The sequence below is a fragment of the Stutzerimonas chloritidismutans genome, assembly GCF_038562055.1.
GTDB classification, from domain to species: domain Bacteria; phylum Pseudomonadota; class Gammaproteobacteria; order Pseudomonadales; family Pseudomonadaceae; genus Stutzerimonas; species Stutzerimonas chloritidismutans_A.
This window is the reverse complement of record NZ_JBCFXD010000001.1, coordinates 512549-627891: the sequence shown is the minus strand read 5'-3', so window position 1 is coordinate 627891 and position 115343 is coordinate 512549. Positions and strand designations below refer to the sequence as shown.

The following is a 115343-nucleotide window of genomic DNA, read 5'->3' as shown; positions in this document are numbered from 1 at the left end:
GCCCCACCGGTGGCGTGATCAGGCCGATTTCCATGTTCACCACCATGATGATGCCCAGGTGAATCGGGTCGATGCCCAGTTCGATGGCGATCGGGAACAGGATCGGTGCCAGGATCAGGATGATGGCTGACGGCTCCATGAAGGCACCGGCGATCAGCAGGACGATGTTCACTACAAGCAAGAACATCCAGGGCTGCAGGCCGGCCTCGAGCACCATGGCAGTGATCTGCTGCGGGATCTGTTCAGTCGTCAGTACGTGCGCAAACAGCATGGCGTTGGCGATGATGAACATCAGCATGATCGACAGCTTGCCCGACTCCAGCAGCACCTTCGGGCAGTCGCGCAGCGTCAGGTCCTTGTAGACGAACAGCGCTACGAACGCCGAGTACACCGCCGCCACCGCAGCCGCTTCGGTCGGGGTGAACATGCCCGAGTAGATGCCGCCGAGGATGATCACCATCAGCAGCAGGCCCCAGACCGCCTTGCGTGCGGCTGAAAGCCACTCGCGGAAGGTGGCTCGCGGCAGCGCAGGCAGGTTCTTTTTCACGGCAATGATGTAGATCGCCACCATCAACCCAAGGCCCAGCAGCAGGCCCGGCACCACACCGGCCATGAACAGCTTGCCCACGGAGGTTTCAGTCGCGGCGGCGTAGACCACCATGACGATCGACGGCGGGATCAGGATGCCCAGCGTACCGGCGTTACAGACGATGCCGGCGCCGAAGGCCTGCGGGTAGCCGGAACGCACCATGCCAGCGATGGCGATCGAGCCGACCGCCGCGACCGTCGCCGGCGAAGAACCGGACAGCGCAGCGAACAGCATGCAGGCCAGAACCGCCGCGATAGCCAGGCCACCGCGGATGTGGCCGACGCTGGCGTTGGCAAAATCGATGAGTCGTTTGGCGACGCCACCGGTGGTCATGAACGCGCCGGCCAGCAGGAAGAACGGGATCGCCAGCAGGGTGTAGTGCTCGGACGTTTCGAACAGCTTGATCGCCAGCGAGGTGACCGAATCCGGGCTGAACAGCAGGATGGTCAGCGAACCGGCCAGGCCGAGGGAAACGGCCACCGGCACGCCGATGAACATCAGCGCGAAGAGCGCGACAAAGAGGAACAGGATAGTCATTTACTTCGGCTCCTCTGCACCCAGTTTCGCAGCTTCGGCGGCTTCGTCAGCCAGGCCGAGGCCGGTTTGCTCGTTGCGCAAGATGCGCACGAAGATTTCGGCGAAACGGATGAACACCATGGCGAATCCGATCGGCACGATCATGCCAATGTGCCATTGCTTGACCCCGAAATGACCGAGGTCTTCGGCGCCGATGTCTGCGGTGAACAGCGCCGAGATCCAATTGAAGCTGGCAAAGGCCAGCAGGCCTGCATAGCCGAGGCAGAACAGGCAGGCAACAAAGCCGATGTAACGCTGGATGTGACGCGGCGCCAGCTTGACCAGCGCATCGATGCCGATGTGGCCAGCGGTACGCACACCGTATGCCAGGCCTGAGAAGATCAGCCAGGCAAACAGCGCTTTGGTCAGTGCCGTGCTCCAGGTCATTTCTTGCGCCAGACCGATGGTGAAATCACCCATGGCGAAGAACAGATCGCTGGCACCCTCGTAACGATCGCCGAGGCTGTAGAACACGGTGTAGAGGTTGTTCAAGACCACATAAACGAAGGTCACCAAGGTCATGGCGGCCAGAAGGAAGGCGATAAACGCTTCTTCGAAGTGGTCCCAGACGCGCCAGAGGGCGTTCATGGATGACATCTCCTGATGGATTGCATTATTTCGGTGGGCGTACAGAACGTGCGCCATGGGCCGGTCGGGTGACCGGGTGACAGAACAATGAAAAACTCTTGTTTTACAGGCCTCTGGTTCGGGATCACCGCGCCGTTGATATTGCCTGACTGGGTTGTCTTTTCACTGGTCTGTCGATATCGCTGGTATTGCTCTATTCGGGACGCGGAGGGCAGCTTGTGGCTGCCCTCCGGCAAGGCTTACTGAGCCTTGTTGGCTTCTTCGGCGGCCTTGATCAGGTCGGCACCGATGTCGTTCTCGAACTTGCTCCAAACGGGCTTCATGGCTTCGCGCCACTTGGCACGCTCTTCCGGCGTCAGAACGAGAATCTCAGTGGTGCCGGCAGCCAGGATGTCCTGCTTGGCTTTCTGGTTCAGGGCATCGGCCTGCTTGTTCACCTCAACGGTGACCTCGTCGATGATCTCGTCCAGCTCGGAGCGCACGTCTTCAGGCAGACCTTCCCAGAACTTTGTGTTGGTGATCAGCATGTAGTCGAGCAGACCGTGGTCGGACTCGGTGATGTGCTTCTGAACTTCATGCATCTTCTGCGAGTAGATGTTCGAGTAGGGGTTCTCGGCACCGTTGACCACACCCGTCTGCAGGCCCTGGTAGACCTCGGCAAAGCTCATCTTGCGCGGGTTGGCACGCAGGGCCTTGAACTGCTCGTCCAGTACTGCGGAAGCCTGTACGCGGAACTTCAGGCCGCGGGCGTCTTTCGGCTCACGCAGTTCCTTGTTGGCCGACAGCTGCTTCATGCCGTTGTGCCAGTAGGCCAGGCCGGTAATGTTCTTGTCTTCCATCGAGCTCAGCAGCTTCTGACCGGCATCGCTCTGCTGGAAGCGGTCAACCGCCTGGATGTCGTCGAACAGGAACGGCAGGTCGAACACCTGAACGCCCTTGGAATAGTGCTCGAACTTCGCCAGCGACGGCGCGATCAGCTGTACGTCGCCCAGCAGCAGTGCTTCCATTTCCTTGCCATCGCCGAACAGGGACGAGTTAGGGTAAACCTGAACTTCAACCTTGCCGGGAAGACGCTCTTCAACGAGCTTCTTGAACATGATGGCACCCTGACCTTTCGGCGTGTTCTCGGCAACCACGTGGGAGAACTTGATCAGGATCGGGTCGGCGGCCTGGGCCAGGCTTGCCATACCGAGGGACAGAGCACAGGCGAGCGCTGTAGCAGTCAGCTTGAACATTGTTGTGTTTCCTCTTGTTGTGAATGAGCACCCGCATCGGGAAAGGGCGCTCGGCTGAAACCAGCAAGACAAGTCTAGGCGTAATTGATGACATCGTTGCGCCGCACGACGGCCCGGCTTGCCGATCCATGGATTAGCGGGAGCAAGTGCTGTGCCAGAAAGGGCAGCAGCCTCCCGTGTCGCGGGAGTTTACTCGTATGATGGCAAAATACTGACGAGTATTTCTCAGCTAGGCCGCTCTAGCCTGCAGGTTCTATACGGACGCGTGAGTCATGAGCGAGGGGCCTTGCTGCAGCCAAAAGCAGGGCCCGGCGACATGTCTGCCGGCAATGATGGACGGGTTACCCTGATCCCAGCCTTCAGTTGGCGGGAAACCGCCAGCTATTCGCCTTCATCGGGCGGGGTTCCGCCAGCATCGTTGAACACCAGGCCATGCTTACGCAGTTTGTCGTGCAGGGTTTTACGCGGCAGCCCCAGAGCCTCGGCGACACTGCGCAAGGAACCATGAGGCCGTGCCAGTTCGGCCGCGATCAGGGCGCGCTCGAACGCGTCCACCTGCTCACCAAGCCCGTTGGCTGCGCCGACGCCGGTGCCGTTGTCGTCAGCAGCGCTAGCGTGATCATCAAGGCCCAAATCAAGCCCGAGCGCGAAGCGTTCGGCGGTGTTCTGCAGTTCACGGACATTGCCCGGCCAGGGATGCCGGAGCAGTTGAGCACGCTGTTCAGGACGCAGCTCACGGATCGGCAGGGCGTGGCGGTTGGCGGCGGTTTCAGCAAAATGCTGGAACAGGAACAGCAGGTCTTCACTGCGTTCGCGCAGCGGTGGGATACGCAGAGGGGCGACGTTCAGGCGGTAATAAAGATCGGCGCGAAAGCGACCCTGGTCGGCGGCTTGGCGCAGATCCTCCTTGGTCGCAGCAATCACCCGGATGTCTAGGGGGATCGACTGATTGCCGCCCAGGCGCTCGACGATGCGTTCCTGCAGCATGCGTAGCAGCTTGACCTGGACGTCCAGGCTCATGCTTTCAATCTCGTCGAGAAACAGGGTGCCGCCATTGGCGAACTCGAACTTGCCGATACGACGCTTCTGTGCGCCGGTGAAAGCGCCGGCTTCGTGCCCGAACAGCTCGCTTTCGACCACCGACTCGGCAAGCGCCCCCGCATTGATTGCCACGAACGGACCGTTGCGACGGCTGGAAAGGTCGTGTAGCGCGCGGGCTACGACCTCTTTGCCCGCGCCGGTTTCGCCGAGGATCAGCACGTCCGCTTGGGTCCCTGCGAGCGCGCCTATCTGCTCGCGAAGGCGTTGCATGGCCGATGAATGGCCGAGCAGCCGGGTCGACAGTTGCTGACGGTCGGCCAGCGCCAGCCGCAGGCTGCGGTTGTCGAGAACCAGTTGGCGCAGGGCGAGTGCGCGGCGCACGCTGTCGAGCAGCGCCTCGCTGGGGAAGGGCTTCTCGAGAAAGTCATAGGCACCGGCGCGCATGGCTTGGACCGCCAGCTGGATATCGCCATGGCCGGTAATCAACAGAACCGGTAGCTCGCGGTCGATCGCGTGCAGTTGTTGTTGCAGCTCCAAGCCGTCGATTCCGGGCATACGGATGTCGCTGACCACCACGCCGCCCCAGTCCACAGGCAGCATCCCCGGCAGACCGCGCGCATCACTCAGGCTGAGCACCTTGAGCCCGGCGAGGTCGAGAGTCTGGCTCAACGCCTTGCGCAGATGGGGGTCGTCATCGACCAGGATGACCTGAGTTTGCGGGTCGATCGGGTGGGTCATGCTAGTCCTCGCTCGGAAAGGCAACGCCGGGGTCGGCGCAATGCAGATAGAGACTGATCTGCGCACCGCCCTCGGGATGGTTGGCCAGGATCAGTTCACCGTCCAGGGCGCGGGCCAGGGTATCGCAGATGGCCAGTCCCAATCCCAGCCCCTGAGCGCTGGTCTTGGTGGTGAAGAAGGGCTCGCGAGCCCGTTGCATCGCCTCGTCGGTAAAGCCCGGTCCGTTATCGCGCAATGTCAGCAGCACACCCTCGCCCTGGCGCTCGGCGCGCAGCCAGATGCGCCTCACCGGGGGACGCTCAACCAGGGCGTCCAGTGCGTTGCTCAAGAGGTTGGAGATGATCTGCCGCAGGCGCGTCTCGCCGGCCTGTACCCAGAGCGTGGCGTCGGGCAGGTCGCGAATCAGCTCGACGCCCATGGCCTGGCGCCGTTTTGCCAGCAGCGCCAGCGCGTCGTCCAAGGCGGGCTGCAGCGCGACCCGCTCCGGTGCATGCCGGTCGCGTCGAGCAAATGCGCGCAGATGAGCAATGATCGAGGCCATGCGCGCGGTCAGCTCGCTGATCAGGCGCAGATTATCGCGAGCCTCGTCGTTTCGCTGCTGGTCGAGCAGGACGCCTGCGTTGTCGGCATAGCTGCGAATTGCCCCAAGCGGCTGGTTGAGTTCGTGGCTGATGCTGGCGGACATGGTGCCGAGCGCCGAGAGTTTGCCGGCTTGAAGCAGCTCGTCCTGGGCACGGACCAGCTCTTGCTGGGCCTGCTCGCGCTCCAGCACCTCTTCCTTGAGGCGGCTGTTCAGGGCTTCCAGGTCGTAGGTCCGTTCCTGTACACGTCGCTCGAGCTGCTGGCGCGCCTTGGCATCCAGGGCGATGCGCTCGAGATAATGACGCCGCCGCTGCATCAGCAGGCCAAGCAACAGCAAGAGCGCCGCGAGGGTGGCTGCGCCGATGGCGACAACCGTCTGCACGGGCCGCTCGACCAGGCTTATCGGTGCCAGGATGCGCACCGTCCAGCCGGTTTCCTTGAGTTCGCGGCTCTGGATCAGCCAGGTATCGATATCAAGCGTCAGATCACGAGGTTCGAGCGTGGGGTAGGGACGTTCAGAGGCGATCTGCTCGCGCTCTTCAATATCCAGCGCGCGGCTGGCGCGAAACCGCCATTCCGGTTTCGAGGTGAGGATCACCACGCCGAAACTGTCGGTCACCATCAGTTGCTCGGGCGTACTGCCCCAGAGTGTTTCGGTATGGTCCAGATCCACCTTGACCACCAGTACGCCGAGGATCTCGTCGCCATCGCGGACCGCAGCCCCGAAATAGTAACCGCGCTTGCCTGACGTGGTGCCCAGGCCGAAGAAGCGGCCCAGCTCACCGGCCATGGCCTCTCTGAAATAGGGTCTGAAGGCGAAATTCCGACTGATGAAGCTGTCTTCCTCGTTCCAGTTCGATGCGGCCAGCGTGTTGCCGTCGGGGGCCATCAGATAAATAACGTCGGCGCCGGTTTCCTTGCGCAGCTGATTCAGCAGGCGGTTGGCCTGGTCCTTGGCCGCTGGGTTGTCAGGCTGGCGCAGCGCCGTGCGCAAGGTCGGCAGATCACCGAGGATGCGCGGCAGCACTTCATAACGGCGCAACGAGCCGAGCAGGTTGGCGACATAGAGATCGAGCGTCTGGCGGTTCTGCTCGATCAGCTCGTTGCTGTAATAACTTTTGGCCAGCTGTTGCAGCGGCCAGAGTAGCGGCGCCAGCAACAGCGCAACCACGGCCAGGTTGCGCCAACGAGGGCGGCGGGGGGAGTCGGGTGAGGTCATGCAGATGCGCCTGTGGTTCGGGCGCCATTATGCACGTCCAGCCAGCTTTGGCGCTTGCGGCTGGGTGAGCGGTGCAGTCAACTCTGTCGGCGTGCGCCAGCCTCTCGGTGCTATCAGACGCTTTGCGCAGCAGGAACGGCGTGCTCCGTCTGGGCATAAGGCACATCGCCAAGGCACTGCTGCAGGGCGGTTTCCCAGTTCGGCAAGGTAACCTGCCAATCGTGCTGCAGGCGCGCGCAGCTGAGGCGTGAGTTGAGCGGGCGCTGAGCGGCCGTGGGGTAATCGGCAGACCGGACCGGCTCGATCCTGGCGCGCAGCCGGCCCTGGTTCTGCAGGTGCTGAGCTATATGACAGGCGAAGCCGTACCAGGACGTCTCGCCGCTGGCGGTCAGGTGATAGAGCCCGCCGGGTCCACCGCTACCAGAACGTCGCTTTCGTACGATCTCTGCGGTGACTTGCGCGATAGTGCCCGCCCAGGTTGGCGCACCGATCTCATCATCGACCACCGACAGCGCGTCGCGCTCCTGCAGCAGCCGCTGCATGGTCAGCAGGAAGTTGCGGCCATGCAGCGAGTAGACCCAGCTGGTGCGCAGGATCAGGTGATCACCACCTACAGCCTGAATGGCCTGCTCACCGGCCAGCTTGCTCGCCCCGTATACGCTCAACGGAGCCGGCAAATCCTCTTCCCTGTAGGGCTCGGTCTTGCTGCCGTCGAAAACATAGTCGGTGGAATAGTGGATCAGCGGAACACCCAGGGCTGCCGCTTCCTCGGCGAGTACACCCGGGCCGGTCGCGTTTACCGCGAAGGCGCGCTCTCGGTCGCCTTGCGCCGAGTCGACGGCCGTATAGGCGGCTGCGTTGACGATCAGATCGGGGCGTAGCAGACGAACCTGTCGACGGATCTGTGTCGGTTCGGCCAGGTCCAGCAGCTTATGACCCAGCGCGAGGACTTTCCCTTCACCGGCCAACGCCAGTTGCAGCTCCCGAGACAGTTGCCCCGCGCTACCGGTGATCAGGATTTTCATGCAAACAGCTCCGCTTCGCTGAGTACCTTGCCGTCGATATCTTTCTGGGAAAGCTGGGGCGGTTCGGTGAACGGCCAATCGATGCCGATCTGCGGGTCATTCCAGAGCAAGGAGCGCTCGTGGGCTGGCGCGTAGTAGTCGGTGGTCTTGTAGAGGAACTCGGCGCTCTCGCTGAGCACCACGAAACCGTGGGCAAAGCCTTCGGGGATCCACAACTGGCGCTGGTTCTGCGCGCTCAGATGGACACCAACCCAGCGGCCGAAGCTCGGCGAGCTTCGGCGCAGGTCCACCGCGACGTCGAATACCTCACCGGCAACGACCCGCACCAGCTTTCCCTGCGGTTGCTGAATCTGGTAGTGCAGCCCGCGCAGCACGCCGCGCTGGGACTTCGAATGATTGTCCTGCACGAACTGGCGCTTGAGTCCGGTGGCCGCTTCGAAAGCCGCCGCGTTGAAGCTCTCGTAGAAGAAGCCGCGCTCGTCACCGAACACCTTGGGTTCGATGATAAGGACGTCCGGAATGCAGGTTTCGATGACCTTCATGCGTCTTCACCGGCCAGCTTGAACAAGTACTGACCGTAACCGGTCTTGCCCAGGGCATCGGCGCGCTGCAGCAGCTGCTCGCGGTCGATCCATTTGTGCTGATAAGCAATCTCCTCCAGACACGCAACCTTCAGACCTTGGCGGTGTTCGATGGTCTGCACGTACTGCGACGCTTCCAGCAGGCTGTCGTGGGTGCCGGTGTCGAGCCAGGCGAAACCGCGGCCGAAGCGCTCGACACTCAGGTCGCCGCGCTTGAGGTAAGCATTGTTGACGTCGGTGATCTCCAGCTCGCCGCGTGGCGAGGGCTTGATCGACTTGGCGATCTCGACCACGTCGTTGTCGTAGAAGTACAGCCCGGTCACCGCATAGCTGGACTTCGGCTTCGTTGGCTTTTCTTCGATCGATAGGGCTTTGCCGTTTTCGTCGAAATCGATCACGCCGAACCGCTCCGGATCCTTGACCCAATAGCCGAATACCGTGGCGCCTTTCTTCTGTGCCGAAGCACGCTGCAGCTTCTCAGTGAAGTGCTGGCCGTGGAAGATGTTGTCGCCGAGGATCAGGCACACCGAGTCGTTGCCAATGAACTCTTCGCCGATCAAGAAGGCCTGGGCCAGGCCGTCCGGCGACGGCTGCTCGGCGTAGCTGATGTTCACGCCGAACTGGCTGCCATCACCCAACAGATTCTTGTACTGCGGCAGGTCCTGCGGCGTTGAAATCAGCAGGATGTCGCGGATCCCGGCGAGCATCAGTACCGAAATCGGATAATAGGCCATCGGCTTGTCGTAGATCGGCAGCAGCTGCTTGGATACGCCCAGGGTGATGGGGTGCAGACGGGTACCGGAGCCCCCGGCGAGGATGATTCCTTTCATGCGTTCTCCAGGGCGCCGAGGCGCTCACGTTGATAGCTGCCGTCCTGGACGCGACGGCACCATTCGAGGTTGTTCAAATACCACTGCACGGTCTTGCGCAGGCCGGACTCGAAAGTCTCTTGCGGGACCCAACCGAGCTCGCGCTCGATCTTGCTGGCATCGATGGCGTAGCGCAGATCGTGGCCGGGGCGGTCCTTGACGAAGGTGATCAGGTCTTCGAAACGCTCCAGCCCTTCAGGCTTCTGCGGCGCTAACTCTTCGAGCAGGGCGCAGATGCCGCGCACCACGTCGATGTTCTTCTGCTCGTTGTGGCCACCGATGTTGTAGGTCTCTCCGACCTGACCTTCGCTGACCACTTTGAACAGGGCACGGGCATGGTCTTCGACGAACAGCCAGTCGCGCACCTGGGTCCCGTTGCCGTAGACCGGCAGAGGCTTGCCATCGAGTGCGTTTAGGATCACCAGTGGGATCAGCTTCTCTGGGAAGTGATAAGGGCCGTAATTGTTAGAGCAATTGGTGATCAATACCGGCAGCCCATAGGTACGCTGCCACGCCCGGACCAGGTGATCCGAAGAGGCCTTGCTCGCTGAATAAGGCGAGCTGGGCGCGTAGGGGGTTGTTTCGGTAAACAGGTCATCGACGCCGTGGAGGTCGCCGTACACCTCGTCGGTGGAGATGTGGTGGAAGCGAAAGGCTTCGCGGCGCTCGGCTGGCAGGGACTGCCAATACGCACGCGTCGCCTCTAGCAGCTGATAGGTCCCGACGATGTTGGTCTGAATGAATTCGGCCGGGCCGTCGATCGAGCGGTCGACATGGGATTCGGCGGCCAGGTGCATGATGGCATCGGGCTGGAATTCCAGCAGCGCTTCGCTGACGCGTTCGCGATCGGCGATATCGGCTTGAATGAATTGATAGCGGTCACTGCTGTGGACTTCGGCCAGCGACTCGAGATTGCCGGCGTAGGTCAGCTTGTCCAGGTTAAGGACGCTGTGCCCGGTGTCTTGGATCAGATGGCGGATCAGAGCAGAGCCGATGAATCCGGCTCCGCCGGTTACGAGAATGCGCATGATTGAGTGGCTTCCTTGGCGCGCTACAGAGCTACAGGCTCTTGGCATGTCGGCAGGATAGACCCGCCGAAAATACAAAAATTCCCACTCCCGGCTGTGAGGCACGAGCGGAGGTGAATGTGCCGGCCCGCGTTGTTCCGGCAAACCACTGGCCAGAGCCCTGCCCGCCATGGCGGGCCGGGTAGCCTATTTTTCTCACCGAGTTGCCGTGCGTAACGCGAGATTGTCCGGGGTCTGTCCAGACACTGCAGCGATTCGACCAGAACGAGGATGCTGGCAAGCGGCAAAAATGCAGTAAGATCATGGCGATATCAATCATTGGTGGCAATGGAATGCACACTTGTAACAAGCAATTGGCTGAGCTTCTGAGCCTGACCGCTCGCAGTTTGTCGCAACTGAGCGACGCACTGGCCACCCATTCGTTCGAGATGATGGCCAGCGAAGACCCTGCTGTGCGCATCGCCAGCCGCCGTATGGTGTCGCGGGTGGCGCAGATTCAGTCGAGCTTTGATCATCAGCTGCGCTTGGTCAGCGCGCTAACCGGGTTCGAGCACGCTGAGAGCGGTTCGCTTCTCAAGGTCGAACTGCAGCCTTCGCCCGAGTGCGACCCGCCCGCCAGCAACGACTGCTAACGCAACGACTGCCGCAGCCGCGACAACGCCCCGAGAAAGAACACCGAGCCGATCGCCAGCAGCGCCATCAGTTGTGGCCAGATGACCGAGACGCCCGCACCGCGGAAGAGAATGGCCTGTGCCAGCTCGACGAAGTGGGTGGTCGGCGCCGCCAGCATGATGTTCTGGATCAGCGTGGGCATACTCTCTCGTGGGGTTACGCCACCGGAGAGGATCTGCAACGGGATCAGCGTGAGGATCACCAGCAGCCCCAGTTGCGGCATCGAGCGCGCCACCGTGCCGAAAAAGATGCCCATGGACGTTGCGGCAAACAGGTGCAGTGCGGCACCACCGACGAACAGCAGCAGCGAGCCCTGAATTGGAATATCGAGCCAGCCCTCGACTACGAAGCGCAGGGCGAACGCTGCGGCGACCAGCACCACCAGCCCCATCGCCCAGACCTTGCCCAGCATGATCTCGACGGGCGTCACGGGCATTACCAGGAGGTGCTCGATGGTGCCGTGCTCACGCTCTCGGATCAGCGCAGCGCCGGTGAGGATGATCGCCAGCATGGTGATCTGGTTGATCACCTCGTTCACGGCGCCAAACCAGGCCCGATTCAGATTGGGGTTGAACGCCGTGCGCACCACGGCCTTGACCGGCAGGGCATCGCCGCTGCGGTAGTGGCGGACGAACTCGGCGGTCTCGCTGGCGATGATCTGCTGGATCTGACCGGCCCCGGTGAACGCCTGGCTGACCTGGGTGGCGTCTACATTGAGCTGGATTGTCGGCTGGCGACCGGCCAGTAAATCTGCCTGGAAGCCTGGTGGGATGTTCAGGGTAAAGGTGTAGAGGCCGGCATCCATGCCGCTGTCCATCTGCTGCAGGGTGATGTCCTTGGGCTCGATGAAGTAGGGCAGCTGGAAGGCGTTGACGATACGCAGCGAGGCCTGGGAGCGATCCTCGTCGACCACGGCAATGCTGGCGCGGTGTGGCGCTTCGGGCACGGCGGTGGCGCCTTCATAAATGGCCAGGGTGAATGAATAGATGATCAGCACCAGCATCGCTGGATCGCGGTAGAGGCTGCGCAGCTCCTTGAGACCGAGCTGGATGATGTTGCTGAGCTTGCGTCGAATGCTGGCCATGCTAGTGCTCCTGCTTGCGCAGGCCGGCGACGCTGAGCAGGGTCAGCAGCGGAATCGCCAGGAGCATCGGAATGAAATAGGGGTACAGGTCGGCCAGGCCCAGTGCCTTGGAAAACACCCCGCGGCTGATGATCAGAAAATGGGTGGTGGGATAGAGTTTTCCGATAAAGGCGCCGGCGCCCTCCATGGCTGAGGTCGGATGGATCAGCCCGGAAAACTGGATGGCTGGCAGGAGGGTAACGATGGTGGTGCCGAAAATGGCCGCGATCTGGCTGTTGAGGATCGAGGACATCAACAGGCCCAGCCCGGTGGCGCAGGCCACGTAGAGCAGGGCGCCAAGGCAGAGGGTCAGGATGCTGCCCTTGATCGGAATGCCAAAGACAAAAACGGCCAGCAACGCCAGGGTGGCGAAGTTGAACATGCCCAGGGCGATGTAGGGCAACTGCTTGCCGAGCAGAAATTCCAGGCGGGTGGTCGGGGTGACGTAGAAGTTGGTGATCGAGCCCAACTCTTTCTCGCGCACCACGCCGAGCGCGGTGAGCATCGCCGGAATCATCATCAAGAGCAGCGGAATCATCGCAGGCGCCATGGCCGGAAGGCTCTGCACGTCGGGATTGTAGCGGTAGCGGATGGCGACGTCGGTTGGCGCCAGTTGCCCGTCTACGCCGGCTTCGCGGGCCAGTTGCTGCAGGTAGGTCAGATGGATGCCCTGCACGTAGCCTTTGATGGTGTCGGCCCGCATGGGCATGGCGCCATCTATCCAGAATGCAACTTCAGGCACGGCACCGCGTTTGAGGTCGCGGCCGAAATTGGGTGGTATTTCCACCGCCAGACTGATATCGCCGCTGCGCAGGCGTGCGTCCAATTCTGCATGGCTGGCCAGCGCCGGCTTTTCCAAGAAGTAGCGCGAGCCGGCGATGTTCTGCAGGTAGTGCTGGCTGGTGGTGGTCTGATCACCGTCGAGCACGGCATAGGTCAGGTTTTCCACGTCGAAACTGACCCCGTAACCCATGATGAACATCAGCAGGACGCTGCCGAGCATCGCCAGCGTTGCGCGGATCGGATCGCGGCGCAGTTCCATGGCCTCGCGGCGGGTGTAGCTGAGCAGCCGACGCAGGCTGAAGCGGGCCTGGCGGCCGCTGGCGCGGGTCGCGTCGAGCGGAACCTTCGCAGCGGCTGGCGTCGCTGCTGGCTGCCCGGCGGTTTGCACGGCAGCGGCTTCTTGCAGGTAGGCGATGAACGTCTCTTCGAGGGTCGGCAGGCCGCGCTTGGCCATCAGCGCCTGTGGTGTGTCGCTGTCGAGCACCCGGCCGGCGTGCATCAACGAAATGCGGTCGCAGCGCAGTGCTTCGTTCATGAAGTGGGTGGAGATGAAGATGGTCACGCCGTCTTCGCGTGACAGCTGCACCAGCAACTCCCAGAAGCCGTCGCGGGCCACCGGATCGACGCCGGAAGTCGGCTCGTCGAGGATCAGGATTTCCGGGTTGTGGATCACGGCCACCGCCAGCGACAGGCGTTGACGCACGCCCAGCGGCAAGCGGCTGGGCAGGCTCTCAGCGTCGCCGCTGAGGTCGAAGCGCGTGAGCATCTCCCGCACGCGCGGACCACGCCGTTCGGCGGGCAGGTGGAACAGCCGTGCGTGCAGGTCGAGGTTCTGCCGCACGGTCAGTTCGCTGTACAGCGAGAACGCCTGGGACATGTAGCCGACCCGCTGGCGGGTCTGCATGTCATGCGGGTCCACCGGCTTGCCGAACAGCATTGCCTCGCCCTCGCTGGCTGGCAGCAGCCCGGTGAGCATTTTCATGGTGGTGGTCTTGCCGCAGCCGTTGGAGCCGAGGAAACCGAAGATCTCGCCGCGGGCGATGCGGAAATTGACCCGGTCTACCGCCACGAAATCGCCGAAGCGCATGGTCAGCCCGTGGGCCTCGATGGCGACGCTGTCGCTCGGCGGCTGCGGCGGGATGACCAGTTCGCGGTGCTGACTGCGCTTGGCGTCCGGCAGCAGACGGATGAAGGCCTGCTCCAGGGTGTCGCTGCCGGTGCGCGCCAGGAGTTCAGCCGGCGTGCCGGTGGCCAGCACCTGGCCGGCGTCCATCGCCACCAGCTGGTCGAAGCGCTGCGCCTCGTCCATGTAGGCAGTGGCCACCAGCACGCTCATCTGCGGGCGCTCGCGGCGGATGCGTTCGATCAATTCCCAGAACTGCGCGCGTGACAGCGGATCGACGCCGGTGGTGGGCTCGTCGAGGATCAACAGGTCGGGGTCGTGGATCAGTGCGCAGCAGAGGCCCAGCTTCTGCTTCATGCCGCCGGAGAGCTTGCCCGCCGGGCGCTCGAGGAAAGGCGCAAGACCCGTGCTGCGCGTCAGTTCGGCAATGCGCCAGCGGCGCTCCTCGGCTGCTTGGCCGAACAGGCGACCAAAGAATTCGAGGTTTTCGCGCACAGTCAGTGTCGGATAAAGGTTCTTGCCCAGCCCCTGAGGCATGTAGGCGATGCGCGGGCAAACCCTGCGCCGGTGGCTGGCGTCAGCGATGTCACCGCCGAGCACCTGTAACGTGCCCTGCTGGAGCTTGCGCGCGCCGGAAATCAGGGCCAGCAGGCTGGACTTGCCCACGCCATCGGGACCGATCAAGCCGACCATGCATCGGGCGGGCAAACTCAGCGTCAGCTCATCCAGCGCTCGCGCCTTGCCGTATTGCAGGCTGACCCCCGCCACCTGCACCACTGAATCGAGCGGCTCGCTCATGGCGTGACATTGATCTGCAGGTCGGCGGGCCACTCGCTGTCAGCGTCGAGCTTCAGATAGGCCATGCCCGGCAGGCCGGTCTTGACCTGCTCCATGTGACGCTTGAGGAGTTCGTGATCGATGCGCGCCTTGACCCGGAACATCAGTTTTTCGCGCTCGCTTTCGGTTTCCACGGTCTTCGGCGTGAATTGCGCCACGCTGGCCACATAGCTGACTTTGGCCGGGATCACGTACTGCGGAGCGGCGTCGATCACCAGGCGTACCTCGGCGCCGATTGCCACACGGCCGGCCTGACGTTCGGGAAGAAAGAAGGTCATGTAGACGTCGGTCAGATCGACCAGGTTTAGCAACTTGCCCCCCGCGCCGAGCACTTCGCCGGGTTGCGCCACCCGGTATTGCACGCGAGCCACCCGGTCGCTTTTCAATTCGCTGTCACGAATGTCCGCGTGCAGGCGCTCGACCCCGGCCTGCGCCGCTTCGACAGCTGAGCGCGCCTCGACCACCTGTGACCTCGCGGCGGCAATGCCGGCGTCGGCCGAGATCACCTGCGAACGTGCGGCGGCCAGCGCCGCCTGGGCGCTTTGCATCGCGGCCAGGTCATCGTCGAGTTGCTGGCGCGCCATGGCGTTGCGTGCGACCAGGGTTTCGGTACGCTGGTGGCGCTTCTGGGCCGCGGTCAGTTCGGCTCGGCGCTGGGTCACCACGGCTTCGGCGGTGGCGCGTTCGCTTTCCCGCTGGGCGACCATGGCCTCGGCGGTAAGGATGGCGTTCTCGCCCTGGCGGACCTGCGCGCGCGCCTGGTTCAGTTGCGCCTGGAGTACATCGGTATCCATACGGGCCAATACCTGGCCCGGTTGGACGAAATCGCCCTCGTCCACGAGGATTTCCAGTACCCGGCCGGGACTCTTGGTGGCGACATCGATTTCGGTCGCTTCGATACGACCGTTACCGCTGGCGAAACCTTCGCCGAGACCGCTGGGGCGCAGTTCGCTCCACAGCAGCGCCCCGATGACGGCAATCACGGCGACGGCCGCAAGCACCTTGAGGATGGCTCGGGTGCGTGGCTGACTCATGACTCTGCTCCGGCTGTTGAATGTGCGGAGTCATCTTAGGCGCTCTAATACGCAGTTTGTGTGTATCTGGATCAATTCCGGCGCGATTAGCGCCTACCGTACGGCATTTACTCAGGGCTGTTGTCCGGCATGGCGCAGCGTCCACTCGAGAATTTCGGCGCTGAGCCTGTCGCTGGCTTGGCCGAAGGCCTCGACCACGCTTTCCACGCTGGGGTCGGCACTCGGCTGGCGTACTTCGAAGCGGCGATTGGCCAGGGTGCGCTGGTCGTTGCGATTGACCAGTCGCGCATCGAGCGTGATCACCACCACGGGCTTGCCATCGATGTAAACGGCTTGGAAAGCCCGCAAATCGCTGTGCAGGCTTAGGTCAGCATAGAGGTTGACGTCTTCGTTGCTGACCGAGGGCATGCGCCCGTCACGTTGGAAGGCTTCGATCAACCGGTCACGCAGCAACGCCGGCGCCGCATCGCTCCAGCGTGCGCTGCCGTAGGCGCTGATCTCGTTGCCTTGTGGCACCACGGCGATGCGTTGACTGGCGAGAATCCGGCTGGCCTGCGGGGTGTTGATACGCAGCGCCTGCTGGATGGTCGGTTGGGTGGCCTGTTGCGGTGTCGGAGAGGTCGGCAGCAAGAATATGCGCAGGGTCTCGGATTCCGGCAGAACCGAACAGGCGGTGAGCGCCGTGATCAGTCCGAGCAGGGCGAGGCGTAACATGGAACGGTGGCGAAGGCTCATGGGTTGAACTCCTGCACTTTGTCGCGGCCGAGGAGGAATCCGCTGGGGTTGTCTTCCAGGCGCTGGGTGACACGGCGCAGCGCCCCGAGGGTGCTGCGCAGCTCGTTGATCGCCGGGCCGAGTTCGTTGAAGCCCTGCATGCCGTTGTTCAGCGCGCCCTGGTTTTCTTCGAGCAGGGTGTCCAGGCGGGAGGTGGTGCGGTCCAGCGCGCTCATCGATTGCGCCGCGCTGGTCAGCACGCTGCGGCCCTGATCGTCGAGCAGGCCGTTGGCGTTGCGGGCCAGGCTCGACAGCTCACCCATCACGGTATTGGCCTGTTGGCTCAGTTGGTTGAATTGCTGAAGGGTCTGGGCAAGATCGCCGCGTTGCTCCGAGAGCACGCTGGTGGCCTGTTCCAGGTGCTCCAGCGTGCGGCTCAGGCGAGTGGTGTTTTCCTCGGAGAAGATCTGGTTGGCGCTGAGCAGCAGGTTGTTGATGTTGCTCATCAGGTCTTCGCCGTTTTCCAGCAGTGCGCTGAGCGAAGACGGATCGGCGATGATCAGCGGTGGATCGTCCCTGTCTCCTTCGAGCCGTGGGGCCTCCGGGGTGCCGCCGTGCAGCTGGATGACCATGCTACCGGTGATATTGGCCAGCGCCAGGCGCGCCTGGGTATCAGTCTTGATCGGGGTGCCGGCGTAGACACGAATGCGCGCGCGAACCTTGCGCGGGTCGTCCGGCTGCAACCACAGCTCGGTGACATCGCCGACCTTGATGCCGCTGTATTCCACCGAGCTGCCACTGGACAGCCCGCTGACGGCCTGGCTGAAGCCGATGTCGTAATAGCTGTATTCGCGGTCCATGCTGGATTTACCCAGCCACAGAGCGAAGAGCAGGGCGCAGCCAACCGCGACCACGGTGAACAGTCCGATCAGTACATGATGGGCACGGGTTTCCATTAGGGGTTCTCCAACCGTTGCGCGGCTTCGTGCGCGGCGCGGCCACGCGGGCCGTGAAAATATTCGCGAATCCATTCGTCGTCAGTGGCGGCGACCTTTTCCAGCGTGTCGACCACCAGGACGCGTTTCTGCGCCAGCACAGCAATGCGATCGCAGATGGTGTACAGGGTGTCGAGATCATGAGTGACCAGAAACACACTGAAACCCAGCGCATCGCGCAGGGTCAGGATCAACTGGTCGAAGGCCGCTGCGCCGATCGGGTCGAGACCGGCGGTGGGTTCGTCGAGGAACAGCACTTCCGGGTCCAGTGCCAGCGCGCGGGCCAGCGCGGCGCGCTTGACCATGCCACCGGACAGCTCGTCGGGATATTTGCAGGCGGCCTCCGGCGGCAGGCCGGCCAGCGCCAGCTTCTGCCGCGCCAGGTGTTCGGCATCGGCGCGCTTGAGGCCGATGTGCTCGATCAGCGGCAGGGCAACGTTTTCCTGCAGATTGAGCGAGGTGAACAGGGCCCCGCGCTGGAACAGCACGCCGAAGCGTCGCTCGACTTCCGAGCGGCGCTGGGCTGAAAGCTTCAGCAGGTTCTCGCCAAACACCTTGACGCTGCCTGCATTTGGCTGGCGCAGGCCAACGATGCTGCGCAGCAGCACCGATTTACCAGTGCCAGAGCCGCCAACCACGCCAAGAATCTCGCCGCGGCGGATGTTCAGGTCGAGATTGACGTGCACCGCCTGATTGCCGAAGCGGTTGACCAGCCCCTGGACCTGAATCACGGGATCGTCATTCACCAGCCCATCTCCATGAAGAACAGCGCGGCAACGGCGTCCAGCAGGATCACCATGAAGATCGACTGCACCACGCTCGAGGTGGTGTGTTCGCCTACCGACTGGGCGCTGCCGCTGGCCTTGAAGCCTTCCAGGCAGCCGATTACCGCGATCAGGAAGGCGAACACCGGCGCCTTGCCCATGCCCACCAGGAAGTGATTGAGCGGAATATCCCGCTGCAGGATGGTGAAGAACATCGCCGGCGAGATATCCAGCGCCAGTGAGCAGACCACCAGCCCGCCGACGATGCCGCTGAGAATGCCGATAAAGGTCAGGATCGGCAGCGTGATCAGCATCGCCAACACCCGCGGCAGCACCAGCAGCTCGATGGGGCTCAAGCCAAGGGTACGAATGGCGTCGATTTCCTCATTGGCTTTCATCGCACCGATCTGCGCGGCAAAAGCGCTGGCCGTGCGCCCGGCCAGCAGGATAGACGCCAGCAGCACGCCAAATTCACGCAGGAAGGAAAAGGCCACCAGGTTGACCGTATAAATGGTGGCGCCGAAATCGGCCAGCACCGTGGCGCCGAGAAAGGCCACGACCGCACCGACCAGAAACGTCAGCAGAGCGACGATGGGGATCGCGTCCAAGCCGGTCTGCTCGATGTGCACCACCAGTGCGGTGATCCGCCAGCGGCGCGGGTTGGGGAGCGCCGTGAACAAGGTCTGCAGGGTCAGACCAATGAAACCGAGCAGGGTGCGTTGCTGGTTCCAGACGCCCGACACGCTGCGCCCTACATCAGCCAGCACATCGGCCAGGCCGTTGGTTGCCGGCGCCTGTTCGGCTTCTGGTTGGTCCAGCGCGGCGGCCACGGTTTTTAGCAAGGCCTGGCGCGCGGCGGGCAGCTGTGACGCCCCTTCGCTCAGGCGGGCAATCCGCTCGGGGCCGAGGAGTTCGATCAGCAGTCCGGCACCGGCGGTATCCAACTCGCCAAGCGAGTCGAGTTCGAGCTGGTCGGAGTCGGTGATCTGGCGCCGCGTGCGCTCGACTTCGCGCCGCAGCGTCGCGTAGTGCTGCAGGGTCCAGTCGCCGCCAATGGTGAGTATGGCGTATGCGTTCTGTGTGGGCTGGCGCTGCAGACTGCCTGGCAGCGAAGTGGGGTGCGTCAAAGTGGTATCCCGTTGTGCTGGTAGCGGAGCGCGGAGCATGCCGTTCCCCGTAGCATTGCCCAGATCCTACCAGCTCGGACCTCGAACACGAGGTTACGTTTGGGTCTCCAGGGTTGTGAATGCGAGCCGTCGGTCATGGCAGCGCAATTTGTTACAGGCCCGCACGAACTATCGATGGCTTTGGTCCTCCATAGCGTGCACGCCGACGACCATGCTCGGTACGCATCGCGTCAAGGGGCTGCTATGTTACGCCGCCTTTGTTGTCGTCTTCATCACGCCCGCGATTCGGGCCCTGCCAAATTTCAACTTTTCCATCTCAGCGAGAGCTTCCGATTGCCTATGAATTACGTGCGCATCCTGCCGTTCCTCGCGGTGTTAGCAATCATCCTTTTCAGCGGGCTGCGGCCCGAACCGGTCCCCCAAGTCTTCGATCAGCAGGACAAGCTTCATCACATGCTTGGCTTTGCCGCATTGATGTTCTCCCTGCGCCTGGCTTTTCCGCAGTGGCACGTATTCTGGGCCGTGGCGGTGAGCCTGGTCGCGGCCACGCTGATTGAGGTCGGTCAGAGCCTGCTGCCCAATCGGCAGGCGTCGCTGGGCGACATGCTCGCCAATACTCTAGGCGTTCTGCTCGGGTGGGGTTGCTCATACCTGGCTTACCAGTGGTACCTGCGCCGGATCGGCGTAACCACAGATCCTGAGACCTCCGAGTCGCCCGAGCGGCTCGGCGACCCCGCCCGACCCTGAAGCCGGTGGTCCTCTTCACGCCTGCGATTCTCTATGTGGGCGCCGCATGCGGGCCACTATGCCGGTGACGATCATGGCGATGAGCGCGCCGCCGGCCGCCAGCGCCATGTCTTTTTGCGGGTCCCAGCGATCGTTCTGGGTGGCAAGAAAGGTGCGCCCCAGGCCGCCGTCTAACACTTCCGCGCCTGCCCATTCGATCAGCTCGTAGATCGCCGAGGTCGACAGCACGATGTCTATCGGCAGGATCAGGCTCCAGACCCCTGGGCGCAGGCCCAGTCGGATCAGCACCTCACGCATCGGATAGGCCAGCAGCAGCCCATAGCTGAAGTGCGCCAAGCGGTCGAACTGATTGCGCTCCCAGCCCAGCTGTTCGTTCAGTCCTTCGCCTGTCAGTGCCTGCCACAACTCGTTGTACGGCACGTTGGCGTAGGTGTAATGAGCGCCGAGCTGATGAATGCAGAGATAAAGGAATATCAGCGTCGCGGCACTGCGGGAGGGCAGGTAGTGCTTGTGGCCCAGCAGCAAAGCCGTGGCCAGCCCCACAACCAACAGGTTCTCCAATAGCCAGTCGTGGCGGTTGAAGGGGTTGATCGCCAACGCGCCCCAGATCAACAGGAACATGCCGACCAAGGTCAAAAGGTAGCGTCGGTGGCGTCTGTCTGTAGCCATGGAATCTCCTGAGTCGTTCTCCTTGCTCTTTAGGACAAGCGCAACGACTCAAGGGTCCACCGCTTGCGAATTCGACCGTTTATCCAACTTTTCTGGCCTGCGGAGTGTCACAAAACGTGACCCAGAGCGAGGCGGACCATGCGGCTGATTCTGACAAGCGACCTCACCGGAGCATGCTTTCCAGCGCGTGGCGTCTCGCTGTTGCTGCTGGGCGCCGTGTTAGCGGGTTGCGACGGTCAGCAGTCAGCGCTGAATCCGGCCGGGGTCGGTGCGCAGAGCATCGTCACCCTGTTCTGGTGGATGGCTGGCGGTGCATTGGTGATCTGGCTGGTGGTGATGGGGATCGCTCTGTATGCCACCCAGGCCCACCCGGAAGCCCACGGCATTCGCGGTGCGCGGTGGTTGATCATTGGTGGCGGAGTCATTTTCCCCGTCGTGTTCCTGACCGGCCTGCTGATCTACGGGCTGATGCTGATGCCGCAACTGCGTTCCTCGGAAAATGTCACCCTGCGTGTCGATGTGTCGGGCGAGCAGTGGTGGTGGCGGGTGCGCTACCGGAGCGAGGCGGGTGAGGCGGTCGAACTGGCGAACGAGATACGGCTGCCAGTGGGGGAGCGAGTGGCTTTTAGCCTGACCAGCCCGGATGTGATCCACTCGTTCTGGATTCCGTCGCTGGGCGGCAAGGTCGACATGATCCCCGGGCGCACCAATGAGCTGGTGCTGGAGCCGACAGAGACCGGCACTTTTCGCGGCGCCTGCGCCGAATATTGCGGGACTTCCCATGCGCTGATGAATTTTGCCGTGGTGGTGATGACGCGCGAAGCTTTCAATCTGTGGCTAGCTAAACAGGCCGAGCCCGCCCTGCCACCCACCACCGAATTGCAGCAGACCGGCCAGCAGGCGTTTCTCGCCAACGGTTGCGGCGCCTGTCACCAGGTGCGCGGCACCGAAGCAGACGGCACGGTCGGCCCCGACCTGACCCACGTCGGCAGTCGTCTGACCCTGGCAGCCGGCACGCTGCCGACCGATGTCGATACGTTCAAGCGCTGGATCGGCCACAGCGGCGCGATCAAACCAGACGTGAAAATGCCTGCCTTCGGCATGCTGCCCGAGGCGCAGCTGAACGCCATGGCGCACTACCTGAAGGGCCTCGAATGAGCGAGCCGATCGAGTACCGCGACCCGCAGGAAGAAGCCCGCGCCAAGGCGCAGGCCGAACGCCTGGCAGCGGCCTGGAAGACGCCCACCGGCTGGCGTTACTGGTCCGCGGTAAACAACACCGAGGTGGGGCTCTGGTACACCGGCGTGTCTTTCCTGTTCTTCCTGTTTGCCGGCGTGCTGGCGATGCTGATCCGCGCCCAGCTGGCGGTACCGAACAACGATCTGCTGTCTGCCGAAACCTACAACCAGGTCTTCACCCTGCACGGCTCGGTGATGATGTTCCTGTTCGGCGTGCCGATTTTCGAAGCCTTTTCCATCCTCATCCTGCCGCAGATGCTGGGTGCGCGGGATCTGCCCTTTCCCCGGCTGTCCGCCTACGGCTTCTGGTGTTTCATCATTGGTGGCGTGTTCGTCTGCGGCTCGATCTTTTTCGGCGTGGCGCCCCAGGGCGGCTGGTTCATGTATCCGCCGCTCACCACCACCTATCAGGACGGCCTCGGTGCGGATATCTGGCTGCTCGGGCTGTCGTTTATCGAGGTGTCATCGATTGCGGCGGCGGTGGAGCTGATTGTCGGCGTGCTGAAGACCCGGCCTCCAGGCATGCGCATCAACCTGATCCCTCTGTATTCCTGGTACATCCTGGTGGTCGCGGGAATGATCCTGTTCGCCTTCCCGCCGCTGATCGCGGGCGACCTCCTGTTCGAGCTGGAGCGCGCCTTCGACTGGCCGTTCTTCGATGCCAGCCGTGGCGGCGATCCGCTCTTGTGGCAGCACCTGTTCTGGATCTTTGGCCACCCTGAGGTGTACATCATCTTTTTGCCCGCCGTGGCGCTGGTGGCGACCATCGTGCCCACCGCAGCCGGGCGGCCCATCGTCGGCTACAGCTTTATCGTGCTGGCTGCGGTGGGCACCGGATTCATCAGCTTTGGTTTGTGGGTTCATCACATGTTTACCACCGGGATGCCCGGCATCTCGCTGGCCTTTTTCTCGGCTGCCTCCGAGGCGGTGGCAATCCCTACCGGCGTGCAGATCTTCTGCTTCCTCGCGACGGCGCTGGCCGGGCGCTTCGTCAAATCGGTGCCGATGCTGTTCGTCGCCGGTGCGCTGGCGATCTTCGTGCTGGGCGGGCTGACTGGGGTGATGGTGGCGCTGGCGCCGTTCGACTTCCAAGCGCACGACACCTATTTCATCGTCGCGCACCTGCACTACGTGCTGATCGGCGGCATGCTGTTCCCGGTCATCGCCGGCCTCTACTACTTCTTCCCGCTGGCGCGCAGCAAAACGCTGTCGGACCGGCTCGGGCGGATCGCCTTCTGGCTGATGTTCATCGGCTTCAACATCGCCTTTCTGCCCATGCACTTCACCGGCCTGCTGGGCATGCCGCGGCGTGTCTACACCTATGCACCGGACATGGGCTTCGACGTGCTCAACCTGGTGTCCACGGTGGGCGCCTTCATCCTCGCCGCTGGCGTGGCGGTGCTGGTCTGGGACGTCTTGCGGCCCAAGGGCAAACAGCCCTACAGCACGCGCAACCCGTGGAACGCCGGAACGCTCGAATGGCTCGCGGAAATGCCCGGCAGGGCCTGGGGTGCGCGCTCGATTCCGATCATCAAGAGCCGCTACCCGCTGTGGGATCAGCCAGACCTGATGCGTGACGTCGACGCCGGGCGCTTCTACTTGCCGGACGCCGAGGAGGGCAAGCGCGAGACCCTGATCAGCAGCATCATCGACGCCGAGCCGATCCAGTGCCTGCGCGTGCCGGGCCCTACCTTCCTGAGCATGTGGGCGGCGATCTTCACCGGCGGCCTGTTTATCTTCGCCACCTACAGCTGGTACGTCGCCGCACTGGTCAGCGGTGGCCTTGCGCTGATCACCATTTTGATCTGGCTATGGACCGGCACGGCGGTGATCCCGGAGAAACCGAAAAAGGACATCGGTCTGGACGTGACGGTGCCGCTTTATGCGTCGGGCGCCAAGTCGGTGGGCTGGTGGGCCATGTTCATCACCATGATCGGCGACATGAGCGCCTTCGGCAGCCTGGTGTTCGGCTACTTCTTCTTCTGGACCGTGCACGAGGATTTTCCACCCGCCGATGCGGCCGGCCCCGGCGTGTTCTGGCCGGTATTGGGGCTGGGGTTGATTGCCGCGTCCTGGGCGCTGACGCTGCTGGCGCGGCGCTGCAACTTCCGTGATCAGGCGGCGGGCTTCTATGGCTCGCTGGGGCTGGCCGCGGTCTGCACCCTGGCAGGTGCCTATTCGATGTGGGCCGGGCCGCATTTCAGTGGGCTGGACCCGACCACTCATGTCTATCCGGCCACCGTCTGGGTGCTGGTGCTCTGGTGCCTGATACACCTGTCCATCGGCCTGATCATGCAGCTCTACTGTCTGGCGCGCCGTGCTGCCGGCCGGATGACGGCGGTGCATGACATCGATATCCGCAATGTCGCGCTGTTCTGGCATTTCATGCTCATTACCGTCGGTGTCACCGTGGCGGTCATCGCCGGCTTTCCGGAGGTGATATGAGTGAGAAGCTGAGCGAACAGCAGCCACCCGAGGCTCCGCCGCAGGAACGCGACACGCTGTGGCTGATCACTTTCAGCCCGACCATCTGGGCGGCGCATTTTCTGCTGTCCTACCTGGCTGTGTCTGTGTGGTGCGCGAAGGTGGCGGGCCGCAGCGGCGAGCTTGGCGACATTCGCCTCGCCATCGGCGTGCTGACGCTGATCGCGTTGGTCGGCATTGGGCTGACCGGTTGGAAAGGCTGGCGCCATCACTCCTTTGGCCATGCAACGGCGCCGCATGATTTCGACACGCCGGGCGATCGTCATCGCTTCCTGGGTTTCGCCACATTGCTGCTGAGCGGCCTGAGCTTCGTGGCGACGATTTTCGTCGCCTTGAGCGTGGTGTTCATCAGGAGTTGCGCATGATCTGGCGCCCGCTCTCGCTGCTGCTCGGCCTTGCCACGCTGGGCGCGGTCTGGCTCGGCCCGCTGCCCGACATGGCGGACCGGCTGTTCGTCGGCCATATGCTGATGCACGTGATGGTGGTAGCGGTGGCGGCGCCGCTGCTGGCCATCGGGTTGGCCGGCGGCCGGTTTGATTTTTCCAACCGCATCCCGTTGCTGTTCTCGCCGATCCTGGCCTCGGTGATCGAGCTGTTCGTGGTCTGGGCCTGGCACATGCCGGCGCTGCACCATGCGGCGCGCACCTCGCCGTCGGCGGAACTGCTGGAGCAGGGCAGCTACCTGTTCGTTGGCCTGCTGGTGTGGCTTGCGGCGTTCGGCGGCGTGCGGCATCAACGCGCCTTGGCCGGCATCGCGGGTCTGCTGTTGACCTCGATGCACATGACGCTGCTCGGCGTGTTGCTGGCGATGTCGAGCCGACCGCTGTTCGAGCACACCGGCTCGGTGCTGTCGGGCATGAGCCCGCTGGAAGATCAGCAGATGGGCGGTGTGATCATGCTGGCCTTTGGCGGCAGCGCCTATCTCATCGGCGGGCTGTACCTGCTGTTCGGCCTATTACAGGACAAGCGCAATGCCGTTTCAGTCAGCTAAACGCATGGTTCAGCGATGCTCGGCGCCCTTGCGGAGCTGGCTGAGCTGGCTGACCGGTGGCTCCTGGAAGCGCGTCGTAGCCGCTGTCGCGTTGCTGGCAGCGCTCGCGGGCACGGGCGCGTTCGTGCTGGTTTCGCTGGGCTTGGTCTCGATCGGTGCCAGCTCGGGTCATTGGAAGGCGACCGGCTGGATGCTGCACTACGCCATGCGCCGCGCGGTAAGCACTCAGTCGATGGGCATAGAGGTGCCGCCGCTGGACGATCCGGCGCTGCTGCTCAAGGGCGCCGGGCATTATCACACCGGCTGTCTGGCCTGCCATGGCGGCCCAGGTGAGAAGCGCTCGCTGATCGTCCAGCAGATGACACCCGAGCCGCCCTACCTGCCGCCGCGGATCGAGCACTGGGCGCCGCAGGAGTTGTTCTGGATCGTCAAGAATGGCGTCAAGTTCACCGCCATGCCGGCCTGGCCCGCGCAGAAAAGGGACGATGAGGTCTGGGCCGTGGTGGCCTTCCTGCAGGCGATGCCAGGCATGTCGCCCGAGCGCTACAAAGAGCTCGCGCTGGGCGGGCGCAGCGACGAAACCATCAAACCCATCACGCCGGATCATCTGCGGCCACTGCAGGACCCGCTCGGCCCGGTCCTTGCCAACTGCAGCCGCTGTCATGCCGAAGACGGCGGCGGTCGGGGCGAAGGCGCCTTCCCTCGATTGGCCGGGCAGAGCGAAGCCTATCTGCTCGGTGCGCTGCAGGCCTATGCCCGCGGCGAGCGGTATAGCGGCGTCATGCAGCCGATTGCTGCGGGCCTCAAACCAGCGGTGCTTGAGGCCCTGGCACAGCACTACGCCGAGCTGCCACCGGTCAGCCGAACGGAGGCCCCTGAGCCGGCCCCGGACATTCTGGCCGAAGGCCTAACGCTGGCCGAGCGCGGTGTACGAGCGCGCGGCATCCCTTCATGCGTGCACTGCCATGGGCCGAAGGGCGGACCACGCAATCCCATGTACCCGAACATTGCCGGTCAGTACGCGCCCTATCTGAAGTCGCAGCTGGAGCTGTTCACGGCCGGTAAGCGTGGCGGCACGGAGTACGCGCATATCATGCACAGCGCTGCGCAGCGGCTCACGCCGGAGCAGATGCAGGCGCTGGCCGATTACTACGCATCGTTGCCGGCTGCGGCAGCGCCGCCCGTCACCGAGGCCACGTCAACCCATGTCGGTACCCCGGCGCAGAATTCTTCACCCCCACAGCAGAGGTAACCGATGTTCGACAAGATCGTGGAAATCGTCTCGGCGTTCGGCTACATCGGCGTGTTCTTGCTGATGTTGCTGGAGAATATCTTCCCGCCCATCCCGTCCGAGCTGATCATGCCGCTAGCCGGTTTCGTGGCGGCGCGGGGAGACCTCAACTTCATTGCGGTGATCCTGGTCGGCACGGCAGGTTCGGTCGTCGGCGCCTTGCCTTGGTACTACGCCGGGGCCAAGCTCGGCCAGGCGCGCATGAAGCGCTTTGCCGAACGTTGGGGGCATTGGCTCACGTTATCGCCAGAGGATGTCGACAAGGCCAGCGAGTGGTTCGACCGGCACGGCAAGGGCGCGGTGTTCTTCGGCCGCCTGATTCCGGCGGTGCGTACCCTGATCTCGGTCCCGGCCGGTATTGCCGGGATGTCGATGACCAAGTTCCTGATCTACTCCACGCTGGGGTCGCTGATCTGGACCGCATTGCTGGCACTGGCCGGCTATCTGCTCGAATCGCAGTACGAGAAGGTCTCCGAGTACATGAACCCCATCTCCACCGGCGTGGTCGTGTTGATGGTGCTCTACTACCTGTACCGGCTGATCCGTCAGCGCTTCGGCAGGAAAGAGCACTAGGCCGTGACGCCAGCCTGCGACGCCACGGCGATTCAGGTCAGGCCGCGCCTACTCTGTGGTGTTGCGCCTGGTGAGCACGCTCGCACTGATCGATCACAGCGAAAACCTGCTGCCACATCTGCTCGGACTGTTGCTTGAGCTGATCGGTACGGGTCTGGATCAGCGCCTGAATCCGCGCGGCATCGTCCGTCACCAGATCGATCTTGCGCTTGATTTCCGCTTCATCGGTGGTGACCTGAACCAGCCCTTCGGGAAAGCCGTAGTCTTCGAACAGCATCTGGTACTTGTGGCTCCAACCGGTCGCCAGCGCCGGTACGCCCTGGGACAGCGCGCTGACCAAGCCGTGGAAGCGGCTGCCCAAGGTGCCACTGCAGGCGCCGAGGATGCCCTTGATCTCCAGCGCGCCGCTTTCTTTGACGATCGGAATGCCGCCGACCGCTGCGGACAACTCGTCAGCCAGGCGCTGATCGTCCTTGCCTTCGTGCACCAGCACGAACGGCTTGGCGCCTTTCTCCAGCAGGTAGCGTGTGCAGCTGATGAGAAACGGGAGATAAGCCTCGCGCGTCTTCTGGTCGGTTTTATCGAGCATCCGGCAATTGGGCACGATGCAGAAGCGGTTCTGCTGGGCATCGAAACTCGGCGGCAGCACACCAGTAATGAGGTTGGTGAAGTCCGGCGATTGCTTGATCTTCGCCTGCTCGCCAACCACTCCGGTCAGATGCTCGTAGGACACTCGCTCACGAGGGAAGATCAGGTCGACGTTTTCTACCACTGTCTTCATCGCCGCCTGGTTTTTCTCTGACTTGAACGGTCCCAGCGCTTGCGGCAGCAAGATCACACGGGTGCCGTTCTTCTTCCAGCGTTTGGTCGACTGCGCCAGCTCGGTACAGGGATCTTCGCCCCATTGATCGCTGTAGGCGAATCCAGCCGCGTCGACGACCACATCGACTTCTTTGTCCAGAATGACGCCGTACATCTCGCGCAGCGGACGCGGGGCGAAGTTGGCCAGCGTGCCCCACTGGATGCCATAGCGCCACAGCCAGGCCTTGGGGTAGAAGCCTAGTTGCACAAGCTTGCGGAACGGCTGCTCGGCCTTCTTAGGGGTTGGCGCCATGACGAAGGTAGCGTCTGGATACCGGGCCTTCAGCTTCTGCAGTGCCGCGTGCAACATCAGCTCAGCGCCTTTATTGACGAAGCCTGCCTTTCTGATCTCGATAATCATCGCTTACCTCAGTTGTATACGATTAGGTCTGTCTCGGTCTTCTTGCCTGCATTAAGTGGCATGAACACCCTTGATGCGATTCTTGACTGGGTCAGGCAAAGCTCTGGCGAGAGACATCAAGCTCATCGGGCGGCTCCTACGGCATGGATTGCATAACGGACGGGGCTGAACATCGACTTGGTCATCATGTAGAAGACCGGACGGGTCTTCTTGTGCACCAGCAATGCGGCGTACGAAGCAATTGCATAGGAAATTAGTGTGGCCATGGCAGCACCTTCGCCCCCGTATTGGGGAATCAGCAGCAGGTTGATGCCGACATTGGCCAGCGCACCGAGCCCCTGAGTGATCAGCGAAAACATCAGCGCACCTTCGATCAGGATCCAGCGACTGAACGCCGCACGCATGAAGATGAACACGCCCGCCCAGATATGGATGGTGAGGATCGACGCCGAGTTCTGGTACTCGGCGCCGAACAACAACGAAATTATCGGTCCGGCGACGAGTGACACGAAGACCGCCACGCCAATGGCAAGGATGAACAAGACGTCGAAGAGCTGCTGGAGACGTTGATTGAAGCGCGCCAGGTCTGCTTCATGCAGTTTGATCAGCTTCGGAAACAAGGACGCGACGATGGCTGTTGGCAGGAAATACCAAGCTTCGGAAAGCTGCGCTGCTACGGCATACACGCCGACTTCTTCGGCACCCACCATCCACTTGAGCATGACTTGATCGATCTTCATATAAATGACAGCGAAGATCGCGCCCACGTAGATGATCCAGCCTTGGCTAAGCAGCTCCTTGGCCTTGGCGAAAGTGGCTTTCCAGCTCATCAGGGATACCGTTGTGGTGCCCTTGTAGAGCATCGCCAGAATCGCCGCTGCCATTACGAACTGAGCGGTATGGGCAAACGCGAAGGCCATAACGCCCGCACCGCTGAGCACTAGAACCAGCTTGAGCACGGCGGATAGCAAGATCGCACTGGATTTGGCGATTGCTGGATATTTGGCCTGCACCTGGGACTGGAACCAGTATTCGACCACGTCGAAGGTCTGGAAGAAGATCGCCGAGGCCACGATCAGCAGCATCCAGAATTCCGTGCCGCCGACCTCTTCGAACACCCACGCGTAAACGAGCACCAGGACGAAACCAATCGTCATGCCGGCCAGCTTAAGCATGAAAGTGGTGCCCAGGGTTTCCGGCACCTTGTCCGGCTGCTTGACTACCTCGCGCACCACCAGCCCTGCCAGGCCCATGTGACCGGCCGAGGCGAAGATCGCGGTCATGGAAATGGCGTAGGCGAGAATCCCGAACTGTTCCGGTCCCAGGTAGCGGGCCAGCACGATCGCCATGAGAAAGCCCACGCCGATGTTCAGCAACCGCTCCGCCATCATCCATGAAGCATTGAACAGGTACAGCTTGAGTTTGTGGAAGAGGGTGGTGATTGCGCTCATCGAGTGGCTCGGCTCCTCAAGGCTGGCTCCGTGGTGGCAAGCATTGCCTTCAGTTGCGCTGGAGTGGCGACGCACAGCAGACCGTGTTTTGCCTGACATGTTCCGGACGTAAACAATTGGAAATGTATCGCGGTCAGGCCGCCAGGGAGCTGGCGAAAGGCCTTAGAGCAGGCCATTAGCAGGAAACTGGTGGCCTGAGAGCAGGCGAAACGGTCGGCTGAAGGCCCATCTAGGCGTGCCTGCCCCGTGGCATGGCCGACTGACGGTTACGCTGGTCTTTTCTTGGTTGTACTTAAGCTGATGGCCTTTTCATCTCAAAAGTGGAACTTTTGCCATCACACCTGTTCTTAACCCTGCTGCCGCTGCTGGCCGTTCCCTGACCCATCTCGATGTGCCATGGAGCGCCTAGCACGGCGACCAGCCCTCCGCCTTGGGGCTGGTGCAAGGCTGCCGCGAAGGATCTCGCGAAACGTCAGGACTGACGCAAGGAATCGCTGCTGGAAGCGGCCAAAGGGACAGGACTCAGCCAGACAGAAAAGCCCCGCATCGTTTGATGCGGGGCTTTTTTGCGTCCGGCTATTCGACTAGGTTCGCTGACTCAAACCGTTTCAGTGTGGTGCTGCTGGACGCTCTCGTTGCTTGCGAAGTTAAAGCTTGCGCGCCCCTTGCCTGCTCCCTTGGCCTGATATAGCGCTTCGTCGGCCAGCATCAGCGCTTCAGAAAATCCACCTCCGGACCAGAGTGCGCCGCCGACGCTGCCGCCGATGGTGATCGCTTCGCCCGCCAGCGATATCGGCTCAGCCAGCCTGGCAATGATGCGCTCGGCTGCGCGTTGCACATTGCGCACGGACTCGCCCGGTCGGAGGCGCAAAAGCAGGACGAACTCATCGCCTCCGTGGCGCACCGCGATATCACCGTCGCGGATCGAGGCGGAGAGTCGCAATCCAACCTCATGGAGCAACGCATCGCCGGCGGCATGGCCAAAGCGGTCATTGATCGGCTTGAAGCCGTCGAGGTCCAGGCATAACACGCCAAAGCTGGGCTGCTGCTCGTCTGCTGTACGCACGGTTTCGACGTACTTCTGCAGCGCTGCTCGATTTGGCAGTCCGGTCACGGTATCGCGATAGGCAATGCCTTCGACGACCGCCAGCTGAGTTCTCTTGCGGGTCAGGCTGTCCACCAGATGCCGTATCGCTACGCTCAGGGCTTCGACTTCCCGCGTGCTAGTCAGCAACGGGATCCGGACATCTGCGCCCTCGGAAATACGAGCGGCTGCGTCAACGATCTCCTTTAGCGGTCGTGTGATCATGCCCGCAGCAAACCAGCCAATCGCTGCGAAGGCCAAGGACAATAGGGCGCCCCAGGCGAAGATTTCGTTGCGCAATTGGCGTGCTTCGGCGAACGCGAGCTTGACCGGCTGGCGAGCAATGACGGTCCACCCCAGCCCCGGGTAGTCTTCGAAACCGAGGCTTTCGGCAAAGCCGGTCAAGTACTTCGTGCCGTCTGGCCAGTGCACAACAGACCAATTCTGCATGGGATGATCTTCGAGCTTGATGCCAATGGGCTTGCCAATCATCTCCCTGGGGCCGAGCAGCACCGTCCGGTCTTTGCTGACGACGAGAAATTCCAGCCCGGGCAAACGCTTCTGCAACGGTTCAAACAGTGACCGGCCCACCTCGTCAGCCCACTCCCAGGACAGATGTGTCGCCAGCACGCCTACCAGCGTCCCGGCGGCGTCGCGCACCGGCATGCTGATGTCGACAAACTTCATCGCCTCTCCCGACGGGTTCGGGAGCAGCTGGGCCAGTAGCACCGCTTCGTGGACATCACCGATAAAGGTGGTCTCCAACCCGTTGGTGAATACGGGTCTGGCCGAAATATCCACGCCCTCCAGCAGGCCGTCGGTCGACGCTACGACCTTGCCACTGGCATTGGTGAGGCCAATCCAGGAGTAGCTCGGAAAGTGATCGCTCAGATCATTGAGAAGCGCGCGGGCTTCGCCAACATTCTCCGGATTGCGAAGTGCCTGTAGCTCACTGAGCACAGCCAGCTCCTGAGAGCGCCCGCTCATGTCGCGGTCAAGGCGGTCGACCATGGAAAATGCGGCTTCTCCAAGCTGCAAGCCTGTCCATTCCTCCAGACGCGAAATGGAAGATTCACCAATGGCGGCGCCGAAGATGCAGCTGAGTACGAGGACAACCGAGGCGACAAGGATTGCGAAACGAGCCCGTAAGCTGCGTAGAGGAGTGATAAGCATCAAGCGCAGCCGTGAGAAGTTGAGTCAAAACGCCATTATCTGCCCGGCGTAGCATGCCGCTATGTCGGCCTCGGGTCTGGATTCTTCAATAAAATCAGTTGCAGCGACCGCTTGACGCGGCTCTCGCGCAAACCCACGGCGCGCCGCCGATGGGATCATTTCGTGAGGAGCGCTGTATGAAACAAAAAAGGCCCACCACGAGGTGAGCCTTTTCTGTTGTTTCGTATGGTGCCGGCACCAAGAGTCGAACTCGGGACCTACTGATTACAAGTCAGTTGCTCTACCAGCTGAGCTATACCGGCTAAAAGATGGGCGCCATTATAGCCATTGCTCGCGGCGAGTAAACTGTTTGTTGCCAGTTGTTTGCATGAGTTTTCTCACGTGCTTGCACTTGGGTGCTCAAACTCGGCGATCAGCATCAGATTGCGAGGGGTCAGCTCGGCTGGGCAGAAGGTGCCCAAGCGTATCGTATAGCCGTTTTCGGCCAGCAGCAGCGCGCGGTCGAGCAGTAGCCAGATCTCTAGCGGACGACGAAACAGGCCGCGCAGCAATTCCAGATTGCGCACTTCAGCGAGTCGTTGCCAGCCGCGTTTTTCGAGCGCCTCCCAGTCCTGCTGCGGTGGCTCGGGTAGTTCCTTGAGGGCCGCCAGGTCACGGCAGTAGTGGGCGAAGCTTTTTTTCAGCCAGCTGTTGGGGAGCGAGGGCGTGGGCAGGTAACGGTCGCTGCCGCGCAATTCACGTTGCAGCAGGTCGAAACCCAGGCGCCAGGCCATCGATTGGTCGCGCTGGCGGCGCTCTCGCGCACCGGCGGTCACGGTTTCGCTGAGGGGTAAGCCGAGGTCGTCGCGCGTTAGCTCTAGGGCAGACTGTCGGGCGAGCGATGACAAGGGCAGGTAGCGATCGCTCTGGATTCGGTTGTAGCAACAGGGCGCTAGTGCCAGCTGGCGACAATGCTGCGCAATGCTCAGGTCGATCAGTCGAACGTGCAGATCGCCGCAGGCATGTAGCGCCACCGGCGTCATCGTCGGATCGAGCTGCGATGACACGCTGTCAGTCATCACATCCTGCTGGCAATGGGTTGCAACGACGCCCAGCTTCTGACTTAGCTGGGTTCCGGCGGTAACCAAGGCCTTATCCCACTCGAGACAGGTCAGCCCGCCGCCGCGACTGGCCAGCTGACGGCCCAGGTGGCCCTTGCCCGCACACCAGTCGAGCCAGTGCTGGGGCGTTTCGCTGAACCTCAGCGCCGCACCGAATGCCTGAATCTGCTGCCATTTTCGCCCCGGGACGTCGACTGATTGCCGGGCGTCGGGGGCGAGGGGCGACGAGGTAGGTAACTCATCCATGCAGCTCAGGGCGGTGGCCTGCGCCGCCAGCTGAGGAAACGGAGCGGGCGCCTGCAGTTGTGCGGGCTGGTTGTGAGCGGCTTCAGCGTCTTCCAGCGAGCGGCCCCGCAACCAGCTGGCAAGCTCGGGGAGTTCGGCTTCCCAGGGAAGATGCAGATGCGTGAAGGGGCGCGGACGCCACAACGCCTGGTGCTGCAGCAGGAACTCGTCGAGTTGTCGAAAGCGTTCTGCCAGTTGTGCGTAGCTGAAGGAGGTGGGCATGAGGGTTTGGCGATGGCGGGTTCATGGCTATGGTCGCGCTGAAAGCCGCCGCCGAAAAGCCAGACGCCCGTCGAAACGGGCGTCTGCTTGGGGCTATTGACCGTAGATCTGTTCGGGTAGCCAGGTAACCAGCCCTGGGAACTGGTAGGCAATCACCAGCAGCAGTAGCTGAATCAGGATGAACGGCAGTACACCTTTGTAGATCGTGCTGGTGGGCACAGATTTTGGCGTGACGCCGCGCAGATAGAACAGCGCGAAGCCGAAGGGTGGCGTGAGGAACGAGGTCTGCAGGTTCAGTGCGATCATTACGCCGAGCCACACTGGATCGAGCCCCATGGCCAGCAGTACAGGGCCGACGATCGGGACGACCACAAAGGTGATCTCGATGAAGTCGAGAATGAAGCCCAGCAGGAAGATCACGACCATGACCAGGAAGAAGGCACCGAGCACGCCACCTGGCAATTGGGCAAAGACGTCTTCGATCAGCACTTCTCCGCCGAAGCCGCGGAACACCAGCGAGAACAGCGAGGCGCCAATCAGGATCAGAAACACCATGGCGCTGATTTCAGTGGTGCCATAGGCCACTTCGCGCAGTTGGCCGAAGTTCAGCTTGCCCTTATAGAGCGCCAGGATCATCGCGCCGAGCGCACCGAGCGCCGCGGCCTCTGTCGGCGTGGCGTAGCCGGCAAGGATGGAGCCAAGCACGGCGCTGATCAGCAGCAGTGGCGGCACCAGCGCATTGACCAACTTGCCCCACTCGATCGGGCCGAGCTCTTCCTGCGGCAGCGCCGGCAGTTTCTTCGGCTGAAAGATGGCGACGCCGATGATGTACAGGATGTACATGCCGACCAGCAGCAAACCGGGCAGTAGCGCACCGACGAACAGGTCGCCGACCGAGACGGTCTTCGGTGAGAAGATGCCCATCTTCAGCTGCGCCTGCTGGTAGGCGCTGGACATGACATCGCCCAGCAGGACCAGCACGATCGACGGCGGAATGATTTGGCCCAGTGTGCCGGTGGCGGCTAGGGTGCCGGTCGAGATGGCTGGATCATAGCCGCGGCGCAACATGGTCGGCAGCGCCAGCAGACCCATGGTTACAACCGTGGCGCCAACGATGCCGGTGCTGGCCGCGAGCAATGCGCCCACCACGCAAACGGAAATCGCCAGGCCGCCGCGCAGGGTGCCGAACAGCCGCGACATGGATTCGAGCAAGTCTTCGGCGACTCGACTCTTTTCCAGCATCACGCCCATGAATACGAACAGCGGGACCGCCAGCATCGTCTGGTTGTTCATGATGCCGAACAGGCGGTTCGGCAGAGCGCTCAGGTAGCCGCCATCAAAGGTGCCGGTGATGATGCCGAGGCCGGCGAACAGCAGTGAAACGCCGCCAAGTGTAAACGCCACCGGGTAGCCGGCCATCAAGGCCGCGCAGATGCTGATGAACAGCAGTATCGCCATCAACTCAGCCATGCTTCACCTCCTGCTCAGGCAGGCGTCCAGCCATGGCGTAGCCAGCTTTAATGATTTCGGAAACGCCTTGCAGAATGAGGCAGATCACCAGCACGAGAATGATGCTTTTCTGCAGATAAACGAACTTCAGCCCGCCGGATTCGCTGGAGCCTTCCAGCGTCGCCCAGGAGTTGGCGACATAGTCCCAGCTTGCCCAGCCGAGAAACAGACAGACAGGCAAGAGAAACAGCAAGGTGCCGAGCACTTCGACCAAGGCCTGGTAGCGCGGGGTAAAGCGCTGGTAGAAGATGTCGACGCGGACATGCCCGTTGCGTTGCAGCACCCAGGCAGCGGCGCCCATGAACACCAGTGCATGTGCGTAAAGGACGGCTTCCTGCAGCGCAGTCGCGCCGATACCGAATCCGTAGCGCAGTACGACGACCACGGCGGTGCCAAGGACTAGGAAAAGGGTCAGCCAGGCGCAGGCCTGTCCGAAGCGGGCGTTCACGGCGTCGATGACTCTGGCGAGACCGAGCAGTGGAGGGGCATGTTTCGACATGGCAGATCCTTTATTGTTATGGCCAGGCGGCCGGCGATTCTAGGCGGCTGTGCGAACGTGTCGCAACCGGCAGTACTACGTACGTAGTGCCTGTACGTAGTCACGGTGCTTGAGTGAGAGATAGCCATATGATAGCTAGAACTACCTGATTTCGGGGTTCCGACATTCAGCATTACAACAACAAGGAGTGACTCATGAAACGTCGTCAAATTCTGGCCGCCGCTGGCGTTGGTCTGGCCGCAACCGCACTGGCCGGTTGCAATAAGGAAACCGAAACCGCCGCCAAGCCCGAAGGCACAGCAAGCACCGAGAAATTCAACTGGAAGATGGTCACGTCCTGGCCGAAGAACTTCCCCGGCGTGGGCGTTGGCGCTGAGAATTTCGCCAAGCGGGTCAACGAAATGAGCGATGGCCGCCTCACGGTCAAGGTCTACGCTGCAGGTGAGCTGGTACCGGCACTCGAGGTATTCGATGCAGTTTCGCGCGGTACTGCCGAGATGGGGCATGGTGCGCCCTACTACTGGAAAGGCAAGGTTCCGGCTGCTCAGTTCTTCTGCGCGCTGCCATTCGGTCCCAACGCCCAGGAAATGAACGCCTGGCTGCATCGCGGCGGTGGCATGGAGTTGTGGGAAGAGGTCTACAAGCCGTTTGGCGTGCTGCCCATGGCCTGTGGTGCGACCGGTGTACAGACCGCCGGCTGGTTCAACAAGGAAATCAAATCGGTAGACGATTTCAACGGCCTGAAGATGCGTACCCCCGGCCTGGGCGGTGAAGTACTGACCAAGATGGGCGGCACCGTAGTCAACATGCCGGCCGGCGAGATCTTCACGGCGCTGCAGACCGGGGCCATCGACGCCACTGAGTGGATTGGGCCATACAACGATCTGGCGCTTGGTCTGCACAAAGCGGCCAAGTACTACTACACGCCGGGCTGGCAGGAGCCGAACGTAACCTTCGAACTGGACGTCAACTTAAAGGCTTGGGAAACCCTGCCGGACGATCTGAAGGCCATCGTTCGTTCCGCGGCCCGTGCCGTCAACGGAGACATGCTCGACGACTACAACGCGAAGAACATGGAGGCCATGGAGCAGCTGCGTGAGCAAGGCGTTGAAGTTCGCCGCCTTCCCGACGAAGTACTGGCCCGCCTGAGGGAAGTGGCAGCCGAGGTGGTCGACGCCTCTGCCGCGGCTGATCCGGTCGCCAGCAAAGTATGGGAACAGCAGAGCGCCTACCTCAATCGCTTGTATGAATACGCCGAGCTGAACGAGAAGGACATCTACAACATCCGCGGCTGACCCAGTAAACCGCACATACAAAAACGCCGCCCCATGGGCGGCGTTTTTGTATGTGCGCAATTAGCTCTCCAGCGTCGCGCTCAGGCTGATCTGTGCATTGAGCACGCGCGATACCGGGCAGCCTTCCTTCGCCTGGTTGGCGATCTGTTGAAACTGTTGCTCGTCGGCCCCAGGCACCTTGGCTTTCAGCGTCAGGGCGATGGCCGTGATGGAAAAGCCTTTGTCGTCCTTGTCCAGCGTGACTTCGGCTGTGGTGTTGATGCGTTCGGCGGTCAATCCTGCCTCACCAAGCATCATCGACAGAGCCATCGAGAAACAGCCTGCGTGTGCGGCGCCAATCAGCTCTTCGGGGTTGGTGCCAGGCGCACCTTCGAAGCGGGTGTTGAAACCGTAAGGATTGTCTTTTAGCGCGCCACTTTCTGTACTGATGGTGCCTTTGCCGCTTTTGAGATCACCTTGCCAGACGGCGGATGCGGTTTTCTTCATGGAATTCTCCGGATGCTGCGAGTGGACGGAATGGCGATGCGATTTGCCGCTTGAATGCATGCGGAGCGACATGCCGGCCGGTTGGCCGGCGTTGCTTCACCTAGTGTTGTTCGGCTGCAAGGATGGCGCTGGCCAGCTGCATGTCGCTGGCTTCCAGGTGAGGTTGCTCGTGGCGTAAATTGACGAGCATCGCTTCGAGATAGGGACCGCGGATGGCGCCATCGCTGGCCACGAAACTGCTGGCGTCTTCGCGTGCCGCAGCGACCAGCTTGTCGTCGCGGAACGTCATGTAAGTGGAAGCGGTGGTGGCGCCTGACGACAGAATCTGGCGGACGAAACCGTCGTCCGCCATCGCCGCGCTAAAAGGGATACAGCTCAGGGTAACGGCTGCCAGAATTGTTTTGCGCATGATGGATGCCTCTGCTTGATCCTCCATTAAAGAGTGCGCAGCGATCAGCAGAGTTCCTTGGACGCTATCCGCTGCGCTCGATCAGTTGGCGAACCTTAGCCCCGAGCATGTCGATGCTGAAGGGCTTGGCCAGCATGTCCATCCCCGGGCCGAGGAACTCGCCACGGACCTGAGCATTGGGTGCATAGCCGGTGATGAACAGCACGTGTAGGTCCGGTCGGTGCTGGCGAGCCATTTCGGCCAGCTGGCGCCCGTTGATGCCAGGCAGACCGATATCGCTGACCAGCAAGTCGATACGTTGAGTGCTGGTCAGATACGGCAGTGCACTGTTGCCGTCCACCGCTTCCAGAACCTGATAGCCGAGCTCTTGCAGCACCTCGACCACCAACATGCGCACCGCAGCTTCATCCTCGACCACCAGCACGGTTTCGTCGGCCTCGGCACCACCAACGGCTGCCGGATTGCTGGATGACTCATCGCTAAGTGCAGTTTGCGTCCGGTTGCGCGGCAGGAACAGCGTGATCAGGGTGCCTTGCCCCGGGGTACTGTCGATGCGCACATGGCCGCCAGTCTGCTTGACGAAGCCATAGACCATCGAAAGCCCGAGGCCGGTGCCCTGACCGATAGGTTTGGTGGTGAAGAACGGGTCGAATGCCTTGGCTACTACTTCAGGCGGCATGCCCGAGCCGTTGTCGGCCACGCTGAGGGTGACGTATTCGCCGGGTTCGGGGCCGTCTGGCTGCGAAGTATTGATCTGTACCGAGCCGGTTTGAATGATCAGCTTGCCGCCCTCGCTCATGGCATCGCGCGCGTTGATCACTAGGTTGAGCAGGGCATTTTCGAGCTGGTGCGCATCGGTGTAAGCCAGCCAGGGGCTTTCCTGCAGGTGGGTTTCGAACTCGATGTGCTCGGCCATGGTGCGGCGCAGCATATCTTCCATCGACTCGACCAACAGGTTGACGTTTACCGGTTGCGGGTCCAGCGATTGGCGCCGCGCGAAGGCCAGCAGGCGGTGGGTCAGTGCCGCAGCGCGGGTGGCCGAACTGGCCGCCGCATCCACGTAGCGACCGAGATCGTTTACCTGGCCATTGGCGACTCGCCGCTGGATCAGGTCGAGGGCGCCGAGCACGCCGGTCAGCATGTTATTGAAGTCGTGGGCCAGGCCGCCCGTAAGCTGGCCAATAGCCTCCATCTTCTGAGCATGGCGCAAGGTGTCCTCGGCGCGTTCCCGTTCACCCATTTCCAGATGCAGCAGATGGTTGATCTCAGCCAGTTCACGCGTACGTTCGGCGACACGCCGTTCCAGATTGTCATTCAACTCGCGCAGTGCTTCTTCGGCGGTGACCTGGGCGGTGATATCGGTGTTTGTGCCGAACCAGCGGGTCACCTGGCCGAAATCGTCGCGAATGGGCACTGCGCGCGCAAGGAACCAACGATACTGGCCGCTCTTGCCGCGCAGCGGGAAGGTTTCCTCCCAGATCGAGCCGATCGCTACGGCGCGCTTCATCGAGGCGCTGACGCGCTCGTGATGGTCGGGGTGATGCACCGAGCGCCAACCCAGGGCGCGCATGGCTTCCAGTGTGGTGCCGGTGTAGTCGTACCAGCGCTTGTTGTACCAGTAGATGCGGCCCGCCGGGTCGGCCATCCAGGCAAACTGACTCATGTTGTCGGCGAGGGTCCGGAACTGCTCCTCGCTGGCGCGCAATGCACTTTCGGCGCGCATCCGCTCGTCGGCCGTCCAGGCACGGTCAGCCACTTCGCGGATAAAGGAAATGTCTTCTTCTGCCCATTGCCGCGGTCGGTCCTGCAAGAGAATCAGGGCAGCGCTCAGGACGCCCTGCTCCTGCAGCGGCACGCAGACCAGGCTTTGAATGCGCCGCAGCCGCAGGCTCGCTGCCTGCGCGGCAGTGCGTGGGTCATGCAGCACGTCATCAACCACCACCAGCTCGTCGTGCTGCAGGTCGTAGATGAAGTCACCGTAGTCGGCGAAGCACATGCGCTCGCTATAGTCACCCAGGGCGCCGTCACTCCAATAGCGCTCGACGGTGGCGTACTGTCCGCCCGGGTCGATGGACAGAAAGGCCGCTCGGGTTACCTGCAACGTCGTGCCCAGCGCGCGCACGGCAGCCGTGACGATGGTGATGCTATCGGGTTGCCCGCGCAGCAGATCGCCCAGCTCCATCAACACCGATTGGCGCTGCTCGGTGATCTGCCGTTCCTGTATCTGCTCTTCGAGCAGCGCGTTCATGCGCAGCAGCTTCAAGGCCGCATTGCGTTCGGCGGTGATGTCTCGGGCGGTGCCGAGCAGGCAAACCCTGCCGTCGCCGTCGATCAGTCGGCGGCCACGGTTGGCCAACCAGCGGAACTGCTCGCTGCGCTCGTCGTACACCCGGTAGTCCAGGTTCAATTCGCCGCCGCCTACGCCGTCGAGCGCATTACGGAAGGCCATTATCAGGTTGTGCCGGTCATCCGGGTGAACCCGCGCAAGGAAGTGGTCGACCGACAGCGCCGGCTCATTCGGCCCCAGGTTGGCGAGCATCTTGAGCTGCGCATCCCAGTGCAGGTTGTTGTGTTCAAAATCGTATTCCCAGACGCCGATTGCAGCAATTTCGTTGGCGAGGCTGACGCGCTGTTCGGCCTCCAGCAGGGCCGAGCGAGCGCGTGCCCGGTCGGCTGCGGCACGGATGCGTTCGACCACTTCTCGTACAAACGAAATATCGGTCTGGCTCCAGGCCCGCGGCTGCCGGCTCCCGAACAAGAGAAATGCACAGTTGGGCGTTTGCTGCAGCAGTGGTGCCAGTAGCAGACTGCGATAGCCGAAATGCTCATGCAGAACACCGAAACGGCCATGGCAACCGGCCTCATCAAGGAGGTCGTCGAACGGCACGATCAGGCCCTGCGACAAGCGTAGGCGCAAAGGTTCGGCACAGGCACCCAGCGTGTGAACGGTGCGCGACTTGCTGACATCCAGCGGCCAGTGCTCATCAGCGATCAGGTTATCGCGCTCGTCGAGATGTCCCTGATAGATACACTCCGCCCCCATCAGCTGGGCAAGCCGCTCGGCCATCATGTCGGCCAGCTCGATGCGGCTACTGCTGTCCTGGAGCTGGTCGCTGAGCTCCAGCAGATAGGATTGCTGGGCTTCGCCGCGGGTTCTTTCGCTGATGTCGGTAAAGGTGCAGATCGCACCTTGCAATACATTGTCCTGGTACAGCGGAGCGACCCGGTACTCGACGGGCAGGCTGCTACCGTCTAGGCGAAAGAACAGCTCGTATTCGACGTGTACCGACTCACCGGTTCGTGCCGCGCGCTGAATCGGACAGTCTTCGATCGGGTAAGGCGAGCCGTCTATGTGACTGTGGTGGATCAAAGGATGTAGCTGCCGGCCAAGCACCTCGTCCTTGTTGGCGAAGCCGAGTAGCTTGACGAACGCCTCGTTGCAAAGCGTGACCAATCCTCGGGTGTCGATGGAGTAGAAGCCTTCGCTGGCCGCGTCGAGCAGACTGCGGGTGAACGCCTCGCTTTCCAGGCGCTTGATCTCGGCCAGGCGGCGCTCGTGAATGTCCTGCGCGACCAGTACCCAGTGCAGCAGTCGGCCATCGCAGTCATAAACGGGCGCGCCGCTGCCTTGAAACCAGCGTGAGCTGCCGTCGGCGGCCAGCAGCGGGACTTCGAAACTGCCGGCCTGGCCGGATTTCAGAGCGCCTTGCCATTGCTTCAGTATGGCGTCGCGGTGATCCGGCGCTACCGCCGACAGCCAGCCCATGCCGGCCGAGGCTTCGGTGCTCATCCCGGTGAAATCGCACCAGTAGCGATTACAGAAGATCAGCTGCCCGCCGGCATCGCACTGCCAGATCACTTGAGGGCTAAGGTCGACCAGGGCGCGGTAGCGCTCTTCGGCTTGGCGAATCGCTGCCTGTTCATGAAGGCGCTCGGTCAGGTCGCGCAGGATATGCACGAAACCCAAGTGCTGTCCGTGATCATCCTTGAGTGGCATCTGGACGCCGCTGGCCCAGAAGCGGCTGCCATCCTTGCGCACATGCCAGCGTTCGTTCATCGCCGAGCCGTCACGCGCCGCGGTTGCCATCTCCTTGTCAGGCACGCCGCAGGCCACGTCTTCCGCTACGTAGAATCGCGCTGAGTGGCTGCCGATGGCCTCTTGAGGTTGCCAGCCGAGGATGCGTTCGGCGCCCTGGTTCCAGCTGGTGATGAGGCCCTCGGCGTCAGTGGTGAGAATCGCGTAATCCACCGCGCTGTCGATGATCTGTCGGTTGCGCTCGTTGGCTTCGCGGCTGCGACGCAGCTCCAGCAGCGCCATGACCTGGCGGCCCAGGGCCTCCAGATGGGCTGATTGGCGCTTCGAAAGCTGCCGCGGCTTGCTGTCCAGAACGCATAGCGTGCCGAGCGGCAGGCCGTCGGCGGTGCGCAGTACCGCTGCGGCATAGAAGCCCGTCATGCCGTTGGCCAGCGGCTCGTGGGTCAGGTCTTCGATCACCAGCGGTTCGGTGCATTCAATGGCCCGGGAGCAGAGTGCTTTGTCCCGAGGGCGGTCGGCGCCTTCGAAGTTGACCGAGGCCTTTACCCATTGGCGATCCTCGTCGACAAACACGATGGCGGCGCTGGGGCAGGCACATAGCTCGGCGGCAAGCGCTACCAGATCGTCGAATGCCGCCTCGGCGGGGGTGTCGAGAATGCGGTAACGCGCAAGGGCTGCGAGTCGGTCAGCTTCGTTCCAGGTACTGCTTTTATTTGTTTTCTTCAAAACGTCTGCTCGGCTATCCGTGGCGGCAACGATCTTGGTGTTCCAGGCTGCGTTGACCGAGCGCCTGCAGCGGCGAGGCAATGGCGTAAGTGCAGGCGGTTGTTGCCATGCAAGATACCTGGGTTCGATCCCAAGGCAAGTAGACCTCGGTCGACGATCAATCTGCCAGAGCCGCCGGTCTGGTCCTGAGCGGTAGCTCCCAGCTCATTGTGATGAGCTTACATTAGTGCTCATCAATGGACGGGATGACGCGCAGCATGGCGTTGCGATCAGCGGCTTGCAACGCTGCGAGCAGCTTTGGGTCACGGTGATAGACGTCGGGGCGATAGCGTGGCAGGCCGGTGCGGTCGGCTTCCGCTGTCCAGTAGGCCAGGAGTATGGGGGTGGTTTCTGCCGGGCGGTATTCGTACGTCAGGCCGGTCTCAAGCAATTGGCTAACGCGCTCGCGCTCGCCCTCCTTCAGTAAAAGATCGACTAATTGCATCACCGATTCGACCCTGACACAGCCCGAGCTGAACGCCCGCTGCGAGCGTGCAAACAGGCCTTGGCTGGGCGTGTCGTGAAGGTAGATGGAGTAGGGGTTGGCGAAACGGATCACCACCCGGCCCAGCGGGTTGTCGGGTCCCGCGGCCTGGCGCAGCAGGATCCGCCCCGGATTGCTCCAGTCGACAGTGGCAGGGTCGAGTACCTGACCCTGATAGTCCAACACCTGCATGTTGTGTTGCGCGAGGTAGGCGAGGTTATCGCGGATCTGCGGCAGCTTGTCCTCGCGCAGGATGGTCGGTGGTACCGTCCAGGTCGGGTTGAGGGTGAGGCGCGTGACGGTCGACTTGATGGACGGGGTCTGCCGCGTATCGCGGCCCACCTGTATGCGCGCCTCCCATTGAGGGCTACTGTCGCGAAAGTAGATCACCCGTCCGCCGGCGATATCGACCAGCAGCGAGCGCGGCTCAATGTCAGCGGATAGCCAGCGGAACCGCTCCAAATTGACCCGCAACTGGTTCAGTCGGTCGGCTGGGGTGGCATTCAGTTCGGTAAGGGTGTCGGCACCGAGGATGCCGTCGTCCTGCAGGGCGTGACGGCGCTGAAAAGCCTTGAGCGCTTCCACCAGTTGATCGCTGTAGCGATCATCGCGGGTGGCCGGCGTGACTGCGGTAGCGGGTAGGTAGCCGTCGGCGCTCAAACGAAGCCGCAGTTGGGTGACGCGCGGGTCCGACATGCCTGGGCGCAAGCTCTGACCAGTGGGGATTGGTTGCCACTCGGGCTGGGGTTGATTGCGCAGCTGCGAATAGGCCTTGCGCAGGTTGTTGTATTGCTCCAACGACGGACGCGCTTTATTGAAGGCGTGCTCGAGATGCTCCAACCCTTCACTGGCGATCGCCATCAGCTGCGCCTCGGCCTGCGGTGTCTCAGGTGCATCAGGGCTGTGCCAGACGGGCTCGATGCGCTCTTGCGGCAGGCGCCCATGCGCCAGGTGACCCAAGGCCGACAGATAGGCGTGGCTGGCCAGTATATCGCCGCATTCGCGGTGCAGCGGATCACGGGTGGCGGTGTGCATGATCCGACGAATGGTTTCGGGGTGGTAGGAAACAGGTTGGAGCCCATCGTCTGCCAGCGACTCGAGCTGGACTAACAGGGCGTCAATCTGGGTATAAGAGGTCCATAGCACGGCAAAGTGGTTGCGTCGGTAGAGCTCGGAGAGCCGCGCCAGAGCCGTTTCGTCCACGTTGGCCAGGGGCTGGCCGCACGCAGTCGGGAGGTTTTCCAGGACAGCTTGAACTGGGCCGGCGGGCTCGACTGCGGGTTCCGCCATCGCCAGCCATGGCGCCAACAGCCACGTGAACAGCAGTCTAGATGTATGTTTTTTGAACAATGCTTCACTCCTGGCGGTCCCGCGGACTGCTAGACTCCGCCGCTGAACGAGCTGCGGTGCCTGAAAAACACGGCCCGTACAGGCTACTAGAACACGATGTATCAGACGACGTGGGAGCGCTTCAGGTCCCGTCTGATTTAATTTCGCTACTTTTTGATTGTTGGGGCCTGGTAGCGAGCAGGGGGCGTCGGTCGGCAGGGATGATCGGCATTGGCGCCCGCCGAGGTTTATCTACGAATGATGGTTTCGCTTCGCCGCCTCTGTTTGGCCGCCGGCTTGCTCTTGTCCATGCCGCTGTTGGCCGCTCCGCCTGCTTATCAGCCGCTGGTGGACGATCTTTCCCGCGTGGCACCCACGCTCGATCCGGTCGTGTTGACCCACGCTGTCGCGGCTATGCATTGCGCTGTGAATCATGGCGCGACGCCGGCTCAACGTCTGGCCGTCATCGACTTTTCTCTGCCTTCCTCGGAGCGCCGACTGTGGATTTTCGACCTGCAGCGTGGGCGTTTGTTGCTCAAGGATTTCGTCGCTCATGGCAACGGTTCGGGTGAGAACCAGGCCACGCGTTTCTCCAACGTGGAGGGCAGTCATCAGTCGAGCCTCGGCCTGTTCCGCACTGCCGAGAGCTACAGCGGCAAGCACGGCTACTCGCTGCGCATGGACGGGCTCGAGCCTGGGGTCAACGACTTGGCGCGCGAGCGGGCCATCGTCATCCATCCGGCCGACTACGTGAATCCGGCCTGGATCGAGACCCAAGGGCGTATCGGTCGCAGCCAAGGCTGCCCAGCGGTTCGCCCGGAAGTGGCGCGCATGGTGGTCGACAGTCTCAAGGGCGGGCAATTCATGTTTTCCTGGTATCCAGATCAGCAATGGCTGCAGTCGTCGGCTTACCTCAACTGCGAGTCGGGCCAGGTGGCGACGCTGGTGGCGTCGAGAAGCGGCAACTAAACAGTTCTGCTGTCTTAGAGCGAGGCGGGAGTTCGAGTGTGGCTTCAGCCTCACCATAAGCCGTCCCGCTATTTCTGCTCGCTTTGCGGCGTGACCCTGAGAACCTCTTCCAGGGTTGTAAGCCCCGCGGCGATCTTCTGAGCGCCGGACAGCCGCAAGCTGTGCATGCCGTCCTTGAAGGCCTGGCGGCGCAGGGCGATGAGGTCGGTGTCGGCGGTGATCAGCGGCTTGATCGCATCGTTGAGCAGCATGATCTCGTAGACCCCGGCGCGGCCGCGGTAGCCCGTGTCGCGGCATTCGATACAACCCACCGCCTGTTGCGCATGGCTAGGCAACGGCGCATTCCAGGGTTTGGTCAGGGCCTGCCAGTCATCCGCATCCAACTGCACCGGTGCCTTGCAGTGCGGACATAGCGTACGCACCAGGCGCTGCGCCATGACGCCAAGGAGCGTCGCCCGCAGCAGGTAATGCGGCACGCCCAGTTCCAGCAGCCGTGTGATTGCCGATGGCGCATCGTTGGTGTGCAGCGTGGACAGCACCAGATGCCCGGTCAGCGCCGCCTGGATTGCCATTTCCGCCGTTTCCAGATCGCGAATCTCGCCGACCATGATGATGTCCGGGTCCTGGCGCATCAGGGCGCGCACGCCGCTGGCAAAGGTCAGCTCGATGTTGTGTTGCACCTGCATCTGGTTGAAGGCGCCTTCGATCATCTCGATAGGATCTTCGATGGTGCAGACGTTCACCTCCGGCGTCGCCAGCTGCTTGAGGGTGGTGTAGAGCGTGGTGGTCTTGCCCGAGCCGGTTGGTCCGGTAACCAGGATGATGCCGTTTGGCTGACCGGTCATGCTCTGCCAGCGGCGCAAGTCTTCGGCGGAAAAGCCCAACTGATCGAAGCCCTTGAGCAACACTTCCGGGTCGAAGATTCGCATCACCATCTTTTCACCGAAGGCTGTCGGCAGGGTCGACAGGCGCAGCTCCACCTCTCCGCCATCCGGCGTCTTGGTCTTCACCCGTCCGTCCTGCGGCTTGCGCTTTTCGGCGACGTTCATCCGCCCCAGCGTCTTCAGGCGACTCACCACTGCCATCGCCACCTGCGGCGGGAACTGATAGACGTTGTGCAGCACACCGTCGATGCGAAAGCGCACCGTGCCCTGTTCGCGTCGAGGCTCGATGTGGATATCGCTGGCGCGCTGGTCAAAGGCGTACTGGAACAGCCAGTCGACGATGTTGATGATGTGCGAGTCGTTGGCATCCGGCTCCTGATCGCTGGCGCCGAGGTTGAGCAGTTGCTCGAAATTACCTGTGCCGCTGACCTTCTGATCGGTTGCCGTGGCGCCGCTGACCGATTTGGCCAAGCGGTAGAACTCGACGGTGAAGCGCTGCAGGTCGACAGGATTGGCCACAACCCGCTTGATCGGTCGCTGGAGCACATGGGTGAGGTTGGCTTCCCAGCTCTTCACGAAGGGCTGGCTGCTGGCGATGGTAACCGCCGAGCTGTCGACCGCCACCGCGAGGATCTTGTGCCGCTGGGCGAATGCGTAGGACATCAGCGGGGTGACCGCCGCGACGTTGATCTTCAGCGGGTCGATGCGCAGATAGGGTTGCCCGGCCTGTTCGGCGAGCCAGGCGGTGAGGGTTTCCAGATCGAGTTTCTTGCCGGGACGCGTCAGGTCGTCCAGCTGCTGCGCACCCAGGAACTCCAGCGGATGCTGCTGACTGTTGGCCGAACTGCGTCGCAAGGTCATGCATTGCTCGGCCGTTTCCTGCGACAGTCGCCTCTGCGCGACCAGATCGCGCAGCAGATCATTGAGGTCGAGGAAACGGTCCTGGGTAGGCGAGTTCAACACGGACATGGGGTCCTTCGGTCGTGGCGGAAACGAAGGCCAAGCTTGCCGATAAATCGACGCGCTGTCTGCCGGTCGGTCCAGCTTTATGTGATGTCGGGCTGGCCCGAATTGGGCGGCGGGCGGGTGGCTCGAACCGCAGCTGTGCGGTGGCTTAGTCCAGCCTACGGTGCCGGTAATAGGTCGGGTGTCGAATGGAGGTTGCGGGTCACCGGTGGGCTGAAGCGGAACGCTGCCCGGTCCACCCCACGGGTGCGGCTTTTACCCGGGCGGGGCCCGCTACTTCACCAGTCCTTCACCTAGGGTGGGCTTTAGTCCACCTGGGGCAACAGGCAGGCCGAATGCCGGCAGGCCGCACGGCGCGCTACTTCGTCAGCAACTTCCAGGATTTGAGCGTCCAGACCACGCGAGCCTGCTCAACACGAGCCTCAAGCAGCTCGTCATCCAGTGGCTGTCCTGCCAGTTCGTACAGCTTGGCCAGTTCGCCGAACAGACGGTCCGCTTCCGGCAGCTCCAGCGTGGTGCGGGCCAAGTGCAGCCAGACCAGCAGTCGCTCCATGCGCGGCCGCTGTTCGGCGAGGTCTTCGGGCTGTTGCTGGTAGCGCAGCAATTGCAATGCCTCGGCTTCCTCGCCCAGCAGGCGCGGCAGCCAATTGCCCAGCTCGGCTGCGCCCTGGCGGTTGCCGCGGTTGTTACGCTCGGCGGTCCAGGCGCGCTGCAGTAGCCAGAGTGAGGCGTTCAGCGAGAACAGGCCCCAGCGTGGCGCGGACAATTCAGCGGCAAATCCTTCAGGCGCTGCCTGGCGCACGCTTTCGTCATCGCGTCCGGCTTCGACCTGGGGACGCCAATCCTGAATCAGTGCATCGAGTTGTTCGCGCAGCTCGCGGCTGGTGGCGCGGGGGGCCGCCTGACCGAGGCTGCCCAGCAGGGCGCGCAGTTCGACCAGTTGCTGCAGCCATTCGGCCAGCAGTCTCCAATGGCCATTGAAGCGGTACTGTTCGGCCAACCGCTGGCTATTACCCAGCAGCTGCCAGGCCAGCGCGGCAAAGGCGTCGTCCAGCGGCATGGTCGCCGCGAGCGTCGGTGCGGGCAGGCTTAGCGAGTAGCTGTCGGCGTCATACAGGCGGTAGCCGCGCTCGGCTTTGCTGATGTCGCAGGGCATCAAGGGGAGATCGGTGGCCAGCTCGGCGGCCAGCTCCAGCAGAGCCTCGGGCTCGCCTTGGCGCAGCTCCAACTCCAGCTCGCAGATTTCCTCGCTCTGCTTGCCGACCACGACCTTGCCCAGATCCAGCGCCGCTTCGATAACCACCTTGGCCTTGCCGCGACCCCAGGCGATTTCGGCTTTTTCGCGGACGAAGTCCGTGGTGAAGATCGGCTTCAGGGTTTTCTTGTCCAGATCGGCCAGACTCGCGGGCCAGCACTCGTCCGCGAGTTTTTTCAGGTCCAGCTTGGCCTTGTCCAGGTACCAATCCCACTCGTTGCGTTCGGACAGCCCAGCCACGCTCTGGCCGCGGCTTTTCAGCGTCTGAATGAACTGCTCGCCGTCGCGGCGCAGACGCAGTGCGACCTTGGCCTGAGCCAGGTCGCGCTCGGAGGTGTCGTAGTACTGGTTGAAGAGTTCGTGCCGCTGCCAGCCGCTCTTGTTGCGTTTCTTCAGCAGCGGATGCTCGCGCAGCGCCGCCAGGGTTTCGCGACTGACGCGCAGTTTGATTTCGGTTTCTTTCTGCATGGTGCCGAGATGATGCCTATGTTTGAGTGTGACCTACGTCACTTGGTAGCGGCCCTTTGAGGTCATCCGTATACTTGCCGCCTTCTGAAGCCGGGGTGCTCCCTATGCCAATCAATCCTTTCGTCAGCCTGTTCGGACGCTCGCCTATTGGGCCGATGCAGCAGCACATGGCTAAATCCCACGAATGTGCCGCCAACCTGGTGCCGCTGTTCCAGGCGATTACAGCCGAAGATTGGGAACGGGTCGAACAGATCCAGAAAGAGATGGCCCGACTGGAAAACGAGGCCGACAAGCTCAAGAAGAGCGTCCGTCAACATCTGCCCAAGAGCCTGTTTCTGCCGGTTCCGCGCTCGGATCTGCTGGAGCTGCTGAGTGTACAGGACAAAATTGCCAACCGTGCCAAGGACATTGCCGGTCTGATGCTGGGCCGTTGCATGACCATTCCGCCGGCGCTGCAGCCGGAGATGATGGCCTTCGTGCAGCGTAGCGTGGACGCCAGCTGCCAGGCGCTGAAAGCGCTGAAGGAGCTGGACTCGTTGCTGGAAACCGGCTTTGCCGGCCGAGAGGCCACGCTGGTCGAGAAAATGGTCGAGGAGCTCGAGGAAATCGAGCGCGAAACCGACCGCATGCAGATCACGGTGCGCCGTGCCCTGTTCAAGCTGGAAAAGGAATTGCCTCCAGTCGACGTCATGTTCCTCTACAAAATCATCGAATGGATCGGTGACGTAGCTGACCGTGCCGAGCGAGTCGGCAACCGTCTGGAACAATTGCTGGCGCGCTGAGGCGCCAGCGTCTTTTCTGGTTCAACAGGTAATTCCTTATGTCCTTTATCGCGGAATACGGCTTCGTACTTCTCGTGCTCGCCTGCGCTTTCGGTTTCTTCATGGCCTGGGGCGTAGGCGCCAATGACGTGGCCAACGCCATGGGTACCTCGGTGGGTTCCCGGGCGCTGACGATCAAGCAGGCCATCATCGTCGCGATGATCTTCGAGTTCTGCGGTGCCTACCTGGCGGGCGGCGAGGTCACCGAGACCATCAAGAACGGCATCGTCGATGCGGAAGTCATATCGCCCGATCTGATGGTGCTGGGCATGATGTCGGCGCTGCTGGCAGCCGGCACCTGGCTGATGATCGCCACCATGAAAGGTTGGCCGGTTTCCACCACGCACTCGATCATCGGTGCGGTGATCGGCTTTGCTGCGGTCGGGGTGTCCACCGATGCGGTGCATTGGGATGCCATCGGCCCCATCGTGGCCAGTTGGGTGGTGACGCCCATGCTATCCGGCATCGTCGCTTTTGGTCTGTTCATGAGCGTGCAGAAGCTGATCATCAACACCGACGATCCGTTTCTCAACGCCAAGCGCTTCGTGCCGCTGTACATGTTCCTCACGGGGTTCATGGTCGCGCTGATGACAGTCACCAAGGGCCTCAAGCATGTTGGCCTGACCCTGAGTGGCGGCCAGGGCATCCTTCTGGCGTTCGCCATCGGCGTGCTGGTGATGCTGGCGGGGATCGCGCTGCTGTCGCGGATCAAGCTCGACGTCGAGGCCGACCGTACCTTTCACTACGCCAGCGTTGAAAAAGTGTTTGCCGTGCTGATGATCTTTACCGCCTGTTCCATGGCCTTCGCACACGGCGCAAACGACGTGGCCAACGCGGTAGGCCCGCTGGCGGCCGTGGTCGGTGTCATCCAGTCGGGTGGCGCTGCGGAAATTGCTGCCAAGTCTCCGGTCCCGGGTTGGGTTCTGCTGCTGGGCGCGGTGGGTATCGTTATCGGCCTGGCCACTTACGGCTACAAAGTGATCGCCACTATCGGTAAGGAAATCACCGAGCTGACCCCTAGCCGTGGCTTCGCCGCAGAACTGGCAACCGCAACCACGGTTGTTGGTGCGTCCGCCATCGGGCTGCCGGTCTCGACCACCCATACGTTGGTTGGCGCCGTACTTGGCATCGGCATTGCGCGTGGTATCGGTGCGCTGAACCTCGGCGTGGTTGGTTCGATCTTCATGTCCTGGTTGATCACGCTGCCGGCCGGGGCTTTCCTGTCGATCGTGTTCTTTACCATCCTCAAGGCGATCTTCGTCTGATCAACGCGCCGCCGCAGTTTTTACCCCGACGGTAAAGCTGCGGCGGCGCGTTTCATGTTTCACTGGTGCCTTCGTCTTTTCCGTCTTTCAGGAGGCTGTCGGTGCCCATTCCCTCGCTTAAAGACCAGTTCGCCGCGCTGATCGCTGCGCCATCTGTAAGTTGCACCCAGGCGCATTGGGATCAGACCAATCGCCCGGTCATCGACCTCCTTGCGGACTGGCTGAGCGATCTCGGCTTTGCCTGCGACGTGCAGGAGATCACCCCCGGCAAGTTCAACCTGCTGGCTAGCCTTGGCAGTGGCCCCGGCGGCTTGGTGCTCGCCGGCCATAGCGACACAGTGCCCTTCGATGCCGAGCTGTGGACGGCCGAGCCGCTGCAGCTGCGCGAAGCAGACGACCGCTGGTACGGCTTGGGCAGCTGCGACATGAAAGGCTTCTTCGCGTTGATCATCGAGGCGGTTCTGCCGCTGCTTGATAAGCCGTTCCGCCAGCCGCTGCTGATCCTCGCCACCTGCGATGAAGAAAGCTCCATGTCCGGCGCCCGTGCCCTGGCCAATGCCGGGCGGCCGCTGGGGCGCGCCGCGGTGATCGGCGAGCCGACCGGGCTGCGGCCGGTGCGCCTGCACAAGGGCATCATGATGGAAGGCATCGAGATTCACGGGCAAAGTGGGCACTCGTCCAATCCCGCTTATGGGCACAGCGCCCTGGAAGCCATGCACGACGTCATGAGCGAGCTGATGACGCTGCGCCGCGAATGGCAGGGTCAGTACAACAACCCGTTGTTCGACGTACCGCAGCCGACACTCAACCTCGGCTGCATCCATGGCGGCGACAATCCCAACCGTATCTGCGGCCAGTGTTCACTGGAGTACGATTTGCGGCCGCTGCCGGGGATGGAGCCCGATCAGCTACGCGATGCTATCGCCGGGCGCTTACGCCCGGTGGCTGACCGGCATCAGGTGAAGATCGACCTGGCCCCGCTGTTCCCTAGCGTGCCTGCCTTCGATCAGCCTGCCGAGGCCGAGCTGGTCAAACTGGCCGAACGCCTCACCGGCCATGTCGCCGAGGCGGTAGCCTTCGCCACCGAAGCGCCTTATCTTCAGCAGCTTGGCTGCGAGACGCTGGTACTTGGCCCGGGTGATATCGCCTGCGCGCACCAGCCAGACGAATACCTGGACCTGGACCGAATCGAACCCACCGTAAGGGTGTTGCGCGGGATGATCGAACACTATTGCCTGCAACCAGGCCGAGGATAGGAGCAGGTCTGGCGACATGATCGCAGTGTGAACCTGCTCCCTCCATCTCCATACTCGACCCGGCTCCCGGACTGAACAAAGCTGTTATCTAAGGCTTTCGCAATGCATAACTACGTCACCTGGCTTCGCGACTCATCGCCCTATATCAATTCGCATCGTGACCGCACCTTCGTGGTGATGCTGCCCGGCGATGGCCTGGAGCACCCCAATTTCGCCAATATCGTTCACGATCTGGTGCTGCTGCACAGCCTCGGCGTGCGTCTGGTGCTGGCGTTCGGTTCACGTCCGCAGATCGAGGCGCGGCTGGCCGCACGCGGTATCGAGCCGCGCTTTCACCGTGACCTGCGCATCACTGATACCGCCACGCTGGAATGCGTGATCGATGCCGTCGGGCATATGCGCATCGCCCTTGAAGCCCGCCTGTCGATGGACATGGCTGCCTCGCCGATGCAGGGGGCGCGGTTGCGCGTGGCCAGCGGCAACTTCATCACCGCGCGGCCCATCGGCGTTCACGATGGCGTCGACTACCAGCACACCGGCGAAGTGCGGCGGGTCGACCGCAAGGGCATCGGTCGTTTGCTGGACGAGCGCACCATCGTGTTGCTGTCGCCGCTGGGGTATTCCCCGACCGGTGAGATTTTCAATATCGCCTGCGAAGACATCGCCACCCGCGCCGCCATTGACCTTCAAGCCGACAAGCTGGTGCTCTATGGGTCCGAACGCGGCCTGCGCGATGAAAGCGGCAAGTTGGTGCGCGAGCTGCGTCCACCGCAGGTTCCGGCCTACCTCGAACGCCTCGTCGGCACCTACCAGGCCGAGCTGCTGGATGCCGCCGCGCAGGCCTGCAAAGGCGGCGTGCGTCGCAGCCATGTGATCAGCTACGCCGAGGACGGTTCGCTGCTCAACGAGCTGTTCACCCGTGACGGCGGCGACGGCACCCTGGTGACCCAGGAGCAGTTCGAGCAACTGCGCGAGGCGACCATTGAGGACGTCGGCGGGCTGATTGACCTGATCACGCCACTGGAAGAGCAGGGCATTCTGGTGCGCCGCTCACGCGAAGTACTGGAGCGCGAGGTCGAGCAGTTCAGCATCGTCGAGCGCGACGGCTTGATCATCGCCTGCGCGGCGCTTTACCCCATCGCCGATTCCGACTCCGGTGAGCTAGCCTGCCTGGCGGTAAACCCGGAATACCGTCACGGCGGACGTGGCGACGAGTTGCTCGAGCGTATCGAGGCGCGTGCCAGGGCGTTGGGTCTGAAAACCCTGTTCGTGCTCACCACCCGCACGGCGCACTGGTTTCGCGAGCGTGGCTTCGAGCCCAGCGGTGTCGAGCGCCTGCCAGCCGCACGGGCCTCGCTCTACAACTTCCAGCGCAATTCGAAAATCTTCGAAAAGGCGCTGTGATCGAGCGGCGGCCCTGCGCCGCCTCGATTCAGTCCGGCGTTGCGTAGAGGCTCGCTGAGCGCACCTCCATCGCATCGCCGATCAGGTGGAGCGCGGGGTCTGGGATAAGTCCATCGATCTGCAGAATCAGCCCGATCAACAAGGCAATGGTGATTGCCGTGGTCAGGCTGCCCTTGCGGGCGGACACCAACAGGTCCAGTAGCGACATGAATGCACCTCTCTTCTTCTTGTTCTTTTGAGGCTTCGGCGCGCTGCATCGGCGCGCCGAAGACACACATTGGAACCCTGAGAAGGAGGGAAAAGTTCACATCTTGCCGCAGCATATCCGGCGCCCCGCCCAAGCCACCGGACTAGAGCGATCCCGCGGGACTGCTGGTGAAGACTAGGCTCCGCCGAGGCTGGTCAGGCTGCGCTGGTAGTCTTCGACAAAACTGTCGAAGTCCTGAGTATCGGCGGCTTCCACCTGCGCCTGCTGTGTCAGCGAGTTACGCGAAGCCTCATCGAACCAGGCCATGTCGGCATCGGACAACGCACGGCCACGGAAGTCCTCGGCGTGCTGGCGGGTCTGACGCAGGGCGAACTGGCTGAAGCTTTCACCGTTGCGCTGCAACTCTTCAAGTACGCGGGCAGATGGCGTCAGGCTGCTGTCGTCAACCTTGGCCTGTTGTTCGGCAACCGCGCGAGCATGCTCGTCACCGCCGTGGCTGCGGTCGAGCAGCGCGGCGACCTGGCCGATTTGGCCAATCAGTTCGCTCGCCCATTGCTGCAGGCTGACGTCTTCGTTGCAGCGCTGCAGCTCGAGCCCGGGCTTGCGACCTTCCTTGACGACCTTGAGGAAGTTGTCGCTGCTGGCACGGCATTCGCCCTCTATCAGGCAAGGGCTCTGCTGCAAGGTGCAGAACAGGAGGAAGGCATCGAGAAAGCGCGCTTCGCTGATGTCTATGCCCAATGGCAGGAAGGGGTTGATGTCCAGACAGCGCACTTCGATGTATTGGATGCCCCGCGCGCGCAGCGCATGCAGCGGGCGTTCCCCGGTGCCGGTGACGCGCTTGGGACGGATGTTCGAGTAGTACTCGTTCTCGATCTGCAAGACGTTGGTGTTGAGCTGCTGCCAGTTGCCATCAGCATCCTTGGTGCCCAGCGCTGCGTAATCGGGGTAGGGCGTCGACACCGCCTTGTGCAGGCTGCTGGTGTAGCTTGGTAGATCGTCGTAGCAGGGCGTAAGGCCGGCCTGGGCGTTGCTCTGGTAACCCAGATCACTCATGCGCAGGCTGGTGGCGTAAGGCAGATAAAGGGTGTCTTCGTCGAGCTGCTGGAGCTGATGCGGGCGACCACGCATGAAACTGGCATCCAATGCGGGCGAGGCGCCGAACAGATACATCAGTAGCCAGCTGTAGCGGCGGAAGTTGCGGATCAGTGCGATATAGCGCCAGGACTGATAGTCCTGCGCAGAGCGCTGGTCGCTCTCATCGGCCTGCAACGCAGCCCACAGCGCCTCGGGCAGCGAGAAGTTGTAATGGATGCCGGCGATGCACTGCATGGTTTTTCCGTAACGCAGCGCCAGGCCTTGGCGATACACGTACTTCAGTCGACCGATGTTCGAGCTGCCGTACTCGGCGATCGGAATCTGCTCCTCCTCCGGCAGGTGTCCCGGCATCGACGGGCTCCAGAGGTATTCGGCATCCAGCTGACTGTAGGTATAGCGATGGATGGCGTCGAGCTCGGCCAGGGTCTTGGTCGGGTCGGTTTCGGTGCCGGTGATGAATTCCAGCAGCGCTTCGGAATAATCCGTGGTGATCTTCGGGTGGGTCAGCGCCGAGCCCAATGCGAGCGGATGCGGCGTCAGCGCGAGCTGACCATCGGCGTCGACCCGCAGGCATTCACGCTCGATCCCATGCAGGCATTGCGAGAGCAGCGACAGGTTGTGGTGCTCGGCCAGCAGCGCCAGGCGGTGGGAGAGAAGATCGCTCAATTGGGAATTCCTTCACGCGTCAGTCGGCACAATATGGGGATGGATCGCACGCTCTACAAGAGGCCGTCAGCGTTGGACCACGCACTGCTGCGGGGCGTTTCCTGCGAACCCCCGCTGCGGTCCGATGACTCAGATGACCGAAAAGGTCGCCTGAGCCTTGGCTACTAATTTTTCGCCCTGCTGGACCTCGGCTTCGAGCACCTGGGTCCGGCGGCCGCCATGCACCACCCAGGCACGGCAGGTCAGTTCGCCCTCAGTAACGGGGCGGATGTAGTTGACCTTGCACTCGAGCGTCACGCTGTTCGGCTCGCCGCCGTTGAGGCTGTGGCTGGCCTGGCCCATGGCGGTGTCGATGAGTGAGAACAGGGCGCCGCCGTGCAGCTTGCCGTGGAGATTGCGCAGGCCATCGTGCATGGTCAGGCGTAGCAACGCTTTTCCATTTGCGACCTCGACAATCTCCAGCCCCAGCAGCCGCCCGAAGGCACTGCTGCTGCCCACTGCTTCGACTTCACGCACGCTTATTTCCTCAGGCTCTTGGCGTTGGCGAACAGCGCAGCCATGGCGTTGTTGGCCGGAGCCGGCTTGGTCTCCGCCTTAGCCGTCTTGCGCTCGCCGCGTGCCTGGCCGCCACGGTTGTTGCTACCCCCGCGCATGTTGTCCGCCTTCTCGCCGGGGGTATCGCTCATGCGCATGGACAGGCCGACACGCTGGCGTGGGATGTCCACTTCCATGACCTTGACCTTGACGATGTCGCCGGCTTTGACCACCTCGTACGGATCCTTGACGAACTTCTCCGACAACGCGGAGATGTGCACCAGCCCGTCCTGATGCACGCCAATATCGACGAAGGCGCCGAAGTTGGTCACGTTGGTCACCACGCCTTCGAGCACCATGCCGGGCGTGAGGTCGCTGAGTTTTTCCACGCCGTCCTGGAACTCGGCTGTCTTGAACTCGGGTCGCGGATCGCGTCCGGGCTTTTCCAGCTCCTGAAGAATGTCGCTGACAGTCACCAGACCGAAGCTTTCGTCAGTGAATTGCTTCGGATCCAGGCGCTTTAGGAATGCCGAGTCACCAATCAGCGAGCGGATGTCGCGGCCGGTGTCGGTGGCGATGCGTTTGACCAGGGGATAGGTTTCCGGGTGAACGGCCGAGGCGTCCAGCGGGTTGCTGCCATTCATCACCCGGAGAAAACCGGCGGCCTGTTCGAAGGTCTTGTCGCCCAGGCGTGGCACTTTTTTCAGCTCGCTGCGTGCGGTGAACGCCCCGTTGGCATCGCGGTAGGCGACGATGTTTTGCGCCAGGGTGGTGTTAAGGCCGGAAATGCGAGCCAGCAGCGCCACCGAAGCGGTGTTGACGTCGACGCCGACGGCGTTCACGCAGTCCTCGACCACCGCATCCAGCGACCGCGCCAGCTTGAGCTGGGAAACGTCGTGCTGGTACTGGCCGACGCCGATGGCCTTGGGCTCGATCTTCACCAATTCGGCCAGCGGATCCTGCAGGCGACGGGCGATAGAGACGGCGCCGCGGATGGAGACGTCCAGGTCCGGGAATTCCTTGGCGGCCAGTTCCGAAGCTGAATACACAGAAGCGCCGGCTTCGGAGACCATCACCTTGGTCAGCTTGAGGCCGGGAACCTGCTTGATCAGATCGGCGGCGAGCCGGTCGCTTTCGCGGCTGGCGGTGCCGTTGCCGATGGCAATCAGGTCGACGGCGTGCTTGGCGCAGAGCTTCGCCAGCACCGCCAAGGTGCCGTCCCAGTCATTGCGCGGGGCATGCGGATAGACGGTGGCGGTATCCAGCAGCTTGCCGGTAGCGTCGACCACCGCCACCTTGCAGCCGGTACGCAGACCGGGGTCGAGGCCCAGGGTAGCGCGCGGGCCGGCCGGCGCGGCCAGCAACAGGTCATGCATGTTGCGCGCGAACACGCCGATGGCGTCGTCTTCGGCCTTGTCGCGTAGCTCGCCGAGCAGGTCGGTTTCCAGATGGGTATAGAGCTTGACCTTCCAGGTCCAGCGCACCACTTCGCTCAGCCACTTATCCGCCGCGCGGCCACGGTTGGCGATGCCGAAGCGCTCGCCGATCATCACTTCACCGGGGTGCATGGTACCGGGCGCTTCGTCGCCGACCTTCAGGCTGACGCTCAGCACGCCTTCGTTGCGCCCGCGGAAAATCGCCAGGGCGCGGTGAGACGGCGCGCCCTTCAGTGGTTCGTCATGCTCGAAATAGTCGCTGAACTTGGCGCCTTCGTTTTCTTTACCGGGCACCACGCGCGCGCTGAGGGTCGCGTTGTGAGTCAGGAAGTCGCGCAGCTTGGCCAGCAGGTTGGCGTCTTCGGCGAAGCGCTCCATGAGGATGTACTTGGCGCCTTCCAGCACAGCCTTGATATCAGCGAAGCCCTTTTCGGCATCGACGAAGCGCGCGGCTTCGCTCTCAGGGTTCAGCTCGGGGTCGGCAAAAATTGCATCGGCCAGTTCGCCCAGACCGGCTTCCAGCGCGATCTGGCCTTTGGTGCGGCGCTTCTGCTTATACGGCAGATAAAGGTCTTCGAGGCGGGTCTTGGTGTCGGCGAGGTCGATCTCGCGCTTGAGTTCGGGCGTGAGCTTGCCCTGTTCTTCGATGCTGGCAAGAATCGAGGCGCGGCGGTCATCCAGCTCGCGCAGGTAGCGCAGGCGCTCTTCGAGCAGGCGCAGCTGGGTGTCATCCAGGCTGCCGGTGACTTCCTTGCGGTAACGGGCGATGAAGGGCACGGTCGAGCCCTCGTCGAGCAGCGCCACGGTGGCGGCAACCTGTTGCGGGCGCACGCCCAGTTCAGCGGCGAGGCGAGAATTGATGCTGTCCATGAACCTACCTGGGTCAGTCAAACCATGCAGGCCGGGCCTGCGCGAAAGGGCGCGATTATAAAGGCAGCGGATGGCTTGAGGCGGGCAGTCGGACGAAAAAGCCAGCGAGAGTCATGCCGACTCATTCCATTGGCTCTCGGCTTCGCCCTGCAAAATCTGCTAACAATGGCTTCAGTCGCGCTGTTATCACTGTGCGCATAATGCGTTGACGATTTCTCCAGGAGTTTCCATGAGCAGCACTGCGCCCGCCAGCGAAGGCGAAAAGATCCTTATTGTCGATGACGATGCCCGGTTGCGGCGCTTGCTCGAGCGGTTTCTCGATGAGCAGGGCTATCGCGTGCGAACCGTGGAGAGTGCCGAGCAGATGGATCGTCTGCTCAGCCGCGAGCTGTTCCATCTGGTCGTGCTGGACCTGATGATGCCGGGCGAGGACGGGCTTTCCGCCTGTTCACGTCTGCGCGAAGGCGGCAATCAGATCCCGATCATTATGCTGACCGCCAAGGGCGACGAGGCCAGCCGCATCCATGGGCTGGAGCAGGGCGCTGACGACTACCTCGCCAAGCCGTTCAACCCGCGCGAGTTGCTGGCGCGGATTCGGGCGGTGCTGCGCCGCCAGGCGCCGCAGGTACCCGGCGCGCCAGGCAGCGAGGACGAGACCGTCACCTTCGGCGATTACGAGCTGTTCCTCGGCACCCGCGAGCTGAAGAAAGGCGATGAGGTGCACATGCTGACTACCGGTGAGTTCGCCGTGCTCAAAGCGTTGGTGCAGCATGCCCGCGAGCCCTTGACCCGCGACAAGCTGATGAACCTGGCCCGCGGTCGCGAATGGGATGCGCTCGAGCGTTCCATCGACGTGCAGATCTCCCGCCTGCGCCGACTGATTGAGCCGGACCCCTCCAAGCCGCGCTATATCCAGACCGTTTGGGGCGTCGGCTATGTGTTCGTGCCGGACGGCAACAAGTAAGTCGGCACAGTCACCTTCAGGCGGCGGATGCTTAGGGCTTCCGCCGTTATCGCTAATCTGCCTGTCCGCTCGGGCTGCTCGATAACCGGCGTTTGCGCCGTGGCTTGTCTATGAAAACCCCGCTCTGGTTCCCGCAAAGCTTCTTCGCCCGCACGCTGTGGATGGTGCTGATCGTGGTGCTGTTCTCCAAGGTACTGATGCTGGTGTACCTGATGATGAACGAGGACGTCATGGTCGATCGCCAGTACAGCCACGGCGCCGCGTTGACTCTGCGCGCCTACTGGGCCGCCGACGAGGAGAACCGTGAACGTATTGCTGAGGCGGCCGGGCTGCAGCGAGTCAGCGCCGAGGAGGTGCCGCCCAGCGAGTACCACTGGCCCTACACCGAAATCTTCCAGCGGCAAATGCAGACCGAGCTGGGTGATGACACCGAGGTGCGCGTGCGCATCCAGCCGCAGACGGCGATCTGGGTGCGGGCCCCTGAGCTTGGGGCTGACTGGCTGCAGGTGCCTCTGTATGCCTATCCGCTGCGCGGGCAACGGATCTGGAGCGTGCTCGGCTGGTTTCTCGGTATCGGCCTGTTGTCCACGGCGGCGGCATGGATTTTCGTCAGCCAGCTCAATCTGCCGCTCAAGCGCCTCGTCTATGCCGCTCGGCAGATCGGCAAGGGTCGCAGCGTGCGCTTGCCCATCAGTGACACGCCGAGCGAGATGACCGAAGTTTATCGCGCGTTCAACCAGATGGCGGAAGACGTCGAGCAGGCCGGCCGCGAGCGCGAGCTGATGCTTGCGGGCGTGTCTCACGACTTGCGCACGCCTCTGACGCGCTTGCGTCTGTCGCTCGAACTGATGTCGAGCGATGCCGAGCTCACCGACGACATGGTTCGCGATATCGAGGACATGAATGCGATTCTCGACCAGTTCCTCGCCTTCGTCCGCGACGGCAGTGACGAGCCGGTGGAAAGCGTTGATCTGGGCGAACTGGTGCGTGAGGTCGTGGCGCCCTACAACCAGTACGGCGAAAGTGTTCGCCTGTGTGTCGAGCCAATGCCGCAGCTGGCGTTGCGGCGGGTTTCGATCAAGCGACTGCTGGTTAATCTGATCGAAAACGCGCTGCGTTATGGCGGCCATGGGGTCGAGGTTGCGGCCCATGTTTCGGGAGACAGCAATGCGCCCTATGTCGTGCTCAGCGTACTCGACCGGGGCACGGGCATTGATCCGCGGGAGCTGGGCGAGATATTCAACCCGTTCATTCGCGGCGACAAGGCGCGTGGCGGCCAGGGCGCCGGGCTGGGGCTGGCGATCGTCAAGCGGATCGCCTCGCAACATGGTGGTGTGATCGAGTTACGCAACCGCGAAGGTGGCGGACTCGAGGCGCGGGTGAGTCTGCCGTTGGGGTTGCTGCTGCCGAGGGATGCGGTAAGGCCGTAGGGCCGCTGCCAGCCATAAGCTGAAGCCGCCTCTTGCCAATTGCTTAGCCCCTAAAGCCGCGAGTTCGGCGCAAAGCGGCTGCTGCTGGCTGCCAGGGCCTGCTTAGCCCTTCCCCTTCGTCCGGGTCAGATGCGGGCCAGCATTCTTTTCCAGGTACTGAATGATCAGCCCGGCGACATCCTTGCCGGTAGTCTCTTCAATGCCTGCCAGGCCTGGGGAAGAGTTCACTTCCATCACCAGCGGGCCGTGGTTGGAACGCAGGATATCGACGCCGGCCACGCTGAGGCCCATCACCTTGGCCGCGCGGATGGCGGTCATCCGTTCTTCCGGGGTGATCTTGATCAGGCTGGCGGTGCCGCCTCTGTGCAGGTTGGAGCGGAACTCACCGGGTTTGGCCTGACGCTTCATGGCGGCGATGACTTTGTCGCCAACCACGAAGCAGCGGATATCCGCACCACCAGCCTCCTTGATGTATTCCTGCACCATGATGTCCTGCTTGAGGCCCATGAAGGCCTCGATCACCGACTCGGCGGCGGTGGCGGTTTCACACATCACCACGCCGATGCCCTGGGTGCCTTCGAGCACCTTGATCACCAGCGGCGCGCCGTTGACCATCTGGATCAGGTCGGCGATGTCGTCAGGCGAGTGGGCAAAGCCGGTCACCGGCAGGCCGATACCACGGCGCGATAACAGTTGCAGCGAGCGCAGCTTGTCGCGCGAGCGGGCAATGGCCACTGATTCATTCAGCGGAAAAACGCCCTGCATTTCGAATTGGCGCAGCACCGCGCAGCCATAGAAGGTGACGGAGGCGCCGATCCGCGGGATCACCGCGTCGAAGCCTTCCAGCGGACGGCCGCGGTAATGGATTTGCGGCTTGTGACTGGCGATGTTCATGTACGCGCGCAGGGTGTCGATGACGACCACCTCATGGCCACGTTGCTGGCCGGCCTCCACCAGACGGCGGGTCGAATACAAGCGTGGGTTGCGCGACAGCACGGCGATTTTCATTGGGCACCGGAAAGAGTGAGAGTCTGGGGTTTTTCCTGCACGTAGGTGCGAGCAGGGTCGACCAGCCATTTGCCGTCCATCAGGGCTTTTGACCCCAGTAGTAAGCGATAGCGCATGGTCTTGCGACAGGTAAGGGTGAATTCGACCGGCCACAGGTGGTCGCCCAGCGCCAACAGCGTACGCACCACATAACGCGTTTGTACGTGCCCGTTCGAGCTTTTGATGATCTTGCGCGCCACCAGCCGCGCTTCGCAGCGGTGGCGGCTCTGCACCAGCGTACCCAGGTGCGCCGTGAAACGGACCCAGCGTTCGCCATTGCGCTTGAATTCGCTGATGTCGGTCGCATGTAGGGCCGAGGTGCTGGCGCCGGTATCGATCTTTGCGCGCAGGCCGACCACGCCGAGTTCGGGCAGGGCGATCCATTCGCGCAAACCGATGATGGTCTGGAGGTCGGGACTGTTCAAAAGCGTATCCAGTAAATTTCCGCGCATTCTAGACAGGCTGCATGACAACCGCATCTCCCTGTTCCAACCTATGACAACGAGACGCTAGACAGAGTTGAATCATGAGTGAGAAAGACGACGGCAAAGTCCGTCTGGACAAATGGCTATGGGCAGCGCGTTTCTTCAAAACGCGGGCGCTGGCAAAGGCGGCCATCGAGGGTGGCAAGGTGCATTGCCGCGGTGAACGGTGCAAGCCGAGCAAGGAACCCAAGCTTGGCGAAGAACTGGTGATACGTGCAGGCTTTGATGAGCGTACGGTGGTGATTCGTGCGCTGTCGGCGGTGCGCAAGGGCGCACCTGAGGCGCAATTGCTCTATGAAGAGACAGCCGAAAGCCTGTCCCGACGCGAAACCGCCGCCGCCCTGCGTAAAGCAGGCAGCCTGGGCGTGGAAACCGATGGCAAGCCGAGCAAGAAACAACGCCGTGCCTTGCAGCGCTTTCGTTCTGACGCCGGTTGACTGCGTCTGGTTGGACGGCCGTCACTTTCACCCTAGAATGCGGTCCTTTCTCTACTAGGCGCCGCCAGATTGCCGAGACGTAAACGTTTCGCTGTTTGCAAACGGTCCCGAACGCCCACCTGCTCTGGTCATGCCCATGCTCGATACCGATTACACCCAACGCTTTCTCTTCGATGACACCGACGTGCGCGGCGAATGGGTTGGGCTTGAGCGCAGCTATGCCGAAGTCCTGGCCAAGCACACCTATCCCGAACAAGTTGCCCAGTTGCTTGGCGAACTACTGGCGGCGGCGGCGCTGCTGGTTGGCACGCTGAAGTTCGACGGCCTGATGGTGTTGCAGGCTCGCTCTTCGGGCGCCGTACCCTTGTTGATGGTCGAATGTTCGAGCAACCGCGAGATGCGCGGCATTGCTCGCTACGACGAAACGCAGCTGACACCTGGCGCGACCTTGTCAGAGTTAATGCCCGATGGCGTGATGGCGATGACCATCGACCCGGCCCAGGGGCAGCGTTATCAGGGCATTGTTGCGCTGGACGGCGTGACACTTGCGGACAGCCTGTCGAACTACTTTGCCTCGTCTGAACAGTTGCCGACGCGCTTCTGGCTGGCGGCGGATGGTCGCCGTGCTTGTGGCATGCTGTTGCAACAGCTGCCAGCCGACCGCATCCGTGACGGCGAAGAGCGTGAAGCCAGCTGGCAGCACCTGCGTACCCTGGCCGATACCCTGTCGACCGAAGAGTTGCTGGGTCTCGATACCGAGACCATCCTGCATCGTCTCTATCATGAAGAGCAGGTTCGGTTGTTCGAACCGCGTCCGATCGTGTTCCGTTGCAGCTGCTCTCGCGAGCGCTCAGCCAATGCGGTCATCAGTCTCGGCCAGCAAGACGCTGAGCAATTGCTGACGGAGCAGGGCGGCGCCATCACCATTGACTGCCAGTTCTGCAACCACAGCTACCGCTTCGACGCGGCGGATATCGCCCAACTGTTCGCGGGTGCGGGAATAGAGGGCCCGTCCGACACGCGACATTAAAGGCTTTGCGGGACTAGGAACCTTTTCGCCATCACGCCCTCATACCCAGCGCAGCGTCATTTCTGTCATAATCGCGCGCACTTTTTTTCGGTGTAGTCCACTACTCTGTGGGCTACAAAGCATGGAGGAATCGGCCCAGGGCCGACGGGAAACTCATGACGCAAGCCACTAACGCCGTATACATCGACATCAGCACCGCTCAACTGGTCGAAGAAGCCATCAAGCGCGGTGAAGGTGAATTGGCCGCCACTGGCGCGCTCGTCGTGAAAACCGGCCACCGGACCGGTCGTTCGCCAGCTGACCGCTATATCGTCGAGGAGCCCAGCACTCAGGCCTCCATTGCCTGGGGGGCGATCAACCGTCCGTTCCCGGCCGACAAGTTCGATGCGCTGTGGGATCGCGTCGAGGCGTTCAACCGCGACCAGGACTTCTTCGTTTCCCACGTGCATGTTGGCTCCGCCGAAGATCACTACCTGCCGGTCAAGATGACCACCGCCACCGCTTGGCAGAACCTGTTTGGTCGCCAGCTGTTTATCAACCCGGAAACCTACAACCCGGCCGGCAAGGAAGAGTGGAAGGTACTCAACGTGGCGAACTTCGAGTGCGTGCCCGAGCGTGACGGCACCAACTCCGATGGTTGCGTGATCATCAACTTCGCCGCCAAGAAAGTGTTGATCGCAGGCATGCGCTACGCCGGTGAGATGAAGAAGGCCATGTTCTCGGTACAGAACTTCCTGCTGCCGGAGAAAGACGTACTGCCGATGCACTGCGCCGCCAACATTGGCGACGATGGCGACGTGACGCTGTTCTTCGGTCTTTCTGGCACTGGCAAGACCACCTTGTCGGCAGACGAATCGCGTCATCTGATAGGCGACGACGAGCACGGCTGGGGCACCGGTGTGGTGTTTAACATCGAAGGCGGCTGCTACGCCAAGTGCATCGATCTGTCCGAGAAGAACGAGCCTGTCATCTGGAAAGCCATCCAGTTCGGCACCGTGCTGGAAAACGTGGTACTGAACGGCGAGCGCGCCGCCGACTACACCGATGACAGCCTGACTCAGAACAGTCGCGCTGCCTACCCGCTGGAATACGTCGAGAAGCGTTCCGAGAAGAACCTGGGCGGCGAGCCGAACGCGGTGATCTTCCTGACCTGCGACCTGACTGGTGTTCTGCCTCCAGTGTCGATCCTTAACGAAGAGCAGGCGGCTTACCACTTCCTCTCCGGCTACACCGCCCTTGTGGGTTCTACCGAAATGGGTTCGGGCAGCGGCATCAAGTCGACCTTCTCCACCTGCTTCGGCGCGCCGTTCTTCCCACGCCCCGCTGGCGTCTATGCTGAGCTGCTGATCAAGCGCATCCAGGCGTTCGGCTCCAAGGTCTACCTCGTCAACACAGGCTGGACCGGCGGTGGCTACGGCGTCGGCAAGCGTTTCAATATCCCGACCACGCGTGCCGTGATCGCAGCGATCCAGAGCGGTTCGCTGGTTGGTGCCGAAACCGAGCATCTGCCAATTATCAACCTCGACGTGCCCAAGGCCGTCACCGGTGTCGACACCCAGTTGCTCAACCCGCGCAACACCTGGGCTGATGCCAATGCCTACGACGAAGCGGCCAAAGAGCTGGCGAACAAGTTCATCGAGAACTTCAAGAAGTTCGACGTTTCCGACGCTATCAAGGCCGCTGGCCCGCAGCTCTAAGCCGTAGCTCCAGGCGTTCGAACAAGCCGCCTTCGGGCGGCTTTTTCATGGGTGTCGCTCCGCCGGTGCGGTGTGGCCGAAGGGCTTTGATCACTCTTGCCAGGGTTACCTGTGAATGCAGCAGACCCATAGGGAGGCCTTTGCTCGAGCCTTTCCATCGGTTCGGTTGATAACTTCCATCAATCAAGACGGATGGATTCGATAGGAGGCTGCGCATAGCATAGCGGCCACGTTTAGACTTTATTGGAGCCACGCCATGCAGATTGAAGAAGCCATCCAGACCCGCCGCGCCGTCAAGGCGTATGACCCCAGCTTTCAGCTCAGCAAAGAAGAGAAAGACGAACTCTTGCAATTGGCGTTGCTGGCACCGTCGGCGTTCAACCTGCAGCACGTACGCTTCGTCGAAGTGAGCAACCCGCAATTGCGCGCGCAGATCCGCGAGGTGGGCTGGAATCAGGCGCAGATGACCGATGCCTCGATGCTGGTGGTGGTCTGTGCCCAGGTCGACAGCTGGGAGAAGAATGTTCGCCGCGTTTGGGAAGGCGCACCGCCCGAGGTGCAGGACTACATGGCCGGTGCCATCGATAACTACTACCGTGGTAAACCGCAGGTCCAGCGTGACGAGGCCATGCGCAGCTGCGGCCTGATGGCCCAGACGCTGATGCTCGCGGCGCGCGGCAAGGGTCTGGATTCCTGCCCGATGGATGGCTTCGATTTCGATGCGGTTGCCAAGCTGATCAACCTGCCGGACAACCACGTCATCGCGATGATGGTCGCGGTCGGCAAGCGCACCGTCGACCCCAAGCCGCGTGTGGGCAAGCTGCCGTTCGACGAAGTGATCATCCGCGACCGCTTCTAAGTTTTTCGAGCGAGCGCGAAGCGTTCTCTGCCTCTGTGCCGCCGCAGTTCGTTCTGCGGCGGTGCGGCTTCGCGTGTTGTTGAAGACGCCAGCCCGCTGCGTTTGCAGTGCGCAAAAATCGAGCAACGCCGCTTCCCCGAACGCGATGCCTGTTTCCCTTAGCGAGTCTGTCGCCGCGTGCCGGTCACTTTGCAGTACCGTCTCCCTTCTTTTGTTACCCTCCGGCCTCCCGTCCAAGGCGTGACTCCGCATGATCGAGCAGACCCTCAAGCAGACATTCGGCTATGACGGCTTCCGTCCCGGCCAGGAGCAGGCCATTCGCGCCGTGGTAGCTGGGCGCTCGGCGGCTGCGATCTTTCCCACCGGCTCGGGTAAATCCCTGTGTTACCAGTTGCCGGCGCTGCTGTCGCCACACCTGACGTTGGTCGTCTCGCCGCTGCTGGCCTTGATGCAGGATCAACTGGCCTTTCTGCAACGCCATGGCATCGCCGCCGGCAGCATCGATTCCGCGCAGAGCCGTGAGCAGGCCAGCGACACCATGGCCCGCGCCAGGTCCGGAGAACTGAAGATCCTGATGATCTCGGTGGAGCGGCTGAAGAACGAGCGATTTCGCAACTTCATCAGTCAGGTGCCAATCTCGCTGCTGGTGGTCGACGAGGCGCACTGCATCTCCGAGTGGGGGCACAATTTTCGCCCGGACTACCTCAAGCTTCCCGACTATCAGCGCCAGTTCAACATTCCACAGACATTGCTGCTGACCGCCACGGCGGCGCCGCCGGTGATCGCCGATATGCAGGCTAAGTTCGCCATCGAGCCGGATGATGTGGTCACCACCGGTTTCTACCGGCCCAACCTCAACCTACTGGTGGAGCCGGTCAGCGGCGTCAACAAGCAGCGCCGGCTGGTGGAGTGGCTGGGCGACAGGAGCGGTCAGCCCACCATCGTCTACGTCACCCAGCAGAAGACTGCCGAGCAGGTGGCCGAGCACCTGGCGCAGTGCGGCTTCCCGGCCAGCGCCTATCATGCGGGCATGGCGCACGAGCGGCGTGAGTCGATCCAGCGCCGCTTCATGGCCGGCGAGTTGAACTGCATCGTCGCCACCATCGCCTTCGGCATGGGCATCGACAAGGCGGATATTCGCAATGTGGTGCACTACGACTTGCCCAAGTCGGTGGAGAATTACAGCCAGGAGATCGGCCGGGCCGGGCGCGACGGTAAGCCCTCCGACTGCCTGGTACTGGCCAATCGCGACAGCCTCAGCGTGCTGCAGAACTTCGTCTATGGCGATACGCCGGAACGCGAGGGCATCCGCAGCGTGCTCGACGAGCTGCAGCAGGCCGGCGCAGGCGGGCAGTGGGAGCTGATGCTTAATCAGCTGTCGGACCAGAGCAACATTCGCCAGCTGCCGCTGAAAACCCTGCTGGTGCAGCTGGAGTTGCGGGGGAACATCGCACCGCGTTTCGCCTATTTCGCCGAGTACCGCTTCAAATACCTGCTCGAATCTGACGTGCTGGTGGCGAAGTTCGAAGGCGAGCGGCGCCAATTCGTCGAGGCCATCGTGCACAGTTCGGCGCGGGCACGGACCTGGTGCACCCTGGATTTCGACGCGCTTTATCAGCAGCACGGCGCTGACCGCGCGCGGGTGGTCAAGGCGCTGGAATATTTCCAGGAAAAGGGCTGGATTGAGCTGGAGAGCAAGCAGATGACTGAGGTCTATGCGCTGCTCGACACACACTTCGATGCCGAGTTGCTGAGCGGCGAACTGCATGCCTATTTCAAAGGGCACGAAGCCAGCGAAATCACCCGCATCGACAACATGCTGGCGCTGTTCGAGTCCGCCGAATGCCTGAGTCAACGGCTGGCCGCCTATTTCGGTGATCGCCAGGCACCGAAGCGCTGCGGACATTGCTCGGTCTGCAACGGGCAGGTCGCCCGACTGCCGGAACCGCCGGCACTGGCGCCGCTTGAGCAGATCGACCTGTCCGCGCGCTGCGCAGAATTCAGTCAGCACTACATGCAGCTCAAGGGCGGCGCGCCCAGCGCCGAGTGCCTGACGCGCTTTCTCTGCGGCATCAGCGTGCCGGTGTTCACCAAGCTCAAGGCGCGCCAGCTCTCCGGCTTCGCCTCGCTGGAGGCCTATCCCTACGCCGAGGTTCGCGCGCGCCTAGCTGGTTAGCGCGCGGTCAGGCCGATCAGCCGGTCGGCAACGCCCTTGGTCTGGCGTGAGGTCCCGGCGGTGAGGTTGCTCGAGTTTTCCAGCGCATCGAGCAGCCCGGTCAGCGAGCCGACACCGGCCGACTGGGTTTCGATATGCTGCGCCACCGCGCGAATCTCGCTGGCCAGACGGTCGATGTCGGTGCCGATTTCCTCGGCGTTCTTGCCGGTTATCTCGGCCAGCTTGCGCACCTCGTCGGCCACCACTGCGAAACCGCGACCTTGCTCCCCTGCACGTGCCGCCTCGATTGCCGCGTTCAGCGCCAGCAGATTGGTCTGTCCGGCGATCTGCTGAATGGTCTGCACCACCGACTGAATGCGCTGACTGGACTGCGCCAGGTCGCGGGCGCTGCTGACCACCTCGTCGGCCTGGTGGACCATCTGCTTGACCGAGCTGCCGGCCTGTTCGATGACGGTGCCCTGTTGGTTGATGTTCAGCGTCAGATCGTCCATCGAGCCGTGAAGCTCGTTGGCGCACTGGCTCAGCTGCTCGGACATGGACTGCCGTTCATGGTCGGCCTGGGACAGCACCTGGCCAAGGTCGGCCAGGCCGCGGAACACCGGGCGGATGTGCTCGTCAAGGCCATTGATGTCCACCGCGCTGCTGTAGTCCTGGCGCTTGAACTGTTCGATCTGCTTGACCACCACCTGGCTCAGGCCGGTCAGCTTCTTGATCTGCCGGCGCAGGAAAAACGCCTTGAACTCGCCATGGTAGGCGATGAAGTTGTCAGTGTACTCGTCGTGAAACTCGTCCTTGCCGTTGGTGCGGAAGAAGAACACCGCCGTCAGCGTCTGGTTGAGGTTAAGGCCAAGGATCTCGCCGAAGGTCGAGTAACCGGTCACCGGCACGTCATCGAACACCGGGTCCATGCCGTCCAGTGCCTGCTCGTTGTTCAGCCGGCGCAGGATGCAATCGTTGAGGATGCCCACCAGCGGCTTGCCGGGCTTGTTCTGCATGAAGTTCTGATAGTCGCGGCGGGTCGTCTCGGCCAGCGGGGTGCGCTTGACCATGATCAGCTCCTCACCGGGCGCGACGTCGCAGAACAGGTGCACACGCTCGTTGGTGAAATCGATCTGCGAGATCGAGCGGACGAACACTTCCTCGCCCACGCGAATGGCGAACGAGTAGTCCGAGAGCCGCTGCTCCAGCTCTTGCGGCGCGCATTTGAGCGCCTCGCACAGCGCTTGGACCATCGTGCGGATGTTGCCGCGAGCGTCGACCACCTGGCTGATGTAGCGCTCTTCCAGGGAGGCACTGAGTACGCTCAGGCTGAGCGGCGTGGGCTCGAAGTTCTGGCTCTTGAAGACGCCGAAGCGTACGTCTCGCGCGCACTTGAGGAAGACGATCAGTGCATGGTTCTGGTAGCTGCGCTTGCCGTCATGCAGCTGTGTCTTCTGGAAATCCAGCTTGCCGCCGGCCGAGCCGCCGACGAACAGGCAGGGGAAACGACCGGACTCGTACAGGGCCTCCATGAAGAAGGATTCCGAAGCGGAGAGGCCGTCGAAGAAGATGTTGGCGAGGGTGTCGCGGTAGTCGATCTTCATCGACACCTGCACCCGCTTAATGGACGCCGTGAGGCGCGCGATGCGCTCGCCCATCGACAGCCGCTGACCCCCGCCGCGGATGTCCTCGCACTCCAGCGGCACGCGGACGATCTCGGCGGCGGCGATGACGCTGGCGTCGAACAGCTGCAACACCACCCGATCCCACTGCGTGCCGGTCGCACAGTACAGCCGCTGGCCCTCGCTGGAGAGCTCGCCCGCCGTGGTGCACAGGCTGATCGTCGCCTGCGGAAAGCGCTGCGATATCTGCCTGGCGACTTCGTCAAGATCCACATGCGGCGAGACGAAGCCGGCGATGTAGGTCGGGTTGAAGCGCAGGGCGGCGAGCTGCTGTGAGAGCTGCTGAGCCGAGCAGAGCAGGCTCGCCGTGCCGGTGGATTGCGTATGGCCTGGCTTGAATCGGGAGAGCGAAATCATGGGCGTTACTCGCGCTTGAGGATAGGAAGCGGGAAACTCGGCCGCTCCCGCACTGATCAGCCGTCGATCAGAGGCTACTTTTTTGTTATCGGCGCTCAGACCGCGAGCTGTATGCCCGTTCGGCGCCGTCACCGTCAGCCACGTTATCGACCGCCGGGTCGAAGATCGCCATGCAACCTTGGTCTTCATCCGGAAGTACTGAGCGTGGCGGCGACTCCAGATGACGTGGCTCAACGGAAATCGATTGCGGCTGTGCAATTGTCGACGAGCGACCTGTTGCCGCAGTTTTTGTGGCCGATAGCAAGGAAAGCCCCATAAGGAGCGACGCCATGTCTCGCTTGTTCACCGATCTCGGATTCCGCTGGAAAATTACCCTGCCCATTGCGGCGCTGGCCCTGCTACTGGTGCTGATGGGGTTCGTCGGCATGCGTGGCGTCAACCATGTGGCCGATTCGAGCCAGCAGCTGGCGACACGGCACCTACCCGCCATCGGGCTACTGCTCAATGCCGACCGTGACCTGTATCAGGCCTTTGTCGCCGAGCGCAGCCTGCTCGACAGCGATGCGGGCGACCACGTCCAGCCGCTCAAGGCCAGCCATGCAGAAAACCTCAAGCAGGCCTACGACCGCGTGCAGCAGTACGCGGCCATGCAGCCAAGTTCGGAAGCGCTGGCGTTGGTCGAGCAGTTCAACCGTGGCTTTCAGCAATGGTCTGAGGTTTCGCAGCGGGTGATTGAGCAGATCGACCTCGACCCACTGGCCGCCAGTGCACTGAGCTTTGGTGACAGCGAGTCGAGCTTCGATGCCATGCGTGACGCCATCGACAAACTGGGCGATCTTGAAGCGGCGGCGGCGAACAGCGAAGGCGAGGTCGCCATCGCTGAAGGCGCGGCGACAGCAAAGCAGCAGATCATCATGTTGGCTGTTGGCTTGGTCGGCTGCGTGTTGCTGGTGGTGGGTCTACCTCTGGTGGTGCTGCGGCCTATGCAGCGCTTGCTCGAACGTGTGCAACAGATTGCCGAGGGCGACGGCGACCTGCGCGTCCGGCTGGATGTGCGGTCGGCTGACGAACTGGGTCAACTCGGCAATGCGTTCAACCGTTTTCTCGACAAGCTGCAACCGCTGATCGCTGAAGTCGGTCGGGTTACCGGAGAAGTCGATGCGGCGGCGCGTGATATGGCCAGGATGGCGGCGACGAACGATCAACTGATCAGCAGCGAACATGCCGCGGTGGACCAGGTCAGCACGGCGGCGACGGAAATGAGCGCTGCGGTGCACGAGGTCGCGCTGAATGCACAGAACGCTTCCGATGCGGCACGCAATGCGCAGCAGCAGTCAAGCCAGGGCGCAGCGGTGGTCACCAGCACCGTCCAGTCAATCCGTCAGCTGGCTCAGGAAGTGGAAAGCACCTCGCAGACCATTGAGGCACTGGCTGAAGAGACCGCGAGCATTGGTGCGGTGCTCGAAGTGATTCGCGGTATTGCTGAACAGACCAACCTGCTTGCGCTCAACGCTGCCATCGAGGCTGCCCGGGCCGGCGAGCAGGGACGTGGTTTCGCCGTGGTGGCGGATGAGGTACGGGCGTTGGCGGGCCGTACTCAGGATTCGACGAAGGACATCCAGCTACGCATTGAGCGGTTGCAGGGTGGGGTCGCCAAGGCCGTGCAGGCCATGCACGCCGGCAGTGGCAAGGCGCGAGACAGTGTGGAGCGTGCTGCCGGCGTCGATCAGGTGTTGGCCGACACGGCGGAGTCGGTACAGCGCATCAATGACATGGCGGCGCAGATTGCCACAGCGTGCGAGGAGCAGAGCAGCGTGACCGAGGAGATTGCGCGCAACATCAGCGATATACGCGACCTGTCCGATGATGCGGCTGCCAATTCTACGAAGAGCATGCAGGCCAGTCAGCAATTGTCCGGGCTGTCGCAGACTCTGGCGAGCCTGGTGGGTCGCTTCCAGGTCTGATTGGGCGCGCGGCGCCCGGCTAGCCGGGGTCGCGTGCCCCCCACAGCAGTTTGCCAAGCCCGGTGTCGTTCGGTAACAACAACAGGCTGAGCATAAATATCAGCAGCAGCCCGAGCGCATAGGCCAGGCTGATCAGGCGCTGCCGCCGGCGGCGGCGTCTCACTGGTGTTGTGCTGGTCGGTTGTGCGCTGGAACGTGAAGGGGTTGGGTGCATCGTCATCTCGATGGATGGCAAGCCGCGGCTCATTTGGTAGCGGGAGCCGACGTGTACCGTTCTGGAGGCGAAGTAAACCCGAAATGAAAGCATAATGCCACTATCGTGAAGGCAGCCCCGATGGCTGTCATTCTCGGTAAGTGCCATCCCCCTGCGTCTGCCATTGCCGCGCTGTCACAATCGGAAAAGTTCTAGAGTGGATATCAGCCAGCGCTGCGGGCGATGTCGACCATACTCAAAGGTCGCCGTCGCCCCACCTGGAGATCCGCTCATGCAGACTCGCCGCCAGCTGCTCAGTCGTTCCGCCCTGTTAGCCACTGTTGCCGCCCTCGGGCCACTGCTGCCGTTGCTGGCAAGAGGGGCCGAGCCGTTGCGCCAGCGCGCGATTCCTGCGACCGGCGAGATGCTTCCGGTGATCGGGCTGGGTACCTCGCGGACACATGACGTTCAACTCGACGATGACGAGATGCGAACCCTGCTCGAGGTGCTGCGGGTGCTCGTCGAGGGTGGCGCAAGGGTGATCGATACCGCGCCGAGCTACGGCAATGCTGACCGGGTGGTCGGTGAGCTGGTCCAGCGCGGCGATGCGCGTAAGCAAGTGTTTCTTGCCAGCAAGGTGTCCGCCACCGGCCGCGCGCGTGGACTGGCGCAGATCGAAGAGAGCTTCGAGGCGCTGCAGACTGAAGTGATCGACCTGATCCAGGTGCACAACCTGCAGGACACGCGCACCCAGCTCCAGCTGTTGCGCACTCTCAAGGAGCAAGGTCGTATCCGCTACATAGGCGTGACGCACTATGTCGAATCCGCCCACGATCGGCTGCTAGAAGTGCTCAAGCAGGAGCCTGTCGATTTCGTCCAGTTCAACTATTCAGTCAGCGAGCGCAATGCTGAAAGGCGGTTGCTGCCGTATTGCGCCGAGCACGGCATTGCCACGCTGATCAACCGGCCCTTTACCCGCGGTAACCTGCTCTCGCGAGTCAAGGGAAAACCGTTGCCGAGCTGGGCGGCGGACATCGATGCCAGCTCCTGGGCGCAGCTGCTGCTCAAGTTCATCCTTGCCGAGCCGGCAGTGACCACGGTGATACCGGCCACATCCAATCCGCGCTACATGGCTGACAACATCATGGCCGGCCAGGGCCGATTGCCGGACGCGCGCCAGCGGGAACTGATTGTCGAAGCCTTTCGATGAATGCGGTCGAGGGGCTCCGAGCTGGGGCTGGATGATCATGCCGTTTGCGGCGCATGTCGCTGCGCTGATCAATGCCCGCCCAGGCGAGCTGCGTGCGGCGTTGGCAGGATTCGGCCTGTTTTTCTGCCTGTTCACCGGCTATTTCATGCTGCGGCCGATTCGCGAGTCGATGGGTATTCAGGGCGGCGTTGAAAACCTGCAGTGGCTGTTCACCGCGACCTTCGTCGCCATGCTGGTGGCGGTGCCGCTGTTCGCCTGGCTCAACTCGCGGGTAGCGCGCATTCATTACATCGACTGGGTGTACGGCTTCTTCTGCGTCAACCTGCTGCTGTTTGCCGGGCTGTTCTTTGTTCTGCGCGACAGCATCTGGCTGGCTCGGGTGTTCTACGTGTGGATCTCGGTCTACAACCTGTTCGTGGTTTCGGTAGCCTGGAGCCTGATGGCCGATGTGTTCGACGCCCCCCAGGCGCGTCGGCTGTTCGCCTTCATTGCCGCCGGTGCCAGCGTTGGTGGGCTGATGGGGCCTGCCCTGAGCGCGCTGCTCGTAGGTGTGCTCGGGCAGTTCGGACTGATGCTGCTGGCGGCGCTGCTACTGTCGGTAGCGGTGGCGATCAAGCACTACCTGATGGCTTGGCGCGAAGTGCTTGGTGCCGGCCGCCCCGGTGCCGAACGCGCCGAAAGCCCGCGGCGACCGGTGACAGGTAATCCCTTCAGCGGGCTGACCCGCGTGCTCGGTTCGGGCTATCTGCTAGGCATCGCGGTTTTTGTATTGCTACTGACTACCGCCAGTACCTTCCTCTATTTCGAACAGGCGCGGCTGGTGGCCGAGCTCTTTCCCGATCGCGCCGAGCAGGTACGAGTCTTCGGTGCGATTGACTTCGTGGTGCAGGCCGGCGCTTTGCTGTCGCAGCTGTTCATCACCGGGCGCATCGCCCAGCGGCTCGGGGTGCGGGTGCTGCTTACCGCAGTACCGGCGCTGGTCTGCCTGGGGTTCGTTGGCCTGGCGCTGGCTCCGAGCTTTGCTGTGCTGGCGACGGTGATGATTGTGCGTCGCGTTGGCGAATATGCCTTTGTCCGCCCGGGCCGCGAGATGCTGTTCGCACCGCTGGATGCCGAGAGCAAATACAAGGCGAAGAACTTCATCGATACCGTGGTTTATCGCGGTGGTGATGCCCTCAGCGGCTGGGGCAAGGCTCTGCTCGACAGCCTTGGCCAAGGTGTCTGGCTGGTCGCTCTGGTGGGCGCGGCAAGCGCGGCGGTCTGGGGTGGGGTGGGCTGGCGGCTCGGCGTGCGAGCCGACCAGGTCAGCAGGCAACGCGGGCGAGACTAGGGTAAAGCACGCGGACCTCATCGAATGCCGGCAATTTTCTTCAGGCAGGATGTGAATATCAGCGCCGCTATCGTCCGCTCATGGAAGAGTAGCAAGCCTAGGAGGCTCTGGGCTTCGAGGCGCCGGCTTTCTGAGCTCAAGCGCTTCACTGACCTGGGTCAGCTAAGGTCAGACCGCCGCTGGCGACAATTCAACCAGACGAAACCGCTGAACCTCGGCGGTACAGACGCCTCGAACCCTAGTAGGTACGTCATCAATCAGGAGTAGTCGTATGCATGTTCAAGTCAACAGCCATCACATCCCCGGCAGTGTCGAACTACATGAATGGGTCGGTTCGACCGTAGAGGAGCGGCTGGAGCGTTTCGACGATTTCCTCACTCGCATCGAAGTGCACGTCAGCGACGAGAACGCACAGAAGGCCGGCGCTGATGACAAGCGCTGCCAGATCGAAGCCCGCCCGAAAGGCCATCAGGCCGTATCGGTGACACACAAGGCCGAATCTCTTCAGTTGGCGGTTGAAGGTGCCGCTGAGAAGATGCGCCACGCTCTGGATCACCTGATCGGCAAGTTGGACACCAAGGTGCTCTCTGGCGGCGAACTCAATGATCCGTTGCGTGACGAGCAACCGCAGGCGGTAAAGGATGCGATGCTCGAAGAGGAATTCCTGGAAAAACAGGAAGAGCTCGACAAGTAAGGCATCCGGCCCTGGCTTCCACCAGGGCCTTCCCTGCGAAATCCGCTTCACTTTTCATTATCGTTGTCTAGTCCGGAACCCGCCGTTGCCGTTGCGTTTCGAATGAGCAATGTCCTCCTCTGGTAGTCCCTTCATGCAGATCATCCTGGTGCGTCACGGGCGGCCTGACCACAACGCCGACCCATGGAGTACGCCAGCCGACATGAAGCGCTGGGTCGAGCATTACAATGCTGCCAGTGTGGTGGGTCGCGAGCGGCCCGAAGCCTTGCGACGCCTTGCTGAGTCGGTTGGCATTGTGGTCTGCAGCTCGCTGATGCGCTGCGTGGAGTCGCGCGACCATCTGGACTGCCAATGCCTGTACCAGCCCGATCCATTGTTCGCCGAGGCGCATCTGCCTTATCCGGATTGGGCTTATCCGTTGATGCCTTCGCGGGTCTGGCGTATTACCTTCCGCACGGCTTGGTTTCTTGGTTTCGCACGTCATACCGAGCCGGTGAGCGAATCCAGGCGACGCGCCAGTGTCGCGGCCGACAGGCTTATCGAGCTGGCGGAAACCCATGGCAGCGTGTTGCTGATGGGGCACAAGATCATGAACGCACTGATCGCCACGCAGCTGCGCCGACGGGGCTGGCAGGGGCCGGCACTGCCGCTGCTGTCGGGCTACTGGCATCCGAGCCGCTACCGCAAGCCATCCTGAATCCATATCTCCCCAAGGTGGGCCGCAGTGACAGCGCAGAGCTGGGCGAAGGGCAGCCTCGTAAACATCGGATGTCCAAAAATCTCGGCCATAAATGAGCTGAACACAGGCGTAATACTCAGGAAAAGTAGGGTTTTTGAGAGAGCTGCTCATTTCTCATGCCCTGTCTTCAATTTGACCGATACCAGCTAAATCATGGAGTTTTGAATGAAATGGCGTAATAACGATGCAAAGTTTGTATGAGACGTGGTGATTTACAGCAGTATCAAGGTCGAGCGCCGGTGGCATGAATAGCCAAAGGCTTACAAGAATCTGCGCGATCACCACTACAGCTCCAGCGTTCAACTAATTAATCTATGCCCACTCTGAAGCGCAGGAAGCGCTCAGGATCAGGATGATCGACCATTGCCAGGAAGGCACTCGAATGGACTCGGATAGGTCAGAAAAAACCCGCTTCGGCGGGTTTTTGCTTTTCCGCACCCTGCAATGTGCTGCAGAGTGCGTGCAGCTTGCACAGACGCTTCGTGTTAGGCATTACGCAGCCTAGGTTGACGGCACTCGAAAACTCCTTCTGGTAAAGGCAAGGAATACCGCTCCAGCGAAGCTTGGATTCTGCCATCCTGATGCATTATGCAGCCACCGTCTGACTTATCTCTGGAGTTATCAATGGCTCAAGTATGTCCACGACTGGACAGTATTTTTTAGCTGATTTAAATACTCCAGACGAAAAAAAGCCCCGCCGAAGCGGGGCTTTTTATTTCAGGCGTCTTAAGAGACTTGAACCTGATCAGCCTGCATCCCTTTCTGGCCCTTAGTGGCCATGAAAGAAACGGCTTGGCCTTCACTCAGGCTTTTGAAGCCTGCGCTTTCGATCGAACGATAATGAACGAACAGGTCTTCGCTGCCGTCGGTCGGCGTAATAAAGCCGAAACCTTTTTCATCGTTGAACCATTTAACTGTGCCATTTTGACGAGTAGACATGAGTATCTCCCAGGTGTTTTAAGGCTGCAGCGCTGAATTGTTCGGCGCCGAGACTGAGAAGCGAGAAGCAAAACGAACCGAGGAGATGAAACAGAGAAACTTCATGCCGGGTGTCGAAGTGTTAATTGCGAAGCAGTGACCCCGAATATACGCATATAAAAAGATATGTACAGCGTTGTTTGTCTTGAGGCGGATTTAAAGTGGCTGCTGAATATTTTAAAAAGACAAAATCAGCCATTTATTTCCATAGTTTACAGTCGCTTATCTCGTCGTTTTTATAGAATTGAAATTCTGATATTTCGACGAAAACTTATGAGTCTTATATTGCGCAGCTGGCGGCGTGTTCGTGCCTGCGTTGAAAGATTACTGCCCGAGATTGGCCAATCTCCAGGTCCTTGTGGTGATAGCGCAGAAGCGACAGCGCTACCTTAACGCATCAAGCGCATCGCTTTTTAGGGTTTTTTTCGAGTCAGCGCTGAGAGAGGCGTTCCGACGATGCGTTTGTTCCCTCCTATGGCGAAAGGCTTACAAGGATCCCAGTCATTTGCTCTTCAGCTGGCTCAGTCGGATGATTAATCTATGCCCAGCTCTGAAGCGCAGGACGCGCTCAGGATCAAGGAAGATCGACCATCGCCAGGACGGCACCCGGAAGGATTCGGATGGTCAGGAAAAACCCGCTGCGGCGGGTTTTTTGTTGCCCGTGGAAAACCGCCGGGAATGGCGTAACGTTCCGGCAATCGCCGCACGAGGCGCCAAGGGCAGCCTGTCGCCTCACCGCGGCAGACTGCCGTGTTCATTGACTGCGACGATTTGTTCGATCAGCCATTGCAGGGCAGCGTCCCGTTCACGCTGCGCCACGCTGACGATATCCAGCCGGAAGCTGCCGAGATCGAAGGGCAGGTCAAACAGCTTCAGCGGTAGCAGCTCCGCGAAATAGCGCGCCAGCTGCGTTGGCAGCACTGCGGCCAGATCGCTACGCGCAACGATATGTGCCGCCTGCAGATAGTTCGGGGTGGTGTAGACCACGTCGCGGCTGAGCCCTTGTTCCTCCAGCCATTGATCGACCATGCCGCGTGTCTGCCCGCCGTGGACCCAGAGGTGGCGCAGGCGCAAAAACCCGTTGAGGTCCAGTGTCTCTCCAATCAACGGATGACCTTTGCGCACCGCAATTTGCAAGGTCTCGCTCGCCCAGCGTCGGGTATGAAAACGGGTCGGCACTTCGACGAAGCGGCCGAGAACCAGATCCAGCTTGCCGTCATCCAGCGCTTCGACCGGCAGGCTTGGGGTCAGATGCTCAATGGCCAGCTGAATCCCCGGTGCCACGCTCGCCAGGCGAGCCATTAGCGCAGGCATGCAGATCAGCTCGACGTAATCGGTGACGGCGATGACGAAGCGCTGGCGGCTGGTGGTCGGGTCGAAGAAATCCCCAGCATTCAAGGTGTGCTCGATCTGCTGCAGCGCATCGCGGATCGGGGCCTCCAGGCTCAGCGCGCGGGGCGTCGGCTGCATGGCACGGCCGACGCGCACCAGCAGTGGGTCATCGAGCAGTTCGCGCAGACGATTGAGCGCGTTGCTGACGGCCGGTTGGCTGAGCGAAAGCCGCTCGGCCGCGCGGGAAACATTGCGTTCACGCAGCAGCGCGTCTAGCACGCGGAGAAGGTTGAGGTCGAAATTGTAGATATTCATCTGATGAATCTGAAACATCACAAGACTAAATTTCAAAAATAGTAGCGTCTTCGTCTATGGTTGGTCTCCAGTTTTTTCCGCCTTGCGATGAGGACAGCTGCTATGAGCCAAACCGGTTTCGATATCCAGACCGCCGCCGTGATCGGCGCGGGCACCATGGGCCGCGGTATCGTCATGAGCCTGGCCAACGCCGGTGTGCAGGTGCTATGGCTGGACAACAATCCCGAGATGCTCGACCAGGCGTTGGGCGTCGTGGCCGACACCTACGCGCACAACGTCCGCCAGGGCCGTATCGACGAGGCTCAAGCGGCGGCACGCCGCACCTGCATCAGCAAGGCGGCGGATTATCAGGCGTTAGCCAATGTCGATCTGGTAATCGAAGCCGTTTATGAGAACCTCGAGCTAAAGCAGTCCATCTTCCGCGAACTGGACGGCATCGTTAAGCCCACCGGCATTCTCGCCAGCAATACCTCGGCACTCGACATCGACGCCATTGCCGCCGTCACCGGGCGACCCGAGCAGGTCGTGGGCCTGCACTTCTTCAGTCCTGCACACATCATGAAGCTGCTGGAAATCGTTCGTGGGGCGAAGACCTCCAAAGCGGTGCTCGAGGCCTCCACCGAACTGGGCAAGCGCATGGGCAAGGTCAGCGTGATCGCCGGCAACTGCCAGGGCTTCATTGGCAACCGCATGCTCGCCACTTATGTGCGCGAGGCGCGAATGATGCTGCTCGAAGGTGCCTACCCGCACCAGGTTGACGCTGCGCTGCAGGGCTTCGGCTTCGCCATGGGGCCGTTCCGCATGTACGACGTAGTCGGCATCGACCTGGAATGGCGTTCGCGCGAATTGGCCGGCAAGGGCCAGGATGAGCCTGAGGTGCAGGTGGACAACCGCCTCTGCGAGCTCGGCCGCTTCGGCCAGAAATCGCGCATGGGCTACTACCGCTATGCCGAGGGCAGCCGCCAGGCCGAACACGACCCGGAAGTGGACGCGCTCGTGCAGCGCGAGTCCGAGCGCCTCGGTTATGGGCGCCGCGAGATTGGCAGCGAAGAAATCCTCGAGCGCTGCCTGCTGGCGCTGGTCAACGAAGGCGCGAAGATTCTCGAAGAAGGCATGGCCGAGTCCAGTGCAGATATCGACACTGTTTACCTCTACGGCTATGGCTTCCCGGCTGAAGTCGGCGGGCCGATGACCTGGGCCGACAGCCAGGGCCTGCCGGCCATTCGTGACCGTTTGAATGCCTTGGCCGAGCGCCACGGCGAGCACTGGAAGCCTGCAGAGCTGATCGACAGCCTGGCCGCGCTCGGCAGTCGCTTCGCTGACTACAAAAAGGAAGCGTGAGCATGGAATACAAAGCCCCCCTGCGTGACATGCGCTTCGTGCTGCACGAACTGTTCGACGCCAGCGCTCATTGCGAGCTGCTCGGCAACGGTCTGGACCCCGAGCTGATCGACGGTGTGCTGGAAGAAGCCGCGCGCTACACCGGCGGCGAAATCGCACCGCTCAATCGCAACAGTGACGAAGAGGGCGTGACCCTGGAAAACGGCGAGGTGCGCACGCCGCAGGGCTTCGTCGAGGCCTACAAGCAGTACGTCGACAACGGCTGGGCGAGCATGACCGGGCCAACCGAGTACGGCGGTCAGGGCTTCCCGCAGCTGGTGGCCTGTAACTTCCACGAGATGCTGATGGGCGCCTCGCTGTCCTTCCGCATCTACTCGGGCCTGACCGAAGGCGCGGTGCTGGCGCTGTACAAGCACGGCAGCGACGCGCTGAAGAAGGCCTATCTGGAGAAGCTGGTGAGCGGCAGCTGGAGCGGCACCATGTGCCTGACCGAACCGCAGGCCGGCACCGACCTCGCCCTGCTGCGCACCAAGGCCGAGCCCCAGGCGGACGGCAGCTACCAGGTCAGCGGCAGCAAGATTTTCATCTCCGGTGGCGAGCACGACATGAGCGAGAACATCGTGCATCTGGTGTTGGCGCGCCTGCCGGATGCCCCGGCTGGGGTGAAGGGCATCAGCCTCTTGCTGGTACCCAAGTACATCGCCAAGGCTGATGGCACCCCGGGCGAGCGCAACGCGCTGAGCTGCGGCGCCATCGAACACAAGATGGGCATCAAGGGCGCGGCGACCTGCGTGATGAACTTCGACGGCGCCACTGGCTGGGTCGTCGGTGAGCCCAATCAGGGCCTGGCCTGCATGTTCACCATGATGAACGATGCGCGCTTTCAGGTCGGCTTGCAGGGACTCGGCATCGCTGAACAGGCCTACCAGGGCTCGCTGGCCTACGCCCGTGAACGCTTGCAGTCGCGCGGTCTGGCCGGTGTTCAGCATCCAGATAAAGCAGCTGACCCGATCATCGTCCACCCGGACGTACGGCGCATGCTGTTGACACAGAAGACGCTGGTCGAGGGTAGCCGCATGCTGGCCGCCTACTGCGCCCGGCAGCTGGACCTCGAACACGGCCATCCAGATGCCGCCGCTCGCAAGGCGGCGAGCAAGCGTGCGGCGCTGTTGATCCCAATCGTCAAAGCCTTCTTCACCGACATGGGCCAGGAGGTCGCAAGCCTCGGCGTGCAGGTCTACGGCGGTCACGGTTATATCCGTGAATGGGGCATGGAGCAGCTGATGCGCGACAGCCGCATCACCCAGCTGTACGAAGGCACCAACGGCATCCAGGCGCTGGACTACATCCGCCGCAAGTTGCTCGGCGATGGCGGCTCGGAGCTGTCGGCATTGCAGGCGGAGTTCAGTGAAATCTGTGATCAGCAGATCGACCGGCCGGCGCTGCATAAGATGGCGGGCAAGGTGCAGGCGCGGATCGGCGAATGGCGCGAGCTGAGCGCCGAAATCATCGCCGCGACCGGCCGTGACCCGCAGGAAATCGGCGCGGTGTCGGTGGATTTCCTGCAGTACTCGGCTTATGTGTTGTTGGCCGGGCTCTGGCTACAAGCTGCTGCTCGCGCGCAGGATGCGCTGGAGCAAGGGGCAGGAGAGGAGGCGTTTTACCAGGCCAAGCTGGCCAGCGCGGACTTCTACCTGCGCCGCGTACTGCCGCGGGCGAGCGCGCATCGTGAGGCAATCCAGGGCGGCGCTGATTGCCTGATGGCGCTGCCAGAAAGCGACTTCGCGTTTTGAGCTAATCGATCACAGGAGGCACCGATGCATCCGTTCAGCTTTGCCACAACCGCCCAATTGATCTGCGAACCCGGGTCATCGCGCCGCTTGGCCAGCCTCTGCAAAGAGCGCGAGACGCATTCCGTTCTGGTCGTGACCGATCCGGGCATCACCCGTTTCGGCCTGCTCAACGAGGTGCTGCAGGGGTTCGAGACGGCAGGGCTGAAGGTCGCGGTCTACGATCAGGTCGTCGCTGATCCACCGGAAGCCATCGTATTGGCCGCCGTCGAGCAGGCCCGGTCAACGGGCGCTGATCTGGTGATCGGCTTTGGTGGCGGCAGCTCTATGGACGTCGCCAAGCTGGTGGCCCTCTTGGCACACCCGGACAATACCCAAACCCTGCAGGATATCTACGGGGTCGGTAACGCCAAGGGCAAGCGGCTGCCGTTGATTCAGGTGCCGACCACCGCCGGCACCGGCTCAGAGGTCACCCAGATCGCCATCATCACCACCGGCGAGACGACCAAGATGGGCGTGGTCTCACCCCTGTTGCTGCCGGACCTGGCGCTACTCGACGCCGACCTCACACTCGGCTTGCCACCGGCGGTGACCGCCGCCACCGGCATCGACGCCATGGTGCATGCCATCGAGGCCTATACCAGCGCGCTGAAGAAAAACCCCATGTCTGACCTGCTGGCCCGCGAAGCCCTGCGCCTGCTGGCGGCCAACCTCGACGAAGCCGTACACAATGGCAGCAACCGTGAGGCGCGCCAGGCGATGTTGCTTGGTGCTTGCCTGGCCGGCCAGGCCTTTGCCAACGCGCCAGTGGCGGCGGTGCATGCGCTGGCCTATCCGCTGGGTGGCAACTTCCACATTCCGCACGGTCTATCCAACGCGCTGGTACTGCCGCAGGTGCTGCGCTTCAACGTCAGCGCGGCGACCACCCATTACGGCGAACTGGCGCCGATCATCCTGGGTGATCGATTGCGCGCGGATGATCCGTCGACCTATGCCGAACAGCTGATCGAGGAGTTCGAGCAGATGAGCGCCCGAGTCGGCCTGCCGACCCGCCTGCGCGATGCGGGCGTGCCGGAAGAGATGCTGCCGCAACTGGCGAAAGAGGCGATGCTCCAGCAGCGCCTGTTGGTCAACAATCCCCGCGAAGTGACCGAGGCCGATGCCTTGGCCATCTACCGCGCCGCGTATTGACTTCGATGGCGCACCGCTTCGCTCGCGGTGTGCCGGGTTGCTAGACAAGGATTCTCGAATGGCCGAACAACCGCAGCACCTGCGCGCCGAGTACCGGCATTTCCAACCCATCACCACACGCTGGCATGACAACGACATTTACGGCCACGTGAACAACGTCGTGTATTACAGCTATTTCGACAGTGCAGTGAATGCCTATCTGATCGAGCGCGGCGGGCTGGATATTCACGAAGGCCAGGTAGTGGGCTTCGTTGTCAGTTCTTCATGCGATTACTTCGCTTCCATCGCGTTTCCCGACGTGCTGGAAGTCGGGCTGCGGGTGGGCAAGCTGGGCAACAGCTCGGTGCAATACGAACTGGCGATTTTCAAGGCAGGCGAAGCGCAGGCCTGTGCGGCGGGGCGCTTCGTGCATGTGTTCGTGGACCGCGCCAGCAACCGTCCGACACCTATCCCGAGTGGTTTGCGCCAGGCGTTGGAATCGCTGGTGATGGCGGCTGAATAAACCTCAGCCCTGCGGTTAGACAGCCGAACGGCCGAGCTTTTTCGGCCGTTCACTGTGAGTGGTGTTTCTGGGATGCGCCGCGCTACTGAGCGGCTGACTCAGTGGTGATGCTTGTGTTTGTGCTTCCAGTGTCCCTTGGCTTTGCCCGGGTGGCCGTAGTAGCGGCGGTCGTCACGGTAGCGGCGGTCATTGCGATAGTCGTCATCGTTGCCATAAGCACTGCCGATCGCGCCGCCCGCGCCGCCACCCACGGCTGCGCCAATCAGGCCACCGGTACTGCCACCGACGCGCTGGCCGATCACGTTACCGCCCGCTGCGCCAAGGCCACCACCGATGGCTGCTTCGGTGCGGCTGCGCTTGTCGGCGCCGACCATGCCGCCCGCAGCGCCGCCGACACCGGCGCCGATGGTCGCGCCGGTGGAGCCACCCAGATGTTCACCCACCACCGTACCCAATACCCCGCCGAGAGCGCCGCCGACGGCCGCTTCGGTATTGCTCGCCATGGCGACACCGCCAGTGGTCAGGCCCAGGGAAAGGAGGAGCAACTGCATATATTTCATGGACACCTCGGTAGCAGAACCGCCGTGCGGCGGAAATCGCGCCATAGACCCAACAAGCTCACTCCGGGTTCCCGTTTCGCTTGATGGCGCACAGACGTTGAGACTTGGCTCACGGTTTCGTGGCCGCAGGAGAGGCCCCTCAAAGGAGAGGCTCGCGGCTCCATTGTTCCAGCGCCTGGGACAACGGCAGCACTTCGCCGGGCCGGCTCAGGGCATAACCGGGCAGTTGACCAATGCGTGCCTGAAATTCCGGGTTCTGCAAAACCCGCAGCAGCGCGGCCATGGCCGGTAGTTCGAGGCTGTCCTCGCGGCACAGTAGGCAGTAGTGCTCGCGGGCCAGTGGCAGGAAGGTCAGGCCGAACTGGCGTGCTGCCGCTTCGACGCCAAAGCCGACGTCGGCCATGCCGCTGGCCACGTAGGCAGCCACGGCGGCATGGGTGAACTCCTCGTTGTGAAAGCCCTTGATCGTGGTGGTGTGTAGTCCGTCGCGACGCATCAGGTCCTCGAACAACAGGCGCGTTCCCGAGCCAGGTTCACGGTTGACGAAGCGCGGCTCGCCACGGGTCAGGTCAGCCAACCCCTCGATGCCGAGCGGATTGCCGGGCGCCAGCATCAAGCCCTGGGTGCGCACGACAAAGGTGATCACCCGCTGGTCGGGGCGTAGCCAGGGCTGGATGCGGTTGATGCTCAGGGTGCCGAGCGGCCCGGCCGGCACGTGGAGGCCGGCGACGTCGCAGTCGTTGCGATGCAGCGCGATCATGGCTTCGCTGCCGCTGCGAAACTGCACGTCCCACTGCCAGCTCGGGTCGCGTTCCAACCACTCACGCAACGCCGCCACGGCGAAACCGTGGCTGGCGTGGATGCGCAAGCCTGGGTTGCTGGCCTGTAGCACCCGGTTCAGCTCCAGTTCCAGCTCACCAGCCAGGTTGTCCAGCTGCGGAGACAACCGCGCGCGTATACGCTGGTCGGCCCACAACAGTTTCTCCCCCAGGGGCGCCAGGCGGGCGCCCTTGCCGCGCTCCAGGTCGATCAGCGGGCTGCCGAAAAAGGCCTGCCACTTGCCCAGCAGGTTCCAGGCATGACGGTAGGAGTAGCCGACGCGGGCGGCGGCCTCGGTCAGCTTGCCGGTGTCGTGCACCGCTTGAAGCAGCTCCAGGCCCTGGGGGTCGAGGCTGCTGCCGTCGCGCTGGTGAAACCGCCAGCGGGGCTGAATTTCGATACGGATCATATGCTCACTGCTTCATATTTGTTCGGCTTTATGCCCGTGCTAGTGTGCCGCACATGGGCGCTTTGCGGCCAAGTATAAGAACTTCAATTCATATGTGGCGACCCCTCTGGGTATCGCCTGGGATAAGCGCCCATCAGCCGTGATGTGCGGCGCTTGTCTCCCGACAGTACCGGTATAGCCGCCGGCTGGAGCATAGAACATGGCCACTCTTCCCCAGCGCTTCGCTCCCGAGCAGTGCCAGGCCGTCGCCCGCGAGGTGCTGGCCGCCCACCGCGATCGACCAGGCGCGCTGTTGCCAGTCCTCCACGACATCCAGGACCGTCTCGGTGCGGTACCGCCGGAGCTGTTGCCGATGATCGCCGAGGACCTCAGCCTGTCACGCGCCGAGGTGCACGGCGTGGTCAGCTTCTACCATGACTTTCGTGCCACGCCGCCGGGCCGCCAGGTGCTCAAGTTGTGCCAGGCCGAGGCCTGCCGGTCCATGGGGGTCAAGGCATTGACTGCCGAACTCGAGGAAAAGCTGGGCCTGGCGCTCGGTGAGACCCACGAAGACGGTAGCCTGTCTTTCGAACCGGTGTACTGCCTGGGCAACTGCGCCTGTGCGCCGAATGCCATGCTCAACGGGGAGGTGCACGGCCGCGTGGATGCCGAAGAACTGCTGGCGCTGCTGGCTGAACAGGAGGCGCTTGCATGAACGAATCCATCACCGTTTATGTCCCGCGTGACGTCACGGCGCTCAGCCTGGGCGCCGACAAGGTAGCCCGGGCGATCAGCGACGAGGCCGCTGCCCGCGGCATCGACGTGAAGCTGGTGCGCAACGGCTCGCGCGGGCTGTTCTGGCTCGAGCCATTGGTCGAGGTCGCCACTGCCGCTGGCCGTATGGCTTACGGTCCGGTCAAGGCCAGAGACGTTGCCGGGCTGTTCGATGCCGACTTTCTGACCGGCGGCGAGCATCCTCTGGGCCAAGGGCTGACCGAGGAGATCGAGTACCTCAAGCGCCAGGAGCGCCTCACCTTTGCCCGCGCCGGCATTACCGACCCGTTGTCGCTGGAAGACTACATCGCCCACGATGGTTATCGTGGGCTCAAGCGCGCCTTGGGCATGACGCCCGAGGCCATCGTTGCGGAAGTCACCGAATCCGGCCTACGCGGCCGCGGCGGTGCGGCGTTTCCGACCGGTATCAAATGGCGCACCGTGCTCGGCTGCGAGGCGGCGCAGAAATACATCGTCTGCAACGCCGACGAAGGCGACTCGGGCACCTTCTCCGACCGCATGGTGATGGAAGACGACCCCTATGTGCTCATCGAGGGCATGACCATCGCGGGTCTCGCCGTCGGCGCCACCAGGGGCTACATCTACCTGCGCTCGGAATACCCGCACGCCGAGGCCGTGCTGCTCGAGACCATCGCCCGCGCCAACGCCGCCGGTTACCTGGGCGATGACGTGCTCGGCAGTGGCAAGGCCTTCCATCTGGAACTGCGCCGCGGCGCGGGCGCCTACATCTGTGGCGAGGAAACCGCGCTGCTGGAGAGCATCGAAGGCAAGCGTGGCACCGTACGGCCGAAGCCGCCGCTGCCTGCCATCGAAGGGCTGTTCGGCATGCCGACGGTGATCAACAACGTCATCTCCCTGGCCTCGGTGCCGATCATCCTCGACAAGGGTGGTACCTATTACAAGGATTTCGGCATGGGTCGCTCGCTCGGCACCCTGCCGATTCAGCTGACCGGCAACATCGCCCGTGGTGGCCTGATCGAGAAGGCCTTCGGTATTACCCTGCGCGAGCTGCTCTATGAATATGGTGGAGGCTCGGCCAGCGGTCGGCCCATCCGTGCCGTGCAGGTCGGTGGCCCGCTGGGTGCCTATCTGCCCGAATCGCAGTTCGATACGCCGCTGGACTACGAGGCCTTTGCCGCCCTTGGCGCGGTGCTCGGTCACGGCGGCATCGTGGTGTTCGACGATACCGTCGATCTGGCCGAGATGGCGCGCTACGCCATGGAGTTCTGCGCGGTGGAATCCTGCGGCAAGTGCACGCCCTGCCGGATCGGTTCGACCCGTGGCGAGGAGCTGCTTGACCAGATCATTGTCGCTCGTTCCGAAGGGCCGCAGCCGGGCCGTATCGAACTGCTCAAAAGCCTTTGCGACACCATGCTCGGCGCCTCTCTGTGCGCCCTCGGCGGGATGACACCCTATCCGGTGATGAGCGCCATCAACCACTTTCCCGAGGACTTCGGGGTGTCGCCAGACACCGCCGAAGCCCGCTGATCCGGAGGCATAGACATGGCCCTGTATCGTGAACTCGACTATGGCACTCCCGCCCGCACCGGCGCCCCGGTTACGGTGGACATCGACGGCACCGCGATCACCGTGCCGGCTGGCACCTCGGTCATGCGCGCCGCACAAGAGGCCGGCATCGCCGTGCCCAAGCTTTGCGCCAGCGACAGCCTGGAGCCGTTCGGTTCCTGCCGCCTGTGTACCGTGGAAATTGAGGGGCGCCGTGGTTATCCGGCGTCCTGCACCACCCCGGTGGAGCCGGGCATGAAAGTGCGCACGCAGAGCCCCAAGCTCGCCGAACTGCGTCGCGGCACCATGGAACTGTACATCTCCGACCACCCGCTGGACTGCTTGACCTGCTCGGCCAACGGTAATTGCGAACTGCAGGACATGGCCGGCGTGGTTGGCCTGCGTGAGGTGCGCTACGACCCGGTGAAGACTCACCTGGCCGAGGCCAAGGACGAATCCAACCCCTATTTCACCTACGACCCGGCCAAGTGCATCGTCTGCAACCGGTGCGTGCGAGCCTGTGAAGAAGTGCAGGGTACCTTCGCCCTGACCATCGACGGCCGGGGCTTCGATTCACGCGTGGCCGCCAGCCAGGACGAGAGCTTCATCGACTCCGAGTGCGTATCCTGTGGCGCCTGTGTCAATGCCTGCCCGACCGCGACCCTGACCGAGAAGTCGCTGATCGAGATGGGCCAGGCCGAACGCAGTGTCACCACCACCTGCGCCTACTGCGGCGTGGGCTGCTCGTTCAACGCCGAGGTGAAGGGCAACGAAGTGGTGCGCATGGTCCCGAACAAGAATGGCCACGCCAACCACGGCCATGCCTGCGTCAAGGGCCGCTTCGCCTGGGGTTACGCCACCCACCCGGACCGCATCAAGACGCCGATGATCCGCGACAGTATCGATGAGCCTTGGCGCTCGGTGAGCTGGGACGAGGCGATCGGCTATGCCGCCAAGCGCTTCAGGGAAATCCAGGCGCAGTTCGGCCGCGATTCGGTCGGCGGTCTGACCTCCTCACGTTGCACCAACGAGGAAACCTATCTGGTGCAGAAGCTGGTGCGCGCCGCCTTTGGCAACAACAACGTCGACACCTGCGCACGGGTCTGCCATTCGCCGACCGGTTACGGCCTCAAGGTCACCCTCGGCGAGTCCGCCGGCACCCAGGACTTCGATTCGGTGCTGGCCGCCGACGTGGTGCTGGTGATCGGCGCCAACCCTACCGACGGTCACCCGGTGTTCGGCTCGCAGCTCAAGCGTCGGCTGCGTGAGGGGGCCCGGTTGATCGTCGCCGATCCGCGCGGTATCGACCTGGTGCGCAGCCCGCACATCAAGGCCGAACATCATCTGCAGTTGCGCCCGGGCAGCAACGTCGCCCTGCTCAACAGCCTCGGACATGTCGTCGTCACCGAGGGGCTGGTGGACGAGGCGTTCGTCTCCGAGCGCTGCGAGGCCGAGGCCTTCGAGCAATGGCGCGCCTTTGTCAGCGAATCGCGCAACAGTCCCGAGGCCATGGAAGCACTGACCGGCGTTCCGGCTGCTTCGGTACGCGCTGCCGCACGCCTGTATGCCACTGGCGGCAACGCCGCGATCTACTACGGACTGGGCGTCACCGAGCACAGCCAGGGCTCGTCCACCGTCATGGCGATCGCCAACCTGGCCATGGCCACCGGCAACATCGGTCGGCCGGGGGTCGGGGTGAACCCGCTGCGCGGGCAGAACAACGTGCAAGGCTCATGCGACATGGGTTCCTTCCCCCACGAGTTGCCAGGCTACCGCCACGTCTCCGATCCGGTGGTGCGACCACAGTTCGAGGCCGCCTGGGGCGTCCAGCTGCTCGACGAGCCGGGTCTGCGCATCCCCAACATGCTGGCCGCGGCCCACGCCGGCACCTTCAAGGGGCTGTACATCCAGGGCGAAGACCCGGCGCAGTCCGACCCCGACACGCAGCATGTCACCGATGCGCTCAAGGCCATGGAATGCGTGGTGGTGCAGGACCTGTTCCTCAACGAAACCGCCAAGTTCGCCCACGTCTTCCTGCCCGGTGCGTCCTTCCTTGAGAAGAACGGCACCTTTACCAACGCCGAGCGTCGCATCTCGCCTGTGCGCAAGGTGATGCCGGCGCTGGCCGGCAAGGAAGACTGGGAGGTGACGGTGGCGCTGTCCAACGCCCTCGGCTACCCGATGAACTACACCCATCCGTCGCAGATCATGGATGAAATCGCCCGTCTGACCCCGACCTTCACCGGCGTCAGCTATGCCAAGCTCGAACGTATGGGCAGTATCCAGTGGCCGTGCAACGACGAGGCGCCAAATGGCACGCCGATCATGCACGAGGACGCCTTCGTGCGCGGCAAAGGCCGCTTCATGGTCACCGAGTTCATTCCCACCGAGGAGCGCACCTCGCGCAAGCGCCCGCTGGTCCTCACCACCGGTCGTATCCTCTCGCAGTACAACGTCGGCGCGCAGACCCGGCGTACCGCGAACAAAGCCTGGCACGCCGAGGACATACTCGAGCTGCACCCGGTGGATGCGGAGGATCGCGGCATCAGCGACGGCGACTGGGTCGGTATCAACAGCCGTGCCGGCGAGACCGTGATGCGCGCCAAGGTCACCGAGCGCATGCAGCCGGGGGTGGTGTACACCACCTTCCACCACCCCGAATCCGGCGCCAACGTGATCACCACCGACAATTCCGACTGGGCGACCAACTGTCCGGAGTACAAGGTCACCGCGGTTCAGGTGCACAAGGTCGAAAACCCTTCGCAGTGGCAGCAGGATTTCGAGGCCTTCACGAAAAAGCAGGTCGAGTTCCTGCCACGGATCGAAGTCACCCAGCTGTGAAACCCACCGGCGAGCCCCTGCGGCTCGCCGGCGCTCCCGTTTCTCTATCACGCATCGAGGTGTGCCGATGGGCATGAATGCCACGCAACTGATCAAGATGGCCAACCAGATCGGCGCCTTCTTCGTCTCCCAGCCCGACCCCGCCCAGGCGCGTAGCGAATTCGCCCAGCACCTCAGGCGCCAGTGGGACCCGCAGATGCGCACGGCGCTCTATGCGCATGTGGATGCCACGGCTGGGGAAGGATTGAGTCCCTTCGTGCTGGACGTGCTGCGCGAGCTGCGTGAGCAGATCGAACCGCAAGTACCTGCCTGAGTCGAATATCCTTACCGCCTCGCCGCCAGGATTTCGCCAACATGTCCCGTAATGCCCCCCTCAGCGACGTCGACTCACCCGTCGCCAGCGCATCGCCGGAGGCGTTCACCTACGTTGAACTGGACGAGGCTGCCCATACGGGCGACGCGGTGCTGGCGGAGGAGTGCGCGCTGGCCATCGCCTACAACGGCATCAGCCACGCGGTGATGATGGTCTCGCCCAGCGCGCTGGAGGACTTTGTCGTCGGCTTCAGCCTGAGCGGCGAGCTGGTCGCTAGCATTGACGAGATCTACGACATCCAGCTCAGCCGTCGCGGCGAGGCGTTCAGTGCCGACGTCGAGATCGGCAATCGAGCGTTCTGGGCACTCAAGCAACAGCGCCGCAACCTGGCCGGTACCAGCGGTTGCGGCCTGTGCGGTGTGGAGGCGATTGACCAGGCGCTGCCGCAATTGACGCCGCTGGCGTCCAGCCCATTGCCCCCGGCTGCGCACCTGCACGAGCTGCGTGCGCGGATCAACGACGCGCAGCGCCTGGCGCGGCAGAGCGGGGCATTGCACGCGGCGCTGTTCGTCGATGAGCACGGTGAGATCGTGCTGTGCCGTGAGGACATCGGCCGGCACAACGCGTTGGACAAGCTGATCGGCGCGCTGCGCCGCGAAGGCCGTGATGGCCGCAGTGGCTTCGCCGTTGTCACCAGTCGCTGCAGCCTGGAGCTGATTCACAAGGCCGTGCGTGCGGGGTTGTCGACGCTGGTCAGCCTTTCAGCCCCGACCGACCTCTGCGTGCGCTGGGCGCGCCAGCACCGGCTCAACCTGATCCATCTGCCGCACCACAGCGCGCCGCGGGTTTACAGCCCGGCCGTTACAGGCGAGGGCGCGCATCCCCGCTAACCTTCGGGTTGTCCGCCGTTTGCATGCAAACGGCACCCCAGACGTTTGTGACACCCTAATACCGGCACGGCCTTACTTGAGATCCTGGGCCAGCATGGCGCGGATTCGCGTGGCCAGCAGGTCGATGGTGAAGGGTTTGCTGATCATGTCCATGCCCCTGTCGAGAAAGCCGCTGCTGGCCGCCTGTTCGGCGTAGCCGGTCATGAACAGGACGCGCAGGCTGGGCCGCAGCTGGCGCGCGATGTCGGCCAGCTGACGGCCGTTCATACCGGGCAGGCCTACATCGGAAATGAGCAGGTCCAGCGGTTCACCGCTTACCAGAATGGCCACCGCCGCGTTGGCCTCGGCCGCTTCCAGGGCGCGGTAGCCGAGCATGTCCAGTACGTCCATGACCAGCATGCGCACCGCGGCGTCGTCCTCGACCACCAGCACCCGTTCGCCCTGCAGCGCTTTTGGCACCTGCTCGGCAGGGGCGTCAGGAACGGCTTGAGCTTGAAGATCGCAGTGTGCCGGCAGGTAGAGGGTGACCTCGGTACCTTCGCTCGGCTCGCTGCGGATCTGCACATGGCCGCCAGCCTGTCGGGCGAAGCCGTAGATCATCGAAAGGCCGAGCCCGGTGCCCTGGCCGATGGGTTTGGTGGTGAAGAATGGCTCGAACGCAGACGCCAGGACCTTGGGCGTCATACCACAGCCACTGTCGATCACGCTGAGGCTGACGTAGCGTCCGGGGGCCAGGTCGCCGATCTCACCGGACTGCTGCAGCACCACGTTGGCCGTGGCGATATACAGGCTACCGCCGTCGGGCATGGCGTCGCGGGCGTTGATGACCAGGTTGAGCAGTGCGCTTTCCAGTTGGTTGTCGTCGCTGTGCGCTGGCCACAGATCCGGCTGCAGCTGAGCGTCGACCAGAATATGGCTGCCCAGCGTGCGCACCATCAGGTCGTGCATCGACTCGACCAGCGCATTGATGTCGACCCGCTTGAGATTCAACGGCTGGCGACGGGCAAAGGCCAGCAGCCGGTGGGTGAGCGCCGCCGCGCGGTTGGCCGAGGTGACTGCTGCATCGATGAAACGCTGGGTTTCGGCGTGTCGGCCGGTCTGGTTGTAGCGCTGTATGAGGTCCAGCCCACCGATGATGCCGGTGAGCATGTTGTTGAAGTCGTGAGCGATGCCGCCGGTGAGCTGGCCCACCGCTTCCATCTTCTGCGCCTGACGCAGCGCTTCCTGAGCCTGCTCACGACTGGCCATTTCCTTGAGCAGGCGCTCGTAGACTTCCGCCAGCGCCTCGGTGCGCTCCTGGACCCGGCTTTCCAGCGTCTCGTTGAGCTCACGCAACGCCTGTTCCGCTTCCCAGCGCTCGGTGACGTCCTGAGCCAGCACGAAAAAGCCCTGTACCTCACCGTGGTCGTCGCGGCGCGGCAGGTACTGGACCTGGGTTTGGCGCGGTTTGCCGTCGCGGTGTGTGCTGTAGGCTTCGAAGCTCAGTTCCTGGCCGGCCAGCGCCGCCTTGATGTGCGCCTCGCGAAGGGCATAGGCCTCTTCACCGAGGACCTCGCGAACGCTCTTGCCGTATAGCGACTCGGGGCTCAAGCCATACCAGCTTTCGTAATGGCTGTTGTTGAAACGAAAGCGCTCGTCTCGATCAACGTAGCCGATAAGCACCGGCAAGGCATCGTTGATTATCTTGATTTCAGCGTTGCGGCGGCGCAGGGCCTCCTCTTCGCTGGGCCTAAGGCAGAGCAGCTGGCCAACGATCTGTTGGCCATCCCGGATGGGGCTGATGGCGATATCGAAGCCGACATTGCTTGGCGACGGGCTGCTGTCGACAGGGTGATAGTTGCGCAGTGTGCAGGTCCGGGTGCGTTCAGCGAGCGGGCTCACATGATGCAGCCCCGGCCAGTTGTCGCCCCAGGATCTCGCGACTGGCGCCCCGAGCGCGCCCGGATGGTGGTCGCCGATGGCAGCGGCATGCGCATCGTTATACAGCTGCAGGCTGGCTTCGCCCCACAGGATGCACATTGGCAGCGGCGCCTCGAGCACGGTGTCGAGCAGTACGCGCAGAACGGTCGGCCATTGCTCGACCGGGCCCAGCGCCGTTGTGCTCCAGTCGTGCCGGCGGATCTGCCAGCCCATTTCGCTGCGTTCGGAAGGCCAGAATCCTGCGTCTACAGCCATAGTTCTTCCATTCTGGCGAGCCGGGGTTCCACCCGCGTCGCACTTAAGCCCGGTTCATTTACACGCTGGACGTCAGTCACCTGGATCGCCTTTTTCCATCATCTGCTGGCCATCTCTTAGAAGGCGGATACGCCTGGGTCTGAGTTAAGCACGCCCACATGTTTCGGTCAGGCCGAGAAGCCCTGCAGGCTGCGGATCAGCTCGAGATAATCGTCCACAGCGGTGAATTCTTCGGTGTTCTTCCTGCCTCGGCGGCTGTCCGGCTCGCTGATCGCCAGCAGGTGAGCGATGCCGTAAGCCCGCGCGCTGCGCAGCACAGGCAGGCTGTCGTCGATAAATAATGCGGTTGACGGATCGAAACCCAGATCCGTTTTCAGCGCATGCCAGAACTGGGCCTGCTCCTTGGGGAAGCCATAGTCGTGCGAGCTGATCAGACGATCGAACCAGGGGGCCAATTCGATGCGTTCAAGTTTCAGCGACAACGAGTCGCGGTGGGCATTTGTGATCAACACAACGCGCTTGCCTGCCTCGCGCAGGGCCGCGAGGAACTCGTCGGCCGCTGGACGCAGGGCGATCAAGTCTGCGATCTCTCGCTTCATCTCACGAATCGGCAGGTTCAGTTCGCGGGTCCAGAAGTCCAGGCAGTACCAGGTGAGCTTGCCCTCATGTTCGTTGAACAGCGGTGCCAGCTCCAGTTCGGCCATGGCGCGGCTAATGCCATGCCGTTCGGCATAGCGCTGCGGCAGCAGGTCGAGCCAGAAATGGTTGTCGAAATGCAGATCCAGCAAGGTGCCGTCCATGTCCAGCAGGACGGTGTCGATCTCGGGCCAGGGCAGTGAAGCAATCATGGCGGGCTCTTGTTCGGCGGTTGGTACCCATGGTGCGACAGCGGTCGGCTCGATGCAAAGCGTTCGCGGCGATCACAAAAAGCCGGGTTATGATTGGCCTTCGCGTTCCAAGGATATCCCCATGCGCCAGAAACCTACCGTACTTGCCCGTGAGATCGTCGCCAGCAGCCGCCTGTTCCGTGTCGAGGAGCTGCAGCTGCGGTTTTCCAACGGCGTGGAGCGTACCTATGAACGGCTGGTCGGCAAGGGCACCGGCTATGGCGCTGTGATGATCGTCGCGCTGGAGGCCGACGGCCGCGCGCTGCTGGTGGAGGAATACTGCGGCGGTACCGATACCTACGAACTGTCGCTGCCCAAGGGCTTGATCGAGCCGGGCGAAGACGTGCTCGACGCGGCCAACCGGGAATTGAAAGAGGAGGCCGGATTCGGCGCACGCAGCCTGGAACTGCTCACCGAACTGTCGCTGTCGCCGGGCTACATGAGTCAGAAAATTCAGGTGGTGCTGGCGCGCGATCTCTATCCCGAGCAGCTGCCAGGAGACGAGCCGGAGCCGATGCGTGTTGATCGGGTGGATCTGCGTGAATTGTCCAGCCTCATCCAGAACCCGCAGTTCAGCGAAGGGCGCGCCCTGGCGGCCCTTTACCTGGCTCGTGATCTGCTCAGCCAGCGGGGGGAGTTCGAACAATGAGCCATCCCTATCTGGCGCCCGTCATTGATCTGGTCCGCGCTGCGGGCGAGGCCATCCTGCCGCACTGGCGCACCGATGTGCAGGTGCATGAGAAGGCCGATGCTTCGCCCGTGACCGCCGCTGACATGGCGGCTCATCACCTGCTGGCTGATGGCCTCCGGGCGCTTGATGCGGCCATCCCGGTATTGTCCGAGGAAGACTGCGCGCTGGGCCTCGCCGAGCGGGCCGGCTGGTCGCGCTGGTGGCTGGTCGATCCGCTCGACGGCACCAAGGAGTTCATTGCCGGTAGCGAAGAATTCACCGTGAATGTCGCGTTGATCGAGCAGGGGCGGGTGCTGTTCGGTGTGGTCGGGGTTCCGGCCAATGGCCGCTGCTATTACGGCGGGGCCGGGTTCGGCGCCTGGCGTGCCGAAGCCGATGGTGCGGCGCAGCCCTTGCGGGTGCGCCATCAGGCCGGAGGCGAGTTCACCGTCGTTGCGAGCCGTCGCCACTCCAGCCCTGCTCAGGAGCGTTTGCTCTATGGCTTGCGGCAACGTTTTGGCGAGCTGGCCTTGGCCAGTGTCGGCAGCTCGCTGAAGTTCTGCCTGTTGGCCGAAGGGGCGGCCGACTGTTACCCGCGGCTGGCACCGACTTCACAGTGGGACACGGCGGCTGCTCAAGGCGTGCTGGAGGGTGCCGGTGGCGAGGTGCTGGATATTGCCGGTGCAGCCCTGACCTACGAAGCCCGGGAGGATTTCCTCAACCCCTCATTCCTGGCGCTACCGTGTGACGCTGAATGGCGGGCCGAGCTGATCCAGCTGGCTGGCCGTTGACGCCGAGGCGCCCGGGAGGTCGGATATTCCCCCGGCGTCTCGGTCGCGCGAAAGGCCATGCTAGGATTCTTGCGGTGACCAAGCCGAGCGCTTGAGTTGGAACGCTGGAGCTGCCTGTGTCGAAAACCCCCACCGGGATACGTCAATGGATCTGGCGTGCCTTCGTTCAGACAACATTGATCCCGCTGGTGCTGGTCGAGGTCGTGCTGATCGCGGCCTACCTGCTGACCAACAGCGCTATCCGCGATGCGCAGATCGAGCACCTGCGCGAGACGGCGCTTTCCGAATTGCAGACGGCCGTCGCGCGTGAGTCGCGGGTGATCAGCCAGCAGTTGCAGGAAGTGGCGAACGCGGCCACCCTGCTTCGTAGTTTCTCCCGTCGTGCGTTGGAAGACGACAGCCCTGTGGCACCGGTGCCGCTTGAGCTCACTGCCGATGGGGTGCGCTATAGCCCCCTCGACTTGGGAGGCGCCGCCAGCTTCTACTCGGGGCTGACGCCCCCGGAACGTCACGATCTGCAGAAGGTGGCCAAGCTCCAGCGGCTCGACCCGCTGATGATGGAGCTGCACGCCAGCAACCCGCTGATCGCCAGCCTCTATTTCAACAGCTGGGACGGCTACAACCATATCTACCCCTGGTTCGATACGGCTCAGCAGTACGCGCCGGACGTTAATATCCCCAGCTACAACTTCTATTACCTGGCCAATGCCTGGCACAACCCCGCGCGCAAGGTGGTGTGGACCGATGTCTACCTCGATCCGGCCGGGCAGGGCTGGATGATGTCGGCCGTGGCGCCGGTTTACCGAGGGGACATGCTCGAAGGTGTCAGCGGTATCGACATCACTGTCAGCGGGCTCCTGAATCAGATCAGTCATCTGCGAGTGCCCTGGGACGGCTATGCCATGCTGGTCAGCCACGACCTGAGCATCATGGCCCTGCCGGAGTCGGGCGAGCGGGAATTCGAACTCAACGAGCTGACCGATCACTACTACAACGATGCGGTGCGTCGTGAAACGCTCAAGCCTGAAGATTTCCGCCTTGACCGCCGCGGCCACACCCGCGAGCTGGCAAAGGCGGTCGCTACGCAGAGCGAAGGGGTCATGAGCCTGGAGCTGAAGGGTGAACAACGGCTGGTTGCCTGGACGACGGTGCCGCAAACCGGCTGGCACCTGATGGCGGTGGTCGATGAAAACGCAGTCTTCAGCCAGACCAATGCCTTGGCCAGCCGCTTTCAACAGATCGGCTGCCTGCTGATTGCCGGGTTGGTGCTGTTCTACCTGCTGTTTTTCGCCTTTATGTGGCTGCGTGCGCGTCAGCTCAGCCAGGCGTTGCTGAAGCCGATCGCAGGTATCTCGCAGATGATGGGCCAGATTGGCCTCGGTCGGTGGCGACCGGAGCCCGTCTCGTCTGAGATTCGCGAGCTGGATGATCTGGCGCAGCACACCCGAGGCATCGGCGCCCAGCTTGAGAACAGCGAGGCGCAGCGTACCCAGGCTCAGGAACGTCTCGAACTGGTGCTTGAAAGCGCCACTGAAAGCCTCTGGGAAAACGACATGCGTCGCGGCGTGATTCAGCTTCGCGGGCGGTTGCCAGCGCGCTTCGGGTTGTCTTCGGCACAGCTGAGCGAGGCTCAGTTTCTGCAGCGTATCCATCCGCTCGACGTCGCCCAGGTACAGGCCGAACTCGACCGCATGCACGAAGGTCATGCGCTGCGCTATGAAAGCGAGTACCGCTTCGCTGATGCGTTGGGTGAATACCACTGGCTGCTCAGTCGCGGCCGCGTGCTGGAACGTGACCCACAAACAGGTGAAGCGACGCTTGTAGCCGGCACCCATGTGGATATTGATGCCATCAAGCGGGTCGAGGACGATCTGCGCCAGGCCATCCAGCAGGCCCATGCGGCCAACGAGGCCAAGACTCATCTTATATCCAGCATCAGCCATGAACTGCGTACGCCGCTCAACGCCATCCTCGGGTTTGCCCAGCTGATGCGCATGGACTGCTCGCCTGATGCGCAGCCGGAAGCAGCCGAATATCTCGATGAAATCTTGCTGGCCAGCCGGCACCTGAATCAGTTGCTTGGCGATATTCTCGACTGGTCGAGCTTGCAGGCCGAGCGGCCGCAGCTGACGCTCAAGACCGTCGAAGTCACTGCTTTGATGCATGAGTGCGCCGAGCTGGTGGTGCTTGATGTTCAGCGCCACGGCCTGCAGTTGGAGTTCGATTTGCCGCAAGGGTCGGTCGAGGTGCAGGCAGAGCCGCGTCGGTTACGTCAGGTGTTGCTCAATCTGTTGTCCAACGCCATCAAGTACAACAAGCCAGACGGGAAGATTGTGCTGCGCATCGAGACGGTCGCCGGCCAGGCAAAGCTAGTGGTCGAAGACACGGGGCTTGGCATCGATGAGCGTTTGCAAGCGCAGCTGTTCGAGCCGTTTCGCCGGCTTGGCCGCGAGAGCTCCAACATCCAGGGCGCGGGCATCGGCCTTTCGCTGTGCCTGGAGTACGCCAAACTGATGGGCGGCAGTATCGGGGTGAAGAGCACGCCTGGAAGCGGCAGTCGCTTCTGGATCGCCCTGCCTTTATCTGGTGAGTCGAGCGCCCGGCCGCTTCGCCAGCGGCCCCGGATCGTCTATGTCGAAGATGACCCGGCCAGCCAGCTGCTGGTGCGCAAGGCCCTGGCTGATCTGGCTGAAGTCAGCGTAATAGGCAATGGACGGATGGCCTTGGAACATTTGCTGGTCGATCCGCCGGAGTTGCTGCTGCTGGATTTCAACCTGCCGGAGCTTGATGGTCAGCAGCTGCTGCGTTTGCTACGTCAGTCCCCTGCCACCCAACGGCTGCCGGTGATCGTGCTGAGTGCGGCGAGCGAGAAGAAGACCGGGCTCGACTGCCAGGGCTGGCTGGGCAAGCCGCTGGACCTCGACGCGCTGCGCCGGCGGGTCCAGGACTGCCTTCAGGAACTAGATCTCCATCCAGGTTGAGCCCGCAGATCAGTCGACGCGCTCACCGCAGAGGTCGAGGGCGAACCAGTGCTCGACTTCGGTCTGCGACAGCCCGGCGCCGAGCAGCGCGAACAACTTGCCCAGCGCCGCCTCCCGCGTCATGCCGCCGCCTGACATCAGCCCGCTGGCAGCCAGTTTGCTGCCGGCCGCATAGATGCTGAATTCGACGTGACCCTGCGGACACTGGCTGATCGCGGCCAGTACAACGCCGCGCTGATGGGCGTCCCGCAGTGCCTTCAGCAGATCAGCATCATCCGCCGGCCCAGTTCCGCTGCCATAGCACTCGATGAGCATGCCTTCTACGCCACTGGAGAGCAGAGCGTGCACCTGGGCTGCCTGAATGCCCGGATAGAGCGGCAGCACCGCGAGGTTCACCGGCTGACGCGATTGGCGGTAGTCGAGTGTTGCGGGAATAGCGGATGCTCGCTGTCCTTGGCGCTGTCGTGGCAGTACACCGAATGCATCGAGGCTGGCGGTGCCAAGTTTGCTGACTCGAGCGCCGTGCATCAGTTTGCCGGCGAAGTAGAGGTGAACGCCTGGCTCGACGCCCGCGTGCAGCGCCTGCATCGCACCGAACAGGTTGTCCCAGGCGTCGCTACCGGGCGCGCCGGCCGGCAACATCGCGCCAGTCAGCACCACCGGCACCTGGAGGCCGAGCAGCAGGAAGCTTAGGGCCGCCGCGCTGTAGGCGAGGGTATCAGTGCCGTGCAGGACCAGCACGGCGTCGCAGTTGTCCTGCTCGACACCGGCTCGGATGGTATCGACCATCGCCAGCCAGTGCGCCTGGTTCATGTTGGCGCTGTCGATGGCGGGCAGCAGTTCGCGGAACTGCCAGTTCGGCAAGGCCAGCTCGGGTTGTTTGTCCTGCTGGTCGCGCAGTCGGCTGGCAAAGCCGGAGGCGGGCATCAGCCCTTCGGCGCTCTGCTGCATGCCGATGGTGCCGCCGGTGTACAGCACCAGGGTGTTTCTGGAAGCCGGCATAGGGGTCTCCTAATGAAAACAGGGGCCAGCGGCCCCTGTTCAAACGACGCGGAGCAACTTAACGCTGATCTGCCTGGCGGGCTGCCGTGGCGGTGTTGACCGTCGATTCACTGCCGACTCTGGCAGGCCAGACGCTCGGGTCCAGATCCAGATCGGCGAAGTTCTTCGGATCGAATACTGGCGACTCGACACCTGCCTTGCGCTGACTATCGTAATCGCGCATCAGGCGCAGGCCCACCTTGAACAGCAGCGCCAGGGCGATCAGGTTGCAAATTGCCAGCAGGCCCATGGTGACGTCGGCAAAGCCGAACACCGTGCCCAGGTCCTGAATCGAGCCCCACATCACCAGGCCGATGACCATGACGCGGTAGACCAGGACCGGCCAGCGCTTGCCAGTGAAGAAACCCAGTGCGTTCTCGCCGAGGTAGTAGTTGTAGATCAGGGTGGTGAACACGAACAGCAACAACGCAACGCTGATGAACACCCGGCCCCACTCACCGACGACGGCGGCCACAGCGGTTTGCGTCAGCACCACACCGGCCATTTCGCTGCCCGGCTCGAACACGCCGGAGAGGATGATGATCAGCGCGGTGCAGCTGCACAGGATGATGGTGTCGATGAATACGCTGAGCGATTGCACGATGCCCTGCGCCACGGGGTGCTTGACCTCAGCGACCGCCGCCACGTTAGGCGCACTGCCCAGGCCCGCCTCGTTGGAAAACAGGCCACGCTTGACACCCATGATGATGGCCGCGCCGATGCCGCCGGCGAAGGCTGGCTCAAGTCCAAAAGCGCTGCGGAAGATGGTGCCGAATGCTTCAGGAATGGCGCTGGCGTTGCTGCCGATGACAAAGATCGCCATGGCGATGTAGGAGAACGCCATGATAGGCACCAGCACGTCGGCGAACTTGGCGATGCGTTTGATGCCCCCGAAGATGATCAGGCCGATCACCACCATCAGCACGATGCCGCTGACGAAGGTGGGCACGCCGAAGGTATCGTTCATCGAGCTGGCAACGGTGTAGGACTGCACGGCGTTGAAGCCGAAGCCAAAGGTCACCAGCAGCAGCAGCGACACGACGATGCCCAGCCAGCGCTGGCCGAGGCCGTGCTCGATATAGAAGGCCGGGCCGCCGCGATAGCCGCCGTCGGGTTCGCGGCGCTTGTACAGCTGGGCCAGGGAGCATTCGAAGTAACTGGTGGCCATGCCGACCAGCGCCACGATCCACATCCAGAAGATTGCGCCTGGCCCGCCGAGCATGATGGCGACCGAAACACCGGCAATGTTGCCGGCACCGACGCGACCGGCGACGCTGAGCATCAGCGCCTGGAACGAGCTCAGCTGGCCTGGCTGGCGTTTGAAGGCTTCAGCGAAGATGTGAAACATGCTGCCGAAATAGCGGAACTGGACGAAGCGCGAGGCAATGGTGAAGAACAGGCCGAGGCCTATCAGCATCACGATGAGCAGCTTGCTCCAGATGAGATCGTTGAGAAGATCGAGCATGGCGGAGAGGTCTCTCTTGTTGTTTTGACAAATGGTGAAACACCGACCTGGAATGGTTAGTCAGACCCCGCGGTCATTCAATTACGCGGGTCGCGGCGAACTGGCGCGAGTTGATGCTAGAATCGCGCCGCTCGCATCACCGGACATCTCAATGCAAGACCACCTCGGCGCCAATCTCAAGCTGCTCTGCAGTCATTACCGCTCGATCGCCGAGGTCTGTCGAAAGCTGACGATCAACCGCGCCCAGTTCAATAAGTACCTGAACGGGCAGAGCCGTCCCACCGCACACAACCTCAAGCGCATCTGCGATTTCTTTGGCGTGGAAAGCTATGAACTGAGCCTGCCGAGCGACCAGTTCACTCAGCTGATCGGTATGCGCAGTCACGACCAGGAGCGTACTGCTGCCAGCGACCCGCTGCTGGAGTTGTTCCAGCCCATGCGCGACAACGCCAACAGCCTCTCCCGTTATTGCGGCTATTACTTTGAATACGCCAACTGTATGTCGGTGCCGGGGCAGATTCTGCTGTCACTGGTGCATCTGCGCGAGGACCGTGGCAGCTTCGTCTTCGAGCGTCAGGAGCGGCAGGAGCAGTCGCGTGCCGACAACCCTAGGGCCGAGGATTGGGTGGTGCGTTGTCGTTACCTCGGCGCGGCGTTCTATCTGCAGGATCGTCTGTTTCTGATCGATTACGAGTCGCTGACCGGAAACGAGATGAGCCAGACCATCCTCATTCCCAGTTTCAAGAGCCGCATCAGCCGCCTCAACGGTCTGAAAACAGGCGTCTCCAGCGGCGACCGTCGTACCCCGGCCTGTACTCGCGTGGTCTGGGAATACCTGGGCAGCGAGATCAATCGGGTCAATGCCTATCGACAGGTGATGCTCTACGGTCTGGATGACCCGCGCATTGACCCGGAAATCCGCGATCGACTCGCTGCGGTATCGTTGCGGGACGGGCTGTTCGAGATCGAGTGAGGGTGGGGTGCGCTGCTGGTCGGTCGATCAGGATTGATCCAAAGCCGGCCGGAATCTGGAGCGAAGAGCGGCATGGTGGGATGTTGCACCGGGTCGATGACGCGTCTCGCGCCATCGACCCGGTGCTGGGTTCAACAGAGTTCAGGATGCTTGACGCAGGTGCCGTAGCCTTCGGTCTTCATCTCGTCCAGGGCGTTCTGCAGGCGGGTAACCACTTCATCCGGCGTGTCCTTGTTCAGCGCCAGGTACAGCGGGGCGGAGTTGAACACCAGCACGGTGTTCAGGGCGCCCACGCCTTCCTGCCGGGCGTAGTAGCGCCAGACCGGGTCCGAGGTGGCCCAGAGGTCGATACTGCCGCTGAGCAGCTTCTGCAGATTTTCCTGGTCACGCAACGAGTTGACCGGCGTGAGGCCCTGGGCTTCGATACGCGTGCTTACCGCGCTGCTCTTGTAGGCGCCGATGGTATAGCCCTGTGCCTGTTCCAGGCTTGTCAGCTTAAGGTTCGAGCCGGGCGCCGAGAGCAAAACGCTTTCGTACTGGGCGATGGGACCGACCCATTTGAACAGCGGGCGGCGGTCATCGGTCATGGACGTGGAAAAAAGGCCGTGGTTGGGGGAGTCCAGCGTGGTCTGGTAAACGCGATCCCAGGGAAAGCGCAGCGTCATCGAGTAATCAATCCCGGCACGCTTGAACATCTCACGGACAGTGTCCGCGCTGATGCCCTGGATGTGCTCTTCCTTAGCGAAGTTCTTGCCGCCCTCGGCCATGTTGAAAGGCGGGAAGTTCTCGGTCTGCAGTACCACTTCGTAGCCTTGCGGCAGTTCTGCATGCGCAAGCGGCGCGCCGGTAAGGGTGCTGAACAACAGGGTAATGGCGACTAGTCTGCGCATGGGGCCTCCGTGAAAGCGGCGGAGTCTACGCAAGCGAAGAAAACGGCGGCATGTGCCGCATCACGCTTTGACCGCTGCGCCTGGCGTCGCCTCCTGAGGAGGGCGACGCTGTGCAGCTTCATTGACGGATACCTTTGGGCTGGTGCCACGGGTCTGTTCTGGCGGTGTTACGCCTTCAGCGGCACCAGTCGCGGCGCGATCATGTTTTCCGGACGCAGGATGTCATCGAGTGTGGCGTCGTCCAGCAGGCGCTCCTCGCGCACCAGTTCGAGCACGCCGCGGCCGCTGAGCAGGGCCTGGCCGGCGATGCGGGTGGCGTTCTCGTAGCCGATGTAGGGGTTCAGCGCGGTGATCAGGCCGATGGAGTTTTCCATCAGGCGCCGGCAATGGTCCTCGTTGGCGGTAATGCCGACGATGCAATGCTCGCGCAGCATGTCCATGGCGCGTTGCAGCAGGCGGATTGAATCGAACAATTTGAAGGCAATCAGCGGCTCCATGACGTTGAGCTGCAGCTGTCCGGCCTCAGCAGCCATGGTCAATGCCAGGTCGTTGCCGATCACCTCGAAGGCCACCTGGTTGACCGCTTCAGGGATTACCGGATTGACCTTGCCCGGCATGATCGAGCTGCCCGGCTGACGCGGCGGCAGGTTGATTTCGTTGATGCCGGTGCGCGGGCCGCTGGAGAGCAGACGCAGGTCATTGCAGATCTTCGACAGCTTCACCGCCAGGCGCTTGAGCATGCTCGAGAAGGTGACGAAGGCGCCCATGTCCGAGGTGGCTTCGATCAGGTCGGCCGCGGGTTTCAGCGGATGGCCGCTGATGGTCGCCAGGCGTTGCACGGCCAGGGCCTGATAGTTCGGGTCGGCGTTGATGCCGGTCCCGATGGCGGTGCCGCCGAGGTTGACCTCAACCAGCAGCTGCGGTGCGATCAGCCGCAGGTGTTCGAGGTCTTCGCCGAGGGTGGTGGCGAAGGCGCGAAATTCCTGGCCGAGGGTCATGGGCACCGCATCCTGCAGCTGGGTGCGGCCCATCTTGAGGATGTGCGCGAATTCGCCCGACTTTCCGGCAAAGGCTTGTACCAGGCTGTCGAGGCTGGCCAGCAGGGTGTCATGGCCGAGCAGCAGGCCTAGCCGAATGGCGGTGGGGTAGGCGTCGTTGGTCGACTGCGCCATGTTGACGTCGTTGTTCGGATGCAGGTGGCGGTATTCGCCCTTGGCGTGGCCCATGTATTCCAGGGCCAGGTTGGCGATTACCTCATTGGCGTTCATGTTGGTCGAGGTGCCGGCGCCACCCTGGATCATGTCGACAACGAACTGCTCATGATGCTCTCCTCGGATCAGGTGCGCGCAGGCCTGGCTGATGGCTGTGTGCTTGGCATCGCTGAGGTGGCCGAGCTCGCGGTTGGCGTCCGCGGCCGCCTGCTTGACCATGGCCAGCGCCACCACCAGTTTTGGGAAGTGCGACAGCGGTACACCGGAGAGGTGGAAGTTGCGCACCGCGCGCAACGTCTGAATCCCGTAGTAGGCGTCTGTGGGTACTTCGAGGGAGCCAAGCAGGTCTTTTTCGAGGCGGAATGATGCAGCGCAGGACATGAGGGTTCTCATCCGAGAGAAAAGCGGCATTTGCCGCGAAGGCCGCTACCATAGGGCTTGTGCCGGTTTCGCCGCCAATGCCGTTAACCGCTGGGTCATGCTTAATTGGCATAAGGCTGGTGTGACGCCATTTCGCTGAGAAGCGTTATTACTGGCTTTCAGCACCCTATCCATCGCTCCGGGAGACGACATGAACATCGAAACCAAGTGGCTGGAGGATCTGGTCGCCCTGGCCGCGACTCGAAGTTTTTCCCAGGCAGCGGAGCGGCGCTTCGTCACCCAGCCAGCCTTCAGTCGGCGCATCCGCAGCCTGGAAAACTGTCTTGGATTGACCTTGGTTAACCGCGCTAAGACCCCGGTCGAGCTGACCGAGGCGGGCCAATTGTTCCTCGTCACCGCGCGCAACATGATCGACCAGATCGGCGAGGTGGTGCATTACCTGCACAACCTCGAGGGGCAGCGCGGTGAGGTGTTGCAGTTTGCCGCGGCGCATTCGCTGGCGCTGGGCTTCTTTCCCGAATGGCTGGCGCGTCTGCGCCAGGACGGCGTGCCGGTGAACAGCCGACTGGTCGCGACTAATGTCGGCGAGGCGGTGCATTCGCTGCGCGAAGGCGCCTGCGACCTGATCCTCGCCTACTACGATCCAGACGCCGCGCTGCAGATGGACCCCGAACTGTTTCCGTCCCTGTCGCTGGGCCGCACAGAAATCGTTCCGGTGTGTGCGGTCGATGCCGCTGGCGAGCCCCTGTTCGACCCGGACAGCGGGCAGAGCGTCCCGCTGCTGGCCTACAGCGCTGGCGCCTCGCTGGGCCGGTCGGTGAATCTGCTGTTACGTCAGCGCGGGCTGCGCTCCTCGACGGTGTACGAAACGGCCATGGCCGACAGCCTGAAAAGTATGGCGATGCAGCGCCTCGGGCTGGCCTGGGTGCCGCGACTGAGCGTGACCGCCGAGCTGGAGCGCGGCGAACTGGTGGTTTGTGGCGGCGAGCACTGGCGCGTGCCGCTGGAAATTCGCTTGTACCGTTGCGCGTTGGTACGCAAGGCGCCGGTGCGGTTGCTCTGGCGCAAGCTGGAAGCGGGGGCGGGGCAGGGCGTTGAGGGCGTGCTGACGGAGTGAAAAATGGCCCGGACTCATCGGCGCAGGACGAGTCCGGGCGATCCTGCTACATGTTCATCACGATTCGGCCCTCGATGGTGCCGGCGCGCATCTGGTCGAAGATCTGGTTGATGTCGTCCAGCTTGCCGCTGTGAATGGTCGCCTTGACCAAGCCTTCGGCGGCGAAATCCAGTGCTTCCTGCAGATCAGCGCGGGTACCGACGATGGAGCCGGTGATACTGATCGCCTTCAGCACCACGTCGAAGATCGGCGTCGGGAAGTCGCCTGGCGGCAGCCCGACCAGCGCCACGGTGCCGTGCCGCCGCGCCATGCCGATGGCCTGGCCAAAGGCGCTGTTAGACACCGCCGTGACCAGCACGCCATGGGCGCCACCGATGTCACGCTGGATCACCTCGACCGGATCTTCCGTTCGCGCGTTGATGGTGAGGCTGGCGCCCAGTTTTTTCGCCAACTCCAGCTTGGCGTCGTCAACATCAACCGCAGCCACGTGCAGGCTCATGGCTTTGGCGTATTGCACTGCGACGTGACCGAGCCCGCCGACACCGGAAATCACTACCCATTGGCCCGGTCGTGCATTGGTCACTTTGAGGCCTTTGTAGACGGTCACGCCCGCGCAGAGGATGGGGGCGATCTCGTCAAAGGCCACCTCTTTGGGTAGAAGACCCACGTAGTTTGGGTCGGCGAGGACGTATTCGGCGTAGCCACCGTTGACCGAGTAACCGGTGTTCTGCTGTTCGGTACACAGCGTTTCCCAGCCGGTCAGGCAGTGCTCACAGCAGCCGCACGCACTGTACAACCAGGGCACGCCGACACGGTCGCCTTCCTTGACCCGGCTGACGCCACTACCCACAGCAGCCACGTAGCCGACCCCCTCGTGACCTGGGATGAACGGCAGGGGCGGGCGTACCGGCCAGTCGCCTTCGACGGCGTGCAGGTCGGTGTGGCAGACGCCACAGGCCTCGATCTTCACCAGGATCTGCCCTGGGCCGGGTAGGGGCACCTTCACTTCTTCGATGCGCAGCGGTTCACCGTAGGCGTGGGCCACGGCGGCTTTCATGGTCTGGTTCATGGCTGTCTCCTTGCGATCGGAACGCCGAGTCTGCGCCCGGTCTGATGACCGGACCATTGACCTCCGGCAAGCCGACAACTTTTTTCCGGCCGTTTCAGATGACCGGTCGCAGGTGCCGGGGGCAGGGGCGTGCGTTATACTGCGCGGCCTTTGGTCGGGCCGGTTCCGACCCTGTTCCTGCACGGCCGCGCTGTTTTCAGCGCGGCCGTTGTTCCTGATGCGCCTAGGCGCCGAAGAGAGGCACGACGATGACCGCACTGGTAGGCGTGATCATGGGCTCCAAGTCCGATTGGTCCACCTTGAGCCACACCGCAGACATGCTGGAAAAGCTCGGCATTCCGCACGAAGTCACCGTGGTGTCCGCACACCGCACACCCGACCTGCTGTTCCAGTACGCCGAACAGGCTGAATCACGCGGTTTGCGCGTGATCATCGCGGGCGCTGGTGGCGCCGCGCACCTGCCGGGCATGTGTGCCGCCAAGACCCATCTGCCAGTGCTTGGCGTGCCGGTGCAGTCGTCGATGCTCTCGGGTGTGGATTCGCTGCTGTCGATCGTGCAGATGCCTGCAGGTGTGCCGGTCGCCACGCTGGCCATCGGCAAAGCGGGCGCGATCAATGCCGCATTGCTGTCGGCCAGCATCCTGGGCCACGAATTTCCTGAATATCATGCCGCGCTGAAGAAATTTCGCGACGAGCAGACACAGACCGTGCTCGACAACCCGGATCCGAGGGACGCGTAATGAAGATCGGCGTGATCGGTGGCGGCCAGTTGGGCCGCATGCTTGCCCTGGCAGGCACCCCGCTGGGCATGAACTTCGCTTTTCTCGACCCCGCTCCGGACGCTTGCGCGGCGGCCTTGGGCGAGCATCTGCGTGCGGACTATAACGATCAGGACCACCTGCGGCAGTTGGCCGACGAGGTCGATCTGGTGACCTTCGAATTCGAGAGCGTGCCGGCCGAGACTGTCGCCTTCCTGTCGCAGTTCGTGCCGGTCTATCCGAGCGCCGAGGCGCTGCGTATCGCTCGTGACCGCTGGTTCGAAAAGTCCATGTTCAAAGACCTCGGCATCCCGACGCCGGAGTTTGCCGATATCCAGTCCCAGGCCGATCTTGACGCCGCGGCTGCCAACATCGGCCTGCCGGCCGTGCTCAAGACCCGCACCCTGGGTTATGACGGCAAAGGCCAGAAGGTCCTTCGCAAACAGTCCGACGTTACCGACGCCTTCGCCGAACTCGGCAGCGTGCCGTGCATCCTCGAAGGCTTCGTGCCATTTACCGGGGAAGTGTCGCTGATTGCGGTGCGCGGGCGTGACGGCGAGACCTGCTTTTATCCGCTGGTCCACAACACCCATGAAAACGGCATCCTGCGGCTGTCGGTGGCGAGCACCCATCATCCGCTGCAAGCGCTGGCCGAGGATTACGCCGGCCGTGTGCTGAACGAGCTGGATTACGTCGGTGTGCTGGCCTTCGAGTTCTTCGAGGTTGACGGTGGGCTCAAGGCCAACGAGATCGCGCCGCGCGTGCACAACTCCGGTCACTGGACCATCGAAGGCGCCGAGTGCAGCCAGTTCGAAAACCACCTGCGCGCGGTAAGTGGCTTGCCGCTCGGCTCGACGGCCAAGGTCGGCGAGAGCGCCATGCTCAACTTCATCGGTGAAGTGCCGGCCGTGGCCAAGGTGATCGCGGTCGAGGACTGCCATCTGCATCATTACGGCAAGGCGTTCAAGGTCGGACGCAAGGTCGGTCATGCCACGCTGCGATGCCCGGACCGCTCCACGCTGGATCGGCAGATCACTGCCGTCGAGTCGCTGATCGCCCGCGACTGACCGTCCGGCCGTCTGGCTTGCTGCTTTACGCGGCGAACTGGCTGACTCGCCTCAGGTCCGAGAATACGTAACGCCTATTTTCGGACTTGAGGAGATTGCCCATGGGCATCATCGGAACCATCATCATCGGCCTGATCGTAGGCCTCATCGCACGCTTCCTGAAGCCCGGCAACGACAGCATGGGCTGGATCATGACCATCCTGCTGGGTATTGGCGGTTCGCTGCTGGCTACATACGGCGGCCAGGCGCTCGGTCTGTATGAGGCGGGCGAAGGTGCGGGCTTTATCGGTGCGGTAGTCGGTGCGATTATCCTGTTGGTCATTTACGGCATGGTCACCAGCCGTAAACATTGATTCGTCGGAGCCGTGCCCGGCGGCCCCATTCCCACAGCTTTCGGTTGTCATGCGCCCTTTAATTCTGCTCGTCCTTCTGTGCTGCGTTTCCGTCACCCATGCCGCCCCGGCGGAACTCGACTGGCTTGAGCTGATGCCGGCTGAGGATCGTCAGGCGCTGGAAGAGATGCCGGAAATCGAGCATGACTCGCCAGAAAACGATGGATTCAGCGATCAAGGCGCTCTCAAGCAGGGTGCTGGTCTGCCCGCGGTGATGTACTCCGCCAAGACCGTGCCGGCGCTCAACGGCAAGCTGATTCGCCTGGGTGGCTATCCGGTCCCACTGGAAACCGATAGCCAGGGCCGCAGTACCGAGTTCTTTCTGGTGCCTTATCCGGGCGCCTGCATCCATGTCCCACCGCCACCGCCCAATCAGATCGTGATGGTCCGCTATCCTGCCGGGATCATGCTGGACGATATCTATGCTCCGCTCTGGGTAGATGGCACGTTGCAGATCGAACCGGTCAGCAATGACCTGGCGGACGCGGCCTACGCGATCTCGGCCGCTGAGGTAAAGCTGGTAGACGAAAGCGATCTTTAGCCGATGAAGCGACCGTTGTCTCCTTCACAGTACAAGGCTTTCGCTGAGCTGGCGAAGCAGATCGAGGGCATCGATGAGGCGGTATACCAGGCTTTCGATAGGGATCCGCTGGAGCCCATCATCGGTCTAGGGCCGGCCGCCGCCCCCCTTGCGTTCTTTGGGCGTGATCCGGGGCGTGAGGAAGTGCGCTACGGTGTGCCCTTCATCGGTGGCGGTGGGCAGCTGGTGCGGCGCGGGCTTTATCGGTATCTCCACGGCGCAGACATGCCGGATTTCGAGGCCAGCCGCTGCGTGGGTGAAGGGTTTTTCTGGATCAACACGGTGCCCTACAAGCCGCTCGGTAACCGCGCCTGGTCGATGGCCGTAAAGCGTCGGTTCCATCCATTGATGCGCCAGTTGTTGATCGACAACTGGCAGGGCCGCGACATCGTCACGCTGGGACGTGAAGCGTTTCTCTGGTTTGGTCTGGATCAGCCACGTGAAGTGCGCCAGCAGCTTGAGGCGTTCTGGCAACGAGAGGACCGTTTCACCGCGTATTTCGATCTCGAACTGGCGACGGGGACGGGCAGTGGGCGCGCGTTTCGTCTGCATCCGCTGCCACACCCATCACCGCGGAACCTGACCTGGTTCAAGCGGTTTCCTGAGTTGCTGCAAGTACGTCTGCAGCAGTTGCTCGGCTGACACCCTTAGCCCTCGGTGCTGTGCCGTTGCACGAAGCGGCGATCGAGATGATCTTTCAGGCGGCCGAGCACTCGGCCTTCGGCCGCCAGCCCTCCCCAACTGAGCAGCGCCCCGTGCTGGCCGTCAGCCAGCAGCGCGAGGCTGTGCGCCTGGGGGTGATAGTGACGCAGTGGTTGGCCAATCGAGGCACTCGTGAGATTGGTGGCCAGCACACTCGCTTGGCGCACTGCATGGACGCCATTGTGAGCGGCACCGGGCAGGCTGGCGCAATCGCCGCTGGCGAATACATGGGGATGCGAGCGACTCTGTAGTGATGCCGATATCTCGATGAAGCCATGCCGGTCCACACGCAAGCCCGATTCGCGCAGCCAGCCCAGTGGGCTGGGGCCTGTGGCGATGATCAGGCGTCGTCCGCGCCAGCGCACCTGGCCCTCGCCGACGAGGGTGCTGCCATGTACGGTCTGGATCGGGGTGTGCTCATGGACCTGCACCTTGGCTTCCTGCAGGTGCCGCAGTGCCAGCCGTCTGAGGCGAGGCGGGTGGCCGGCAAGCAGATCGTCTGCGCAGAACAGATCGATTGCCGGCACCCGCCCGGCCATGGCCAAGGCCAGTTCCACACCCGCTGCGCCGCCCCCGACTATGCCCAAGGGCTCGGGAATCTCCTGCCACTGTTGCCAGCGGCGGATGAAGTCGGCGAACGGCTTGACCGAGAGTAACTCCATGCCGTCATCGTTCTGTTCCGGCAGCCAGGGCAGTGAGCCCAGGTTCAATGACAGCCAAGTACTGCGCAGCGTCTCGCCGGTAGCCAGCAGCAGCTCTGGCGTCTCAGGAAGCAGCGCCACCAAAGTGCCCTGGATGAATTCCACTTCGGCTGCGGCGCACAGCGTGGGCAGCGCAACGCGGCAGTCGCGGGTCTGGTAATGTTCGGCGATCAGCCCAGGCATCATCCCGGAATACCAGGCGTGCGGTTCGGCCGAGACCAGTCCGATCCGGCCCGCCGGGCGGTCACGGCTGGTCCACTGACGCAGGACCCCAAGGTGGCTGTGTCCGCCGCCGGCCAGCAGAACGTCGAAGTCGGCGTTCATAGCCTTTCAGGCCAAGGCTGACGCAGACGTGGTGCGAATTGGCCGGGACCCGTCTTTAGTGGCGTGGCTTCCATGGCAAAAGTCCTCCAGAGCATTGCGACTGGCCCGCAGGCTTGCATCAGCCCAGTCGTCGAGCGGCTGGGGTGGTACTCGCTTGCAGTATAGATTCAATGCGTCTGGTTGCCCGGATCCTTACTATCGGCAGGCTGCCGGACCGCTCAGACCGTTTCGACGCTGATCGAGACGCCAAGGGTATGGCGTGCGCTGGGTTCAAGCTGGACCGCATCGCCCATGACGTTCGCCGTTTCGATGCACAGCATGCGTTGCCAGGCATCGTCGGCGAATTGCGATAGCCGTTGCGCCTTGGCGATCCAGGGGTTCCACAAAACGGCAGAGCGTGAGCCTTGCGTCTCGAGCATGATTCTTCGCTTTAGGCCTTGATCGAGCAGGCTCAGCCTCAATGGCAGATCCAGATAGATGCGGTCGGTCTCGCCGGCGAACGCCAGGTCGCCCTGTTGCTGTCGCTGCTGCCAGTCTTCCAGGGTTTCGATATAGGGGCATCCGTCCAGGCCCTCGACCGTCACCTGATGGATGTCGCTGATGGTGAAGTAGCTGTGCAAGGCCTGTGACAGGGCGACTGCGGTCTCGCCGCGGTTGTAGCTGGTCAGCGACAGGTGCAGGCCCTTGCTATCCAGACAGACCTGTAGGCTCAGCTCGACGGCATGCGACCAGCCGGGCAGCTCAGGGTTGGCGTTGCAGGTGAACAGTAGCGTGACGCTGTCGGCGTTGCTGTCGCTGCGGGCCATCACCCAGTCGATAGTGCGCACCAGCCCGTGTGCCGGCGCGGGCTGGCTGCCCTGGTAGCTGTCCTGAATCGGCTGTGGGTTGCGCGCCAGATCACCAAACCAGGGCCAGCAGACCGGTACGCCGCCCCGCACTGACTGACCGGATTGAAAGGCGGCTTCCTCGCTGAGCCAGATGATCGGTGGTGCATCGCCTCGCCGATAACTGAGCAGCTGGGCACCTTGTTCGGCGACGACCGCTTCTGCGTCGCCGTATCGAATCCGCCAGCAGGCGAGTTGGTCCTTTTCGATGCGCTGAATATCGGCGGGCATGGGCAGTCTCGTTGGCAAATGGGGAGAGTTGAGACCCTGCCGGCGGCCAGGGATTCCGCAGGCGGGAAGGTGTGACGACTGGAGGGCGCCGCTGCTGCATGGCCCGCGGCGCAAGACGACACGGGCCTCGTTTGGCTCTGTGCGTTTAGCGCCCTTGGCAGGCGTCGACGCGCAGCCAGCGCTCCAGCAGCTTGAAACCCTGCATCAGCACGAAGGCGATGATCAGGTAGATCAGGCCGGCCGTGAGGAACATCTCTTCGTGCATGTAGGTGCGCGCCGCGATCTTACGCGCCATGCCGGTGAGCTCCAGCAGGGTGATGGTGCTCGCCAGGGCGCTGGCCTTGAGCATCAGAATCACTTCGTTGCTATAGGCGGGCAAGCCGATGCGGGTGGCGCGCGGCAGGATGACATGGCGCAGAGCCTGATAGCGGGACATGCCCAGTGCGCGGGCCGCCTCGACTTCACCGGCCGGCACGTTCTGAATCGCGCCGCGCAGGATTTCCGCGATGTAGGCGGCGGTGTGCAGCGTCATCGTAATGATTGCGCACCAGTAAGGATCGCGCAGGAACGGCCACATCCAGCTCTCACGAACGGCCTCGAACTGGGCCATGCCGTAGTAGACAAGGAACAGCTGCACCAGCAGCGGCGTGCCACGGAAGAAGAAAATGTAGCCATAGGGCAGCGCGCGCACCGCAAGCAGGCGCGAGGACCGAGCGATGCCCAGCGGCAGCGCAAGAATCAGACCGGCCACTACTGAAACGCCGACCAGCTGCAGCGTCAGCCAGGCGCCTTCGAGAAAGCCCGGCAGCCACTTGATGAACAGTTCCCAGCTCATGCGGCGCTCCTGACAAAGCCGCGACCGGCACGTCGTTCAAGAAAATACATGCCCGTCATGGCGATCACGGTCAGGCCCAGGTAGATCAGGGCTGCAACGACGAAGAAGGTGAAAGGTTCTTTGCTGGCGGTGACAGCAATCTGCGAGCTACGCATGATTTCTTCCAGGCCGATGACCGAAACCAGTGCGGTGTCCTTCATCAGGATCATGAACAGGTTGCCCAGGCCGGGCAGGGCCAGGCGCCACATTTGCGGCAGGATCAGTCGCAGGAAAATCCGCCGTTTGCCCAGGCCCAGTGCCAGACCGGCTTCGCGATGGCCTTTGGGAATGGCCAGCAGTGCGCCGCGGAACACTTCGGTGGCATAGGCGCCGAAACACAGGCCGAGAGCGATGGTGCCGGCTGCGAAGGGGCTCAGCGCCAGATTCTCGATGCCGAAGATCTCGCCGATGCCGCGCACCAGGCCGATGGTGCCGAAATAGATCAGCAGTACCCAGAGCAGCTCGGGCACGCCGCGAACGATGGTTGAATAGGTGCCGCCCACCCAGCGCAGGGTGGCGTATGGCGAGGTCTTGGCAAGTGCACCAAGCAAGCCCAGCACCAGGCCCAAGGCCAGGGATGCAAGAGCCAGCTGAATGGTCATCCAGGTACCGGCGATCAGCGCCGGACCGAATCCATGAAGGTCGGGAATCATATGGGCT

98 protein-coding genes and 1 tRNA gene (1 of these 99 cut by a window edge) are annotated in these 115343 nt (G+C 62.6%); 45 read left to right on the top strand and 54 right to left on the bottom strand.

Features of this window, described 5'->3' with window-relative positions:
* The 9 genes from dctM to rfbB all read right to left on the bottom strand — a co-directional run.
* Positions 1-1126: the 5' portion of a C4-dicarboxylate TRAP transporter large permease protein DctM gene (gene dctM, locus AAGW23_RS02795; RefSeq protein ID WP_342404834.1), read on the bottom strand. 155 nt of this gene lie to the left of the window's left edge; 1126 of the gene's 1281 nt are visible here — the first part of the coding sequence; it begins with the start codon at positions 1124-1126; the stop codon falls past the left edge of the window.
* Positions 1127-1753 (bottom strand): TRAP transporter small permease, encoded by a 627-nt coding sequence (locus AAGW23_RS02790; protein WP_200640145.1) that lies wholly within the window; start codon positions 1751-1753, stop codon positions 1127-1129. It abuts the gene before it with no gap.
* Between the two features lie 239 nt (positions 1754-1992).
* Complete coding sequence (dctP, locus tag AAGW23_RS02785) at positions 1993-2988, bottom strand: C4-dicarboxylate TRAP substrate-binding protein DctP (RefSeq protein WP_342404833.1); 996 nt, start codon at positions 2986-2988, stop codon at positions 1993-1995.
* 381 nt (positions 2989-3369) lie between these two features.
* Complete coding sequence (locus tag AAGW23_RS02780; protein WP_342404832.1) at positions 3370-4767, bottom strand: sigma-54 dependent transcriptional regulator; 1398 nt, start codon at positions 4765-4767, stop codon at positions 3370-3372.
* 1 nt (position 4768) lies between these two features.
* Positions 4769-6568, bottom strand: coding sequence for a sensor histidine kinase (locus tag AAGW23_RS02775; protein WP_342404831.1), 1800 nt, complete (start codon positions 6566-6568; stop codon positions 4769-4771).
* A gap of 113 nt (positions 6569-6681) precedes the next feature.
* The gene (gene rfbD / locus AAGW23_RS02770) at positions 6682-7593 is read right to left on the bottom strand and encodes a dTDP-4-dehydrorhamnose reductase (RefSeq protein WP_342404830.1); all 912 of its coding nucleotides are present in this window, start codon (positions 7591-7593) and stop codon (positions 6682-6684) included.
* Positions 7590-8135: a dTDP-4-dehydrorhamnose 3,5-epimerase gene (gene rfbC, locus AAGW23_RS02765; protein WP_342404829.1), complete on the bottom strand. Its 546-nt coding sequence runs from the start codon at positions 8133-8135 to the stop codon at positions 7590-7592. Before rfbC ends, rfbD begins: the two co-directional genes overlap by 4 nt.
* A complete protein-coding gene (gene rfbA, locus AAGW23_RS02760) occupies positions 8132-9004 on the bottom strand; it encodes a glucose-1-phosphate thymidylyltransferase RfbA (protein WP_342404828.1) in 873 nt (290 codons plus the stop codon). The genes rfbC and rfbA overlap by 4 nt, the downstream gene beginning before the upstream one ends.
* A complete protein-coding gene (rfbB, locus tag AAGW23_RS02755; RefSeq protein WP_342404827.1) occupies positions 9001-10071 on the bottom strand; it encodes a dTDP-glucose 4,6-dehydratase in 1071 nt (356 codons plus the stop codon). The genes rfbA and rfbB overlap by 4 nt, the downstream gene beginning before the upstream one ends.
* Before the next feature lie 332 nt (positions 10072-10403).
* On the opposite strand from rfbB, the gene AAGW23_RS02750 reads away from it, so the two are divergent.
* Complete coding sequence (locus AAGW23_RS02750; RefSeq protein ID WP_342404826.1) at positions 10404-10703, top strand: hypothetical protein; 300 nt, start codon at positions 10404-10406, stop codon at positions 10701-10703.
* On the opposite strand, the gene AAGW23_RS02745 is transcribed toward AAGW23_RS02750, so the two are convergent.
* The 7 genes from AAGW23_RS02745 to AAGW23_RS02715 form a co-directional block, all read right to left on the bottom strand.
* Complete coding sequence (locus tag AAGW23_RS02745) at positions 10700-11827, bottom strand: ABC transporter permease (protein WP_342404825.1); 1128 nt, start codon at positions 11825-11827, stop codon at positions 10700-10702. The genes AAGW23_RS02750 and AAGW23_RS02745 overlap by 4 nt on opposite strands.
* Before the next feature lies 1 nt (position 11828).
* Positions 11829-14570, bottom strand: coding sequence for a ribosome-associated ATPase/putative transporter RbbA (gene rbbA / locus AAGW23_RS02740; protein WP_342404824.1), 2742 nt, complete (start codon positions 14568-14570; stop codon positions 11829-11831).
* Entirely contained in the window at positions 14567-15643 is a 1077-nt protein-coding gene (locus AAGW23_RS02735) for an HlyD family secretion protein (RefSeq protein ID WP_342404823.1), read from the bottom strand. Before AAGW23_RS02735 ends, rbbA begins: the two co-directional genes overlap by 4 nt.
* Positions 15644-15754: 111 nt before the next feature.
* The gene (locus AAGW23_RS02730) at positions 15755-16378 is read right to left on the bottom strand and encodes an ABC-type transport auxiliary lipoprotein family protein (protein ID WP_342404822.1); all 624 of its coding nucleotides are present in this window, start codon (positions 16376-16378) and stop codon (positions 15755-15757) included.
* Positions 16375-17313 (bottom strand): MlaD family protein, encoded by a 939-nt coding sequence (locus AAGW23_RS02725; protein WP_342404820.1) that lies wholly within the window; start codon positions 17311-17313, stop codon positions 16375-16377. Before AAGW23_RS02725 ends, AAGW23_RS02730 begins: the two co-directional genes overlap by 4 nt.
* Positions 17313-18098, bottom strand: coding sequence for an ABC transporter ATP-binding protein (locus tag AAGW23_RS02720; RefSeq protein WP_418952684.1), 786 nt, complete (start codon positions 18096-18098; stop codon positions 17313-17315). The genes AAGW23_RS02725 and AAGW23_RS02720 overlap by 1 nt, the downstream gene beginning before the upstream one ends.
* On the bottom strand, positions 18095-19243 hold the full coding sequence (locus AAGW23_RS02715; protein ID WP_342404818.1) for an ABC transporter permease: 1149 nt from the start codon (positions 19241-19243) through the stop codon (positions 18095-18097). The genes AAGW23_RS02720 and AAGW23_RS02715 overlap by 4 nt, the downstream gene beginning before the upstream one ends.
* 339 nt (positions 19244-19582) lie before the next feature.
* Between AAGW23_RS02715 and AAGW23_RS02710 the strand changes: the two genes are divergently transcribed.
* A complete protein-coding gene (locus tag AAGW23_RS02710) occupies positions 19583-19990 on the top strand; it encodes a VanZ family protein (RefSeq protein ID WP_342404946.1) in 408 nt (135 codons plus the stop codon).
* A gap of 15 nt (positions 19991-20005) precedes the next feature.
* Here the strand turns inward: AAGW23_RS02710 and AAGW23_RS02705 are convergent, their stop codons facing one another.
* Positions 20006-20659, bottom strand: a complete 654-nt coding sequence (locus tag AAGW23_RS02705) for a DUF2238 domain-containing protein (RefSeq protein WP_342404817.1) — start codon at positions 20657-20659, stop codon at positions 20006-20008.
* Positions 20660-20797: 138 nt separating this feature from the next.
* Between AAGW23_RS02705 and coxB the strand changes: the two genes are divergently transcribed.
* The 6 genes from coxB to AAGW23_RS02675 are packed head-to-tail and all read left to right on the top strand — an operon-like array spanning position 20798 to position 27236.
* Positions 20798-21817, top strand: a complete 1020-nt coding sequence (gene coxB, locus AAGW23_RS02700; protein WP_342404815.1) for a cytochrome c oxidase subunit II — start codon at positions 20798-20800, stop codon at positions 21815-21817.
* Positions 21814-24342, top strand: coding sequence for a cytochrome c oxidase subunit I (gene ctaD, locus AAGW23_RS02695; RefSeq protein WP_342404813.1), 2529 nt, complete (start codon positions 21814-21816; stop codon positions 24340-24342). The genes coxB and ctaD overlap by 4 nt, the downstream gene beginning before the upstream one ends.
* Entirely contained in the window at positions 24339-24746 is a 408-nt protein-coding gene (locus tag AAGW23_RS02690; RefSeq protein WP_342404812.1) for a hypothetical protein, read from the top strand. The genes ctaD and AAGW23_RS02690 overlap by 4 nt, the downstream gene beginning before the upstream one ends.
* Complete coding sequence (locus tag AAGW23_RS02685) at positions 24743-25372, top strand: cytochrome c oxidase assembly protein (protein WP_342404945.1); 630 nt, start codon at positions 24743-24745, stop codon at positions 25370-25372. The genes AAGW23_RS02690 and AAGW23_RS02685 overlap by 4 nt, the downstream gene beginning before the upstream one ends.
* Positions 25353-26624 carry a c-type cytochrome gene (locus AAGW23_RS02680; protein WP_342404811.1) on the top strand — a complete coding sequence of 424 codons (1272 nt, stop codon included), beginning with the start codon at positions 25353-25355 and terminating at the stop codon, positions 26622-26624. The genes AAGW23_RS02685 and AAGW23_RS02680 overlap by 20 nt, the downstream gene beginning before the upstream one ends.
* A gap of 3 nt (positions 26625-26627) precedes the next feature.
* A complete protein-coding gene (locus AAGW23_RS02675; protein ID WP_019340847.1) occupies positions 26628-27236 on the top strand; it encodes a DedA family protein in 609 nt (202 codons plus the stop codon).
* Positions 27237-27273: 37 nt separating this feature from the next.
* Here AAGW23_RS02675 and AAGW23_RS02670 read toward each other — a convergent pair whose 3' ends face one another.
* From AAGW23_RS02670 to AAGW23_RS02640, 7 genes are all read right to left on the bottom strand, one after another.
* On the bottom strand, positions 27274-28458 hold the full coding sequence (locus AAGW23_RS02670; RefSeq protein WP_342404810.1) for a polysaccharide pyruvyl transferase family protein: 1185 nt from the start codon (positions 28456-28458) through the stop codon (positions 27274-27276).
* Between the two features lie 122 nt (positions 28459-28580).
* Positions 28581-29909, bottom strand: coding sequence for a flippase (locus AAGW23_RS02665; protein ID WP_342404809.1), 1329 nt, complete (start codon positions 29907-29909; stop codon positions 28581-28583).
* A 598-nt stretch (positions 29910-30507) separates the two neighbouring features.
* Positions 30508-32166 carry a diguanylate cyclase domain-containing protein gene (locus tag AAGW23_RS02660; RefSeq protein WP_342404808.1) on the bottom strand — a complete coding sequence of 553 codons (1659 nt, stop codon included), beginning with the start codon at positions 32164-32166 and terminating at the stop codon, positions 30508-30510.
* Between the two features lie 226 nt (positions 32167-32392).
* Positions 32393-32468, bottom strand: a tRNA-Thr gene (locus tag AAGW23_RS02655).
* 75 nt (positions 32469-32543) lie between these two features.
* Positions 32544-33773, bottom strand: a complete 1230-nt coding sequence (locus tag AAGW23_RS02650; protein WP_342404807.1) for a methyltransferase — start codon at positions 33771-33773, stop codon at positions 32544-32546.
* Positions 33774-33866: 93 nt separating this feature from the next.
* Complete coding sequence (locus tag AAGW23_RS02645; protein ID WP_342404806.1) at positions 33867-35243, bottom strand: TRAP transporter large permease subunit; 1377 nt, start codon at positions 35241-35243, stop codon at positions 33867-33869.
* Positions 35236-35781: a TRAP transporter small permease subunit gene (locus tag AAGW23_RS02640; protein ID WP_159969549.1), complete on the bottom strand. Its 546-nt coding sequence runs from the start codon at positions 35779-35781 to the stop codon at positions 35236-35238. Before AAGW23_RS02640 ends, AAGW23_RS02645 begins: the two co-directional genes overlap by 8 nt.
* 194 nt (positions 35782-35975) lie before the next feature.
* Between AAGW23_RS02640 and AAGW23_RS02635 the strand changes: the two genes are divergently transcribed.
* Positions 35976-37076: a TRAP transporter substrate-binding protein gene (locus AAGW23_RS02635; protein WP_342404805.1), complete on the top strand. Its 1101-nt coding sequence runs from the start codon at positions 35976-35978 to the stop codon at positions 37074-37076.
* A gap of 60 nt (positions 37077-37136) precedes the next feature.
* Here AAGW23_RS02635 and AAGW23_RS02630 read toward each other — a convergent pair whose 3' ends face one another.
* The 4 genes from AAGW23_RS02630 to AAGW23_RS02615 form a co-directional block, all read right to left on the bottom strand.
* Entirely contained in the window at positions 37137-37562 is a 426-nt protein-coding gene (locus tag AAGW23_RS02630) for an OsmC family protein (RefSeq protein ID WP_342404804.1), read from the bottom strand.
* A 100-nt stretch (positions 37563-37662) separates the two neighbouring features.
* Entirely contained in the window at positions 37663-37971 is a 309-nt protein-coding gene (locus AAGW23_RS02625; RefSeq protein ID WP_342404802.1) for a DUF2388 domain-containing protein, read from the bottom strand.
* A 64-nt stretch (positions 37972-38035) separates the two neighbouring features.
* Positions 38036-42733 (bottom strand): PAS domain S-box protein, encoded by a 4698-nt coding sequence (locus AAGW23_RS02620; RefSeq protein WP_342404801.1) that lies wholly within the window; start codon positions 42731-42733, stop codon positions 38036-38038.
* A gap of 223 nt (positions 42734-42956) precedes the next feature.
* Positions 42957-44606 carry a L,D-transpeptidase family protein gene (locus AAGW23_RS02615; RefSeq protein WP_342404800.1) on the bottom strand — a complete coding sequence of 550 codons (1650 nt, stop codon included), beginning with the start codon at positions 44604-44606 and terminating at the stop codon, positions 42957-42959.
* A 237-nt stretch (positions 44607-44843) separates the two neighbouring features.
* Between AAGW23_RS02615 and AAGW23_RS02610 the strand changes: the two genes are divergently transcribed.
* Positions 44844-45554, top strand: coding sequence for a murein L,D-transpeptidase catalytic domain family protein (locus tag AAGW23_RS02610; protein ID WP_342404798.1), 711 nt, complete (start codon positions 44844-44846; stop codon positions 45552-45554).
* A gap of 68 nt (positions 45555-45622) precedes the next feature.
* Here the strand turns inward: AAGW23_RS02610 and AAGW23_RS02605 are convergent, their stop codons facing one another.
* Complete coding sequence (locus AAGW23_RS02605; protein WP_342404797.1) at positions 45623-47407, bottom strand: GspE/PulE family protein; 1785 nt, start codon at positions 47405-47407, stop codon at positions 45623-45625.
* A gap of 355 nt (positions 47408-47762) precedes the next feature.
* Positions 47763-49127 carry an inorganic triphosphatase gene (locus AAGW23_RS02600; protein ID WP_342404796.1) on the bottom strand — a complete coding sequence of 455 codons (1365 nt, stop codon included), beginning with the start codon at positions 49125-49127 and terminating at the stop codon, positions 47763-47765.
* Positions 49128-49231: 104 nt separating this feature from the next.
* Here AAGW23_RS02600 and AAGW23_RS02595 point away from each other — a divergent pair, with 104 nt between their 5' ends.
* The 4 genes from AAGW23_RS02595 (at position 49232) to argA (ending at position 53873) form a co-directional block, all read left to right on the top strand.
* A complete protein-coding gene (locus AAGW23_RS02595) occupies positions 49232-49909 on the top strand; it encodes a TIGR00153 family protein (RefSeq protein WP_045164191.1) in 678 nt (225 codons plus the stop codon).
* A gap of 38 nt (positions 49910-49947) precedes the next feature.
* Complete coding sequence (locus AAGW23_RS02590) at positions 49948-51213, top strand: inorganic phosphate transporter (RefSeq protein WP_342404795.1); 1266 nt, start codon at positions 49948-49950, stop codon at positions 51211-51213.
* Positions 51214-51314: 101 nt separating this feature from the next.
* Positions 51315-52469 (top strand): acetylornithine deacetylase, encoded by a 1155-nt coding sequence (gene argE, locus AAGW23_RS02585; RefSeq protein ID WP_342404794.1) that lies wholly within the window; start codon positions 51315-51317, stop codon positions 52467-52469.
* 102 nt (positions 52470-52571) lie between these two features.
* Positions 52572-53873, top strand: coding sequence for an amino-acid N-acetyltransferase (gene argA, locus AAGW23_RS02580; protein WP_342404793.1), 1302 nt, complete (start codon positions 52572-52574; stop codon positions 53871-53873).
* Between the two features lie 28 nt (positions 53874-53901).
* Here the strand turns inward: argA and AAGW23_RS02575 are convergent, their stop codons facing one another.
* From AAGW23_RS02575 to AAGW23_RS02560, 4 genes are all read right to left on the bottom strand, one after another.
* Complete coding sequence (locus tag AAGW23_RS02575) at positions 53902-54081, bottom strand: hypothetical protein (protein WP_342404792.1); 180 nt, start codon at positions 54079-54081, stop codon at positions 53902-53904.
* Positions 54082-54255: 174 nt separating this feature from the next.
* Positions 54256-55845: a glutamate--cysteine ligase gene (gshA, locus tag AAGW23_RS02570; protein ID WP_342404791.1), complete on the bottom strand. Its 1590-nt coding sequence runs from the start codon at positions 55843-55845 to the stop codon at positions 54256-54258.
* Positions 55846-55974: 129 nt separating this feature from the next.
* Positions 55975-56361: a PaaI family thioesterase gene (locus AAGW23_RS02565; RefSeq protein ID WP_425540803.1), complete on the bottom strand. Its 387-nt coding sequence runs from the start codon at positions 56359-56361 to the stop codon at positions 55975-55977.
* Between the two features lie 2 nt (positions 56362-56363).
* Positions 56364-58685, bottom strand: coding sequence for a Tex family protein (locus AAGW23_RS02560; RefSeq protein ID WP_342404790.1), 2322 nt, complete (start codon positions 58683-58685; stop codon positions 56364-56366).
* Between the two features lie 229 nt (positions 58686-58914).
* Between AAGW23_RS02560 and ompR the strand changes: the two genes are divergently transcribed.
* Both ompR and AAGW23_RS02550 read left to right on the top strand, forming a co-directional pair.
* Entirely contained in the window at positions 58915-59649 is a 735-nt protein-coding gene (gene ompR, locus AAGW23_RS02555; protein WP_342404789.1) for a two-component system response regulator OmpR, read from the top strand.
* Between the two features lie 110 nt (positions 59650-59759).
* Positions 59760-61079 carry an ATP-binding protein gene (locus AAGW23_RS02550; protein ID WP_342404788.1) on the top strand — a complete coding sequence of 440 codons (1320 nt, stop codon included), beginning with the start codon at positions 59760-59762 and terminating at the stop codon, positions 61077-61079.
* A 102-nt stretch (positions 61080-61181) separates the two neighbouring features.
* On the opposite strand, the gene rimK is transcribed toward AAGW23_RS02550, so the two are convergent.
* Together rimK and AAGW23_RS02540 are read right to left on the bottom strand one after the other, a co-directional pair.
* The gene (gene rimK / locus AAGW23_RS02545) at positions 61182-62087 is read right to left on the bottom strand and encodes a 30S ribosomal protein S6--L-glutamate ligase (protein WP_019340871.1); all 906 of its coding nucleotides are present in this window, start codon (positions 62085-62087) and stop codon (positions 61182-61184) included.
* The gene (locus AAGW23_RS02540; protein ID WP_102836506.1) at positions 62084-62578 is read right to left on the bottom strand and encodes an ATP-dependent zinc protease family protein; all 495 of its coding nucleotides are present in this window, start codon (positions 62576-62578) and stop codon (positions 62084-62086) included. Before AAGW23_RS02540 ends, rimK begins: the two co-directional genes overlap by 4 nt.
* 74 nt (positions 62579-62652) lie before the next feature.
* On the opposite strand from AAGW23_RS02540, the gene AAGW23_RS02535 reads away from it, so the two are divergent.
* The 5 genes from AAGW23_RS02535 to AAGW23_RS02515 all read left to right on the top strand — a co-directional run bounded on the left by AAGW23_RS02535 (position 62653) and on the right by AAGW23_RS02515 (position 68810).
* Positions 62653-63048 carry an RNA-binding S4 domain-containing protein gene (locus AAGW23_RS02535; RefSeq protein WP_159969566.1) on the top strand — a complete coding sequence of 132 codons (396 nt, stop codon included), beginning with the start codon at positions 62653-62655 and terminating at the stop codon, positions 63046-63048.
* Positions 63049-63184: 136 nt separating this feature from the next.
* Positions 63185-64078 carry an Hsp33 family molecular chaperone HslO gene (hslO, locus tag AAGW23_RS02530; protein WP_425540802.1) on the top strand — a complete coding sequence of 298 codons (894 nt, stop codon included), beginning with the start codon at positions 63185-63187 and terminating at the stop codon, positions 64076-64078.
* Between the two features lie 155 nt (positions 64079-64233).
* Complete coding sequence (locus AAGW23_RS02525; protein WP_342404785.1) at positions 64234-65775, top strand: phosphoenolpyruvate carboxykinase; 1542 nt, start codon at positions 64234-64236, stop codon at positions 65773-65775.
* 256 nt (positions 65776-66031) lie between these two features.
* Positions 66032-66634: a nitroreductase family protein gene (locus AAGW23_RS02520; protein WP_342404783.1), complete on the top strand. Its 603-nt coding sequence runs from the start codon at positions 66032-66034 to the stop codon at positions 66632-66634.
* 250 nt (positions 66635-66884) lie between these two features.
* A complete protein-coding gene (locus tag AAGW23_RS02515) occupies positions 66885-68810 on the top strand; it encodes a RecQ family ATP-dependent DNA helicase (protein WP_342404782.1) in 1926 nt (641 codons plus the stop codon).
* Here the strand turns inward: AAGW23_RS02515 and AAGW23_RS02510 are convergent.
* Positions 68807-70828 carry an FIST N-terminal domain-containing protein gene (locus tag AAGW23_RS02510; RefSeq protein WP_342404780.1) on the bottom strand — a complete coding sequence of 674 codons (2022 nt, stop codon included), beginning with the start codon at positions 70826-70828 and terminating at the stop codon, positions 68807-68809. The two genes, AAGW23_RS02515 and AAGW23_RS02510, sit on opposite strands and share 4 nt — an antisense overlap.
* A 329-nt stretch (positions 70829-71157) precedes the next feature.
* Here AAGW23_RS02510 and AAGW23_RS02505 point away from each other — a divergent pair, with 329 nt between their 5' ends.
* Positions 71158-72792 carry a methyl-accepting chemotaxis protein gene (locus AAGW23_RS02505; RefSeq protein ID WP_342404778.1) on the top strand — a complete coding sequence of 545 codons (1635 nt, stop codon included), beginning with the start codon at positions 71158-71160 and terminating at the stop codon, positions 72790-72792.
* A 19-nt stretch (positions 72793-72811) separates the two neighbouring features.
* On the opposite strand, the gene AAGW23_RS02500 is transcribed toward AAGW23_RS02505, so the two are convergent.
* Positions 72812-73006 carry a hypothetical protein gene (locus tag AAGW23_RS02500; protein ID WP_342404776.1) on the bottom strand — a complete coding sequence of 65 codons (195 nt, stop codon included), beginning with the start codon at positions 73004-73006 and terminating at the stop codon, positions 72812-72814.
* A 271-nt stretch (positions 73007-73277) separates the two neighbouring features.
* On the opposite strand from AAGW23_RS02500, the gene AAGW23_RS02495 reads away from it, so the two are divergent.
* The 4 genes from AAGW23_RS02495 to AAGW23_RS02480 all read left to right on the top strand — a co-directional run bounded on the left by AAGW23_RS02495 (position 73278) and on the right by AAGW23_RS02480 (position 76916).
* A complete protein-coding gene (locus AAGW23_RS02495; protein ID WP_342404774.1) occupies positions 73278-74195 on the top strand; it encodes an aldo/keto reductase in 918 nt (305 codons plus the stop codon).
* Positions 74196-74232: 37 nt separating this feature from the next.
* Complete coding sequence (locus AAGW23_RS02490) at positions 74233-75525, top strand: NTP/NDP exchange transporter (protein ID WP_342404943.1); 1293 nt, start codon at positions 74233-74235, stop codon at positions 75523-75525.
* A gap of 271 nt (positions 75526-75796) precedes the next feature.
* The gene (locus AAGW23_RS02485; protein WP_342404773.1) at positions 75797-76219 is read left to right on the top strand and encodes an HPF/RaiA family ribosome-associated protein; all 423 of its coding nucleotides are present in this window, start codon (positions 75797-75799) and stop codon (positions 76217-76219) included.
* A gap of 133 nt (positions 76220-76352) precedes the next feature.
* A complete protein-coding gene (locus tag AAGW23_RS02480; RefSeq protein WP_342404772.1) occupies positions 76353-76916 on the top strand; it encodes a fructose-2,6-bisphosphatase in 564 nt (187 codons plus the stop codon).
* Between the two features lie 156 nt (positions 76917-77072).
* On the opposite strand, the gene AAGW23_RS02475 is transcribed toward AAGW23_RS02480, so the two are convergent.
* The 3 genes from AAGW23_RS02475 to AAGW23_RS02465 form a co-directional block, all read right to left on the bottom strand.
* On the bottom strand, positions 77073-77240 hold the full coding sequence (locus tag AAGW23_RS02475) for a hypothetical protein (RefSeq protein WP_342404771.1): 168 nt from the start codon (positions 77238-77240) through the stop codon (positions 77073-77075).
* A 444-nt stretch (positions 77241-77684) separates the two neighbouring features.
* Positions 77685-77897 (bottom strand): cold-shock protein, encoded by a 213-nt coding sequence (locus tag AAGW23_RS02470; RefSeq protein WP_003281102.1) that lies wholly within the window; start codon positions 77895-77897, stop codon positions 77685-77687.
* 771 nt (positions 77898-78668) lie between these two features.
* Positions 78669-79583, bottom strand: a complete 915-nt coding sequence (locus tag AAGW23_RS02465) for a LysR family transcriptional regulator (protein WP_342404768.1) — start codon at positions 79581-79583, stop codon at positions 78669-78671.
* Positions 79584-79685: 102 nt separating this feature from the next.
* Here AAGW23_RS02465 and AAGW23_RS02460 point away from each other — a divergent pair, with 102 nt between their 5' ends.
* The 4 genes from AAGW23_RS02460 to AAGW23_RS02445 are packed head-to-tail and all read left to right on the top strand — an operon-like array spanning position 79686 to position 84407.
* A complete protein-coding gene (locus tag AAGW23_RS02460) occupies positions 79686-80924 on the top strand; it encodes a 3-hydroxyacyl-CoA dehydrogenase (protein WP_342404767.1) in 1239 nt (412 codons plus the stop codon).
* Positions 80925-80926: 2 nt separating this feature from the next.
* Positions 80927-82717: an acyl-CoA dehydrogenase C-terminal domain-containing protein gene (locus AAGW23_RS02455; RefSeq protein WP_342404766.1), complete on the top strand. Its 1791-nt coding sequence runs from the start codon at positions 80927-80929 to the stop codon at positions 82715-82717.
* A 24-nt stretch (positions 82718-82741) separates the two neighbouring features.
* The gene (locus AAGW23_RS02450) at positions 82742-83905 is read left to right on the top strand and encodes an iron-containing alcohol dehydrogenase (RefSeq protein ID WP_342404765.1); all 1164 of its coding nucleotides are present in this window, start codon (positions 82742-82744) and stop codon (positions 83903-83905) included.
* 58 nt (positions 83906-83963) lie between these two features.
* Positions 83964-84407 (top strand): thioesterase family protein, encoded by a 444-nt coding sequence (locus tag AAGW23_RS02445; protein ID WP_342404764.1) that lies wholly within the window; start codon positions 83964-83966, stop codon positions 84405-84407.
* A gap of 98 nt (positions 84408-84505) precedes the next feature.
* Here the strand turns inward: AAGW23_RS02445 and AAGW23_RS02440 are convergent, their stop codons facing one another.
* Positions 84506-84967, bottom strand: a complete 462-nt coding sequence (locus tag AAGW23_RS02440) for a YMGG-like glycine zipper-containing protein (protein WP_342404763.1) — start codon at positions 84965-84967, stop codon at positions 84506-84508.
* Positions 84968-85106: 139 nt separating this feature from the next.
* Entirely contained in the window at positions 85107-86195 is a 1089-nt protein-coding gene (locus AAGW23_RS02435; protein WP_342404762.1) for a substrate-binding domain-containing protein, read from the bottom strand.
* A gap of 199 nt (positions 86196-86394) precedes the next feature.
* On the opposite strand from AAGW23_RS02435, the gene AAGW23_RS02430 reads away from it, so the two are divergent.
* From AAGW23_RS02430 to fdhD, 5 genes are all read left to right on the top strand, one after another.
* Positions 86395-86889 carry a formate dehydrogenase subunit gamma gene (locus AAGW23_RS02430; RefSeq protein WP_342404761.1) on the top strand — a complete coding sequence of 165 codons (495 nt, stop codon included), beginning with the start codon at positions 86395-86397 and terminating at the stop codon, positions 86887-86889.
* The gene (locus tag AAGW23_RS02425; protein WP_342404759.1) at positions 86886-88457 is read left to right on the top strand and encodes an NADH-quinone oxidoreductase subunit NuoF; all 1572 of its coding nucleotides are present in this window, start codon (positions 86886-86888) and stop codon (positions 88455-88457) included. Before AAGW23_RS02430 ends, AAGW23_RS02425 begins: the two co-directional genes overlap by 4 nt.
* Before the next feature lie 15 nt (positions 88458-88472).
* Complete coding sequence (gene fdhF, locus AAGW23_RS02420) at positions 88473-91316, top strand: formate dehydrogenase subunit alpha (RefSeq protein ID WP_342404758.1); 2844 nt, start codon at positions 88473-88475, stop codon at positions 91314-91316.
* 73 nt (positions 91317-91389) lie between these two features.
* Positions 91390-91629, top strand: a complete 240-nt coding sequence (locus tag AAGW23_RS02415; RefSeq protein ID WP_342404757.1) for a formate dehydrogenase subunit delta — start codon at positions 91390-91392, stop codon at positions 91627-91629.
* Positions 91630-91670: 41 nt separating this feature from the next.
* The gene (gene fdhD / locus AAGW23_RS02410; RefSeq protein WP_342404756.1) at positions 91671-92519 is read left to right on the top strand and encodes a formate dehydrogenase accessory sulfurtransferase FdhD; all 849 of its coding nucleotides are present in this window, start codon (positions 91671-91673) and stop codon (positions 92517-92519) included.
* Positions 92520-92591: 72 nt separating this feature from the next.
* On the opposite strand, the gene AAGW23_RS02405 is transcribed toward fdhD, so the two are convergent.
* Positions 92592-94694 carry a PAS domain-containing sensor histidine kinase gene (locus AAGW23_RS02405; RefSeq protein WP_342404755.1) on the bottom strand — a complete coding sequence of 701 codons (2103 nt, stop codon included), beginning with the start codon at positions 94692-94694 and terminating at the stop codon, positions 92592-92594.
* A 167-nt stretch (positions 94695-94861) separates the two neighbouring features.
* A complete protein-coding gene (gene yrfG, locus AAGW23_RS02400) occupies positions 94862-95542 on the bottom strand; it encodes a GMP/IMP nucleotidase (RefSeq protein WP_342404754.1) in 681 nt (226 codons plus the stop codon).
* A 121-nt stretch (positions 95543-95663) separates the two neighbouring features.
* Between yrfG and nudE the strand changes: the two genes are divergently transcribed.
* From nudE to AAGW23_RS02385, 3 genes are all read left to right on the top strand, one after another.
* Positions 95664-96230 carry an ADP compounds hydrolase NudE gene (gene nudE, locus AAGW23_RS02395; RefSeq protein WP_148925583.1) on the top strand — a complete coding sequence of 189 codons (567 nt, stop codon included), beginning with the start codon at positions 95664-95666 and terminating at the stop codon, positions 96228-96230.
* Positions 96227-97042, top strand: a complete 816-nt coding sequence (cysQ, locus tag AAGW23_RS02390) for a 3'(2'),5'-bisphosphate nucleotidase CysQ (protein ID WP_342404753.1) — start codon at positions 96227-96229, stop codon at positions 97040-97042. The genes nudE and cysQ overlap by 4 nt, the downstream gene beginning before the upstream one ends.
* Before the next feature lie 116 nt (positions 97043-97158).
* Complete coding sequence (locus tag AAGW23_RS02385) at positions 97159-100023, top strand: ATP-binding protein (RefSeq protein ID WP_425540801.1); 2865 nt, start codon at positions 97159-97161, stop codon at positions 100021-100023.
* A 9-nt stretch (positions 100024-100032) separates the two neighbouring features.
* Here AAGW23_RS02385 and AAGW23_RS02380 read toward each other — a convergent pair whose 3' ends face one another.
* A complete protein-coding gene (locus tag AAGW23_RS02380; protein ID WP_342404752.1) occupies positions 100033-101025 on the bottom strand; it encodes an asparaginase in 993 nt (330 codons plus the stop codon).
* Positions 101026-101083: 58 nt separating this feature from the next.
* Positions 101084-102529: an alanine/glycine:cation symporter family protein gene (locus tag AAGW23_RS02375; RefSeq protein WP_342404751.1), complete on the bottom strand. Its 1446-nt coding sequence runs from the start codon at positions 102527-102529 to the stop codon at positions 101084-101086.
* A 151-nt stretch (positions 102530-102680) separates the two neighbouring features.
* Between AAGW23_RS02375 and AAGW23_RS02370 the strand changes: the two genes are divergently transcribed.
* Positions 102681-103502, top strand: coding sequence for a helix-turn-helix transcriptional regulator (locus AAGW23_RS02370; RefSeq protein ID WP_342404750.1), 822 nt, complete (start codon positions 102681-102683; stop codon positions 103500-103502).
* Positions 103503-103633: 131 nt separating this feature from the next.
* Here AAGW23_RS02370 and AAGW23_RS02365 read toward each other — a convergent pair whose 3' ends face one another.
* Positions 103634-104392, bottom strand: a complete 759-nt coding sequence (locus AAGW23_RS02365) for an ABC transporter substrate-binding protein (protein WP_342404749.1) — start codon at positions 104390-104392, stop codon at positions 103634-103636.
* 167 nt (positions 104393-104559) lie between these two features.
* Entirely contained in the window at positions 104560-105984 is a 1425-nt protein-coding gene (locus tag AAGW23_RS02360; RefSeq protein ID WP_342404748.1) for an aspartate ammonia-lyase, read from the bottom strand.
* Positions 105985-106174: 190 nt separating this feature from the next.
* On the opposite strand from AAGW23_RS02360, the gene AAGW23_RS02355 reads away from it, so the two are divergent.
* Positions 106175-107101, top strand: a complete 927-nt coding sequence (locus AAGW23_RS02355; RefSeq protein ID WP_342404747.1) for a LysR substrate-binding domain-containing protein — start codon at positions 106175-106177, stop codon at positions 107099-107101.
* A gap of 46 nt (positions 107102-107147) precedes the next feature.
* Here AAGW23_RS02355 and adhP read toward each other — a convergent pair whose 3' ends face one another.
* On the bottom strand, positions 107148-108170 hold the full coding sequence (adhP, locus tag AAGW23_RS02350) for an alcohol dehydrogenase AdhP (protein WP_342404746.1): 1023 nt from the start codon (positions 108168-108170) through the stop codon (positions 107148-107150).
* A 248-nt stretch (positions 108171-108418) separates the two neighbouring features.
* On the opposite strand from adhP, the gene purE reads away from it, so the two are divergent.
* The 5 genes from purE to AAGW23_RS02325 all read left to right on the top strand — a co-directional run bounded on the left by purE (position 108419) and on the right by AAGW23_RS02325 (position 111609).
* Entirely contained in the window at positions 108419-108910 is a 492-nt protein-coding gene (gene purE / locus AAGW23_RS02345) for a 5-(carboxyamino)imidazole ribonucleotide mutase (protein ID WP_102836537.1), read from the top strand.
* Positions 108910-109995 (top strand): 5-(carboxyamino)imidazole ribonucleotide synthase, encoded by a 1086-nt coding sequence (locus AAGW23_RS02340; protein WP_319297267.1) that lies wholly within the window; start codon positions 108910-108912, stop codon positions 109993-109995. Before purE ends, AAGW23_RS02340 begins: the two co-directional genes overlap by 1 nt.
* Before the next feature lie 101 nt (positions 109996-110096).
* Positions 110097-110348, top strand: coding sequence for a GlsB/YeaQ/YmgE family stress response membrane protein (locus tag AAGW23_RS02335; protein WP_025243550.1), 252 nt, complete (start codon positions 110097-110099; stop codon positions 110346-110348).
* A gap of 49 nt (positions 110349-110397) precedes the next feature.
* Positions 110398-110928, top strand: a complete 531-nt coding sequence (locus tag AAGW23_RS02330) for a DUF3299 domain-containing protein (RefSeq protein ID WP_102836539.1) — start codon at positions 110398-110400, stop codon at positions 110926-110928.
* 3 nt (positions 110929-110931) lie between these two features.
* The gene (locus AAGW23_RS02325; protein WP_342404741.1) at positions 110932-111609 is read left to right on the top strand and encodes a uracil-DNA glycosylase family protein; all 678 of its coding nucleotides are present in this window, start codon (positions 110932-110934) and stop codon (positions 111607-111609) included.
* Positions 111610-111614: 5 nt separating this feature from the next.
* Here the strand turns inward: AAGW23_RS02325 and AAGW23_RS02320 are convergent, their stop codons facing one another.
* The 4 genes from AAGW23_RS02320 to AAGW23_RS02305 all read right to left on the bottom strand — a co-directional run bounded on the left by AAGW23_RS02320 (position 111615) and on the right by AAGW23_RS02305 (position 115336).
* Positions 111615-112694 carry an FAD-dependent oxidoreductase gene (locus tag AAGW23_RS02320; protein ID WP_342404740.1) on the bottom strand — a complete coding sequence of 360 codons (1080 nt, stop codon included), beginning with the start codon at positions 112692-112694 and terminating at the stop codon, positions 111615-111617.
* Between the two features lie 218 nt (positions 112695-112912).
* A complete protein-coding gene (locus AAGW23_RS02315) occupies positions 112913-113809 on the bottom strand; it encodes a D-hexose-6-phosphate mutarotase (protein WP_342404738.1) in 897 nt (298 codons plus the stop codon).
* 145 nt (positions 113810-113954) lie between these two features.
* Positions 113955-114644, bottom strand: a complete 690-nt coding sequence (locus AAGW23_RS02310; RefSeq protein ID WP_342404736.1) for an ABC transporter permease — start codon at positions 114642-114644, stop codon at positions 113955-113957.
* On the bottom strand, positions 114641-115336 hold the full coding sequence (locus AAGW23_RS02305) for an ABC transporter permease subunit (protein WP_342404735.1): 696 nt from the start codon (positions 115334-115336) through the stop codon (positions 114641-114643). The genes AAGW23_RS02310 and AAGW23_RS02305 overlap by 4 nt, the downstream gene beginning before the upstream one ends.
* Between the last annotated feature and the right edge of the window lie 7 nt (positions 115337-115343).

Coding starts and splice junctions, on each gene's coding strand:
- AAGW23_RS02790 (WP_200640145.1), bottom strand. CDS start 1,753: ATGAACGCCCTCTGGCGCGTCTGGGACCACTTCGAAGAAGCGTTTATC.
- dctP (WP_342404833.1), bottom strand. CDS start 2,988: ATGTTCAAGCTGACTGCTACAGCGCTCGCCTGTGCTCTGTCCCTCGGT.
- AAGW23_RS02780 (WP_342404832.1), bottom strand. CDS start 4,767: ATGACCCACCCGATCGACCCGCAAACTCAGGTCATCCTGGTCGATGAC.
- AAGW23_RS02775 (WP_342404831.1), bottom strand. CDS start 6,568: ATGACCTCACCCGACTCCCCCCGCCGCCCTCGTTGGCGCAACCTGGCC.
- rfbD (WP_342404830.1), bottom strand. CDS start 7,593: ATGAAAATCCTGATCACCGGTAGCGCGGGGCAACTGTCTCGGGAGCTG.
- rfbC (WP_342404829.1), bottom strand. CDS start 8,135: ATGAAGGTCATCGAAACCTGCATTCCGGACGTCCTTATCATCGAACCC.
- rfbA (WP_342404828.1), bottom strand. CDS start 9,004: ATGAAAGGAATCATCCTCGCCGGGGGCTCCGGTACCCGTCTGCACCCC.
- rfbB (WP_342404827.1), bottom strand. CDS start 10,071: ATGCGCATTCTCGTAACCGGCGGAGCCGGATTCATCGGCTCTGCTCTG.
- AAGW23_RS02750 (WP_342404826.1), top strand. CDS start 10,404: ATGCACACTTGTAACAAGCAATTGGCTGAGCTTCTGAGCCTGACCGCT.
- AAGW23_RS02745 (WP_342404825.1), bottom strand. CDS start 11,827: ATGGCCAGCATTCGACGCAAGCTCAGCAACATCATCCAGCTCGGTCTC.
- rbbA (WP_342404824.1), bottom strand. CDS start 14,570: ATGAGCGAGCCGCTCGATTCAGTGGTGCAGGTGGCGGGGGTCAGCCTG.
- AAGW23_RS02735 (WP_342404823.1), bottom strand. CDS start 15,643: ATGAGTCAGCCACGCACCCGAGCCATCCTCAAGGTGCTTGCGGCCGTC.
- AAGW23_RS02730 (WP_342404822.1), bottom strand. CDS start 16,378: ATGAGCCTTCGCCACCGTTCCATGTTACGCCTCGCCCTGCTCGGACTG.
- AAGW23_RS02725 (WP_342404820.1), bottom strand. CDS start 17,313: ATGGAAACCCGTGCCCATCATGTACTGATCGGACTGTTCACCGTGGTC.
- AAGW23_RS02710 (WP_342404946.1), top strand. CDS start 19,583: ATGAATTACGTGCGCATCCTGCCGTTCCTCGCGGTGTTAGCAATCATC.
- AAGW23_RS02705 (WP_342404817.1), bottom strand. CDS start 20,659: ATGGCTACAGACAGACGCCACCGACGCTACCTTTTGACCTTGGTCGGC.
- coxB (WP_342404815.1), top strand. CDS start 20,798: ATGCGGCTGATTCTGACAAGCGACCTCACCGGAGCATGCTTTCCAGCG.
- ctaD (WP_342404813.1), top strand. CDS start 21,814: ATGAGCGAGCCGATCGAGTACCGCGACCCGCAGGAAGAAGCCCGCGCC.
- AAGW23_RS02690 (WP_342404812.1), top strand. CDS start 24,339: ATGAGTGAGAAGCTGAGCGAACAGCAGCCACCCGAGGCTCCGCCGCAG.
- AAGW23_RS02685 (WP_342404945.1), top strand. CDS start 24,743: ATGATCTGGCGCCCGCTCTCGCTGCTGCTCGGCCTTGCCACGCTGGGC.
- AAGW23_RS02680 (WP_342404811.1), top strand. CDS start 25,353: ATGCCGTTTCAGTCAGCTAAACGCATGGTTCAGCGATGCTCGGCGCCC.
- AAGW23_RS02675 (WP_019340847.1), top strand. CDS start 26,628: ATGTTCGACAAGATCGTGGAAATCGTCTCGGCGTTCGGCTACATCGGC.
- AAGW23_RS02670 (WP_342404810.1), bottom strand. CDS start 28,458: ATGATTATCGAGATCAGAAAGGCAGGCTTCGTCAATAAAGGCGCTGAG.
- AAGW23_RS02665 (WP_342404809.1), bottom strand. CDS start 29,909: ATGAGCGCAATCACCACCCTCTTCCACAAACTCAAGCTGTACCTGTTC.
- AAGW23_RS02660 (WP_342404808.1), bottom strand. CDS start 32,166: ATGCTTATCACTCCTCTACGCAGCTTACGGGCTCGTTTCGCAATCCTT.
- AAGW23_RS02650 (WP_342404807.1), bottom strand. CDS start 33,773: ATGCCCACCTCCTTCAGCTACGCACAACTGGCAGAACGCTTTCGACAA.
- AAGW23_RS02645 (WP_342404806.1), bottom strand. CDS start 35,243: ATGGCTGAGTTGATGGCGATACTGCTGTTCATCAGCATCTGCGCGGCC.
- AAGW23_RS02640 (WP_159969549.1), bottom strand. CDS start 35,781: ATGTCGAAACATGCCCCTCCACTGCTCGGTCTCGCCAGAGTCATCGAC.
- AAGW23_RS02635 (WP_342404805.1), top strand. CDS start 35,976: ATGAAACGTCGTCAAATTCTGGCCGCCGCTGGCGTTGGTCTGGCCGCA.
- AAGW23_RS02630 (WP_342404804.1), bottom strand. CDS start 37,562: ATGAAGAAAACCGCATCCGCCGTCTGGCAAGGTGATCTCAAAAGCGGC.
- AAGW23_RS02625 (WP_342404802.1), bottom strand. CDS start 37,971: ATGCGCAAAACAATTCTGGCAGCCGTTACCCTGAGCTGTATCCCTTTT.
- AAGW23_RS02610 (WP_342404798.1), top strand. CDS start 44,844: ATGATGGTTTCGCTTCGCCGCCTCTGTTTGGCCGCCGGCTTGCTCTTG.
- AAGW23_RS02605 (WP_342404797.1), bottom strand. CDS start 47,407: ATGTCCGTGTTGAACTCGCCTACCCAGGACCGTTTCCTCGACCTCAAT.
- AAGW23_RS02600 (WP_342404796.1), bottom strand. CDS start 49,127: ATGCAGAAAGAAACCGAAATCAAACTGCGCGTCAGTCGCGAAACCCTG.
- AAGW23_RS02595 (WP_045164191.1), top strand. CDS start 49,232: ATGCCAATCAATCCTTTCGTCAGCCTGTTCGGACGCTCGCCTATTGGG.
- AAGW23_RS02590 (WP_342404795.1), top strand. CDS start 49,948: ATGTCCTTTATCGCGGAATACGGCTTCGTACTTCTCGTGCTCGCCTGC.
- argA (WP_342404793.1), top strand. CDS start 52,572: ATGCATAACTACGTCACCTGGCTTCGCGACTCATCGCCCTATATCAAT.
- AAGW23_RS02575 (WP_342404792.1), bottom strand. CDS start 54,081: ATGTCGCTACTGGACCTGTTGGTGTCCGCCCGCAAGGGCAGCCTGACC.
- AAGW23_RS02560 (WP_342404790.1), bottom strand. CDS start 58,685: ATGGACAGCATCAATTCTCGCCTCGCCGCTGAACTGGGCGTGCGCCCG.
- ompR (WP_342404789.1), top strand. CDS start 58,915: ATGAGCAGCACTGCGCCCGCCAGCGAAGGCGAAAAGATCCTTATTGTC.
- AAGW23_RS02550 (WP_342404788.1), top strand. CDS start 59,760: ATGAAAACCCCGCTCTGGTTCCCGCAAAGCTTCTTCGCCCGCACGCTG.
- rimK (WP_019340871.1), bottom strand. CDS start 62,087: ATGAAAATCGCCGTGCTGTCGCGCAACCCACGCTTGTATTCGACCCGC.
- AAGW23_RS02540 (WP_102836506.1), bottom strand. CDS start 62,578: ATGCGCGGAAATTTACTGGATACGCTTTTGAACAGTCCCGACCTCCAG.
- AAGW23_RS02535 (WP_159969566.1), top strand. CDS start 62,653: ATGAGTGAGAAAGACGACGGCAAAGTCCGTCTGGACAAATGGCTATGG.
- hslO (WP_425540802.1), top strand. CDS start 63,185: ATGCTCGATACCGATTACACCCAACGCTTTCTCTTCGATGACACCGAC.
- AAGW23_RS02525 (WP_342404785.1), top strand. CDS start 64,234: ATGACGCAAGCCACTAACGCCGTATACATCGACATCAGCACCGCTCAA.
- AAGW23_RS02520 (WP_342404783.1), top strand. CDS start 66,032: ATGCAGATTGAAGAAGCCATCCAGACCCGCCGCGCCGTCAAGGCGTAT.
- AAGW23_RS02515 (WP_342404782.1), top strand. CDS start 66,885: ATGATCGAGCAGACCCTCAAGCAGACATTCGGCTATGACGGCTTCCGT.
- AAGW23_RS02510 (WP_342404780.1), bottom strand. CDS start 70,828: ATGATTTCGCTCTCCCGATTCAAGCCAGGCCATACGCAATCCACCGGC.
- AAGW23_RS02505 (WP_342404778.1), top strand. CDS start 71,158: ATGTCTCGCTTGTTCACCGATCTCGGATTCCGCTGGAAAATTACCCTG.
- AAGW23_RS02500 (WP_342404776.1), bottom strand. CDS start 73,006: ATGCACCCAACCCCTTCACGTTCCAGCGCACAACCGACCAGCACAACA.
- AAGW23_RS02495 (WP_342404774.1), top strand. CDS start 73,278: ATGCAGACTCGCCGCCAGCTGCTCAGTCGTTCCGCCCTGTTAGCCACT.
- AAGW23_RS02490 (WP_342404943.1), top strand. CDS start 74,233: ATGCCGTTTGCGGCGCATGTCGCTGCGCTGATCAATGCCCGCCCAGGC.
- AAGW23_RS02485 (WP_342404773.1), top strand. CDS start 75,797: ATGCATGTTCAAGTCAACAGCCATCACATCCCCGGCAGTGTCGAACTA.
- AAGW23_RS02480 (WP_342404772.1), top strand. CDS start 76,353: ATGCAGATCATCCTGGTGCGTCACGGGCGGCCTGACCACAACGCCGAC.
- AAGW23_RS02470 (WP_003281102.1), bottom strand. CDS start 77,897: ATGTCTACTCGTCAAAATGGCACAGTTAAATGGTTCAACGATGAAAAA.
- AAGW23_RS02465 (WP_342404768.1), bottom strand. CDS start 79,583: ATGAATATCTACAATTTCGACCTCAACCTTCTCCGCGTGCTAGACGCG.
- AAGW23_RS02460 (WP_342404767.1), top strand. CDS start 79,686: ATGAGCCAAACCGGTTTCGATATCCAGACCGCCGCCGTGATCGGCGCG.
- AAGW23_RS02455 (WP_342404766.1), top strand. CDS start 80,927: ATGGAATACAAAGCCCCCCTGCGTGACATGCGCTTCGTGCTGCACGAA.
- AAGW23_RS02450 (WP_342404765.1), top strand. CDS start 82,742: ATGCATCCGTTCAGCTTTGCCACAACCGCCCAATTGATCTGCGAACCC.
- AAGW23_RS02445 (WP_342404764.1), top strand. CDS start 83,964: ATGGCCGAACAACCGCAGCACCTGCGCGCCGAGTACCGGCATTTCCAA.
- AAGW23_RS02440 (WP_342404763.1), bottom strand. CDS start 84,967: ATGAAATATATGCAGTTGCTCCTCCTTTCCCTGGGCCTGACCACTGGC.
- AAGW23_RS02435 (WP_342404762.1), bottom strand. CDS start 86,195: ATGATCCGTATCGAAATTCAGCCCCGCTGGCGGTTTCACCAGCGCGAC.
- AAGW23_RS02430 (WP_342404761.1), top strand. CDS start 86,395: ATGGCCACTCTTCCCCAGCGCTTCGCTCCCGAGCAGTGCCAGGCCGTC.
- AAGW23_RS02425 (WP_342404759.1), top strand. CDS start 86,886: ATGAACGAATCCATCACCGTTTATGTCCCGCGTGACGTCACGGCGCTC.
- fdhF (WP_342404758.1), top strand. CDS start 88,473: ATGGCCCTGTATCGTGAACTCGACTATGGCACTCCCGCCCGCACCGGC.
- AAGW23_RS02415 (WP_342404757.1), top strand. CDS start 91,390: ATGAATGCCACGCAACTGATCAAGATGGCCAACCAGATCGGCGCCTTC.
- fdhD (WP_342404756.1), top strand. CDS start 91,671: ATGTCCCGTAATGCCCCCCTCAGCGACGTCGACTCACCCGTCGCCAGC.
- AAGW23_RS02405 (WP_342404755.1), bottom strand. CDS start 94,694: ATGGCTGTAGACGCAGGATTCTGGCCTTCCGAACGCAGCGAAATGGGC.
- yrfG (WP_342404754.1), bottom strand. CDS start 95,542: ATGATTGCTTCACTGCCCTGGCCCGAGATCGACACCGTCCTGCTGGAC.
- nudE (WP_148925583.1), top strand. CDS start 95,664: ATGCGCCAGAAACCTACCGTACTTGCCCGTGAGATCGTCGCCAGCAGC.
- cysQ (WP_342404753.1), top strand. CDS start 96,227: ATGAGCCATCCCTATCTGGCGCCCGTCATTGATCTGGTCCGCGCTGCG.
- AAGW23_RS02380 (WP_342404752.1), bottom strand. CDS start 101,025: ATGCCGGCTTCCAGAAACACCCTGGTGCTGTACACCGGCGGCACCATC.
- AAGW23_RS02375 (WP_342404751.1), bottom strand. CDS start 102,529: ATGCTCGATCTTCTCAACGATCTCATCTGGAGCAAGCTGCTCATCGTG.
- AAGW23_RS02370 (WP_342404750.1), top strand. CDS start 102,681: ATGCAAGACCACCTCGGCGCCAATCTCAAGCTGCTCTGCAGTCATTAC.
- AAGW23_RS02365 (WP_342404749.1), bottom strand. CDS start 104,392: ATGCGCAGACTAGTCGCCATTACCCTGTTGTTCAGCACCCTTACCGGC.
- AAGW23_RS02360 (WP_342404748.1), bottom strand. CDS start 105,984: ATGTCCTGCGCTGCATCATTCCGCCTCGAAAAAGACCTGCTTGGCTCC.
- AAGW23_RS02355 (WP_342404747.1), top strand. CDS start 106,175: ATGAACATCGAAACCAAGTGGCTGGAGGATCTGGTCGCCCTGGCCGCG.
- adhP (WP_342404746.1), bottom strand. CDS start 108,170: ATGAACCAGACCATGAAAGCCGCCGTGGCCCACGCCTACGGTGAACCG.
- purE (WP_102836537.1), top strand. CDS start 108,419: ATGACCGCACTGGTAGGCGTGATCATGGGCTCCAAGTCCGATTGGTCC.
- AAGW23_RS02340 (WP_319297267.1), top strand. CDS start 108,910: ATGAAGATCGGCGTGATCGGTGGCGGCCAGTTGGGCCGCATGCTTGCC.
- AAGW23_RS02335 (WP_025243550.1), top strand. CDS start 110,097: ATGGGCATCATCGGAACCATCATCATCGGCCTGATCGTAGGCCTCATC.
- AAGW23_RS02330 (WP_102836539.1), top strand. CDS start 110,398: ATGCGCCCTTTAATTCTGCTCGTCCTTCTGTGCTGCGTTTCCGTCACC.
- AAGW23_RS02325 (WP_342404741.1), top strand. CDS start 110,932: ATGAAGCGACCGTTGTCTCCTTCACAGTACAAGGCTTTCGCTGAGCTG.
- AAGW23_RS02320 (WP_342404740.1), bottom strand. CDS start 112,694: ATGAACGCCGACTTCGACGTTCTGCTGGCCGGCGGCGGACACAGCCAC.
- AAGW23_RS02315 (WP_342404738.1), bottom strand. CDS start 113,809: ATGCCCGCCGATATTCAGCGCATCGAAAAGGACCAACTCGCCTGCTGG.
- AAGW23_RS02310 (WP_342404736.1), bottom strand. CDS start 114,644: ATGAGCTGGGAACTGTTCATCAAGTGGCTGCCGGGCTTTCTCGAAGGC.
- AAGW23_RS02305 (WP_342404735.1), bottom strand. CDS start 115,336: ATGATTCCCGACCTTCATGGATTCGGTCCGGCGCTGATCGCCGGTACC.